Source organism: Sulfoacidibacillus ferrooxidans, from assembly GCF_022606465.1.
Taxonomy (GTDB): Bacteria; Bacillota; Bacilli; order Alicyclobacillales; family SLC66; genus Sulfoacidibacillus; species Sulfoacidibacillus ferrooxidans.
This window is the reverse complement of the sequence record NZ_JALBUF010000008.1, coordinates 1-102242: the sequence shown is the minus strand read 5'-3', so window position 1 is coordinate 102242 and position 102242 is coordinate 1. Positions and strand designations below refer to the sequence as shown.

At 42.8% G+C, this 102242-nt stretch carries 106 protein-coding genes, 2 pseudogenes and 2 riboswitches; of the genes and pseudogenes, 87 read left to right on the top strand and 21 right to left on the bottom strand.

The annotated features are described in order from the left end of the window. Positions 1-83: 83 nt before the first annotated feature. A complete protein-coding gene (locus MM817_RS12065; RefSeq protein WP_241715457.1) occupies positions 84-416 on the bottom strand; it encodes a hypothetical protein in 333 nt (110 codons plus the stop codon). A gap of 326 nt (positions 417-742) precedes the next feature. Here MM817_RS12065 and MM817_RS12060 point away from each other — a divergent pair, with 326 nt between their 5' ends. The 6 genes and pseudogenes from MM817_RS12060 to MM817_RS12035 all read left to right on the top strand — a co-directional run bounded on the left by MM817_RS12060 (position 743) and on the right by MM817_RS12035 (position 4898). After that, on the top strand, positions 743-1252 hold the full coding sequence (locus tag MM817_RS12060; RefSeq protein ID WP_241715455.1) for a hypothetical protein: 510 nt from the start codon (positions 743-745) through the stop codon (positions 1250-1252). Positions 1253-1383: 131 nt separating this feature from the next. Next, positions 1384-1683: an Rpn family recombination-promoting nuclease/putative transposase gene (locus tag MM817_RS12055; protein ID WP_241715453.1), complete on the top strand. Its 300-nt coding sequence runs from the start codon at positions 1384-1386 to the stop codon at positions 1681-1683. Positions 1684-2229: 546 nt separating this feature from the next. Then, a complete protein-coding gene (locus MM817_RS12050) occupies positions 2230-2583 on the top strand; it encodes a PH domain-containing protein (protein ID WP_241715450.1) in 354 nt (117 codons plus the stop codon). Positions 2584-2823: 240 nt separating this feature from the next. After that, positions 2824-3603: pseudogene (locus tag MM817_RS12045) on the top strand (DUF2268 domain-containing putative Zn-dependent protease). Positions 3604-3782: 179 nt separating this feature from the next. After that, on the top strand, positions 3783-4325 hold the full coding sequence (locus tag MM817_RS12040; protein ID WP_241715449.1) for a GNAT family N-acetyltransferase: 543 nt from the start codon (positions 3783-3785) through the stop codon (positions 4323-4325). A 183-nt stretch (positions 4326-4508) separates the two neighbouring features. After that, the gene (locus MM817_RS12035) at positions 4509-4898 is read left to right on the top strand and encodes a VOC family protein (RefSeq protein ID WP_241715447.1); all 390 of its coding nucleotides are present in this window, start codon (positions 4509-4511) and stop codon (positions 4896-4898) included. Positions 4899-5118: 220 nt separating this feature from the next. Here the strand turns inward: MM817_RS12035 and MM817_RS17415 are convergent, their stop codons facing one another. The 3 genes from MM817_RS17415 to MM817_RS12025 all read right to left on the bottom strand — a co-directional run bounded on the left by MM817_RS17415 (position 5119) and on the right by MM817_RS12025 (position 5841). Beyond that, positions 5119-5289 (bottom strand): cupin domain-containing protein, encoded by a 171-nt coding sequence (locus tag MM817_RS17415; RefSeq protein WP_419723390.1) that lies wholly within the window; start codon positions 5287-5289, stop codon positions 5119-5121. Positions 5290-5298: 9 nt separating this feature from the next. Next, complete coding sequence (locus MM817_RS12030) at positions 5299-5442, bottom strand: hypothetical protein (RefSeq protein WP_241715437.1); 144 nt, start codon at positions 5440-5442, stop codon at positions 5299-5301. A gap of 225 nt (positions 5443-5667) precedes the next feature. Next, on the bottom strand, positions 5668-5841 hold the full coding sequence (locus MM817_RS12025) for a hypothetical protein (RefSeq protein ID WP_336605172.1): 174 nt from the start codon (positions 5839-5841) through the stop codon (positions 5668-5670). A gap of 367 nt (positions 5842-6208) precedes the next feature. Between MM817_RS12025 and MM817_RS12020 the strand changes: the two genes are divergently transcribed. Beyond that, positions 6209-6394, top strand: a complete 186-nt coding sequence (locus MM817_RS12020; protein WP_241715435.1) for a hypothetical protein — start codon at positions 6209-6211, stop codon at positions 6392-6394. A 243-nt stretch (positions 6395-6637) separates the two neighbouring features. Continuing rightward, positions 6638-8794, top strand: a pseudogene (locus MM817_RS12010) (thioredoxin domain-containing protein). A 33-nt stretch (positions 8795-8827) separates the two neighbouring features. Here MM817_RS12010 and MM817_RS12005 read toward each other — a convergent pair. Beyond that, complete coding sequence (locus MM817_RS12005; protein WP_241715429.1) at positions 8828-9538, bottom strand: DUF2103 domain-containing protein; 711 nt, start codon at positions 9536-9538, stop codon at positions 8828-8830. Positions 9539-9688: 150 nt separating this feature from the next. Here MM817_RS12005 and MM817_RS12000 point away from each other — a divergent pair, with 150 nt between their 5' ends. The 5 genes from MM817_RS12000 to MM817_RS11980 all read left to right on the top strand — a co-directional run bounded on the left by MM817_RS12000 (position 9689) and on the right by MM817_RS11980 (position 16413). Next, positions 9689-10180, top strand: a complete 492-nt coding sequence (locus MM817_RS12000) for a hypothetical protein (protein ID WP_241715427.1) — start codon at positions 9689-9691, stop codon at positions 10178-10180. A gap of 25 nt (positions 10181-10205) precedes the next feature. Beyond that, a complete protein-coding gene (locus MM817_RS11995; protein WP_241715424.1) occupies positions 10206-10682 on the top strand; it encodes a hypothetical protein in 477 nt (158 codons plus the stop codon). Positions 10683-10697: 15 nt separating this feature from the next. After that, complete coding sequence (locus tag MM817_RS11990) at positions 10698-11579, top strand: LysR family transcriptional regulator (RefSeq protein ID WP_241715421.1); 882 nt, start codon at positions 10698-10700, stop codon at positions 11577-11579. Positions 11580-11825: 246 nt separating this feature from the next. After that, a complete protein-coding gene (locus MM817_RS11985; RefSeq protein WP_241715420.1) occupies positions 11826-13379 on the top strand; it encodes a 4Fe-4S dicluster domain-containing protein in 1554 nt (517 codons plus the stop codon). Positions 13380-13392: 13 nt separating this feature from the next. Then, a complete protein-coding gene (locus MM817_RS11980; protein ID WP_241715411.1) occupies positions 13393-16413 on the top strand; it encodes a molybdopterin dinucleotide binding domain-containing protein in 3021 nt (1006 codons plus the stop codon). Positions 16414-16517: 104 nt separating this feature from the next. On the opposite strand, the gene MM817_RS11975 is transcribed toward MM817_RS11980, so the two are convergent. From MM817_RS11975 to MM817_RS11965, 3 genes are all read right to left on the bottom strand, one after another. Continuing rightward, positions 16518-18104 (bottom strand): pyrroloquinoline quinone-dependent dehydrogenase, encoded by a 1587-nt coding sequence (locus MM817_RS11975; RefSeq protein ID WP_241715409.1) that lies wholly within the window; start codon positions 18102-18104, stop codon positions 16518-16520. A gap of 240 nt (positions 18105-18344) precedes the next feature. Then, on the bottom strand, positions 18345-19268 hold the full coding sequence (gene mdh / locus MM817_RS11970; RefSeq protein ID WP_241715408.1) for a malate dehydrogenase: 924 nt from the start codon (positions 19266-19268) through the stop codon (positions 18345-18347). A gap of 46 nt (positions 19269-19314) precedes the next feature. Next, positions 19315-20424 carry a TDT family transporter gene (locus MM817_RS11965; RefSeq protein ID WP_241715406.1) on the bottom strand — a complete coding sequence of 370 codons (1110 nt, stop codon included), beginning with the start codon at positions 20422-20424 and terminating at the stop codon, positions 19315-19317. 131 nt (positions 20425-20555) lie between these two features. Here MM817_RS11965 and MM817_RS11960 point away from each other — a divergent pair, with 131 nt between their 5' ends. Genes MM817_RS11960 through MM817_RS11940 form a run of 5 tightly spaced genes read left to right on the top strand, consistent with a single transcriptional unit; the run spans position 20556 to position 26713 of the window. Beyond that, positions 20556-21464 (top strand): LysR family transcriptional regulator, encoded by a 909-nt coding sequence (locus tag MM817_RS11960; RefSeq protein ID WP_241715404.1) that lies wholly within the window; start codon positions 20556-20558, stop codon positions 21462-21464. A 48-nt stretch (positions 21465-21512) separates the two neighbouring features. After that, positions 21513-23126 carry an acyl-CoA mutase large subunit family protein gene (locus tag MM817_RS11955; RefSeq protein ID WP_241715402.1) on the top strand — a complete coding sequence of 538 codons (1614 nt, stop codon included), beginning with the start codon at positions 21513-21515 and terminating at the stop codon, positions 23124-23126. 25 nt (positions 23127-23151) lie between these two features. Further along, positions 23152-23976: a methylmalonyl-CoA epimerase gene (gene mce / locus MM817_RS11950; protein WP_241715401.1), complete on the top strand. Its 825-nt coding sequence runs from the start codon at positions 23152-23154 to the stop codon at positions 23974-23976. Between the two features lie 33 nt (positions 23977-24009). After that, on the top strand, positions 24010-25551 hold the full coding sequence (locus tag MM817_RS11945) for an acyl-CoA carboxylase subunit beta (protein WP_241715399.1): 1542 nt from the start codon (positions 24010-24012) through the stop codon (positions 25549-25551). 16 nt (positions 25552-25567) lie between these two features. Then, positions 25568-26713, top strand: coding sequence for a M20/M25/M40 family metallo-hydrolase (locus tag MM817_RS11940; protein WP_241715397.1), 1146 nt, complete (start codon positions 25568-25570; stop codon positions 26711-26713). Here the strand turns inward: MM817_RS11940 and MM817_RS11935 are convergent. Further along, complete coding sequence (locus tag MM817_RS11935) at positions 26685-28394, bottom strand: ABC1 kinase family protein (protein ID WP_241715395.1); 1710 nt, start codon at positions 28392-28394, stop codon at positions 26685-26687. The two genes, MM817_RS11940 and MM817_RS11935, sit on opposite strands and share 29 nt — an antisense overlap. 22 nt (positions 28395-28416) lie before the next feature. Further along, positions 28417-28593 carry a hypothetical protein gene (locus tag MM817_RS11930; RefSeq protein ID WP_241715392.1) on the bottom strand — a complete coding sequence of 59 codons (177 nt, stop codon included), beginning with the start codon at positions 28591-28593 and terminating at the stop codon, positions 28417-28419. 63 nt (positions 28594-28656) lie between these two features. On the opposite strand from MM817_RS11930, the gene MM817_RS11925 reads away from it, so the two are divergent. The 10 genes from MM817_RS11925 (at position 28657) to MM817_RS11880 (ending at position 37610) form a co-directional block, all read left to right on the top strand. Further along, the gene (locus tag MM817_RS11925) at positions 28657-29193 is read left to right on the top strand and encodes an NUDIX hydrolase (protein ID WP_241715390.1); all 537 of its coding nucleotides are present in this window, start codon (positions 28657-28659) and stop codon (positions 29191-29193) included. Beyond that, positions 29190-30392, top strand: a complete 1203-nt coding sequence (locus tag MM817_RS11920; protein WP_241715388.1) for an endonuclease Q family protein — start codon at positions 29190-29192, stop codon at positions 30390-30392. Before MM817_RS11925 ends, MM817_RS11920 begins: the two co-directional genes overlap by 4 nt. 65 nt (positions 30393-30457) lie before the next feature. Then, a complete protein-coding gene (locus MM817_RS11915; RefSeq protein ID WP_241715386.1) occupies positions 30458-31099 on the top strand; it encodes a stage II sporulation protein M in 642 nt (213 codons plus the stop codon). Positions 31100-31121: 22 nt separating this feature from the next. Beyond that, positions 31122-31454, top strand: a complete 333-nt coding sequence (locus MM817_RS11910; protein ID WP_241715385.1) for an RNHCP domain-containing protein — start codon at positions 31122-31124, stop codon at positions 31452-31454. Between the two features lie 50 nt (positions 31455-31504). Beyond that, positions 31505-32626 (top strand): alanine dehydrogenase, encoded by a 1122-nt coding sequence (gene ald, locus MM817_RS11905; RefSeq protein WP_241715383.1) that lies wholly within the window; start codon positions 31505-31507, stop codon positions 32624-32626. 67 nt (positions 32627-32693) lie between these two features. Further along, positions 32694-32855: a hypothetical protein gene (locus MM817_RS11900; protein ID WP_241715381.1), complete on the top strand. Its 162-nt coding sequence runs from the start codon at positions 32694-32696 to the stop codon at positions 32853-32855. 48 nt (positions 32856-32903) lie between these two features. Then, on the top strand, positions 32904-33791 hold the full coding sequence (gene xerD, locus MM817_RS11895) for a site-specific tyrosine recombinase XerD (protein ID WP_241715379.1): 888 nt from the start codon (positions 32904-32906) through the stop codon (positions 33789-33791). Between the two features lie 33 nt (positions 33792-33824). Beyond that, a complete protein-coding gene (locus tag MM817_RS11890; protein ID WP_241715377.1) occupies positions 33825-34991 on the top strand; it encodes a phosphopentomutase in 1167 nt (388 codons plus the stop codon). Position 34992: 1 nt separating this feature from the next. Then, on the top strand, positions 34993-36318 hold the full coding sequence (locus MM817_RS11885; RefSeq protein ID WP_241715366.1) for a thymidine phosphorylase: 1326 nt from the start codon (positions 34993-34995) through the stop codon (positions 36316-36318). Between the two features lie 92 nt (positions 36319-36410). Further along, entirely contained in the window at positions 36411-37610 is a 1200-nt protein-coding gene (locus tag MM817_RS11880) for a D-alanyl-D-alanine carboxypeptidase family protein (protein WP_419723389.1), read from the top strand. Here MM817_RS11880 and MM817_RS11875 read toward each other — a convergent pair. Beyond that, positions 37607-38920: a helix-turn-helix domain-containing protein gene (locus MM817_RS11875; RefSeq protein ID WP_241715363.1), complete on the bottom strand. Its 1314-nt coding sequence runs from the start codon at positions 38918-38920 to the stop codon at positions 37607-37609. The genes MM817_RS11880 and MM817_RS11875 overlap by 4 nt on opposite strands. Positions 38921-39126: 206 nt before the next feature. Here MM817_RS11875 and spoIIAA point away from each other — a divergent pair, with 206 nt between their 5' ends. The 28 genes from spoIIAA to MM817_RS11735 all read left to right on the top strand — a co-directional run bounded on the left by spoIIAA (position 39127) and on the right by MM817_RS11735 (position 59642). Further along, a complete protein-coding gene (gene spoIIAA / locus MM817_RS11870) occupies positions 39127-39483 on the top strand; it encodes an anti-sigma F factor antagonist (protein WP_241715361.1) in 357 nt (118 codons plus the stop codon). A gap of 14 nt (positions 39484-39497) precedes the next feature. After that, positions 39498-39932, top strand: coding sequence for an anti-sigma F factor (spoIIAB, locus tag MM817_RS11865; protein WP_241715476.1), 435 nt, complete (start codon positions 39498-39500; stop codon positions 39930-39932). A gap of 5 nt (positions 39933-39937) precedes the next feature. Beyond that, positions 39938-40702: an RNA polymerase sporulation sigma factor SigF gene (gene sigF, locus MM817_RS11860; protein WP_241715359.1), complete on the top strand. Its 765-nt coding sequence runs from the start codon at positions 39938-39940 to the stop codon at positions 40700-40702. Between the two features lie 102 nt (positions 40703-40804). Further along, positions 40805-41263: a stage V sporulation protein AC gene (gene spoVAC / locus MM817_RS11855; RefSeq protein WP_241715349.1), complete on the top strand. Its 459-nt coding sequence runs from the start codon at positions 40805-40807 to the stop codon at positions 41261-41263. Between the two features lie 41 nt (positions 41264-41304). Then, positions 41305-42318 carry a stage V sporulation protein AD gene (gene spoVAD, locus MM817_RS11850; protein ID WP_241715347.1) on the top strand — a complete coding sequence of 338 codons (1014 nt, stop codon included), beginning with the start codon at positions 41305-41307 and terminating at the stop codon, positions 42316-42318. A gap of 13 nt (positions 42319-42331) precedes the next feature. After that, entirely contained in the window at positions 42332-42694 is a 363-nt protein-coding gene (spoVAE, locus tag MM817_RS11845; RefSeq protein WP_241715344.1) for a stage V sporulation protein AE, read from the top strand. A 21-nt stretch (positions 42695-42715) separates the two neighbouring features. Beyond that, positions 42716-43330, top strand: coding sequence for a stage V sporulation protein AE (locus MM817_RS11840; protein WP_241715341.1), 615 nt, complete (start codon positions 42716-42718; stop codon positions 43328-43330). A gap of 24 nt (positions 43331-43354) precedes the next feature. Next, positions 43355-43495, top strand: coding sequence for a hypothetical protein (locus MM817_RS11835; RefSeq protein ID WP_241715338.1), 141 nt, complete (start codon positions 43355-43357; stop codon positions 43493-43495). A 101-nt stretch (positions 43496-43596) separates the two neighbouring features. Then, positions 43597-43733, top strand: a riboswitch (FMN riboswitch). Positions 43734-43853: 120 nt separating this feature from the next. Further along, complete coding sequence (gene ribD / locus MM817_RS11830) at positions 43854-44969, top strand: bifunctional diaminohydroxyphosphoribosylaminopyrimidine deaminase/5-amino-6-(5-phosphoribosylamino)uracil reductase RibD (RefSeq protein ID WP_241715337.1); 1116 nt, start codon at positions 43854-43856, stop codon at positions 44967-44969. 42 nt (positions 44970-45011) lie between these two features. Further along, complete coding sequence (locus MM817_RS11825; RefSeq protein ID WP_241715335.1) at positions 45012-45674, top strand: riboflavin synthase; 663 nt, start codon at positions 45012-45014, stop codon at positions 45672-45674. 26 nt (positions 45675-45700) lie between these two features. Then, positions 45701-46891, top strand: a complete 1191-nt coding sequence (locus MM817_RS11820; protein ID WP_241715333.1) for a bifunctional 3,4-dihydroxy-2-butanone-4-phosphate synthase/GTP cyclohydrolase II — start codon at positions 45701-45703, stop codon at positions 46889-46891. 11 nt (positions 46892-46902) lie between these two features. Beyond that, positions 46903-47373, top strand: coding sequence for a 6,7-dimethyl-8-ribityllumazine synthase (gene ribH / locus MM817_RS11815; protein ID WP_241715331.1), 471 nt, complete (start codon positions 46903-46905; stop codon positions 47371-47373). Positions 47374-47388: 15 nt separating this feature from the next. Continuing rightward, positions 47389-48171, top strand: coding sequence for a spermidine synthase (locus MM817_RS11810; protein WP_241715329.1), 783 nt, complete (start codon positions 47389-47391; stop codon positions 48169-48171). A gap of 55 nt (positions 48172-48226) precedes the next feature. Beyond that, positions 48227-48880: a site-2 protease family protein gene (locus MM817_RS11805; RefSeq protein WP_241715327.1), complete on the top strand. Its 654-nt coding sequence runs from the start codon at positions 48227-48229 to the stop codon at positions 48878-48880. Next, positions 48877-49626 carry a segregation and condensation protein A gene (locus tag MM817_RS11800; protein ID WP_241715325.1) on the top strand — a complete coding sequence of 250 codons (750 nt, stop codon included), beginning with the start codon at positions 48877-48879 and terminating at the stop codon, positions 49624-49626. The genes MM817_RS11805 and MM817_RS11800 overlap by 4 nt, the downstream gene beginning before the upstream one ends. After that, positions 49626-50165, top strand: a complete 540-nt coding sequence (gene scpB, locus MM817_RS11795; RefSeq protein ID WP_241715323.1) for an SMC-Scp complex subunit ScpB — start codon at positions 49626-49628, stop codon at positions 50163-50165. Before MM817_RS11800 ends, scpB begins: the two co-directional genes overlap by 1 nt. Before the next feature lie 55 nt (positions 50166-50220). Next, positions 50221-50901: a DUF2953 domain-containing protein gene (locus MM817_RS11790; RefSeq protein WP_241715321.1), complete on the top strand. Its 681-nt coding sequence runs from the start codon at positions 50221-50223 to the stop codon at positions 50899-50901. Further along, positions 50837-51274: a GerW family sporulation protein gene (gene ytfJ / locus MM817_RS11785; protein WP_241715319.1), complete on the top strand. Its 438-nt coding sequence runs from the start codon at positions 50837-50839 to the stop codon at positions 51272-51274. The genes MM817_RS11790 and ytfJ overlap by 65 nt, the downstream gene beginning before the upstream one ends. Positions 51275-51353: 79 nt before the next feature. Continuing rightward, entirely contained in the window at positions 51354-52562 is a 1209-nt protein-coding gene (locus tag MM817_RS11780) for a D-alanyl-D-alanine carboxypeptidase family protein (protein ID WP_241715307.1), read from the top strand. Between the two features lie 57 nt (positions 52563-52619). Next, positions 52620-53225, top strand: a complete 606-nt coding sequence (locus MM817_RS11775) for a nucleoside recognition domain-containing protein (protein WP_241715305.1) — start codon at positions 52620-52622, stop codon at positions 53223-53225. Then, positions 53222-53755, top strand: coding sequence for a spore maturation protein (locus tag MM817_RS11770; protein WP_241715303.1), 534 nt, complete (start codon positions 53222-53224; stop codon positions 53753-53755). Before MM817_RS11775 ends, MM817_RS11770 begins: the two co-directional genes overlap by 4 nt. A 12-nt stretch (positions 53756-53767) precedes the next feature. Continuing rightward, positions 53768-54541: a pseudouridine synthase gene (locus tag MM817_RS11765; RefSeq protein ID WP_241715301.1), complete on the top strand. Its 774-nt coding sequence runs from the start codon at positions 53768-53770 to the stop codon at positions 54539-54541. Between the two features lie 12 nt (positions 54542-54553). Beyond that, complete coding sequence (locus MM817_RS11760; RefSeq protein ID WP_241715292.1) at positions 54554-55270, top strand: response regulator transcription factor; 717 nt, start codon at positions 54554-54556, stop codon at positions 55268-55270. Then, positions 55267-57039, top strand: coding sequence for a sensor histidine kinase (locus tag MM817_RS11755; protein WP_241715291.1), 1773 nt, complete (start codon positions 55267-55269; stop codon positions 57037-57039). The genes MM817_RS11760 and MM817_RS11755 overlap by 4 nt, the downstream gene beginning before the upstream one ends. A 44-nt stretch (positions 57040-57083) precedes the next feature. Beyond that, entirely contained in the window at positions 57084-57248 is a 165-nt protein-coding gene (locus MM817_RS11750) for a hypothetical protein (RefSeq protein ID WP_241715289.1), read from the top strand. Positions 57249-57299: 51 nt separating this feature from the next. Continuing rightward, entirely contained in the window at positions 57300-57944 is a 645-nt protein-coding gene (gene thiE / locus MM817_RS11745) for a thiamine phosphate synthase (RefSeq protein ID WP_241715287.1), read from the top strand. 24 nt (positions 57945-57968) lie between these two features. Then, positions 57969-58781 (top strand): histidinol-phosphatase, encoded by an 813-nt coding sequence (locus MM817_RS11740; protein ID WP_241715285.1) that lies wholly within the window; start codon positions 57969-57971, stop codon positions 58779-58781. 441 nt (positions 58782-59222) lie between these two features. Beyond that, positions 59223-59642 carry a helix-turn-helix domain-containing protein gene (locus MM817_RS11735; protein ID WP_241715283.1) on the top strand — a complete coding sequence of 140 codons (420 nt, stop codon included), beginning with the start codon at positions 59223-59225 and terminating at the stop codon, positions 59640-59642. Positions 59643-59864: 222 nt separating this feature from the next. On the opposite strand, the gene MM817_RS17000 is transcribed toward MM817_RS11735, so the two are convergent. Continuing rightward, positions 59865-59990 (bottom strand): hypothetical protein, encoded by a 126-nt coding sequence (locus MM817_RS17000; RefSeq protein ID WP_272879941.1) that lies wholly within the window; start codon positions 59988-59990, stop codon positions 59865-59867. Between the two features lie 543 nt (positions 59991-60533). Between MM817_RS17000 and MM817_RS11730 the strand changes: the two genes are divergently transcribed. The 11 genes from MM817_RS11730 to MM817_RS11680 all read left to right on the top strand — a co-directional run bounded on the left by MM817_RS11730 (position 60534) and on the right by MM817_RS11680 (position 71220). Continuing rightward, positions 60534-61898: an FAD-binding oxidoreductase gene (locus MM817_RS11730; RefSeq protein ID WP_241715282.1), complete on the top strand. Its 1365-nt coding sequence runs from the start codon at positions 60534-60536 to the stop codon at positions 61896-61898. Positions 61899-62240: 342 nt separating this feature from the next. Continuing rightward, on the top strand, positions 62241-62597 hold the full coding sequence (locus tag MM817_RS11725) for a rhodanese-like domain-containing protein (protein ID WP_241715474.1): 357 nt from the start codon (positions 62241-62243) through the stop codon (positions 62595-62597). 467 nt (positions 62598-63064) lie between these two features. Next, the gene (locus MM817_RS11720; protein ID WP_241715280.1) at positions 63065-64264 is read left to right on the top strand and encodes an aminotransferase-like domain-containing protein; all 1200 of its coding nucleotides are present in this window, start codon (positions 63065-63067) and stop codon (positions 64262-64264) included. 244 nt (positions 64265-64508) lie between these two features. Next, positions 64509-64715 (top strand): response regulator, encoded by a 207-nt coding sequence (locus MM817_RS11715; RefSeq protein WP_241715269.1) that lies wholly within the window; start codon positions 64509-64511, stop codon positions 64713-64715. A 404-nt stretch (positions 64716-65119) separates the two neighbouring features. Beyond that, positions 65120-65734 (top strand): FMN-binding protein, encoded by a 615-nt coding sequence (locus MM817_RS11710; protein WP_241715267.1) that lies wholly within the window; start codon positions 65120-65122, stop codon positions 65732-65734. 12 nt (positions 65735-65746) lie between these two features. After that, on the top strand, positions 65747-66664 hold the full coding sequence (locus MM817_RS11705; RefSeq protein ID WP_241715264.1) for an FAD:protein FMN transferase: 918 nt from the start codon (positions 65747-65749) through the stop codon (positions 66662-66664). After that, positions 66661-67536, top strand: a complete 876-nt coding sequence (locus MM817_RS11700) for an RnfABCDGE type electron transport complex subunit D (RefSeq protein ID WP_241715262.1) — start codon at positions 66661-66663, stop codon at positions 67534-67536. Before MM817_RS11705 ends, MM817_RS11700 begins: the two co-directional genes overlap by 4 nt. A gap of 122 nt (positions 67537-67658) precedes the next feature. Beyond that, a complete protein-coding gene (locus MM817_RS11695) occupies positions 67659-68258 on the top strand; it encodes a DedA family protein (protein ID WP_241715261.1) in 600 nt (199 codons plus the stop codon). A gap of 96 nt (positions 68259-68354) precedes the next feature. Continuing rightward, positions 68355-69059, top strand: coding sequence for a response regulator transcription factor (locus MM817_RS11690; RefSeq protein ID WP_241715258.1), 705 nt, complete (start codon positions 68355-68357; stop codon positions 69057-69059). After that, positions 69059-70393 (top strand): sensor histidine kinase, encoded by a 1335-nt coding sequence (locus MM817_RS11685; protein ID WP_241715256.1) that lies wholly within the window; start codon positions 69059-69061, stop codon positions 70391-70393. The genes MM817_RS11690 and MM817_RS11685 overlap by 1 nt, the downstream gene beginning before the upstream one ends. Before the next feature lie 143 nt (positions 70394-70536). Next, positions 70537-71220: a hypothetical protein gene (locus tag MM817_RS11680; protein ID WP_241715255.1), complete on the top strand. Its 684-nt coding sequence runs from the start codon at positions 70537-70539 to the stop codon at positions 71218-71220. 309 nt (positions 71221-71529) lie between these two features. Here MM817_RS11680 and MM817_RS11675 read toward each other — a convergent pair whose 3' ends face one another. The 3 genes from MM817_RS11675 to sdaAA form a co-directional block, all read right to left on the bottom strand. Then, entirely contained in the window at positions 71530-71832 is a 303-nt protein-coding gene (locus MM817_RS11675) for a hypothetical protein (RefSeq protein ID WP_241715253.1), read from the bottom strand. 87 nt (positions 71833-71919) lie between these two features. Then, on the bottom strand, positions 71920-72588 hold the full coding sequence (gene sdaAB / locus MM817_RS11670) for an L-serine ammonia-lyase, iron-sulfur-dependent subunit beta (RefSeq protein WP_241715250.1): 669 nt from the start codon (positions 72586-72588) through the stop codon (positions 71920-71922). Next, the gene (sdaAA, locus tag MM817_RS11665; RefSeq protein WP_241715248.1) at positions 72578-73489 is read right to left on the bottom strand and encodes an L-serine ammonia-lyase, iron-sulfur-dependent, subunit alpha; all 912 of its coding nucleotides are present in this window, start codon (positions 73487-73489) and stop codon (positions 72578-72580) included. Before sdaAA ends, sdaAB begins: the two co-directional genes overlap by 11 nt. Before the next feature lie 178 nt (positions 73490-73667). Next, positions 73668-73768, bottom strand: a riboswitch (glycine riboswitch). 205 nt (positions 73769-73973) lie between these two features. Here sdaAA and acs point away from each other — a divergent pair. Continuing rightward, positions 73974-75953, top strand: coding sequence for an acetate--CoA ligase (gene acs / locus MM817_RS11660; protein WP_241715245.1), 1980 nt, complete (start codon positions 73974-73976; stop codon positions 75951-75953). Between the two features lie 96 nt (positions 75954-76049). Next, a complete protein-coding gene (locus MM817_RS11655; RefSeq protein ID WP_241715472.1) occupies positions 76050-77063 on the top strand; it encodes an NADP-dependent oxidoreductase in 1014 nt (337 codons plus the stop codon). A 162-nt stretch (positions 77064-77225) separates the two neighbouring features. Here the strand turns inward: MM817_RS11655 and nadA are convergent, their stop codons facing one another. Genes nadA through nadB form a run of 3 tightly spaced genes read right to left on the bottom strand, consistent with a single transcriptional unit; the run spans position 77226 to position 80712 of the window. Beyond that, on the bottom strand, positions 77226-78326 hold the full coding sequence (nadA, locus tag MM817_RS11650) for a quinolinate synthase NadA (protein WP_241715244.1): 1101 nt from the start codon (positions 78324-78326) through the stop codon (positions 77226-77228). Next, positions 78327-79169 (bottom strand): carboxylating nicotinate-nucleotide diphosphorylase, encoded by an 843-nt coding sequence (nadC, locus tag MM817_RS11645; RefSeq protein ID WP_241715242.1) that lies wholly within the window; start codon positions 79167-79169, stop codon positions 78327-78329. It lies immediately after the preceding gene. Further along, complete coding sequence (gene nadB / locus MM817_RS11640; protein WP_241715240.1) at positions 79138-80712, bottom strand: L-aspartate oxidase; 1575 nt, start codon at positions 80710-80712, stop codon at positions 79138-79140. Before nadB ends, nadC begins: the two co-directional genes overlap by 32 nt. 157 nt (positions 80713-80869) lie before the next feature. Here nadB and MM817_RS11635 point away from each other — a divergent pair, with 157 nt between their 5' ends. The 15 genes from MM817_RS11635 (at position 80870) to MM817_RS11565 (ending at position 93852) form a co-directional block, all read left to right on the top strand. Further along, positions 80870-82024 carry a glycerate kinase gene (locus MM817_RS11635; RefSeq protein WP_336605173.1) on the top strand — a complete coding sequence of 385 codons (1155 nt, stop codon included), beginning with the start codon at positions 80870-80872 and terminating at the stop codon, positions 82022-82024. 16 nt (positions 82025-82040) lie between these two features. Next, complete coding sequence (locus MM817_RS11630; RefSeq protein WP_241715238.1) at positions 82041-82742, top strand: class II aldolase/adducin family protein; 702 nt, start codon at positions 82041-82043, stop codon at positions 82740-82742. Between the two features lie 13 nt (positions 82743-82755). Next, entirely contained in the window at positions 82756-83550 is a 795-nt protein-coding gene (locus MM817_RS11625; protein ID WP_241715236.1) for a PIG-L deacetylase family protein, read from the top strand. Between the two features lie 135 nt (positions 83551-83685). Next, positions 83686-84252 carry a TetR/AcrR family transcriptional regulator gene (locus MM817_RS11620; protein ID WP_241715235.1) on the top strand — a complete coding sequence of 189 codons (567 nt, stop codon included), beginning with the start codon at positions 83686-83688 and terminating at the stop codon, positions 84250-84252. An 85-nt stretch (positions 84253-84337) separates the two neighbouring features. Then, the gene (gene paaA / locus MM817_RS11615) at positions 84338-85249 is read left to right on the top strand and encodes a 1,2-phenylacetyl-CoA epoxidase subunit PaaA (RefSeq protein ID WP_241715461.1); all 912 of its coding nucleotides are present in this window, start codon (positions 84338-84340) and stop codon (positions 85247-85249) included. A 28-nt stretch (positions 85250-85277) separates the two neighbouring features. Next, the gene (locus MM817_RS11610) at positions 85278-85616 is read left to right on the top strand and encodes a phenylacetic acid degradation protein (RefSeq protein ID WP_241715233.1); all 339 of its coding nucleotides are present in this window, start codon (positions 85278-85280) and stop codon (positions 85614-85616) included. A gap of 30 nt (positions 85617-85646) precedes the next feature. Beyond that, positions 85647-86399, top strand: coding sequence for a 1,2-phenylacetyl-CoA epoxidase subunit PaaC (gene paaC / locus MM817_RS11605; RefSeq protein ID WP_241715231.1), 753 nt, complete (start codon positions 85647-85649; stop codon positions 86397-86399). Positions 86400-86424: 25 nt separating this feature from the next. Continuing rightward, positions 86425-86946 carry a 1,2-phenylacetyl-CoA epoxidase subunit PaaD gene (paaD, locus tag MM817_RS11600; protein ID WP_241715229.1) on the top strand — a complete coding sequence of 174 codons (522 nt, stop codon included), beginning with the start codon at positions 86425-86427 and terminating at the stop codon, positions 86944-86946. Positions 86947-86984: 38 nt separating this feature from the next. Then, on the top strand, positions 86985-88274 hold the full coding sequence (locus tag MM817_RS11595; protein ID WP_241715459.1) for a phenylacetate--CoA ligase family protein: 1290 nt from the start codon (positions 86985-86987) through the stop codon (positions 88272-88274). 34 nt (positions 88275-88308) lie between these two features. Then, entirely contained in the window at positions 88309-89793 is a 1485-nt protein-coding gene (locus tag MM817_RS11590) for an aldehyde dehydrogenase family protein (RefSeq protein ID WP_241715227.1), read from the top strand. Positions 89794-89818: 25 nt separating this feature from the next. Further along, positions 89819-90835 carry a type I phosphomannose isomerase catalytic subunit gene (locus tag MM817_RS11585; protein ID WP_241715225.1) on the top strand — a complete coding sequence of 339 codons (1017 nt, stop codon included), beginning with the start codon at positions 89819-89821 and terminating at the stop codon, positions 90833-90835. Between the two features lie 45 nt (positions 90836-90880). Beyond that, on the top strand, positions 90881-91678 hold the full coding sequence (locus tag MM817_RS11580) for an SDR family oxidoreductase (RefSeq protein WP_241715224.1): 798 nt from the start codon (positions 90881-90883) through the stop codon (positions 91676-91678). Positions 91679-91700: 22 nt separating this feature from the next. After that, positions 91701-92297 carry a DNA-3-methyladenine glycosylase I gene (locus MM817_RS11575; RefSeq protein WP_241715222.1) on the top strand — a complete coding sequence of 199 codons (597 nt, stop codon included), beginning with the start codon at positions 91701-91703 and terminating at the stop codon, positions 92295-92297. Beyond that, positions 92284-93042, top strand: coding sequence for an ABC transporter ATP-binding protein (locus MM817_RS11570; protein WP_241715220.1), 759 nt, complete (start codon positions 92284-92286; stop codon positions 93040-93042). Before MM817_RS11575 ends, MM817_RS11570 begins: the two co-directional genes overlap by 14 nt. A gap of 48 nt (positions 93043-93090) precedes the next feature. Next, positions 93091-93852: an ABC transporter permease gene (locus tag MM817_RS11565; RefSeq protein WP_241715218.1), complete on the top strand. Its 762-nt coding sequence runs from the start codon at positions 93091-93093 to the stop codon at positions 93850-93852. 69 nt (positions 93853-93921) lie between these two features. Here MM817_RS11565 and MM817_RS11560 read toward each other — a convergent pair whose 3' ends face one another. Beyond that, positions 93922-94641: a 3-ketoacyl-ACP reductase gene (locus tag MM817_RS11560; RefSeq protein ID WP_241715217.1), complete on the bottom strand. Its 720-nt coding sequence runs from the start codon at positions 94639-94641 to the stop codon at positions 93922-93924. A 200-nt stretch (positions 94642-94841) separates the two neighbouring features. Between MM817_RS11560 and MM817_RS11555 the strand changes: the two genes are divergently transcribed. Next, a complete protein-coding gene (locus MM817_RS11555) occupies positions 94842-96542 on the top strand; it encodes an acyl-CoA synthetase (protein ID WP_241715214.1) in 1701 nt (566 codons plus the stop codon). Positions 96543-96630: 88 nt separating this feature from the next. Here MM817_RS11555 and MM817_RS11550 read toward each other — a convergent pair whose 3' ends face one another. Beyond that, the gene (locus MM817_RS11550) at positions 96631-96996 is read right to left on the bottom strand and encodes a hypothetical protein (protein ID WP_241715212.1); all 366 of its coding nucleotides are present in this window, start codon (positions 96994-96996) and stop codon (positions 96631-96633) included. 35 nt (positions 96997-97031) lie between these two features. Continuing rightward, a complete protein-coding gene (locus MM817_RS11545) occupies positions 97032-99512 on the bottom strand; it encodes a penicillin acylase family protein (RefSeq protein WP_241715210.1) in 2481 nt (826 codons plus the stop codon). 211 nt (positions 99513-99723) lie between these two features. On the opposite strand from MM817_RS11545, the gene MM817_RS11540 reads away from it, so the two are divergent. Further along, positions 99724-100149 (top strand): MFS transporter, encoded by a 426-nt coding sequence (locus MM817_RS11540; protein ID WP_241715208.1) that lies wholly within the window; start codon positions 99724-99726, stop codon positions 100147-100149. A 372-nt stretch (positions 100150-100521) separates the two neighbouring features. Then, positions 100522-102003, top strand: a complete 1482-nt coding sequence (locus tag MM817_RS11535) for a carboxylesterase/lipase family protein (RefSeq protein WP_241715199.1) — start codon at positions 100522-100524, stop codon at positions 102001-102003. Positions 102004-102242: the final 239 nt, after the last annotated feature.

Here is a 102242-nt window from a genome sequence, read left to right as displayed (position 1 = left end):
ATTTTCACCGTATTCAATTTAAATTCCGTGCTGTATCTATTTGTCTTTGTCACCATGAACACCTCGAATCGATTTACTTATTTTCACACTCTCGATTCGTTGTGTCCACCCCTATAGCCTAACAGCAAATTTACCATTACGGTTTTGGGTGGATGGGGATCTATGGATGTATTCGTTATTACCAGTTCTGGCAATAAAACTACAGGAATGTTGGTCCTATACGGAGTGATCGGCAGTTTGGGAATCGGTACGGGTTGATATTTGGTTTGATGAACGGGAGTTTTCTTCGACACCGTAGTTTTAACTTGATTTGTCGACTGTGCGCCTGTTGTGTTGGATAAAGCATTGTTTAAGCCACAACCAGATAGAGCAAGTAAAATACATCCACTGGCCGCAAACACGGGAATCCTTTTCAAGACGAACACATCCTTACTTTTTATTCCGACGATGAGCCATTTTAAATCTATATTCCACGTATATTTTTATCATCAGATCAAAACCGTACAGTAGAATTTTAACATGTTATTGAGTGCCTTATCCCTTAGGTTGTACAATCACAAACCTCTTTTTCCTTTGACGACACCATGCGCAAAATGGTTACATCAAAATACTGATCCATCGATCGAAACAAATCATTGACAACAAAACCGCCTGTCGGAATCTTTAGATCTCAGTAGGTATTAACGACCATACGATTGTTATGATCGCGAGTGTACACATACCAGAAAGACCTCATGGTCGAGTGGAACCCATCACACCCGTTGTTATTGGATGTGTCGACCATGCCATCACGCGAAAACTCTTGCACGAACAAGTGCACACATTTCGTGATGGGGTATACATCGACAGTGGCAACGGTGGCGTGACGGTCACAGATGATCCTGAGCATATCAACCGGTATCAGCTGGCGAAGATCAAAGCGACCGGCTGGGTTTGGCAAATGGTCGTTGGAGTGAGAAAAAACGGACAGGACGTGATGCCTTTTCCAGGTGAAGTCTTCTCTAATCTGCTCGAAGCAGAGGAAGGGGAGAACTTACCTAGAGGAATAACCACTTTTCCAGTGGATCCTGTACAGCTTTTTCTACATCCCCTATCTTCCTTCGTACCTTGTGAGCAGCATTGTGGAGAAGTCGTAGTATCACAGGCGCAACGTCTCATGACGAACCTCCCTCATGGCGGCAACCAGTGTACTCATGGTTGTGCACACGTTGTTGGCCGACGGCACGTTGTTGCATCACCGAACCTTTTATGACGCGCACAAAGGTTTTGTGTGGTCTGAGGCGGCGATGGATCACGTCTTGGAAGTATCGTTGTAAGCAGCAAAAGCCCTCTTTTCAAGGGGGCTTTTGCTGCTTATACTCAACATAAGAGGGAGATAAACCATTGCCTATCGATCACAATGAACCCATTGATCTCATGGTTGACTACGCATTTAAGCAATGGTTTGGACAAGCGAGAAATAAGGACTTATTGATCTCCTTTCTCAATGCATTGCTTACAAACAGCCTAACTTCACCGATCATCTCTGTGCAATTTGGCAACACAGAGCAGTCTCCTGAATACCAAGAGGATAAGCTCTCTCGCATGGATGTGTTCGTAGAAACGGACCAAAAGGAGCGAATCAACATGGAAATGCAAGTAGCGCATGATTACGGTCTGGCGAAACGCACCTTGTATGACTGATTAAGAATCAGCGGAGTATTGGAAATCACATGAGCTAGCTGAAGATTTCCTATTGTATGCACGTCCGCTTGAAGATTCAGAAATGCCACCCAAAAGAACCGATGCAAAGACAATAACAATTCGTATGGACATTGACACCCTTGAACGACTACAAGAGCTAGCTGAGAAGAAACACAAGAAATATCAAACTTTGTTGAAACAGTTTGTTATCGAGCGCTTGTATGAGGAAGAGAAGAAACTGTCGCATCGATAATCTGATATCGCTAACTGTGATCAAATGGCATGTAAATCGGCGACTTAAGCATTCGTTTCGCACAGATATGCTGTAATGAGAGTTTGCTTCTTATTTCAGTTTCGGGGACAGATGTTTGAGTAGGACACTGCCTTAAAATTTATAAATAGACAATGCTGGTTCAGATGCGTTATGGCACATCAGGGTAGCAGTATCAAATAGCGGCGCGGAATTTCAACAGATGCTGCGTTCTACGCCTCTCAAGAAGGATGATCATTCTGGAACCAAAGAATTGCATGAAGGGACTGTATGTAATGGCTGAACTCGTTCGAGAAGGAGACACCATCGTTTTACGATTGTCTACGATAGAAAAATTGGAGGGCGTTCACGGGGATATAGAAGTACCAGTTTCCGCCATCCAGTCTGTCACTGCACTTGATGATGTAATTCATGCAGTGCATGGGTTAAAAATGCCGGGTAGCCAACTTCCTGGCGTATTTGCGATGGGAACGTTTCTCTCAAAAGAGGGCACCACTTTTGTGATGATTCATCATCATAATAAACGGGGCTTGAAGCTTAAGTTGAACGGCACATCTTATGACGCACTTATCGTCGGAGTTGATGATCCGGAGCAAGTAGCCGCTGGTTTAGGATTTGAGTTTGAGTGACGTTTGACATAGGATGGATGTCCGACATGGATTTGGGGATACCTGGGCGATCAGCCCTTTCTACACTTAACAGAGAACATGTACTGAGCAGCAGATGGGATTGTTTTATTCCATATTCATGCAGACACCAGATACTCTGTTTACGTCGCTTAGGGGCAGAAACCTTCAAAAAGCAGTAGTGATCAGAAAGGGGGTAACACGAATTTGAAACCGATAGAATTTATTCCTAGACTACATCAGATGAAGGAATTCATTGAAGCGTGTGAAATGGAATCCGCAAGTGAGCGAAGGCACTTGTTCATGTCACTTTTCAACTTAACTGACGAGGATGTGAATTATCTAATATTCCATGGCATGATTCCGCTGGATTCCCCCCTCGATGTGTTCCGTTCTACACTGAAACAAATGGATTTTCACAATGTGGAACCATTTATCCAGAAAACGCTCATTGATTTAAGCAACCAATATCCCTCGGGGAAAAAAGTGTTGGTGGAATTGTATCCAATGGATAAGCACGACAAGTTCGGAAGGGAGCGACTTGGTGGGGTTTCGGCTTGGACAAATTGGGAAGGGGATACCATTCATCTAGTGGTGTATCCAGCACGCGAAACGGAACATGCCTTAGAATCAACGGTCGTTCATGAATACAACCATCATTATCGGATAACAGCCTTAAATAATGGGCATGCCGATGTTACGCTTTTGGAGAAAATTGTTCGGGAAGGTTTGGCGGAACACTTTGTTGCTGAAGTCCTCGGTGTGGATTTTCGTGGACCATGGGTGGATGCTCTGTCTGAAGATGAGGCCAAGAGATTGTGGGACACCGTGTACTCTGTTCACTCATCCGATACTGGAGAGGAAACAAACTCTTTCGTGTTTGGAGGATAGAATACAAATGTGCCGCTTTGGGCTGGGTATGCTTTGGGGTACTACTTGGTCAAATGGTATCGTCAATTACATCCCTTGGAATCAGTCATTGATCTGACGGTACGAAATAGCGAAGAATTCATTCCATGTTAGTCAATTCGTGAATGACATGGTATTTCAGTAACAGGCGCACAATTTGAACAAGCATGTGCTAGGATGAATATATGAAGGTATGGTGTTGTTTGCCCATAGTAACGGGAAAACCGATAGGCATGCGATGATACCGACATGTAATCTGGTATTATATCGGGAATAGGTTAGGAGGGGTATTTATGTTTTCTCATCAAATAAGCGGTGACATCTATCTCAAACTATTGGAACTAAATGATGCAACTGACTTGTTTGCTATAACAGATGGTTCCAGAAATTATTTGAGAGAATGGCTACCTTGGGTTGATGGAACAAAATCTGTAGATGACTCGAAATCATTTATTGAGATGACCATGAATCAATACGCTTCTAACAATGGGTTCCAGGCGGGTATATGGTTTTGCAATCAGTTAGTTGGTTGTATTGGCTATCATGCAATGGATTGGGCTAATCGTAAGACGAGCATTGGCTATTGGCTTGCAGAGGATTTCCAAGGGCATGGCATCATGACTCAGGCGACTCAGGCACTTGTGGATATTGCTATTACGGAATACAAACTCAATAGAGTAGAGATTTCAGCGGCTGTAGAAAACCAAAAGAGTAGAGCTATACCTGAGCGATTAGGTTTTGAAGAGGAAGGATGTTTGCATCAGAATGAATGGCTGTATGATCATTTTGTTGACCATATTTTGTATGCCACTCTGCAATCGAAATGGAAACGGTAATTGAACAAACGGGCACGACAATTCATGAGTTGCATGCAAAACGAACCCAAGCAGACACAGGTAATTTTGTGCTGAACTGGTCCGCTGATGAAAACAGTGCGCAGGTTTGGAAAAGCATTTGGACGATGGATGCGTTGAAATCCTTGCATCATCACGAGATGATACAAATGGGAGAGTGACGGAATGAGAGCTAAGATCGCATTAATTACGGTACTGACGAATAAAATTTCAAAAATGAAAAATTTCTACACCGAAGTTTTGGGATTCACTATTAAAAGCGAAACGGATGGCTACATAGAGCTTGTCAACGAGGGTGTTCGGTTTGCCATCTGTACACGTCACATTATGGCAGATATTACGGACAATCACGAATCTTTTGCAGAAGAGCACAAAGGACAGGCGTTTGAACTAGCGTTCCCATGTGCTTCAGCAGAAGACGTGAAAAGCACTTACCATGAACTAGTATCGAAGGGCGCGATACCAATCAAAGAGCCAGCGACAATGCCATGGGGACAAACAACTGCGTTTTTCGCTGACCCTGAAGGGAACATCCACGAAATATTCGCGGATTAAGTAGACTCTCACTCGAAAAATGCCCACCTTCTGTCGCATCAAGGCGCGAAACAGCTGTATACGCTGAGTGGAGTATGCGTTTGACACGTAACTGATAATAGATCCTTCAGCCGCTTATCTCATCACGCAGCGATTCGAGTTCCTGACTTTCATATGCAGCGATGCTCCGTTGAAAAGTCCGCACAAGTGATGAAAGCCCAATTTAGTGGCTGGCAGTTTTCTATGGCAAATCGGTGCGAACTGGCGTGAACACATCGACCGTGATTACCTTTGTCAGCGCGTACGCTCGGTGGGGAACCCCTTTAGGCACATAGAAGCTGTCTCCAGCGTTTAGAACGCGCGTCTCGTCGCCCACTTGTACTTCGAGTTGGCCCTCCTGCTCATAGGTGATGGACTCGTTCTAAGGATGAACGTGCATCTCCGCGATACCGTGTTCCTCGTAGGTGATTTCAATCATCGTGAGAGAACCGTTTGTCGCCAGATGTTTGCCATGTACTCGAGCGCTAAACAAAATCTCTAATCCCTCTGTCTCTGGAACAAACATCGTATCAACTTTTCATAAACTGTATTAACGCGGCGTTGAATTCTTTCGCGTGGGTTGCATAGAATGCCCCGGTCCATCTTTACATACAACTAATTGGCTGCCTGGATAGCAGCGTGCGTTCCCCACGCAGTTCAAAGGGGGTAATCACGTGTGAAAATAGCGTTATGAACACTGTTACCTCTTTAAATCATCCTGAAAGTCATATCGATAATGCTCGTAGTGCGGTCAATGCATCGTCATAATCTTGCCATGATAATCCGCCAAGGTGTCCTCAGTTATCAAATCCTTGTTCACCGTAAACGCTGGTGCAGGATCGCCTACATGCAGTTCCGGGCCGACAAGCGTGATATCATTCCCCTCGATTGTGGCGATGCCCTGCCGCTCAATAGTTGCTGTCATGATGTTGCCCCCCTCACAAGTGTTACAGTTACCCTAACTCAGACAATTTAATTGTTAACAATATATACTATGACCACTACCATTCGCTTCTATGCTTGCTACCTCGTTGTGAACTTTTCCTGATAGACAAGTTCACGCTTGAGAACGCTAAGAAACGATTGGATACAGGGATTATCAAAACAATTCTCCTTGCAACTCAAACTACCTGTCATCTCACACTCTCGTAGTTGATCCTGGTAGTCGTGAGAGGCGTATTGGCTCCCGCGGTCAGAATGATGCAACACGGGCTCCGTCGGTCCCTGCCGCTCATATCATAAGCCAGCTTAAGCGCAGCGATGCACAGTTCCTTCGTCATTCGCGAATCTGCATGTCAGCCTACGATTTTACGGCTGGACAAGTCAATCAGACTAGCAACGTAAAGCCACCCCTCAGCAGTCTGGAGTTAGCTGGGTCAGGGTTGACTAGGGAGGCTGGCAAGTTGACAGGCTCGACGAACGACGCGTCTGTTGGTGAGGGCATGGGGACACCTCTTGCATTTGATGTGACGGGGTAAGGTGGACTACGACCTAAGTGCGGGAGCAGTCATAAAGGGTATACGCACTAGGAGTGGCGTGGTGCCATCATGGGGACGATAGGGTGCCAACAAGCGAGGAACACGTCAACGCACTGCTGACATGCACGCATCGAAGTAAGGTGGTAGAATCATCCGTAGAGCGTTCCGTTTGCTGTCTCGACAGAGTGCATCGCGATACACTCGGGCAAACTGAGCATGTGAGAATGAATTTTAGGGAGGACAATGAGCATGTCAAATGATTCGCAGAGCCACAAACACACCAACCGCCTCATCCACGAGAAATCCCCATACCTGCTCCAACACGCGCACAATCCTGTCGACTGGTACCCATGGGGGCCAGAGGCGTTCCAAAAGGCTGCCCGTGAATCGAAGGCAGTCTTTCTCTCCATCGGCTACTCGTAGCCCTGCGGGGCTACGAGTAGCTGTATACGCTGAAAGTGGAGTAGCTTATCGACCTGTCACTGGTGTCATGTCATGGAGCACGAATCGTTTGAAGATGAAAAGGTAGCTAAGATTTTAAATGAGCAGTTTGTATCCATCAAGGTGGATCGAGAAGAACGACCTGATATTGATCAGATTTATATGGGAGTATGTCAAGCGATGACAGGGCAGGGTGGATGGCCACTGACTATTGTGATGACACCTGAAAAAGGTCCTTTTTTTGCAGGCACGTATTTTCCGAAGGATCGTAAATATGGACGTGCTGGTCTACTGGATTTACTGCCTCGAATCTCTGAAATTTGGAATCATGAACGATCAAAAGCAAAAGAAATTGCAGCAAATATCGAGAGCGATCTCAATCGCGTACAATCACAACATTCGCATGTAGATCCGGAAAAAGGCGTTCTCGAAAAGGCGTATGAAGATTATAAGCAAAAATTTGATGAACGGTTTGGTGGATTTGGGCAAGCGCCAAAGTTTCCATCACCACATAATTTACTTTTTCTCTTGCGTCACTATGAACTCACGCAAGAGTCTAAGGCACTCCATATGGTGACAACGACGCTTAAGTCAATGTACGCAGGTGGAATATGGGACCATATTGGCTTTGGTTTTGCACGATATTCGACAGACGATCAGTGGCTTGTTCCACATTTCGAGAAAATGCTTTATGACAATGCCATGCTTGCTCATGCTTACCTAGAAGCGTATCAAATAACGGGTGAGCCGTTATTTAGACAGGTGTGCCGTCAATTATTTGAGTATATAGAACGAGAGATGACTAGTGACGAGGGTGGATTTTATTCTGCGCAAGATGCGGACTCTGAGGGAGTGGAAGGTAAGTTTTATGTATTTTCTCCAAGTGAGATTGAAGGGATTATAGGTAATAGGAGTCAAGCTGATAAGTTTTGTTCGCATTTCAATATCACGATGCAGGGCAATTTTGAAGAGGGTAGTATCCCTAATCTGTTACATACAGAGCGCAGCGAGTGGATGCTCACTCCTGAAGGAAAAGGTGCAGGGGAAACCTCTTATTCGCAGATGGAGATGGAACGAGAAAAAGTATTTGCTTATCGCAACCAACGTGTGCATCCGCATAAAGACGATAAAATTTTAACATCTTGGAATGCCCTGATGATCGGTGCACTGGCTAAGGGAGCGCGTATTTTAGGTGAAGATCATTGGCTGCAGCTCGCAATGGATGCGCTCCATTTTATTTACGCAAAACTTGTGCGTGAGGATGGGCGGCTGTTAGCTCGATATAGAGATGGGGAAGCAAAGCATCTCGCCTATCTTGACGATTATGTATTTCTTGCGGCTTCTGAGTTAGAGTTACACGATACAACGCACGACTTTAGCCATGCGCAACAGGCGATGCACTGGATGAGGGAAGCTAAGCGACTTTTTTATGATGAGGAGCATGGCGGATTTTTCTTCTATGGCAGTGATGGTGAAGTGCTACTCACACGCCCGAAAGAGATCTATGATGGGGCTCTTCCATCAGGCAATTCCATGGCTTACTACGTGTTAGAGAAGCTTTCTTTAATGACAGGAAATGAAGAATGGACTGAACTTGCAAAGACGCAGATTCATGCATTTTACAAACAAGTGCAAGAATACCCTAGTGGATATGCACAATTTTTAATGGGGTTGCAGTTACATGTATATCCTACACAAGAAATTGTAATCGCTGCTAGCTCTTATGAAGAAGCAAAACCCTTTTTGAGCCTTGTTGACAAAGTCTATCTTCCACAAAGTGTAACTATTTTACGGACTGAAAAAAATAGGGACCTTGTAGCAGAAGCGTGTCCCTATACGGCTGATCAAACACCCAAGGACAACCGAACGACTGCTTATTTTTGTGAATCGTTTGCGTGTCAACAGCCTATGGTTGATGAACAGGAATTTTTGGCATGGATAACTAACCGACATATTTAAAAACAAACGAGTTAATGAAAAATGTTGACCGACTTACTTAAAAAACTTAGAATCAAGTTTTGATTTATTGAACATTTCTTCAAATGATTCTTCATCGTCTTTGGGCGCAAATAGTGACGCAAAATCCTCATCTGGATCTATTGCTTGTTGCTTTTGCGCTTTTGGTTGTGTTTTTTTAGAAATAGTCTTATTGTCTTGTGCTGTTATCGATTGGGGAGATACGTTTTCTTTTAATTTCATTAGTGCTGAGAGTGTATCTGGATGTAGCATATTACGCAAAGTGAGTGGATCTGCATTGGGTAAGGGACCACTGTCTTTATTATTTTTCTTTGAATGATGCCGAGTTTGCGCAGCAATCTCACCGATCTCGTTTCCTCCATCACGCATATGGCTCGTAGTTGTCACTTGACGCTTTTTTTTGCGCGGATGATTGTGGTGTACATCTGTACGTTCTTGTTCAATAAAGCCGGATTTATAGAGCTCATCAAGTAACAGATCTGGGCTAGCTGTGACAATAAAAATTTCTTGTACAGCAGTCGTTGTTTTAGCTAGTATTTTTATACCGTTATCTGTAAAATATTGAAATGTCATTGATTCACTATAACTTTTAGAAGGGGATATGGTGCCTGTTAAGATGGATTCAACCTCGTCAAGTGTTGCAATTTTTCGCAGCGTATGTGCAAAATCACCTATAATGGTATGCATGATCTTTAATTTCCCATCGCGATGGCGCATATCTCCCATGATGTTAGCCTCCTATAGTGCATTCATATACACTATTATAGCTTGACAATGAGCAGATGAGAAATGGATCGAAAATGAAAAGGCTCGTCACTTTTATGTAATGGATTTGTTATACTAGCGTCAGATGGAAAAAAGGAAGGAGATGTCGTTGTGCGTTTTGAACCACGATCGACAAGCACAGAAAAAATTGTTGATCCAAACGCTGCCTATATGGAGTTTGATCTTACCACTGATATGGGGTATGGAGAATGGCTGGCTTTTTTTATGCAACGAGACGTAGTCGCGCGCAGATTTAATGGATACTTGTTGCAAACGGATGTGAATGTTGGTCAAATCTCTACAACACCGATCGAAATTCACCTGTATACACGAGGCATGTTTGTTTCTTCGCCAGGGGAAACAGAGGAATATTATTATGAATTACCTCGACCATCGCTTCGTTTAGCACGAGCTTACTTTTTACCTGATTCTGCTGATCAAGATCACATTCAGGGATATCAACCTAAACTAGATGAACTGTTAGGGCTCGATCTATGGTTTCAAGATGAATCAGGGGAACAAATGATTTACACGTTTTTTTATACGGCAGAACTACAAACGGAAAATGGTATTCATCGCATAGAACGGTATCAATTACAATAAGTCAAGCTTGAAAGAGGGCTGTTATATGCAAATTATTCCGCTCGCACTAGGGCAATCAGATGGTGCTATTACACTGTGGGACGAGAACGCGGAACTTGCCATCGTCTTTCCGCGACCTATTCAATTTATCTCTGATATCGCTTGGGGACTTGGGCATCTAGATGATCAACCCTGCTTAATTTTGTATTTATTTATTGGTGATCAAGCTGTTGAATTGTATTTTCCTGAACAGTTGCCAACGAGCCCTGAGCATCAGGTAGACACATGGCAAACATTATTTAATTGGCAACCAGAAGTGATTAAAGTTCGGTACGGAGAATCGCCAGTAGACAAAAATCACGAAGTCATGCTTCTTTTTCCAAAAGAAGAAGGGGAAACGTTAATGGAAAAACTGACTGCATTTATTTTACAAGCAAAACAAACGCTTGACAGCGATCATGACGAAATCCATGGGCAGATCGTTGAGAAATTATCGAGTCTACTTCGTGAAGTTGCTATGTAAAAGGAGCGGTGCAGGTTGCATCTGGAAAGTCATGAGGTATTTCGGGCGACTGTTCAGTATGGCAGTATTACGAAAGCTGCACATGTTCTTCATATGACCCAATCAACAGCAAGTCGTCATTTGCAAGCACTTGAGGATGAGTATGGTGGACTTTTGCTCGAACGAGGTACGACAGGCCTGACATTAACTTCTTTTGGGAAAGCATTATATCCTTATACACTGGACTTACTTGCTTGTCATAGTCGTGCAAAGGAAGAATTGACGGCCTTACGTAGTTCTGGTGGAACCTTATCCGTAGGTGCAACGATGTCCATCGGAGAATATATGTTACCAGTTATCTTGGGAGAATTTTTGAAAATGGAGCCACATGTCGATATTAAGATGCGTGTATCCAATACACGACAGGTCATTCGTGATTTGATGCAGCATCGCATCGATGTTGGTTTAGTCGAAGGCGTTCTTCCATCTGAAGACATCGAAGTAGTACCATGGAAAACGGATGAGCTCGTTCTTGTGTGTAATCCACAACATGCATTTGCAAAAATGACGCCCATTCCTTTGCAGGCACTCACATCACAAGTGCTCTTATGGCGTGAAGAAGGATCTGGGACACGTCAGGTGACGGAACAGGCATTTGAGCGAATAGGTATTCTCTCAGTGCTTGACCGCACGATGGAATTAGGAAGTACACAAGCAATAAAATCAGCTATTGAAGTAGGTTTTGGCGTATCCTTTTTGTCTCGTTTAACCATTCAAAGAGAATGTGAATTGAAGACTCTCGTTGAGGTCCCAATTCAAGGGTTTGAGATCACTCGTCAATTGTACATTGTAGAGCGACGAGAACGATTTCAAAAAGCTACTGTTGAACGCTTTCGAGTTGCGTTAAAGACGTTCTAATACATTTTGAATATATCCTCATTCCTCTAATTGGGGTCATATCACCTTTTCGAATGATGTTTATAGCACTTGATTGTAGCCATGTACTTGTCACTACTCACAAGTGTTTATAGATACTTATACTCGACTATAGTGGATTTGGCTCCGCTTTCATTTCTGAATACCCCCATGCAACTTTTGCATTACCCTATCATTGGAACCTAGTGTTACGCTATGTACATCACAGTAGCGTAAGGAGGTCCGAATATGATTGAACTAGAAGTATTACCAAATGTCGAAACAGCTCCGGTTCGCTGGGGTAAAGTCATCAACCAAGAAACTTGTATTGGTTGTCACGCTTGTTCAGTTGCTTGCAAGTCAGAACATTTAGTTCCGCTTGCCATTAATAGAACCTATGTAAAGCAAGTCGAAGTTGGAGTATATCCACAAGTGAGCAGACAATTTCAAATTACACGCTGCAATCAATGTGATGAAGCGCCTTGTGTTCCAATTTGTCCTGTCACCGCCATGTTTAAGCGACCAGATGGTATTGTGGATTTTGATCGCGATGTATGTATCGGATGTAAGGCGTGTATTGCTGCATGTCCATATGATGCGATTCAAATTAGTCCTGATTCTCACAGCGCAGAGAAGTGTAATTTTTGCGCACATCGCATCGATCAAGGTTTAGAACCTGCATGCGTCGTGGTTTGCCCAGTAGAAGCCATTGTTGTAGGTAACCTAAACGATACCAACAGTGAAGTCTTTCAACTGATTTCAAGGAAAAAAGCAGATGTGCGCAAACCAGAAAAAGGAACAGAGCCAAAAGTATATTACATTGGTGCAAGTGATTACACGCTCAATCCTGCTAAAGCAACATATCAAGGTCAAAATATGTACTCCATGCAAAAAGAAGGCTATCCAGTGATGGCCGAGAAACACGAACACAAAAAACATAAAGTAGCAGAAGCCCGTTTAGCTTATGACGTACCTCATAACTCGCCATGGCACTGGGAAGTTTCACTTTATACGTGGACAAAATCACTTTCTGCAGGTGTATTTATTTTATTTGCTATTTTAACATTCGCAGGTCAAACGCTTAGTCCATTGTGGAATATTTCTAGTGCAGTAATCGGTGGAGTTTTCTTAGGAATTACAGGTATTTTACTTATTGTCGATCTAGAGCATCCTTCTCGATTCATTCGCATCTTTACTAGACCACAGTGGAAATCATGGCTAGTACGGGGTTCCTTTATTATCGCCATATATAGTCTTGTTCTTCTTGCGCAGTTCGTTTTAGGTATTGCCGGTATGTCTGGTGGGTACACATTGGCAGTACTCGGACTGATCTTTGGTGGTATGACGGCTATGTATACGGCATTTCTCTTTGCTCAAGCAAAAGGTCGCGATTTGTGGCAAAATCCATCGTTACCACTTCACCTCTTCTCACAAGCAACATTGGCAGGTGCAGCTGTTTACTCGTTGCTCGGACTTGTATTACCATTATCTCCTGTTGCAGCGTTGATCGTTCACATCACATTACTTGTTGCTCTTGCCATGCACTTTATTTTAATCATTAGTGAACTTGTGATCCCACATCCTATTCTTGGCGCAAAGCGCGCGGCACACCAAATGATCTATGGACGTTATCGCAGTTATTACTGGACTGGCTTGATCGTGGGAGCACTAATACCACTGTTGATTGCCATCTTCAGTAGTGCTATTGCTGCAGCCGCTGTCGTTTCTATTCTTGCTTTAATAGGATTGCTTGCCTACGAACACGCTTTTGTTCAAGCTGGGCAATCGATTCCACTGAGTTAGGGGGTATGGTCTGATGACAACACGTGAAGAACAGTTAGAGAGCATCAAAGGTTATGGCAACTTATTAACACATCCTGATCCGGCTAAATGGGATGATTGGAAAGAACTCGACTCGAGAGCTTGGCCCCGTAAGGTATACCATCGCTATGAGTTGGTTCCCACTGTTTGTTTTAACTGCGAAGCAGCTTGTGGACTTCTTGCCTACATTGATAAAGATAGTGGTGAGATTCGCAAGTTTGAAGGACATCCGTTGCATCCGGGAAGTCGTGGTCGCAACTGTGCAAAAGGACCTGCAACATTGAATCAAGTGACTAATCCAGAACGCATCTTACACCCTTTAAAACGTGTAGGGGAACGCGGAGATGGTGGTTGGGAGCAGACGACGTGGGACGAAGCGTTAACGGATATTGCCGCACGCATACGCAAAAGTCTGCTAGCAGGAAAAGAAGATGAAGTTGTATATCACGTAGGACGCCCTGGAGAAGACGAGTATACAGAGCGCGTCTTAAAAACGTGGGGAATTGATGGGTTATCATCCCACACCAATGTATGTTCAGCTGGTGGAAGGGCTGGCTATGCTTTTTGGATGGGCTATGATCGACCATCGCCAGATTATGCAAATGCTAAATTCATTTTAATGATGAGTGCTCATCTGGAGTCTGGTCACTATTTTAATCCAAATGCCCAACGTATTATCGAAGCGCAGCAAAAAGGTACAAAAATTGCAGTAATCGATACACGTCTTTCTAATACTGCGTCTAAAGCAGATTATTGGCTTTCACCATGGCCTGGTACTGAGGCTTCCTTACTGTTGGCTATTGCCAATGAGATCATTCAGACAGATCGCTATAATCGAGAATTCTTACATGACTGGATTAACTGGAAGGAACTCATGCAAGATCGAGAATACCTATCTAGTTTACGTGAGCGAGGTTTCTTGCCACAGATTCCAAAAGGCCAAAGTTTTGAAGATTTTATTGCAGTTATTAAGCAAATATACAAAGACTACACTCCTGAATGGGCAGAAGAGGAAAGTGGCGTTTCAGCAGATCTTCTTCGTGAAATCACAGAAGAGATTGTTCGCGCTGGAACAGCATTTTCATCAAATATCTGGCGCAATGCAGCGGCTGGGCATTTGGGTGGCTGGATGATCACAAGAAGTTTGAACTTCTTGAACGTGTTAGTAGGAGCTGTCGGTGAACCTGGTAGTACATTGCCTAACTCATGGGTTAAGTTTGTTCCTGCAAGGAATTCCGCTCCTACACCGATTAAAGTTTGGAATGAGAATCACTGGCCGCGGGAATACCCACTTTCATTTTTTGAACTTAGCTTTTGTCTTCCTCACATTTTGAAAAAGCGTAATAAGCGGCTTGAAGTATACTTTACACGTGTGATGAATCCTGTATGGACGTTTCCAGACGGATTTAATTGGATTGAAATGTTTAAAGAGCCAGATCGAGTTGGATGTCATGTAACACTATCACCGGTATGGTCTGAGACCTCACAGTTTTCAGATTATGTGTTGCCAATGGGATTAGCTCCAGAACGACATGATCTTCATAGTTATGAAACACAGGCATCACAGTGGATTGGATTTCGTCAACCTGTATTGCGTGTATCTAAGGAACGGCACGGTGAAACAATTCGAGATACACGTGATGCAAATCCTGGAGAAGTATGGGAAGAAAATGAATTTTGGATTGAGTTATCGTGGCGCATCGATCCGGATGGATCGATGGGTATTCGAAAACACTTTGAGTCCCCCTATCGTCCAGGCGAAAAAATTACGATTCTCGAATACTATCAGTGGATTTTTGAAAACTCAGTACCTGGATTGCCAGAAGCAGCTGCAGCAGAAGGACTAACTCCGCTTGCATATATGCAAAAATATGCTGCATTTGAAATTACAAAAGATGTGTATGCACAAAATCGTCTTCCAGTTGATCCTGAGGTATTGACGAAAGCAACGATTGTTCCTGAAGGTGAGAATGGAGAAAATGTTTCAACACATGAAGCGGGTGTGTGGGTAGATCAAGCACCTCACACAGCAAATCACGTTCCGGTGGCAGGACCATTTAAAAATGCAAGTGGTAAAGTTCGTGCAGGGATCATGGTCAATAATCGCGCAGTCAAAGGATGGCCAACGCCATCTGGTAAATTAGAATTCTTCTCGACAACGTTACGCGATTGGGGTTGGCCTGAATACGCGATCCCGATATATCCTCGTAACGAGCAAGAGCGTAAAACCATGAAACACATTGTGAGTCAAGTTCATTTTAAAACCATTGATTTTGATCATAATGAGTATATTTTATTGCCGACTTTCCGCTTGCCTATGTTAATTCATACCCGTACGAATGGCGCAAAATGGTTGCATGAGATTGCTCATGCAAATCCGATCTGGGTTCATCCAATCGACGCTAAACGATTGCAGGTATCCACTGGTGATGAAGTCAAGATCAGTACAGAAGTCGGATCTATTGTGGATAAAGTATGGGTCACAGAAGGTATTCGTCCAGGCGTAATCGCTTGTTCACATCATTTGGGCCGTTGGCGGCTAAATGAAACAACAGGTAGTGATCGTTGGAGTAGTTCGCTTGTTACTTTAAAAGAGGTAACAAAAGGGAAATGGCAAATGAAGCAGATTCACGGGCCTGCTCCTTTTAAAAGTACAGATAAAGATTCAGAACGGATTTGGTGGTCAGATGGTGGTGTTCATCAAAATTCGATCTTCCCAGTTCAGCCTGATCCAATTAGTGGCATGATGTGTTGGCATCAACGGGTTCGCATTGAAAAAATCACAGATGGTTCACATTACGGTGAGATTGAGATGGATACTAAAAAATCTTATGAAGTCTTTGAGCGCTGGTTAGAATTAACTCGACCGGCACCAGGACCAGGTGGATTATTCCGCCCACTGTGGATGTTGCGCGTACTGAAGCCTCATCCCGATGCATATGTGATTCCCGAAGGTACACCAGGAATGATCGAACCGTTACCGTTTGAAAAGGAAACGGCAAAGTTCACAAAATAAGAACGACATGTTAAGTGGATCATTAGCATAAGAGATGATCCAATGTAGGATGATTGATTGACCATATGCATACGCTGTGATTGCTTATCGTTTATGACAAAGTATTATGATAAACGATAAGCAATCACATGACTATGTCCATGATAGGGAAATAAGTTGGATAGAGATTGTGCGCCACCTGTTACCACAGCGACATAGTTGTAACCCTGCCAGTGATATAAGATGGGTGCCGAACCAATCGGTGCACCAGTTTGTGCATGCCAAGTAAGCTTACCAGTCTTTGCGGATACTGCTTCAAGTGTGCCATTTTGCAAGCCGAACCATACAAGTCCACCTGCGTTTACTGTAACTCCCCCGATGGGTGGGGTGGCCGTTTTGATTTGCCATGAGATATGTCCTGAGTCTGCTTGAATGGCCGTGATCGTTCCAGTCCATTCACCAGCAGGAGCGGGATTTTGTCCTGTCCCAAGATCTAATTCAAATCCATGATGGTGTGTAGGTCTTGCATAGAGTACTTCTGGACCATTAATGCCAGCTACATAGACATCTTTGGTCATGGGATCGTAAGCAGAAGGGCCATAATTCGCACCACCGTCTGAACCAGGCCACTCTGTGACTCCACGTGCTGTGGGTATAGAATGCTGTTGACGTACGAAAGCAACAGGTTTTATGACAGCTTGACCTGTGACAGCACTCCATTCATACCAATATCCGTCTTTTCCAGCTTCTCCAACTGTTAATTGTCCATGTAATAAGAATAATAGGGGCGGGGAAGCAACATCGTAATCCCAAAGGTCGTGGGGGACTTCTTGTTCTGCAAACTGGAGTGTGCCATGTATAAGATTTAAGCGCAGCACAGAATCCGTATATGGATCTGGCCCAGGACGATCCATACCATAGTAATCGGGTGATGGATTTCCGGTATCCACATAGATGCTGTTTAGCGTTTTATCATAGGTTGGTGTAGTCCATACAGCGCCTCCACCGTGATGTCCTGAACGTTGTAACCAACCCTCTCCTCGATCAGGAACTGTATAAAATCTCCATGCTAACTTCCCTGACCTCGCCTCGTATGCAGAAATAAACCCACGTACACCTTCGTCTCCACCTGCACTACCAACGATGATCATACCGTTTGCGTACAGTGGCGCCATGGATTCAAATATCCCTTTTGTACTATTTGCTACAGAAACCGCATAACGTAGTTGTCCAGTTTTCTTATTGAGTGCTAACAAATGATCATTTGGAGTCAGCACAAAGACATCATGATTGTCTAGCGCGACCCCTCGATTGATTTGTGGCATCCAGTATGGAAGAATAGCTGAATATAGATAAGACCATCTTATTTTCCCAGTACCTGCATGAATAGCAAAGACACTACCATTGCAAGTGGTGACATAGAGTAGACCATGTTGTTCAAGTGGAAATGATTCATTGCTACCCATTGCAGGCAAAGAAAGATCAAACGCTTTGATTAAACGTGTTGTCGTGTGAGGATTGATCTTAGAAATGGGTGAAAATCGATCTTGCCATGAATTATTTCCAAATAAAGGCCAGTCTGTAGCGATTTGTGCATTTTTCGAAAACACAAAATTTGGACGTATGGATGAATGGGTGGATGTGTGATGAATGTCTGAAGTTTCTTGGTGCACAGGTGGCGAAGCGGCGCAACTAGTCAAGAAAACTGTCATGATGATAAGAGGGCTGCTCTTTTTTAAAAGTCGTACTCTTTTGATAGAAATCACAAGATCACCTTTTCCCGTTCATATTAAAAATAATCTAATTAGTGCATTGACGATATAAACGGGTGTAAGGTTACAGTTGTTTAGATGACTATGTTTCTATGAAGTAATTTATATTTATATCATTAAAATGCAAAAAACCAACTACTTATCATGCAGTTGGTTTTTTGCATTATTTATAGAAATAACTCACATTTTGCTTAAAACGTGACGGACAGCATCTGCAGATTTGTGTAATGCTGCTTTTTCATCAACTGTCAGCTCGATTTCATAAATTTTTTCAACGCCATTTTTGCCAAGCATCACAGGAACGCCGAGGAAAAGATCGCTTACACCATACTGACCTTTTACGTATGCAGAACATGGCATAATCCGCCGTTTATCTTTAATGATGGATTCCACCATTTGAACAATGGCAGCGCCAGGTGCATAATATGCGCTTCCCGTTTTTAAGTAGTTGACAATCTCTGCGCCACCTTGACGTGTACGTTGTACAATGCGATCAAGAGTAGCTTTATCAAGTAGTGTTTCTACGGGTATACCGCTGACAAACGAATACCGAGTAAGTGGAACCATGTCATCACCATGGCCACCTAATACAAAACCTGTCACGTCTTCAAAAGAAACACCTAATTCAAGTGCTAAGAATGTACGAAAGCGTGCGGAATCTAACACTCCACCTAAACCTATAATTTTTTCTGGAGCAAATCCACTTTCGTTAAAAGCAACTTGTGCCATGACATCTGATGGATTGGTGACCAGAACGAGATGTGCATCGGGTGAACGTGAAGCAATTTCTTTCACTACGGCACGAACGACCTTCACATTAGTGTCCATAAGATCATCGCGGCTCATACCAGGTTTACGTGCAATTCCTGCAGTAATGATAACGACATCAGAATGTACTGTTTCATCGTACGAATTGGCACCAGTAATTAAGCTATCGTAGCCTTCAACAGGAGCTGCTTCTTGTAAATCAAGTGCTTTGCCTTGAGGAATGCCTTCGACAATGTCAGTAATGACAATATCGCCAAGTTCTTTTAATGCTAAGTAATGTGCAACAGTGGCTCCAACATTACCTGAACCTACGACAGTAATTTTTGGGCGTTTCATACAAGACGTCACTCCTTTACTTTCATTGCACGTCTCCTTGGATTCACTAGGATGCTTTTACTTCTCGTATCCCTTTATGATGATGAGGGTGCCAAGCGAGCAACGTGCCATCTACAATCCCTTTAAGAGTACCCAATGCAACGACTACAAAGCAACCTGCTAGAACAAGAAGTTGTATAAAAGCAGCAATGAAAAATAGTTTTAGATCTGTCAAATGGTAAAGAGCATACGTTCCTGCTGTAAAACTACCCAGTGGAAAGACATAACTCCACCAACCAAGGGAATAAGGTATGCCTTCGCCCCGTTTTGAAAGATGCATAATCGAGTACAAAGTAGCAATAATTGACCACCATACCCCGACGCCCCACAAAGCAGTAGCGCCAATAAGACCGACTGCACGCAGTCCAGGAATAAAGGTTGGTAAAAATGTATGTGCAGTCAAAGGAATCGTAGCAAGTGTACCCATAGCCATACCGATCGGACCAATTTCAATCCAAATGCTCGGTGCCAAATGACCTGGTACAATTTTATGATACATGAGTCGTGTATAAAACAAGGCACTCACCATAATGAAGAGAAAAAATGTCATACCAAACAGTGAAATATCAAAAGCAGTCATGCCCATATCGAGCGATTTTGATCCCCAGAAAGGCAATATATTAGCACCATCTGCAGCAGCCACAATAGGCGGAACTACAGGAATTAGCCAGCTACCCACTGCATCTTCTGACGAAATATCATGTTGTGTAAACATAAGATAAGGAATTGTAATGACTGAAAATAAACTAATAAAAACACCTGCAATCCATAGGCCCTGACTCAGATGCAGCGCCATTGAATAAGGAATCATATGAGTTCCAACAAGAAAGAAGTCATTTCCAATTACGTTTACAGCCATGGCTAACGCGCCGTAAAACAAAGCACGTGTAGGATCTGAAAAATCCTGTAAAGCTTCTTGTGTGTGCATAATCCAACGAGATGTCCATAGCCCTAATGCAACCACTAATAAAATCGTTCCTGCAATAAAAGCAATCATGCCAATTTGCTTATCAAATGGGAATGTCAGCGGTGATGTATAAGTTAATCCGCCCATAATGCCTACTCCCATGACGACGGTAAACCAATTTGTTCCGATTTGTTTTGCAATCGACGTCATGTTATAACCTCCTGTGATATAGTAATGAATAACATGTGTTCACTATATCTGATTAATAGCCACATTTGATGATGATTTTATAATACTAGATATAAGAATATCTTATATCAAATGTGAGTTGGAGGAATGACATGAATCCCTTTGAACCGTGGCGCACTTTGGTTACAGTTGTTGACGAAAAAAGTGTGTCAAAAGCTGCTTTAAAGTTGCGTATATCACAGCCTGCAGTGAGCCAACAGCTCAAACAATTAGAGAATTTATACCGGACACCGCTTTTTATTAGAGGTCATCGTGGACTTAGTTTGACCGAAGCGGGGAGAACCTTATACGAGGAAGCCTTGCAAATTATTATACATATTGATCGTTCGTTTGAACTTGTGGAAAATTGCTCTAATCGATTGGCTGGCACGTTAGCCATTGGTGCAAGTATGACCATTGCGGAATATGTAGTTCCATCTGCATTGAGGCGTTTTCGATCTGTTCGTCCACAAGTAAAGGTCAAATTAACCACAGGAAATACGGATGATATCGGTCGTGGGATTACAGATGGAGACTTACTTTTAGGATTAGTTGAGGCACCTCTGTATGATACGCGACTGATTCAGGAACCCTTTTTAACAGATGAGTTAGGCGTGGTGATCCCCACTTGGCATTCTCTTCGCACAAGAACGAGCGTGGCATTAACTGAACTACAAAATGATCGTTTGTTAATTCGAGAATCTGGATCAGGTACGAGATCTGTTTTTGAAGCTGCTTTAAAGATGGAAGGATTAGATCTGAGAAATTTTTCTATATTTCTTGAAACCAATAATCCACAAACACTAAAATCACTTGTGGAATCAGGTTATGGGATATCCATTATGTCCAAATGGGCTGTTCGAAAAGAATTGAATATGGATCAACTCGCTTTTGTCCCAATTGAATCGAAAGCAGCAGCGCGCAATTTTTCAATTGTATGGCATCAATCTCATAGTGATGATCAATTAGTACAAGCATTTTGTGAGGAATTGCGGCAATTGAATCATGCAGAGTTAGGGTAAGCAATTATGCTATACTCATAGTACATGGATAAATGGGGTGACCAGTACATGGAGAATTCCAAAAAACATAAAGAGCGCAAAGAGCAGTTCACCACTTCTTCAGGCATCGAGGTACAACGAGTATATGACGTAACGGATATCGCTAAGGATGGCAGTTATGAACAAAAATTAGGAAAACCAGGTATGTATCCGTTTACGCGAGGCGTTCAACCGACGATGTATCGTGGACGATTATGGACAATGCGGCAGTATGCAGGTTTTGGAGATGCAAAACAAACGAATGCGCGATTTCGTTATTTATTAGAACAAGGACAAACTGGTCTATCTACAGCATTTGACCTCCCCACTCAAATTGGATATGACTGTGATCATCCATATGCAAGGGGAGAAGTGGGAAAGGTTGGAGTCTCGATATCCTCTCTTGTCGATATGGAAATGTTATTTGACTCGATTCCACTTGATCGTGTCAGTACTTCTATGACTATTAACGCACCTGCATCCGTTCTTTTAGCAATGTACATTGTGGTTGGAGAAAAACAAGGCGTCTCAATGGATAAACTCTCTGGAACGATTCAAAACGATATTTTAAAAGAATATGTTGCACGTGGTACTTATATCTATCCTCCTCAAGCTTCCATGAGGTTAATTACTGATATTTTTTCTTATTGTGCTAACCATGTACCTAATTTTAATACGATTAGTATCAGCGGCTATCATATGCGTGAAGCTGGAAGTACAGCCGTACAAGAGATTGCATTTACGCTTGCTAATGCACGTGCATACGTTGACGCTGCACTAGCTGCAGGTCTTGAAATTGACGATTTTGCTCCTCGTCTCTCTTTCTTTTTTAATGCACATAATCACTTTTTTGAGGAAATAGCAAAATTCCGCGCAGCAAGACGCATATGGGCGCGATTCATGCGCGATGAGTATCATGCGAAAAATCCTAAATCATGGCAACTGCGGTTTCATACTCAAACTGGTGGATCTACACTTACAGCACAACAGCCGGACAATAATATTATTCGGGTAACTCTACAAGCGTTGGCAGCTGTTCTTGGAGGTACGCAAAGTCTTCATACCAATTCTCGTGATGAAGCATTGGCACTTCCAACCGAAGAGTCTGCACGCATAGCCTTGCGTACTCAACAAATTATTGGGTATGAAAGTGGAGTGGCAGACACCGTAGATCCTCTAGGGGGCTCTTATTACGTTGAATCTCTAACAGATGAAATAGAGCGTCAAGCATTGATTTATATGGACAGTATCCAGCAAATGGGCGGGGCTGTACATGCTGTAGAACAAGGGTATATGCAACGTGAAATTCAATCTGCTGCCTATGAGACACAACTTCGGATTGAACATAAGGATGAAGTGGTTATTGGCGTGAATGCCTTTACTGTGGATACAGAAGAAGAACCCATTTTGCATAAAGTAGATCCTCATTTAGAGATCGAGGCGCAAGAGCGTATTCGCGATGTAAGACAAAAAAGGGATGCACAAACGGTTAAGCAAACACTCATTGATTTGAAGGAAGCAGCTTGTGGCACAAAGAATGTCATGCCTTACATTGTGGAGGCCGTTCGTGCCTATGCAACGCTCGGCGAAATTTGTGATGTGTTGCGCGAAGTTTTCGGCGAGTATTCACCTGAACATTTTTAAAATCAATGATGATGGAGGGATTTTGGTGAATCGTCCTATTCGCGTGCTTGTGGCAAAACCAGGGTTAGATGGACACGATCGCGGTGCGTTGATTGTCGCACAGGGTTTGCGTGATGCCGGAATGGAAGTTGTATATACAGGTCTTCGTCAAACAGTTGATCAAATCGTACAAGCAGCTATTCAAGAAGACGTTGATTGTATTGGTTTATCCTCTTTATCTGGTGCACATATGGCGCAGTTCCCAGCGGTTGTCGAGCAACTAAAAAAGCTCGGCATTGAGGACATTCTTGTCATCGGTGGAGGGGTCATCCCACTAGATGATGTAAGGGAATTAAAAAAACAAGGCATTGCAGAGGTATTCACACCAGGCAGTACAATTGCTGATATGGCACAATTCATTAGACTTCACGTAGTAGAAAAAAAGTGGACAGACCCATTTATCCCTCCCACTCAAATTGATCATATCGGTATTGCAGTAAAAGATCTTCAATCAGCATTGGCATTTTACGAAAACACATTAGGTTTCTCAAAGATTCATGAAGAAACGATTGAAGATCAACATGTGCATGCGGTCTTTTTGCAAGTAGGTGAGGTACATATTGAACTGCTCGAATCGACGACAGAGGATGGTCCCATCGCTCGGTTTGTATCCACTAAAGGTGCTGGTATACATCATATTGCCTATCGCGTAACTGATATTGAATCATGGTTGTTACGTGCAAAACAGTCGGGGTATCAATTAATTGATGAAACTCCACGAAATGGCGGGCAACATAAGCGTATTGCATTTTTACATCCTAAGATGACACAAGGTGTATTGACAGAATTCTGCGAGGTTATTGTAGATTAACTATGATTACCATGCTTGATAGGAGTTGTACATATGGATGATAAAGTAACGGAAATGGAAGATAGACGTAGCAAGATAGAACGTGGCGGCGGTGATCGCCGGATATTGGCACAACATGAAAAGGGCAAATATACAGCGCGCGAACGCATTGATCTATTACTTGATCCTGATTCATTTCGAGAGATCGGTGCTTTTATTGAACATCGAAGCTCTAATTTTGGCATGGATCAATTGGAAGCTCCTGCAGAAGGAGTCGTTACTGGTTGGGGAAAAATTGCTGGACGCATCGTGTATATATTTGCTCAGGATTTTACTGTTTTTGGAGGCGCTCTGGGAGAGATGCACGGACAAAAAATTGCGCGCATTATGGATCTTGCAGCTAAAAATGGAGCACCAGTCATTGGCTTAAACGATTCTGGTGGGGCGCGCATTCAAGAAGGGGTCGTCTCTCTAGACGGCTATGGTCATGTTTTTTATCGCAATGCCATTTACAGTGGCGTAGTTCCTCAAATCTCTGTTATTATGGGGCCTTGTGCTGGCGGTGCTGTTTATTCTCCAGCTATTACAGACTTTATCTTTATGGTGAATGGTACAAGTCAAATGTTTATTACTGGACCCAAAGTAATTGAAACGGTGACGGGCGAATCGATTAGTTCTGAAAATCTTGGTGGCGCTAAGGTTCATGCTAGTGTTAGTGGAGTCGCACATTTTGCGACCTCTACAGAAGAAGAAGCATTAGCTGGAGTGCGTCGTCTCTTATCTTTCTTGCCACAAAATCATCGCGATCAACCACCAGTTGGGGAAGTTGATGCAAAACGTGACATTGACGAAGATTTGCTTACGATAGTGCCCACAGATCCAACAAAGCCATACAATGTTCTTGAAGTGATTGAACGCATTGTGGATTTTGGGGATTTCTATGAAGTATCTCCGCAATTTGCGCGCAATGCTGTTGTCGGTTTTGCGAGAATGGATGGGCATCCAATCGGGATTGTCGCCAATCAACCAAAGTATCGGGCTGGAGGATTAGATATAGATTCTTCAGATAAAATCTCGCGCTTTATTCGCTTTTGTGATTCATTTAATATCCCCTTAGTTACTTTTGAAGACGTCACGGGCTTTATTCCAGGTGTTAAGCAAGAGCACGAGGGGATTATTCGTCATGGTGCAAAAATTTTATATGCGTACAGTGAAGCTACTGTACCAAAAATTACGGTCATTATTCGTAAAGCATACGGTGGAGCTTATGTAGCGCTAAATTCAAAAGCAATCGGCGCTGATCTTGTGCTGGCTTGGCCTTCTGCTGAAGTGGCCGTGATGGGGTCAGAAGGGGCCGCTAATATTATTTTTGCTCGTGAAATTAGTCTAAGTAAAGATCCAGAAAGCACGCGTGCTCAAAAAATTGCCGACTATAAACAGCAATTTGCCAATCCATATATTGCTGCTGCAGCTGGAATGGTAGACGACGTGATCGATCCGCGTGAGACACGTATAAAACTACTGGATGCATTAGAATCGTTGCGCTTTAAAGAAGAAGTTCGGCCCCATAAAAAACATGGGAATATACCGCTGTAACAAGGAGATCAGAAAAATGGATGCAGTGTTAACCATCGATCAAGAACGGCTGATTGCAGATTTTATGACGTTGGTATCTATTGGTAGCCATTCGCGTGAAGAAGCCAATGTAGCGGCATATATCAAAGGTGCGGTAGAAGAGCTTGGCTATTCTGTTGAAGAAGATCAGGCTGGAGATGTAGTTGGCGGCAATTCTGGAAACTTGATTGTCAGAGTCCCTGGTCATGCAGATTGGCCGACTGTTTTATTAATGGCACATATGGATACGGTTGCACCAGGACATGGAGTACGTCCTATACGGCACGCAGATCGTATCACAAGTGATGGACGTACAATCTTAGGTGCAGATGATAAAGCGGGAGTAGCAGGATTATTGCATTTGCTTACTATGCTACATGCGACTGGAGAAGATCATCCTCCGCTTGAAGTGGTTTTTACCATATGTGAAGAAGTGGGATTACTAGGTGCTAAGGCATTGGATCGTTCTTCTCTTAAGGCTAACTATGGCTTTGTTTTTGATTCTGGTGGACCGCTTGGATCAGTCGTAACTCACGGTCCTGCACAGGCAAAAATGATGGCCATCGTGCACGGTAAAGCGGCACATGCAGGCATGGCTCCTGAAAAAGGTGTTAGCGCCATTGAAGTAGCAGCTCACGCAATCTCGGAGATGAAACTAGGGCGCATCGATGAGAGGACTACAGCAAATATTGGACAAATAAAAGGTGGGTTTGCCACTAATATTGTGTGCGATGCTGTGGAATTGTACGCTGAGGCACGTAGTTTAGATGATGACCGCTTACAAGCACAGCAAAGTCACATGACTCAAGTGTTAGAACAAACCGCAAAGCGTTATGGAGTACATGCAGATGTTGAATGGACAGCGAGTTATCCTGCATTTGCATTACCTGAAGACTCCTTTTTGAGAAGTATATCAGCAAATGCGATCCATCGCTTGGGACTACCAACAAACTTTGTGCACTCTGGCGGTGGAAGTGATGCCAATGTCATTTCAGGAAAGGGTATCCCTGTAGTTAATTTAGCGATTGGATACCAACAGATCCATACCCTTGAAGAATGGATCGCGCTTGACGATTTAACCGGTTCTGCTCAATTGATGGTAGAATTAATTCGGGCTATTTCCGAATACGAGAATCACGCTTAAATAATGCTTCAGTTTGTCTAGAATTACGCATGGCTGCGATAAGGAAGATGAGTGCCAGACCTGTTCCAATCGCAGCTTCTTTTTCTTGTCTATGCAAGTATGCCTCAAAACTTTCTACTGCAAAAAAAATCATTAAAGAAAACCACGCTAAACGGTTAATGACTCGATGAAAAGTTCGCAAAATAGTGTGGTCGTGTATTTTTTCTAGGCGAAGATGACCAGTTCCAAATTGTTCAAAAGTTGAGCTTACGGCAGATGATAATCGATGTAATGGACTCCATAGACGATAGAGAACACGAATCCAATCGAGTAATCCGCGACTTTGTAAAAACTGTGCCCAGTGAAATGATGAATGATCAGTCTTTGTGTGTTCAGCTTCTGCCGTGTTGTTTTCTTTTGTATTTCCTTTGGCTTTGCGTGATAGATAGGGTTGAATGATGGCTAAGTAGGGGACGGTTGGCTCTATTTCAGTAGATAAACCAGCTACAATTCCTGCAGCACGCCCCAGAAAGGTGAGATGATAAGGGAGCTGCATAGGTTGTTCGTAAACAAATGTTTGTAATGCTATAAGAATGCCTTGAATCATTTCGTTGGTGATGAGATCTGGCGTTTGGTTTTCAAAGTATGGAGTCATTAGTGAGCGCAAAGATTGCAATAAGGCGTGAATATCAGCATCTGGTAGAACGATTACGCCCATCTCTCGTAACGAGTAGAGCATTTGACGTGCATCTTCATCGACAATTGCACGAAGGAAATGACGTAACCCATCACGGTTAGGTTGATCAATGTGGCCCATCATGCCAAAATCTAAAAAAATAAGCTGTCCTTTCTCATCAATCCATACATTACCTGCATGTGGATCTGCGTGAAAAAACCCATCGTACATTACTTGTGCTAGAAAGGCTTCTATAAATCGTTTTGCAACGTCTCCTGGATCGATGTTGTGTTCTTCCATGAAGGTTAGATCATTGATCTTTGCACCTACCATATATTCCATCACTAATACATGTTTCCGAGTCAACTGTGCAAATAGTCTAGGGACTTTTATGCCTGTTCGCTGAGCGAAAAAATGTGTAAATTGTTCGAGATGAGCAGCTTCGATGTGATAGTCTAACTCTTCAAACGTCGTGCGTTGCACCTCATCATAGATCGCATATAAATCGATCCGATCTCGTAACGGAGCACTTTTTTGTATGATAGAAATCACGATGCGTATGGCCAGTAGATCAGTGCGGATCATACGCGCTATATGAGGTCGTTGTACTTTAATGGCCACACATTCACCTGATGATAAAATTCCTTTATGTACTTGACCTAGCGATGCTGCAGCTATAGGTGTTTGTTCAATTGTTTGAAAATAGGTGGATAAATCTCCATCATAGGATTGAACGAGTTGTTGTTGGATCACTGGGAATGCTACAGGAGTGATGCGATCTTGTAATTGTTCTAATTCCTCAATACACGATTGGGGTAATAAATCGGCACGAGAACTAAGAAACTGCCCAAGTTTGATCATCATACCTTCTAGCTCAAGCGCAGTCTTTCGAAACTCTTTCGCTTGTGCGCGCCACAGTTTATCCCATACATGCTTTGGAAGTGGTCGATGTTGACGACGTTCTTTCCGTAACAGGCGATGAATTTGCCAGAAAAATACTAGGCTCATCACAATGATTCGCATCATACGATAAACCCGATTTTGCGATTTATTGTGCCACATATTCACGAATCACAAACGAATGGACGCGTTTTGCTATCGTGCGTTCGGCAAGAACACCAGCCAATGTTGCATCTGGATAACTCTGTAATATACGGATCCAATGTCGCACTTCATGGGCTCGACCTGAGACTGCAAACTTGTTCTTATGATAAAATACTTTCACTAAGATATCCCCCTTAACTCACACAGGTTGCTCCATGTTTCTTATGTCTTGGAGGTGGAAAATATGAATGAACAACTACATGAGACTCAAACTGCAACAAAAGAAATTTTCCGCGGTAAGATGATTAGTCTACGCGTGGACACTGTAACATTACCAAATGGCAAGACAACCACTCGAGAAGTGGTAGAGCATCCCGGAGCGGTAGCCATCGTTGCACTGCCTACAAGTGATGAAGTGTTGCTTGTTCACCAATTTAGGTATGCAACAGGACAAGTGTCCATTGAATTGCCAGCTGGTAAACTTGAACCAAATGAGCAACCAGATCAAGCAGCGATTAGGGAGTTACAAGAAGAAACTGGCTATCATACATCCACAATTGCTCCTGTTATGCAATTTTTTTCAACTCCAGGCTTTTCTGATGAACGGATGTATCTCTATGTTGCAAAAGATCTTACAAGTGGAGAACAACAGCTAGATGAAGATGAATTTGTTTCCTGTACTCGTGCAAACAAAATGAAGGTCAAAGAAATGATTGCACAAGGAGATATCACTGATGCTAAAACGTTAGTCGGTTTACTATGGTGGTTACAACAATCATGATTGCTGCTAAGCCATCTCTTACACAGTATTATGTTGATGGGCACATTCATATAGGGAGAGCAAACGGCGGCGAACCGATTAAAATTTCTGCGGCACCTTCTCTTACCTTGACCCAGGTCATTCATATAGCGATGGAAGAAAAGGGCATTCAGATGATCGGTTTAATAGATGCAGTTGCCACACCGGTATTGCGTGATATTGAAGAGATGCTAGCAAGTAATCACCTTAGGCCCTTACAAGCAGGTGGATTACAAGCACAAAATGGATTAACCATTCTCTTAGGTGGGGAAATAGAGGTGCGCGGTCCAACGGGAGGGGCGGCTCATTTTGGTGTATTTGTGCCACATATAGAAGAACTAAGGGAGCTTGCACAGTGGCTTTCTAAAGAACAGACGAACTCTTCTTTATCATCACAACGAGTAAAATATGCAAACGCAAACGAACTAGGGGCATTCATCTATGACCTAAAAGGTATTCTTATGGTCAATCATGCATTTACACCACACAAAGGTCTTTATGGTAATTGTGTCGCCCATTTAGCAGATATGATCGATCCAAAGTATGTTACAGCGATAGAGTTAGGATTATCGTCAGACACAGAAATGGCTGATTATTTATCAGAACTGAGTGAGTTCACTTTTGTTACTAATAGTGATGCGCATTCTTTACCGCGCATCGCTCGTGAATATCATGTAGCAGCATTAGGTGCTCCGACGTTTGGTGACTATCAAGCTGCACTCCTGCGAGAGGGCGAGGGGAGTATAGTGAAAAATATCGGATTATTCCCTGATCTAGGTAAATACCACCTAACTGCTTGTGCGATTTGTCATGCTCCCATAACGAATGAGGGGGCACCCTGTACATCGTGTGGAGCTACCCGAACAATCCCTGGTGTTGCCAACCGTTTGCATGAGATTGCAGATCGTTCGCATTCGGTATCTCCTGCGCATAGGCCACCCTATATTCACCAGGTACCTCTTGCATTTATACCTGGAATTGGATCTAAGCTCATCAACAAATTACTCGATCATTTTGGAACGGAAATGAACATTTTAAATGAAGTGCCGAAAAATGATTTAGCAAAGGTCATCGGTGATCGGTTAGCAGACTTAGTGATCAAAGCGCGTTTTGGTGAATTGTCCTTTGAAGCAGGGCACGGTGGGCGCTATGGCAAAATTCTTATCGTGCAAAACAGCTAGTACTTTTCTCAGTCGTCCTAATCGGAATGGCCCTGTCATAATCTAAATGACAGGGGGGAAGTCCCATGTTTGTTCGCAAAGCGCATAGTTTTAAGACATCATATACTTTGCGGCCTCTCTTTACAGAGGGTATGCATTTACTCGTATTTATGTCTGTCCTTTATGCAGTTGGATTTGTTATTGGATTGGTTATCTATTATTCATTTCCAACGTCACTTCAAAACGGTTTCATTGTAAGAATTCACGAGGCCATTGTATCTCTACTGACTGGCAGTACAGTACCTCATGTAGTGATTACAGAGAGTACAGTAGAGCTATTACTACTTTTTTTTCTGTGGATTTTTGCGCAAACAAGTGTGGGTACACCATTTATTGTGGGCCTTCTTTTCTTGCGAGCAGTTAGTGCAGGACTCACTTTTTTAGCTATTATGGTCGCTTTTGGTCTGCGTGGATTTGGATTTGATTTGCTTGCAATAGCGCCATCGAATATACTCACAGGTGGGAGCTTTATATTAGCTGCTACAGTCGGTTTGCTATTGATCCGTCATTCGAGAAAAGGCGGGAAATCAACATTTGGTTACCCTGTATGGGTCGCTTATCACGGAGCTGTATTGGTTGCCGCAGTGGTTCTCCTCTGTTCAGGAAAATTAGAAACAGCAGCCACGATGCATGCCTTGGGATGGCTTGCCTTATCACCAGGAAGATAATCAAGCAAAGGCTGGGTTGAACGTGGAACAGAAGCGCTTTACTGTTATTAATGATTCATTTGTTTGTCGCGTGTGTCAAACAGAAGTTCTGCCATTGCATAAAGGGTGTCGTAATCATTGCCCACATTGTCTTCACAGTGTGCATGTGGACAAGTTCCCAGGAGATCGGGCGGCAAACTGCGAGGGGATCATGATTCCTGTACGTATATTTATGCATAGTAAAAAAGGCTATATGGTAGAACATCAGTGTGAACACTGTGGATACCGCTCAGTCAATAAATTGGCGCTTGAAGATGCCACCCAACCTGACGAAATGCACACTGTATTAGAATTGGTCAGGAAAAGTGCACATTAAGCTGTCCATAGCAAGAAGTAGGATAGTTATTCATTAGGGAGGTTTTTTCTGTGTTTATCGGGGTACCGAAAGAAATTAAGGATAATGAAAATCGCGTAGCCATGACACCGGCGGGTGTTCGTTCACTCATTTCGGCTGGGCATACGGTCATAGTTGAAACAAGTGCAGGAGTGGGAAGTGGGTTTCTTGATGACGACTATCGGCAAGCTGGTGCACAGCTTGGAGCAACTGCAGCCGATGTATGGAATACCGTTGATATGATCATGAAAGTAAAGGAACCTCTACCAAGTGAATATCGCTATTTTCGGGAAAATTTAATCCTATTCACCTATCTCCATCTTGCACCGGAATATGAACTCACACAAGCATTGATGAATAGCGGCATTGTTGCTGTTGCGTATGAAACGATTCAACTCCCAGATCGCTCTTTGCCGTTACTTATGCCTATGAGCGAAGTCGCAGGAAGAATGTCCGTTCAAATCGGTGCACATTTCCTAGAACATTCAGCGGGTGGAAAAGGAATTGTATTGGGTGGAGTACCTGGTGTCATGCCTGGACAAGTAGTGATTGTTGGTGGGGGCATCGTCGGTATCAATGCAGCCAAAATGGCCATGGGTACAGGGGCTGATGTAACTATTTTAGATGTGAATGCAGATCGCTTGCGCCAGCTTGACGATTTATTTGCAGGGCGCGTTCGTACACTCATGTCGAATGAATACAACCTTGAATTAGCTGTTCAGTCTGCAGATCTACTTGTAGGTGCAGTGCTGATTCCAGGATCACGCGCACCAAAACTGGTTACTGAACAGATGGTTGAAAAAATGTCGCGCGGTTCAGTCATTGTAGACGTAGCAATCGATCAAGGTGGGTCCATTGAGACCATTGATCATGTAACTACGCATAGCCATCCTACATATGAAAAGCATGGTGTGATACATTATGCAGTGGCTAATATGCCAGGTGCAGTTCCGCGTACGTCGACACTTGCCTTAACCAATGTAACATTGCCTTATGCATTGCAACTCGCCAATAAAGGGTATGTTGCCGCAGTGTCTGATAATCCAGCACTTGCAAAAGGGGTTAATGTCCTAAAAGGTCGTGTCACATATGAAGCGGTGGCACAGGGACTACATCTAGAATATACTCCTCTCGATCAAGTACTTGTCGGTTAATATAGGGACAACTTGTCATGTTTATGGTTTCCCCCGCATACATCATTGCATGCGGGGGAGGATTCATATGAAAAATGCTTACGTTGGTTTAGTGTTTTTGATTTGTACTTATGCACTATATTTAATGTCCTCACATGTACATGCTATGTTTTTATACGATTTGTCTAGTTCTGCAACAATACCTCCTTTATGGCGACATATTGCAGCTTACGTTCTAGGTGGGCCGTAATCAACATTTTAAATGCATAAAGCAGCATGGAAGGGAGGTTCTAGGACATTGGATCCCCAAATTACGCTGTTTATTCAATACATCATGGTAGAACGCGGATTGTCCTCCAATACTGTTCATGCCTATCAGACAGACTTAGTTGCGTTTAGTAAATTTTTAGAGGAACGTCATATCCAAGAGTTTAGTGAAGTTGATCGCACACTTCTCGTTTTATACCTTCAAAATTTGCGTATTCAAAAACGGGCAGCAGCTACCATTGCACGAAATGTAGCTAGTTTACGCGCCTTATTTGAATTTCTTGCACGCGAGAGATACCTTACGTCTAATCCAGCGTATGATCTAGAATCTCCAAAAACTGCGAAACGTTTGCCGCATAGTCTGACATTAGAAGAGGTAGAACATTTACTTGCTGCTCCAGATACACACCAACCATTAGGATTACGCGATAAAGCAATGCTTGAACTTTTATATGCCACAGGTCTTCGAGTGTCTGAACTCATTACTCTTCGTGTATTCGATGTGAACTTATCCGCTTCTTTTATTCAATGCTTTGGAAAGGGTGCAAAAGAACGGATTATTCCATTGGGAAGTTTAGCTCGTCACGCCATTGACACCTATATACTTACTGCACGTACACATATGTTACGAGATCCACAAGAAAGCGCACTTTTTGTCAATCATTTAGGTGATCCGCTCACCCGTCAAGGTTTTTGGAAAATCATTAAAAAATACGCTAACATTGCAGGTATTCAATCTGAACTAACTCCACACACACTACGCCATTCGTTTGCAACTCATTTATTAGAACATGGAGCAGATCTGCGTGCAGTACAAGAGATGCTTGGACATGCAGACATTTCAACTACGCAAATCTATACGCATGTAACGCGATCACGCTTACAGGATGTTTATCATAACAGCCATCCGCGCGCCTAATGATTGATAACACGAATATATGAGGTGAATCATATGGGAAGAGTGATACTTATTGTTTTAGATTCTGTTGGGATAGGACATGCTCCTGATGCTGCAGCCTATGGGGATGTGGGATCCAATACGATTGGTCATGTAGCAAAAGTGTTAGGTGGGCTACATGTTCCTCACTTGGCATCGTTAGGGTTAGGCAAAATCACTGAAATTGAAGGTGTTTCTACTACTGATGTACACGGTGCATACGGCATGATGGCACCACAGTCAGCTGGGAAAGATACTACAAATGGTCATATGGAATTTGTCGGGGTCACCCTGCGAGAACCTCTTCCCACCTATCCAAATGGATTTCCCAAAGAAATTATGGAACCTTTTGAACACAGGATTGGTAGAAAGACACTGGGTAATTACCCATCTAGCGGAACGGTTATCTTGGACGAATTAGGAGAAGAGCATCTAAATACAGGATTTCCTATTGTATATACTTCAGGAGACAGTGTATTTCAACTAGCTGCACATGAAGATGTTATCTCCGTTTCACAATTATACGAAATGTGTGCAGTAGCTCGATCGCTACTCGTTGGTGAACATGCAGTAGGGCGTGTCATCGCGCGGCCTTTTACTGGGACTGTAGGTCACTTTGCGCGAACAGCTAATCGTCGCGATTTTTCACGTGATTTTGGACCGACCTTGTTAACGCACCTCACAGATCAGCAAATTCCCGTTATCGGAATTGGTAAAATTGAAGATATTTATGGCGGACAAGGGATTACGCGCGGTATTCATACGCAAGGGAACGACGATGGAATCAATCAGACCTTGACGGCAATGGAGGAAATTGAAGGGCCTGCATTTATTTTTACCAACCTTGTTGATTTTGACATGCTTTATGGGCATCGCAATGACCCGCTAGGATTTGGACGTGCTATTGAAGCGTTTGATCGCCGTCTGCCAGAACTATTACAACGGCTACAACCAGATGATATCCTCTTGATTTCTGCGGATCACGGATGTGATCCTACTACACCTTCCACGGATCATAGTAGAGAATGCGTTCCGATTATAGGATATTATCCTGGAATGATGACAAGCGAAAATATGGGCACCCGTTCAACTTATGCCGACATCGGAGCTACTATTGCTGATTTTTTTAACGTGGAGTGGTCCATCGGTACGAGCTTTTATGAACATTTAAGGAGGAATTAAGGTGCGTCCATCTGAATATATAGCGGTAAAACGCGATGGTCATGAATTGACACGTGAGCAAATTACTACGTGGATCCATAGCTACACCAAAGGAGAGATTGCAGATTACCAAATGGCCGCTTGGTTAATGGCTGTTTATTTAAAGGGTATGACTGCAAAAGAAACGAGTGCTCTTACAGATGCGATGATCAGTAGCGGTGAGTCCCTGGATCTATCTGCTTTTGGACATCTGACAAGCGACAAGCATAGCACAGGAGGCGTGGGCGATAAAACGTCTCTTATTTTAGGTCCATTGGCTGCTGCATGCGGAATAAAAGTGGCTAAAATGTCAGGGCGTGGATTATCCCACACAGGTGGTACCATTGATAAACTAGAAGCGATTGAACATCTGAAAACTGGGCTAACGACGACTGAACTGCTGAAACAAGTGGAGGATATCGGTATTGTCATTTGTGGTCAAACAGGCGATCTTGCACCTGCAGATAAATTGCTCTATGCGTTGCGTGATGTCACTGCCACAGTAGACTCACTTCCGCTCATCGCGGCTTCTATAATGAGTAAAAAAATTGCAGCAGGTGCACATAACATCGTTCTCGATGTAAAGGTGGGAGAAGGTGCCTTTATGAAAACGATCGATGAGGCTATATCTCTTGCATCTATGATGGTTGCTATTGGCAGTGATTTGGGCCGAAACGTGGTGGCTTATATTACCGATATGAACGAGCCACTTGGACGGACGATTGGCAACGCTGTAGAAGTACAAGAAGCGGTAGAAACGCTTAAGGGTCAGGGGCCCAAAGACCTAACGGATGTGTGCATTGTCCTTGCAACAGAAATGGTACATTTAGCAAAACAGATCCCAGTTGAACAAGCACATCAAGAAGTTACAGAAGCATTGGCGTCTGGCCGTGCACTTCATCTATTTCAGCAGATGGTTCAAGCTCAAGAGGGGATATGGGATGAACAACGGAACGGTCCTAAGATGCAAAGTGCACCAGTTGAGATGCAAGTTTTATCACGAGTTGATGGCTATGTCGATACGATTCATGCTCTTCAATTAGGTACCATAGCAATGGAACTCGGTGCTGGACGTGTTCGCAAAGAAGATGCGATCGATCCATCAGTAGGGATCGTTTTGCAAAAACAAAAAGGTGAGTTATGTAAAATAGGAGAACCACTAGCTACAATTTTTGCACGCTCCAAGGAAGACGCTAAACGCGCTGCACAAGAGATCGTAAAAGCCATTGATATTTCTACGTCGATGCCGAAATTACTTCCTCATTATTACGCAAAGGTCAGTCCATCCGGTGTCGAACGAATATCGTAAAGATAGTCAGTTTTACAATACTTTTCGCATAGAGAGTGCATCGTTCGCGCACACTATTCCTCATCAGATTGTGTTTATGTGATGAGGAGGCGATGTCGTTGTGGATGTCTAAGCTACAGCGCATACCCAAGCAGTTTAAGTTAGCCGCTTTGACTTGCTTAATAAGTAGTGCATCTATGATGCCCGTTTTGCCTGTACAAGCGGCAACAGATGTAGTACTAGCGCAGCAAGCGAAAGCTGCGATTCTGATGGATGCAACCACAGGATCAATTTTATTTGCTAAAAATGAGCACCAGCGGTTACCAATTGCAAGTGTCACAAAAGTGATGACCATGTTGTTAGTTTTTGATGCCATTGATCGTGGGCAACTTCATTTAACCGATCGCATCAGAACTTCAGATTATGCTGCAAGCATGGGCGGTTCCCAAATTTTTTTAAAACCGGGCGAACAAATGACGTTACGCGACATGCTAAAAGGCATAGCTATTAGTTCTGCTAATGATGCAGCTGTTGCAGTAGGCGAACATCTTGCTGGATCTGAAGAGAACTTTGTTCGTCTTATGAATGCGAGAGTGCAAAGTTTGCACTTAAAGGATACTCATTTTGCGAATGCCAATGGCTTGCCAGTAGCCAATCATTACGCATCCGCCTATGATCTGGCTATCATCTCAAGAGAATTGATGCATCATGAGCAAGTGACAAAGTTTACTGGTGTGTATAGTGATCATCTTCGAGAACATTCGGAAAATCCTTTTTGGTTAGTAAATACGAATAAATTGATTCGTTTTTATCAAGGAATGGATGGGATTAAGACAGGATATACGGCAGAGGCAAAATACTGTTTAGCAGCTTCTGCAAAACGCAATCAATTTCGGGTCATTGCTGTAGTATTAGGTGAACCAACAGCCCCGATTAGAAATGCAGAAGTGACAGGTATGATGAATTATGCTTTTAGTCATTATGATGTAAAGCCTATCTATGGAAAAGGGCAAGTGGTAGCACTCGCTCCTGTATTGCGTGGACAACTTCAAGCAGTCGGTGTAGCTCCCGTTTCACCTGTAGGAATTTTAGTAAGTAAAATGGATCACTCGATTACAGGAACCATCAAAAAGGAATTCGTTCCTCTTGTTGCACCTGTTAAAAAAGGACAATTGGCAGGAACTATTAAAATTATAAGTAATGATAAGATCGTGGCATCGATTCCCTTGGTAACAGTTTCTGAAATAGAGAAAGTATCGTTCATTGAGATGCTGGGTAGATCCATGCATTCACTCTTTTTGCTTGGACGTTAAACTATGACTGACATGGCAAGTCGAGTCTGTTCAGAGATAGCCGTGAGTGCAAGTGCGTGCTCACGGCTAATGATGGCCATTCGTGTATCACCTAATTTTTGATAAATCGTCTCTAATTCTTTATGTATTTGTATAGAAGTCATATGAATGTGATGTTCGGATAGTATATGTAACGACTCTCGATACATAGTGATTGCTTCATGATGAGATCCTTGTGCATATGCTATTTGACCTTTCAAACGAAGACATTGAGCGTGTTGTAACGTTCCTTTTTCAAGAAGCACTTCTGCGCGTTCAAGACTCCTACTGGCATCCTCGAATTGTAATAGTGAAAATTCACATGTTGCGCGCTCGATCCACGCTTGAGAGAGACCATCGTTAATCCCTAGTTCATAAAACTCAGAGAGAACGGGTATGATTGCATACAATGAATCTTCAAATTTCCCTAGTTCCCGTAATATCATTGCGTAATTTAATTTGGCATCAAGTGATTGTACTTCTAAGTCTAAACTTTGATAATAGGTAATGGCTAATGTAGACATGTGTAATGCTTTTTCTGATAGGCCTAAATCAGCATAAATCACTGACAACATATTGCAAGTCTCTGCTAAGTGTTCTTTATCATCAATGGATTGTAATTGCTGATATGAATCTTGTGCATAATATAATGCCTTTTCTGCATGACCAGAACGGTATAAAATAATACACATCGTTTTTCTTAAGTCATATATGGATAAATAGGTTATATGTTGTTGTTCAGATAAATAATAAATTGCTTTTTTATAACAATATAAAGCAAGCGGCAATCTACCTAATTCTACGTATAAGTCTCCTTGTCTAGTCATACACAGTGCACCAATATGAGGGTCCTTTTGAATCACTGCCTCCACTTCAACATCTGCATATAAATCAATAGCTTCATCATAGTGATGGACAAGTTGCTTTGCGTATGCTAACTCCAAGTATAGTTCAGAGGATTTTATGTATCTATTAGAAGTTTGCTCCAATTGCTGTAAGAGTGCTAGAGCGATCTCTCCCTTTTTTTTCTGAAGAAATTCTCTGGCTTCTTTCATGATTTGTAGTTGTAAATTCCGCGATTCCAGATCACTTATGAGGTCTTGTGGCTTTATCCCTAGCTGCTCTGCAAGCAACTGAATGACACGAAAAGAGGGAGCAACACGATCTGATTCAATCTGGCTAATTAATCCTGCAGTAATTTCTCCACGCGTTAGTTCTCCTTGTGTCAATCCTCTTTCGATTCGTAATGCGCGAATTTTTGCTCCAAGTGTTCGCGGTAAACTAGATTCCACTATCATTCTCCTTTCATACAACTTTAATATACCATGGTTGTGGCTTTATGGGTACTTCTAAATGGATCCGCTTAAAACGTTGTCGAATTTTCGGGTATTTCAACTAGTTTTGTCGACAGGCAGGAGACTTTCCTTTGATACGCGAACTGATATAACAAGAAGGCTCTTACAATGAGGCTGCAGTTTCCAGGAAGGAGCTTGCAAAGATGAAGGTACAAATTGAAACCTTAAATCGTGGATCCATGATGATTGCCACACTTCATGGCGAACTGGATCATCATGCGGCTGAACATGTAAGGGGGACACTGGACCGAGAGATCGATGCTACAAAAACTAAGTATCTCATTCTTGATTTACGAGGTGTCACATTTATGGATAGTTCAGGTCTAGGGGTGATTTTAGGACGCTATAAAAAATTACATAGCCAATCAGGAGAGCTGATTATTACTTCATTGTCAAAACCCATTGAAAGACTTTTTGAAATGTCTGGTTTACACAAAATCGTGAAGATCTATAAGGATCGTGCCACTGCAATTCAAGCTTTAAAGGAGGTAGCAAAGTGAATTCTACTAATTTCATGTCTATGACCTTTCGTGCGCTCTCAGAAAATGAGGCATTTGCACGAGTTGCTGTAGCTGCCTTTGTTGCTCAAATGAATCCTACAATGGATGAATTGACTGAAATAAAGACAGTGGTATCAGAAGCAGTAACAAACTGTATTATTCATGGCTATGGAGAAAAAGATGGAGACATCTATTTGCATTGTAAAATCATGGGTGATAGTATAGAGCTAGTGGTGGAAGATCATGGGGTGGGTATTGAAGATATAGATGTAGTCCGAGAGCCCCTTTATACATCTCGACCTGAGCTTGAACGTTCAGGCATGGGCTTTACCATCATGGAATCTTTTGTCGATGAATTTGATGTAGAGTCTGTGGTAGGCCGTGGTACGATGTTGCGTTTTATCAAGCGCATTCGCACGCCCCAGAGCGCTACCCATCATGAGGTGTAGGAACAATGAATCATGGAGTAGCTCGCGATTACCCAAAGTTATCGGACGATCGCGTGCGTGCGCTTATCCAAGCTAGTCAAGAAGGAGATGCATCCGCACGCGACGAGTTAGTCGTTAGTAACCAACGCTTGGTTTGGGCAGTTGTTCAGCGTTTTCTTGGGCGCGGATATGAACCTGACGATCTTTTCCAGATTGGTTGCATAGGATTAATGAAAGCTGTAGATAAGTTTGACTTACATTACGATGTAAAATTTTCAACTTATGCCGTTCCTATGATTATTGGGGAGATTCAGCGTTTCTTACGCGATGATAACACAGTAAAAGTGAGTCGTTCGCTAAAAGAATTAGCCAGGCATATTAGACGTAAACGAGATGATCTTGCAAAAGAACTAGGTCGGCAACCTCAAATCAATGAAATAGCTGATGCTCTTGGCATTGAACCTGCAGAAGTAGTATTAGCACAAGAAGCGATGCGGGTACCGGCCTCTATCCATGAAACAGTGTTTGAAAACGAGGGCGATCCCATTTATTTGATGGATCAAATAGCTGATGCAGAGCAAGATAAATGGTTTGATAAACTAGCTTTGCACGATGCTTTATCACGGCTTCCAGAACGAGAAAGATTGATTGTCTATATGAGATTTTTTAAAGACAAAACTCAGTCTGAAGTTGCTGATATGCTGCATATCTCTCAAGTGCAAGTATCGCGTTTAGAAAAGCGAATTTTGCATAGCATTAGAGAGACTTTGTTGACGGATGAAAATCTCTAATTGGTCTAAGACGTAAGACCGATCATATTTTGACCCCATTTGGAAACCATAAGGGTGTCGATTCATTAGAATTGACACCATGAGGTTAGGAGATGGGGTCTTTTGGGCGTTTCACTGGGCAATCGTCAAAAGCAATATCAGCAATTTTTAAAAGGACGGCAACCAACTCGACCTGTGCTGCGCAATGTGTTGCGTGCCTTTCTAGCAGGTGGAACGATCTGTTTACTTGGACAGGGAATACAGGAACTTTTCGTGCATTACTATCACATGAGTGAAAAAATGGCAGGGAATCCTACTGTAGCTATTCTTATTATGCTTTCTGCTGTATTAACTGGTATAGGCATCTACGATCAATTTAGTCAATGGGCAGGAGCAGGTTCTGCTGTTCCAGTTACTGGATTCGCCAATGCAATGACCTCTGCAGCACTTGAACATAAAACGGAAGGATACGTTGTTGGCATTGGTTCCAATATGTTTAAACTGGCTGGACCTGTCATTGTTTTTGGTGTAGTATCTGCTTTTTTTGTTGGGCTTGCACGATATATCATCTTGCACGTGTAAAACGCATTCGTGCTCTAATCGGATAAAACGGAGGTGAGGATGTGCGAATTGGTCAACAAACATGGGCGTTTCATTCGCACCCCCGCATCTTGGGAACGGGAACGGCGGTAGGGGAAAAAGAAGGAAGAGGTCCACTTGGAAAAGAGTTTGATTTAATCTTCTCTGATCCATATCTTGGTCAGGAAAGTTTTGAAAAAGCGGAGCGCAAGTTGCTTGAAGAGGCACAGGAAAAGGCTGTAAGCAAGGCCGGTCTTACAATGGAACATGTCGATTTCTCGGTATCCGGTGACCTACTTCCGCATAATATCTCTGCCAATTTTGCAGGAAGAACGAATACTAAACCACTGCTTGGTATTTATAGCGCATGTGCGACAAGCATGGAGGCTGTTGCACTCTGTGCACTCTTAGTGGATTCGGATGCTGCGCAGTATGCGTTAGCAAGTACAAGTAGTCACAATAGTACTGCAGAACGAGTGTTTCGATATCCTACTGAATATGGAGCGCAAAAACCTCCAACTGCACATTGTACTGTGACAGGAGCAGGTGCAGCACTCATCGGTAAAGGAATATCAGGTCCTACGATTCATTATGCCACCATTGGGAAAGTAGTCGATCTTGGGGTAAAAAGCCCTTGGGAAATGGGGGCGGCCATGGCTCCGGCTGCAACTGATACGATTGTGGCACACTTAAAGGATACTGGTTTGACAGTAGACGATTACGATCTCATCGCTACGGGAGATCTTGCACGCGTCGGTCATCCGATTGCACGCGAACTTTTATTGCGTCAAAACATAGATGTTGGCGATCGATTTACTGACTGTGGCATGCTTATGTATGACCCTACACAACCTGAAGTATTTAGCGGTGGCAGTGGGCCTGCATGTTGTGCATGTGTGACATTTGCACATCTATTGAGACGCCTCCAAGCGGGCGAATGGAACCGCATCCTCGTTGTTGCGACGGGAGCGTTACTCTCGACTGTGAGCGCGCAGCAAAGTGAAACGATTCCCTGTATTGCACATGCTGTAACTATTGAAGCGCAAACTTTTTCGTGAGGTGATGACGCACATGCCGCATCCTTGGATCTTTCTTACAGCTTTTGTGGTAGGAGGATTAATTTGCGTTATCGGACAACTTCTCCTTGACTTAACTAAGTTAACTCCAGCGCATGTAATGACCATCTTAGTTGTTTCCGGTGCCGTGCTCGATGGATTGGGATGGTATGATCCTCTTATTCAATTTGCAGGTGCAGGTGCTACAGTACCTATTACTTCGTTTGGCAATGCACTTGTTCATGGTGCTATGGCAGAAGCCAATCAATATGGAATTATTGGCCTTATAACTGGGATTTTTGAAGTTACAAGTGCTGGAATTTCCGCGGCCATTGTATTTGCATTTCTCACAGCACTGATTGCGCGGGCGCGTGGTTAATATGGTGAGGGGGTTAGCAAAATGGAACAACAGCGACCGCGCGTTATTTTAGTCACTGATGGCGATATTATTGCGAGAACGGCTCTTGAAATAGCAGCTTCTCTTGTTCATGCAAGGGTGATTTCCCGTTCTGCAGGCAATCCAACACCACTTGCAGGGGCAACTATTGCAGATCTTGTGCTTCATGCAGCGCATGATCCAGTGATCGTGATGCTGGATGACAACGGTACTTGGGGTCAAGGTCCTGGTGAACAGGCACTTCGCAGTTTAGTTCAAGATCGGCGTATTCGCATCATTGGTGTACTTGCAGTAGCTAGTAATACGCGTTATGTTCGTGGTGTGAAGGTGGATTTTTCCATAGATCGACGCGGACGTATCGTTGATGCAGCTGTCAATAAATACGGATTTCGGTTACGCAGTAAACGAAAATTTATTTTTGGTGACACTGTGGATATTTTACGAAGACTACGCGTTCCCTGTTTAATAGGGATTGGGGACATTGGAAAGATGAAAGGCCTTGATGATCGCCATCGCGGATGCCCTGTGACCGTTAGCGCATTACGACTTCTTATTGAACTAGATGAGTTTTCCATGGGCGATAGCCGTAACGCTTCACCACTTCTCCTCGTACAATAAGTGTGAAAGAGGAGGAGAAAACCTATGCTAACTGTCCTCGGCTGGATTCCACAGATTGTTCGGTTTTTTGGCGTATTTCGTGGCGTTGCAGGGTTCGTGGTTCCTATTTGGCCTTATGTGTCCAAGTTTTTCCGCGGTGGCAAGATGCCAGCCCTGGGTCATTAAAACGTCTGTTGAAGCCGGTCGGCGCCCAACCGATTGGCTACTTTTTTCATTAGCTTTACAATGAGTATCTCTGATCAGTATACTGTATGTAACAATTCCATATGTTCCTTCAGGGCAGGGTGAGGCAAGTTCCAACTCCCGACCGGTGGTGACGCATCTGCGAAGTCCACGAGCCTTATTGGCATGAACTGGTGAAAAACCAGTACCGACGGTATAGTCCGGATAAAAGAAGGATGTGGAGTCATGCGCGTATGATCGCATGCTCTGTTTCATTTTGAGCGCCCTGAGTCATCACTATGGCGCTTTTTTATTTGCCTGATTGTGCATTTAACATCCTCTAAGGAGTGGGGGCGTTCTCGTGCCTATTGGTGACGAAGAGTATATGCGGATGGCGATTCAACTAGCTACATTTGCTACTGGTCGAACAAGCCCAAATCCTCTGGTAGGAGCTGTATTAGTTAAAGGGAACAGAATCGTAGGATTTGGTGCACATCTTCAATCCGGGAAGAAGCACGCAGAGATTCACGCGTTAGATATGGCAGCAGACGATGCGTTTGAGAGCACTCTTTATGTTACGCTAGAACCATGTGCACATTATGGTAAAACACCCCCCTGTGCACATGCTTTAGTTAAAGCAGGTATTCAACGCGCTGTCATCGCGATGAGAGATCCATTTTCATTAGTTGCAGGAAAAGGCATAGCCATTCTGAGGGATGCAGGAATTACGGTCGAAGTTGGACTATTGGAATCTGAGGCTAGATCCCTAAATAAAATATATCTACATTATATTGAACATCAGCGCCCATTTGTTACGTTGAAGTTAGCTGCGTCTATGGATGGTTGGATAGCGACAACGGATGGAACACCACTTGCGCTTACAGGAACAGAAGCACAACGAGAGACACATCAATTACGCAATCAAGTAGATGCCATCATGGTTGGTGTTAATACGATTATTCAAGATAATCCGCAGCTCACAACACGTCAGATCGCCAATGGGAGAAATCCCATTCGCTATATTTTCGATCACATGTTGCGAACCCCTGTTGGTGCACGTGTAGTGACAGATCAAGCCGTATCCACAGTGATTCTGTGCTCACCAACTGCTGACCCTACAAAAGCAGAGGAGCTCCGAGCGTGCGGAGTAGAAGTCGTGCACTTACATTCATTAGAAGAGGATGAGATGATCCGTGAAGCACTTGCTTTGATGGGTGAACGTGGACTACGACACGTGTTACTAGAGGGTGGAAGTACACTTGCGCAGGCATTCTTAGATGCACAAGCTGTTGATGAGGTATGGATGTTTCATGCGCCAGTTTTTCTTGGGAGCGGTTGGCCTACCTTAAAACAATCTCATCAATCTAGTGGCCAATCCTTTCCGATTAGACTCAAGGATATTGTACGGAAAACCATAGGTGCTGATGAATTGACCATTGGTAAACCGGTGTATACCGATGAAACGCTGTTGGATTGAATGCACTTTTGGTCATATGGATAACAGATAGAGGGAATGAACTTGTTCACTGGACTAATTGAAGAGATGGGCACGGTTATAAAAATAGAACGAACAGGGCGCGCACTGTTGTTATCGATTGCTGCAAAGAAGTTGTTTGCGCACACAAAAATAGGTGACAGTGTCTCTGTAAACGGCGTCTGTCTCACGATCACAAAACAAGGAAATGGTTTTATGGTAGTCGATGCAGTTCCAGAGACTGTAAAACGCACTGCACTGCAGTTTTTGATGAAAGGATCGATGGTAAATCTGGAACGGGCATTGCAATTAGGTGGTCGATTAGATGGACATCTTGTTGCAGGGCATATTGATGACGTTGGCCAGATTACAGCAGTAGATCGAGATGATATTGCCCATGTAATAACGATTGCAGCAAATGAAGATCTTATGCGATATATTGTTGAAAAAGGATCTATTGCAGTGGATGGAGTTAGCTTAACTGTCATGACAGTTTCATCTCATTCCTTTCAAGTATCAGTTATCCCGCACACAGCAACGATGACCACCATACAACATGCGGGGCCAGGGTTAAAAGTAAATTTGGAGGTCGATATGATTGGGAAATATGTCGAACGTCTCCTTGGGCTGTCCCCTAAAAATAAGAGCAATGATACACATTCATCAGGTTTAATTACTGAACAGCAACTTCGTGAATGGGGTTACTGAACGTCTGGACAAGGGATGATATAGATATGTCGACTGTAGAAAAAGCAGTAGAAGCGTTAAAAAAAGGACAAGTGGTCATTGTGACAGATGATGAGGGGCGTGAAAATGAAGGAGATTTTATCGCTCTTGCAGAATTAGCTACACCACAAACAATTAATTTTATGATTACACATGGTCGTGGTCTGGTTTGTGTACCGATCACAGAAGAACGAGCAATGGAACTACAATTAACTCCTATGGTTGAAAAAAGCACAGATACACTCGAAACTGCATTCACCATCTCAGTGGATCACATATCTACAACAACTGGGATTTCCGCAGCAGAACGCGCAGCTACGGTAAATGCTCTGATTTCACCTACTAGTACGGCAGGAGATTTCAAACGGCCTGGGCATATTTTCCCCCTTATCGCGAAAAAAGGAGGGGTTTTGAGGCGTGCAGGGCATACTGAAACCGCTGTCGATCTAGCTCGACTATGTGATGCCTATCCTGCTGGTGTTATTTGTGAAATTTTAAAGCCTGATGGGACAATGGCACGTAGGCCAGATCTTGAATTACTTGCTAAAGAGTTTGATTTGCACATGATTACTGTCGCTGATCTGATTGCCTATCGCAAGGAACAAGAACAATTAGTCACACGTGTAGCGGAGGCTGATCTTCCTACTGAATTTGGAGATTTTAAAATTATCGCATACACCAATACATTGGATGGAAAAGAGCATATTGCACTTGTGATGGGTGAAATTGATCCTCTTGTTCCTACGTTAGTTAGAGTACACTCAGAGTGTTTAACAGGAGATGTTTTTGGATCTTGGAGGTGTGATTGCGGACCACAACTTCATGCTGCTCTTACGCAAATTGCAGAAGCAGGGCAAGGAGTTCTTGTGTATATGCGGCAAGAAGGCCGCGGAATTGGTTTAATTAATAAGATTAAGGCATACCATTTGCAGGAACAAGGCCTAGACACAGTAGAAGCTAACCATGAACTTGGCTTTGCCGCTGATTTGCGCGATTATGGAATTGGTGCACAAATTTTAAAAGATATTGGCGTTGGCCAAATGAAATTATTAACCAATAATCCACGGAAAATAAGTGGATTAAGTGGACATGGGTTGACTGTGGTTGAACGTGTTCCCATCGAAATAGACGCAAGTGCTTTTAATGAACGATATTTGAACACCAAAAAATCTAAACTTGGGCATTTATTAAACTTATAAGGGGTATGAAAATGGGACAAGTATTTGAGGGTCATCTGGTTGGTACTGGTTTGCGCATAGGAATTGTGATTGCACGATTTAATGATTTTATCTCTACTAGACTGCTATCTGGTGCACAAGATTCGTTAATACGTCATGGCGTGGAAGCCGAACGGGTCGATGTGGCCTGGGTACCTGGGGCGTTTGAAATCCCGTTGATTGCAAAAAAAATGGCTGAGTCAGGTCGTTATGATGCCATTATTGCATTAGGAGCAGTGATTCGCGGATCAACTCCTCATTTTGACTTTGTCGCAGCTGAGACAGCTAAGGGAATTGCATCCACAGCACTGCACAGTGGTATTCCTGTGTGTTTTGGTGTGCTTACTACAGATACAATTGAACAAGCGATAGAGCGTGCAGGAACGAAGGCTGGCAACAAGGGTTGGGAAGCTGCTGTCACGGCCATTGAGATGGCTAATTTACATCGTTCGTTATCCCTGTGAATGTGGATTTGACTCGTGACGATCATTTATAAGGCGAATTCTATCTATCAAGCTATTCAAGTGGGAGAACGAAGTGGTGTTCGCTATATGCGCTTTGGCGAAGAAGGTTCAGGATGGCAAGGAGCTTTAGCCATTGAACAACCGGAACGATTATATTTTCCCTATCAACAGGCTTTTGCGCTTCATGTAGCATGGCTTCCTACCGTACAAAATTTTTTGGCTATCGGTGTTGGTACAGGGACAGCGATTAGACACATTCATCGAAGGCATAGGGAAGCACATGTTACTGGAATTGACTTGGATGAACAGGTAATTGAGGTCGCTGCACGTTTTTTTGGTTTACCGACCGATCAGCGGTGTCGATACTTTGCAGAAGATGGTTTGAAGTATCTCGACCGCATAGACGACGTGTTCGATCTTATTTTTATTGATGTTTTTTTTCACGAACAAACTCCCACGAGTTTCTTTAGTGAAGCATTTATCGATAAGATACGACGTCATTTAGCTCCAGAAGGCATAGTAGCGATGAATGTGATTATGACAACTGCAGGTCCAAAACAACATCATTTTTGGAACCTGTATACACTATTAGCGCAGATAATTGGGCCAACTTATTACGTAGCACTTGGCCCTCTGCCATTCATATCACAAAATATTATTTTATTTGCGCACAATCAAACCGAAACAAGTCTGCTTCTCACTGATTTGCGCAAGAACTGTATGCGCGAAATTGATAAGGGAAAACGTTATTTTGCACCATATGCTAAAATTCTACCATGGCGTTTAAAACAAAAGTAGTTTAAAACAAGAGTAATAGAACGCTTAACATTCAGTAGAGGAGCGAATTGCGCCCGTGGGACTGTTTTCATTTTTTGGTACAGGCTTTATCTTTAGGCTCCTCGCTTTTGTCATTGGTCTTGCAGTACACGAGTATGGACATGCACGTATGGCGTTATTCCTAGGTGATGATACGGCAAAGAAAGAGGGCCGCGTGACTTTAAATCCTCTTGCTCATCTAGACTTACTTGGATTGCTTATGATTTTGATTGTGAATTTTGGATGGGCAAAACCTGTTACATTTAATCCAAATAAAATTCGAATCAATCGCCAAGTAGGTATTGTTCTCATTTCTCTTGCAGGGCCATTGATGAACGCTATCCTTGCACTACTCGCTATTTTAGCATTACTCGCTATTAGTAGTTCAGGATCTGCATTTTGGCTTACTGGCATTGGAATGTTTATGGCTAATTTGAGTTTTTGGCTTGCTGTTGTCAATATTGCGTTATTTATCTTCAATTTAATTCCTGTGCCACCGTTGGATGGTTGGAAAATATTAAGATACTCTCTTCCGCCGCGTTGGCTGAGTCGGGCTAATCAGTTTGAACGTGTGGGACCATTTTTTCTTGTTTTGATATTAATTCTCCCGATTGGTGGTACAACTCTTGGTGGAATGGTGATCAATAGTGCCATTTCGGGCATTATGAGTCTTTTTGGATTGGTAGCATGAAGACTGATCAAAATTACCTAATTTCACTACAATCATTTGAGGGACCACTCGATTTATTGCTTCATCTTATAGAAAGCGACAAAATGAATATTCACGAAGTCCCGATTGCTCGCGTGACCGATCAGTATATGGCCTATTTAAAGCAGTCGATGGAGTTCAAATTAGAAATTGCAAGTGAGTTTTTAGTGATGGCAGCTACGTTAATTGCTTTAAAATCACGCTCACTTCTACCTAAACGTGGAGATAAAGATGCACATATGGATGAAGATGGAGAAGTGGGTATTGATTCAGAACTAGATCTAAAAGAACGTCTAATCGAATACAAAGCATTTAAGATGGTTGCGCAGACATTATCGCTCAAACAAGTTTATCGTGCACAGTGCATCGGACGTTTGCCCACACCCCTTACACCATATCGAGAATTACCAACTGTACCTGACTTTCTTGCGGGATTAGAATTAATTCATTTACAAGAAGCAGTGATGCGTGCTCTTTCACGAACACAATCAACCTTAGATGTTAGTGTTATTCGCGATCGAGAAACCATACCGGAGCGGATGAACGCCATCTTAAAAGTGCTACGTCAAGAAAAAACTAACTTTTCGTCTCTCATACAGTCACATCATCGCAAAGAAATTGTAACTGTTTTTTTAGCTGTTTTAGAACTGATACGATTAAATAAGATTATGTGTTGGCAGGAGGAACAATTTGGGGATATATGGATAGAGCTGAGGAAGATTCAATAATGATTACTCTGGACCCGTTGTCAGTGCTTGAAGGACTTTTATTTGTGGCAGGGTCAGAAGGACTTAGCGACAAACAAATCGCAACCGTTTTAGAGATGGATGAGCAGGATGTTTATGATTTATGTATGAAACTAGAAGAAAAACAGCAACGCGAAGGGCGCTCGTTTCTAATTATGCGAATAGCAAGCGTATGGCAGTTAAATACACTTGCGACGTTAACACCTTATTTGCGTAAGTTAGCGTTAGTGCCAGCACCTGCCCCATTATCGCAAGCGGCTTTAGAAACGTTGGCTATTATTGCTTATAGGCAACCTATTACCCGTAGTGATATTGAAGAGATTCGTGGTGTCAAAGCGGAGAAAGCAATAGCAACACTTGTTGCACGCGGCTTGATCAAAGAGGCAGGACGCGCTGAGGGACCAGGACGTCCTTTTTTATTTGAAACCACTTCTGAATTTCTTGATTATTTTGGGTTACAAAATTCGAATGACTTACCTCCGATTGGTGAATTTCAAAAGCTTGTCCGTAGCGATGAATAATGTGTATAAAAATAGGAAATAGTATCCTCGATGAATGTGTCGGGGAGGATCGGGCGTGTTTTGGTGGCTTATATGTATTGTAGCATTTTTATGTATTTTACTCTTTGCTCCGATCCGCTTTCATGTGCATTTTGAGCATGGACCTACAGCTGAGCAGGTAAGGGTATCCTTTCGTTACCTTTATTTTATTCGCATTCATAAGCAGTGGTCTGTTCCGGCACTCACTGTGGATTCGCTGGTAGCTATGATGACATCAAAGCAAGAGCAAACGGTTGATCGTATTCAAAGCAATATAAAAAAAGTAGCTCGTCGAAAAAAGCAACTACAGCAATTGTACGTTGTATTTACGCAAATAGATATTTTTTTTCCGGTATTAATTAAACTCACACAAAAAATTTCAATTGTAGAGTGTTCTTGGACGACGACCATTGGGGCAAGTGACGCAGCTGTAACAGGCATTCTTTGTGGCTTAGTTTGGTTTTTTCAAACCTCAGTAGTAGGTATAGCTACGCAGTTTCTCTCCTTTCGAAATCCCCCGTATCTTTATGTGATCCCTGATTATTATTCGCCAACACTTAAGACAAGCACTACCTGGATAGGAACTGTGTCTATAGGAAAGACTATGGTCGCTGGGGCAAAATTACTATGGTTGTTGAAAATGGGGGGTGCACATGCAAGAACATCCGATTCAATCCCTAATGCAGACAGCAATGGAAAATCTGAAGGAAATGATTGACGTAAATACAATTATTGGAGATCCAGTAGAAACGCCAGATGGTAATGTGATCCTTCCGATCTCAAGAGTAGGATTTGGTTTTGCGGCAGGGGGTACTGAATTTCGCTTAGGCCGCGATAAAGCAGCCGCAGTTAATCATGGACCTGATGCTCAAGCGCTCCCATTTGGTGGTGGAGCTGGAGGTGGAGTATCGATTGCACCCATGGGTTTTTTAATCGTTGGACAACATGGTGTTAAACTTTTGTCGGCTGAACCTGGGAATCAATTGTACGATCGCTTAATTGATCTTGCACCAACATTAGTTGATCGTCTTGAGGCCTTTACGAAGAATAAGCGAGCAGAGCATAATAGTACGCCAACACCGCCAATGTGAGGAATACAATATACAGGGCAAGCGCTACCAAAGCGCTTGTTTTGTCTTCTATTGGAGAATTGCAAGGGAGTGCTTCTATATGGACAAGTCACCGCATATCGTACAAAAGGCAAACAAAAAAGTCATGTGGCATCGTGTTCACATCGCTATGCTTACTTTGCTGTTACTTAGTTTTACAGCTAGCTCAGACGTATCTGCTAAAGTGCGTTCCCGTACACCGATACCACAAGCGCAAACCATGAATGTTCAAGAAACTGGTAATTCTGCAGAATCGGCATGTCTGATTGATGTCAATACTGGTCGTATTCTCTATGAGAAAAATGCACACAAACGTATGCGAATTGCTAGTTTAACAAAAATCATTACTGCTTGGATTTCTGTGCGCTCTGGAAAGCTAGATCAAACTGTGACCGCTTCACCCAATGCAGTACGTCAAGAAGGATCATCTATTTACTTGGCGCAGGGAGAGAAACAATCTTTACGCAATCTTACTTATGCCATGATGTTGCGAAGTGGGAATGATTCGGCCATGGCAATTGCTGAATTTTTAGGTGGGGGATCTTCTGAAAAATTTGCAAAGATGATGAATGATCAAGTACAAAAATTAGGCTTACATGAAAGCCATTTTATGAACCCACATGGGTTAGATCATAAAGACCATTATTCATCTGCTCATGATATGGCGATCATTACAGCGACAGCATTACGCAATCCATTATTTAAGCAGATAGTAAGCACGAAATTTTACACCATCCCATGGCAAGGTCAAAAATGGGAACGGAAGCTAAAAAATAAAAATAAAATGTTGTGGATGATGCCTAATGCAGATGGTGTAAAAACAGGATTTACAAAACTCTCTGGACGGTGTTTGGCTTCTTCTGCATCAAGCGGGAATAGGCAAGTTGCATTAATTGTTTTGAGAGATGGGAATGATTGGGTTGATTCGAAACAATTACTCACTTATGGATTGACGGCATTTGAAACTCGTAATGTCGTTCAACTGGCACCTGTTCATGCGAACGCAAACGTCCAATATGGTACTGTCTCTACTATACCGTTAAAAGCAGTAGGTCAAGTGAATTTTGTCATGCGTAAAGGAGAAGAAGAACAAATTGAATCACGAGTTATACAAATAAAACGACTTGCAGCACCAGTGAAAGAGGGACAAGTTGCAGGAACTGTACAGTATTTCTTTAAAGGGATGAAACTTGGTGAAGCGCATCTTGTGACAACTGGGGCAGTTAAACCTAAAGGATTATGGGGTCACATTCGGGATTTATTTCTATAACAATTGACGTAATTCATACGTCAATTCACAGGGGTTCGCTCGGGGGAGGAGAATACCTTGATGAATTTTATCTGGTTCAGTCTATTTATGAGCGGCATTATTGTAGCTGCTTTGACTGGACGTATTCACATGGTTACTGAAGGAGTACTAACGGGAGCAAAAGATGGTGTATTCATTTCATTAGGACTTATTAGTGTGATCGCATTTTGGTTGGGTATGATGAAGATTGCTGAGGAATCAGGACTTATTCAAATTCTGTCCAAACGCCTTCGTCCGTTTGCTACGTGGTTGTACCCATCTGTACCAAGTGACCACCCTGCAATGGGCGCTCTCATTGCTAATATGAGTGCAAATATTTTGGGTTTAGGGAATGCTGCTACGCCTCTTGGGTTAAAGGCGATGCAAGAGCTTCAAACATTGAATGGGACATCTGATGTTGCATCCGATGCTATGTGCACGCTACTCGCTATGAACACGGCTAGCTTAACACTCATTCCAGCTACAATGATTGGTCTGCGAATGGAGTTTCACTCTAAAAATCCAGGGGAAATTATTGGTAGTACCATTCTTGCAACGCTGATTGCAACAGGTGCAGCCATTATACTCGATCGTTTTTTTCGCCGCACAGAGCAGATCCGTTGCCGTAGGAGGAACCGATCATGAGTGTATTTGCTACAATTTCAGCGTTTGCACTGCCTATGACAATCGCAGCCATTTTAATCGCAGGCATTGTACACAAGGTTCCCTTATACGAATCCTTTACTGAAGGTGCAAAGGAAGGTTTCACGACATCTGTGAGCTTAATTCCGCATCTCGTTGCGATGATGGTGGCTGTAAGCGTGTTTCGCGCTTCTGGTGCATTGCAATTATTTATTCAAGCCCTATCTCCTTTACTGCACATCATACATTTTCCTGCGGAGTTAGTTCCGCTTGCATTGCTTCGTCCAATTTCCGGATCAGGATCGCTCGCTTTAGTTACTGATTTGTTTAAACATGCAGGTACTGATTCCTTTCTTGGTCGCGTCGCTTCTACGATGCAAGGTAGTACAGATACCACTTTATACGTCCTAACCGTATATTATGGCAGTGTAGGCATTAGAAAACCTAGATATTCAGTGAAAGTTGGTCTATTATCAGACTTAGTAAGTGTGTTTGCATCGATCTGGGCTGTGAGTATGATGTTTGGAAAGTGAGCGGTGATGAGTATGAAAGAAACGCGTGGAACAGACACGGAGGGGGAGAGGCTCCAAAAGGTTATTGCCAATGCAGGTGTGACATCAAGACGCAATGCTGAAATCATGATCGAAGAACGAAGAGTGAAGGTAAATGGAAAAATAATCAATCAGTTGGGTTACAAAGTAAAACGATCGGATAAGATTGAAGTGGATGGAACAGCACTTTCCCTTCAAGGGAAAAAACATGTTTATATCCTTTTATATAAACCTATACGGACAGTGACGACTGCCTATGATCCACAAGGCCGTAAAACTGTGTTAGACTGCATACAAGGCGTACAAGAACGCCTATTTCCTATAGGGAGATTAGACTATCTAACCAGTGGGGCACTCGTACTAACTAACGATGGTGAGTTAGCAAATCGCCTTATGCACCCGAGCTTTGGCGTTACGAAGACCTATGAAGCCATTGTAGAAGGTGAAGTATCAGAATCTGCAAAGCGACAGTTAGAAAAAGGAGTTCGGATGGAAGGGCGACTCACGGCACCTGCAAAAGTATCAATCTTAGGAACAGATGGTCAAACAACAAAATTGACTATTTCTATTCATGAAGGTAGAAATCGTCAAGTAAGAAACATGTTAGAATTAGTAGAGCATCCATGTATAAAGCTTACGCGAACCCACTATTCTTCACTTAATTTGCGTGGATTGCGGCCAGGCCAATGGCGGATGTTAAGTTCATGGGAAATTGACCAATTAAAACAACAAGTTGGTATGGATGGTAGCTATCGAACATCACGGTAAGGAGATGAATCTATGAATCCAGAACGAATTTTAGTTGTTGACGATGAAGAACGCATTCGGCGTCTTGTACGTATGTACTTAGAGCGCAACAACTTTTTGGTTGATGAGGCGGAAGATGGAACTGAAGCGTTAGCGATGGCACTTGAATCGGAGTATTCTTTGATTATTTTAGACCTTATGCTCCCTGGTATGGACGGTCGTGATGTGTGTGCTGAATTGCGCCAATACAAAGATACTCCTATTATCATGCTAACTGCAGCTGGTGATGAAAGCAATCGCGTTCATGGGTTTGAAGTGGGCGCAGACGATTATGTTGTCAAACCGTTTAGCCCGCGTGAACTAGTAATGCGTGTAAAAGCACTTTTGCGAAGAATTGGGGCTCCACAGGTTGAACCGCAACCAGCTTCAACAATGACGCACATTCTCTCCTTTCCTGGGCTTGTGATCAACGTCGATGCACGTAAAGTACTCGTCGAGGATAAGGAAGTCTCTCTTACACCAAAAGAATTCGAGCTTTTGTTATATTTAGCACAAAGACCAGAAAAAGTATTTAGTCGTGAGGAATTACTTCGCGATGTGTGGAACTATCAATTTTTTGGAGATCAGAGAACGGTTGATACGCATGTAAAAAGGTTGCGAGAAAAATTGGGGCGTGCTTCTGATTTGGTACCCCAACATATTCATACGGTGTGGGGTGTTGGATATAAGTTTGAGGTGGTCGAATTGTGATTCGACGAAGCGTCGTATTAAAGCTGTGGGTAACGATCATCGCCGTCGTGGTGATCGTTCTATTTATTTTAGCGATGTATCTAGAACAGTTTTTTAATTCGTATGTGGATTCGATGCAAAGACGTGACTTAACCAGTCAGGCTATTCTTGTGAGTCAGCTCTTGCAACAAGAACCAGATCAACTCTTGAATTCACAAATTACTCATGTCATGTCTGCATTACACAGTCATTACTACCTTGTTGCGCCACCAGGGCAAAGTATAGAAGTACAACACTATATTGCTCAACTAAGTCCCAGTCAACAATCGCTCTTAGCCCATGATCAACCGATTATTGAACAAGGTGTACCAACATTTATTAAAACCCCTGATGAACAAACAGGGTTATATGCTGTTATGCCTATTGTGAATCCATTCAATCAAATTAGCGCTTTTTTATTAATCACAGAATCAGAAGATGTTGCAGGAAATCCCTCACATACAATCCCAAGTCTCATTATTTTCGCCGTTGTTTTGGGAACACTTTTGACAACAGGGTTGGCTTTTGTTGTTTCCCAAAATCTCTCACGTCCACTGATTGAAATGAATGAGGCTGCAGCAGAAATGGCAAAGGGGAGATTTGATACTCGTGTTCGCGTGATGACGCAAGATGAGGTGGGAAGACTGGGTCAAACATTTAATCACGTAGCCTCAGAATTAGAGCAGACTGTACGTGACCTCACGCGTGAGAAAGAGCAAATTGCAGGTATTCTAGGAGCAATGACAGATGCAGTAGTAGTTACCGATTTAACAGGTCGATTTACGATCTTAAATCCGGCAGCTAGACGTTGGTTTCGAGCAGTCAGTGCTCTATCTTCACTTGAAAATATGACCATTGATTGGCCTGCTGAACTCGTTCAATTACAAAGAGATACACTTCAGTCAAAATCGACGATTGAACGATCTGTTCAGTGGAATGGTCGAGATATCACGGTGACAATGACACCCTTGTACGATCCTGATATTCCTCTAAAATTACGAGGAACGCTCGCTGTTGTTCGTGATATTACGGAGCAACGTAGACTAGATCGCTTGAGAAAAGACTTTGTGGCAAATGTGTCACACGAACTTCGAACTCCGCTTAGTTTATTACAAGGATATACGGAAGCGTTACTTGATGATTTTGGAGATGATCCTCAGGCACGTATTGAGCTTACGCAAATTATTCATGATGAGTCGCTTCGTATGAGGCGTCTAGTCAATGAATTATTGGATTTGGCGCAAGTAGAAGCAGGACATTTTTCTATGAAAATGGAAACTCTTGATTTTGCTTTACTTGTACGTAGAGTGGCACGTAAATTTCAAGGTGTATTTGCAGAACGAAAGTTGGATTTGGAAATTGTAATCAATGAAGAACCCATTATGATTTGTGGTGATTCTGATCGGTTGGAGCAGGTGCTAACTAACCTTGTTGACAATGCGGTACGTCATACGAGTCAAGGTGGGGTAACGCTTAGTTTGACTAGAACAGAACAGCAAGCCATGTTAAGAATTGTGGATACAGGGGAAGGTATTTCTATAGAGGATTTACCCTTTGTCTTTGAGCGTTTTTATAAAGCTGATAAGGCACGCACACGTGGCCATGGTGGTACCGGTCTTGGTTTAGCCATTGCAAGAAGTTTGATACGTTCACATCACGGTGATATTGGAGTTCGCAGCGTTGTGGATCAAGGAACAACGTTTACAATTTTTCTACCTGCAACTGGTCGTCCGTGTGAGCAAGTCACTTAATATGCAGTTACTGACGTTCTGAAACAATCGTAGGGGGTGAGGATTTGGCATGGATCTATAGTGGAAAACTATATGACAGCGAATTTCAAGCAGGATGCCTTGCTGCTAGAATGCGCGAAGAAGGATTTATCCTCAGCAAACGCTCCCCACGGTATGTTTACGTGTTTAAAACAAAAACAGGACGTTACGGAGTCAAATGTATGTGGTAAACTGAACATAATTTATCTGTAGTTGTCTACAGTGGTAAAGGAGGATTGTATGTGAATCTGTATGCTATTACTGGATCGGAACTTCTAGCTCCTGGTGTGTCCATAGTAGACTCAGTGAAGGCAGCTCTGCGGGGCGGAGCGGATGTCATTCAATTGCGTGAAAAACAGCTAGACGGCAAAGAACTTGTCAGGATCGGTAAAGAAATTAAAAAAGTATGCGAAGATACAGGAGCTCTATTTGCCGTTAATGATCGCATTGATGTGGCTCTCTTATGTCAGGCTGATATGATTCATCTTGGTCAAGATGATATTTCTATAGACGATGCAAGACAATTAGTAGGTTCAGACATGCGTATTGGTATATCGACACACGATGTAACAGAGTCACGCCTTGCAAAGATACAGGGTGCTCATTACATTGGACTAGGACCTGTATATCCGACTTCAACAAAAAAAGATGCAAAATCTGTGGTGCCATCTGAAGAAATTAAAAACATCCGACAAGCGGTAGACATTCCTATCGTTGCGATTGGCGGAATTACACTATCAGTTGTAGATGAACTCATTCAATTAGGTGTTGATGCTTTAGCCATTGTAAGTGGTATATTTGCAACAGATGATATTGAGAAAGCAACACAACTTTTTCGTATGCGCATTGATCAAGCCAAGATGCGCAAAGAAATGCAACTCAAGTAGTATATAGTAGGAGGAATGATGTGGATGTTAACTGATTATCACACTCATACAGAACGTGGACCATATACTGTCGAATGGTTATTGCATTTTATTGAGACTGCAAGGTCGCGCGGTATTGAAGAATACGGTGTGTCTGAACATGCCTATCGATTTAAACAAACAGCTCATTTATTAGATAATCCATGGACTCGAGAGCGTCGAACAGAAGACTTGGATGAATATTATGGGATGATTCTAGCAGCTCGACAAGCAGGTCATCATGTTAAATTTGGGATTGAGTTGGATTACATACCTGGAACAGAACGTGAATTGGAGACCTTTATTCGTTCTTATCCGTTTGATTACGTCATTGGATCAGTGCATTGGCTAGGTGACTTTGGTTTTGATTTATTGGAAATGAAGTCACAGTGGGTGAATCGCGACCTCAAGAAAACATATGATGAGTATTTTTCTATTTTGCAGCGAATGGTAGAGAGTCAACTATTTGATTTTGTAGGACATGCAGATGTAATAAAAGTTTTTGGACATGAACCTAATGATGCTGCATTTTTACAGGATTGGTATGAACGTTTGGCTGAATCATTTGCACATAATCATTCTGTCATAGAAGTGTCGACTGCAGGTTTGCGTAAACCAGTGGGGAAATTATATCCCGCACCTCAGTTTCTCAGCACTTGTTATAAATATGATGTGCCTATTGTGATTAATTCAGATGCTCATCGACCGGAAGATGTTGGAGCTGATTATGATCAAGCCATTGCTTTAGCTAAACATACAGGATACACAAAACTCATTACATTTTCTCAAAGAAAGCGCGTTGCAGAACCTATCTCCTAATGATCGCTTAATACTCATACGAACGTGGGGAATGACAAGTTACGCTCGCCTGATATGTAGGGAGCGTTTTTTTATATTCTTTTATATGTATGCATACGTTTTTAAAACCATAGTAGCACACAATTATAAATTAATACTCATATTTTAATGTAAATATCATAATTTCAATATAGGTTCATCATTTCACCGATTTCAAGTTGTACTACTTAATTAGAATAATTATCTAGTTATATTTTAAGAAATGATCATACTGTACTAATAATTATAAACAAAATACAATTTAAGTTCTCAGTTATCACATGCATTCTAGATGATGTATTTTTTAATTCTCCAATGGAGTCCTTTCAAAGCTTATTATGTTTACTATTTACATATTCTACATTTGTATAGTATTATTATTTTCGTTAAGATTAATCAGTTATATGATACGGGGGGATCTACTTGGATAATGAACTTGGACGTAAAATTCGAATACTTAGGCACAAACGAGATCTGACACAGCAGGAAATTGCCTATCGCACTGGAATTTCTACGCCTCATATTAGTTCAATAGAAAGAGGGCACAGGCAACCATCGCTGGAATATGCCATTCGTATTGCGGAAGCATTGGGTGTACCGATTGGATTTTTTTGTGAGGGGACTGAAGTGACAAGTTTACCCGATGACACAAGTTATGGTGGGCCTAGTGATTTACCTGGTTATCTGCAAAGCTTTGTCATGCGAGAATCAGCTCAACCGTATCTTGCGATGGCGTTACGCGTCAGTCGATTAGAAGAGACTGATTATGATGTATTGTGTGCATTGATCGATATCATGATGCAGAGAAAGAAACTGCGAAACTTATCAAATGAAACATTTTAGCTAGCTTTTCTACATAGGTGGCAATTGCAGCGTAAAGCTACCCTATACTAGTTAAGCATATGAATGACACATCCAACACGGATAAAGATGATATAGACTAGTATGGCATTGATTCGTAAATTAAAGTCGGAATATTTTATTAGGACAGGCAATTGTGTACTTATGAATGATTGTATTTAAAAAAATCAGGCGGCTGCTCGGATGCAGCTGCCTGAATCGTTCTTAGTAACCAGCAACACCAGCATTAGCTGCACCATAACCGGTCGGTACAAAGAGGAAGAACAGGACAAAGATAATTAAAAATACGACCGCCCAACGTGTGTATGCACCAAAAACGCCCACAGTCAATCCCTCCTTATGGTTCACTTCATCCGCGCACAAAAGTCATGAGAGAAAAGAATACTTGCGATAATCCTTCTACTCTCATGAATAATAAAGCCGGATAATATAATGTACGCGACTCTTTCATGTTCTGTATAGGCTGATACCGTAGGTGAATGAACTAAAGCAAGAGGTTTTACGGTACGTTCGATAAAATAAAAACAGGCAGATTGTCATTACCGCCTGCTTTTATTTTATATAAAGATTAATATACAGGAACTGTTTTACATACTTGTTGGTAAACAGGGACTAGCAAGAAGAACAAAACGAAAATAATTAAAAAAACGACTGCCCAGTGTGTATATCCTCCAAATGTACCCATGATGTCACTCCTCATTGTTTGATGCTCTAAGATACGTGAAGAATTTATATTTGTAGAGGCGGATGTCGGGGGTGCCTTGCCCATTTTCTGAGTAAAGAGCCTGTACATAAACTTTGATTTAGTATCGTGTTCGTCCATAGTCAAAAGGACAAAGGGTATTGTATGATTGGGTGAGAGGGGGAGATAACATGTCATTAATCTCTGACTTGCGGTCACTATTAACGATCGAACAAGTATCACAAAATGAAACGGTTGTGAATCATCACAGTCGAGATGAATCCTATCATACACCGCATAACCCAGATGTTGTCGTATATCCGCATACGACAGAGGATGTAGTTAAAGTGATGACATATGCAAAGACACACAATATTCCTGTGATTCCATTTGCGATTGGAAGTAGTTTAGAAGGTCAAGTAATCCCTGTACGTGGTGGCATTAGTTTAGATATGACCGAAATGAACAAAATACTCGAAGTGAGGGCAGATGACTTTCTGGTTTGTGTTCAACCTGGAGTGACTAAAGATCAACTCAATGCAGAACTCGCGCGTTATGGACTATTTTTCTCTGTAGATCCTGGAGCAAATGCGTCTATTGGAGGAATGACTGCAACCAATGCAAGTGGTACAACGACCGTGCGCTATGGTGTCATGCGAGATCAAATCCGTTCTATAGAAGTGGTTTTGCCTGATGCTACTGTCATTCAAACAGGGACGCTTGCTGCAAAGTCCGCATCTGGACTGAATTTGACTGGTTTATTTGTCGGATCTGAAGGTACACTCGGTGTTTTTACGGAAATTTGGTTAAAAGTATATGGAATTCAAGAATCTACGATTGCTGTTCGTGCTACTTTTGAAAGTGTAGAGCAGTGTGTCAAAGCTTCAACCATGATCATGGGTGCCGGTATCCCCGTTACTAGAATTGAGTTAGTAGATGAAGCCATTATGGATGCAATTAATCGCTATAAAAGTGTAGAGTATCCTGTTTCACCTACGCTTTTTTTGGAGTTTCAAGGAACGCAAAAATCGATAGAATATGATGTTGAACTTGCCGTCACTTTGATGCGAGATGAGGGTCTAAGTAGTGTAGAGACGGTTAAAGATGAGGCAAGCCGTCGCAAACTTTGGGATAGTAGACACGTTGCGGCACTCGCTTTTCGCGCAAGTGTTAAAGGCAAAGAGCAGATGGCAACAGATGTATGCGTACCATTGTCGAAGTTACCGGCAGCAGTAGTCGATGCAACAAATGCTATAAAAGAACATCAAGTACACGGTGGGATAGTAGGACATGTAGGAGATGGCAATTACCATGCTATTTTATTGGTGGATCCTCATAATCCAGACGAAATGGAGCGCGTCTCAATGGTGAATGAGCAACTTGTGCGTTTCTCTTTAGCATGTGGGGGTACTTGTACGGGTGAACATGGGGTGGGACTTGGTAAGAAAAAATATCAATTACTTGAACATGGATCATCATTAGCCCTTATGCAAGCGATTAAACATCTCATTGATCCCACTTCCATCATGAATCCTGGTAAACTCATTGACGAGTAGTGTAAGTACATACACATGCACAGATATTGAATAAAATGAATCTCAGAGTAATCTACAGCTGAGATTCATTTGTTATGCTTATTTAGAAGTTGCTTTAATGTTTGATGAAGCTAGATATCGATAATTGTTTAACGTGAATGGAACATATCTATGAAACCATTGATCAATTTGGACTCTTATAGCGTACAACAAACTTCGGTGTAATTTCTAAAAGAGCCTGTTCAAAAAAGGGGGCAGGTAAGACCCGCGCAGTGCAAGGAAGCAAGCCAAGAATGTGGACTGAGCGTACATCTCGATCTCGCCTATGCCCCACCTTTTTCGTCGGCGAAAGATCCGGTGATTATGGCTGGTATGGCAGCAGAACATGTATATGATGGGACAGTAGAACTACTTAACGAATGGCCAACGGATCCTTTGCAGTTTCAAATTGTGGACGTGAGAAGACCGGATGAAACGGCCAAAGGGATGTTGCCCCATGCGATCAATATTCCACTCGATGAGTTGCGCACACGAATCGCCGAATTAGATCCTCAAAAGCCAACGATCCTTTATTGTCGATCCGGTCAGCGGAGCTATTTTGCCCATCAAATCCTTAAAGGACATGGCTTTACACAAGTACAAAACATGAGTGGTGGCTATGTCGTGGCTAAATACCTCGAACAGGCAAAAGTAAATCGGGTAGCGATCTCAGTAAGATAAGAAGGGGCGACGCTCATGTTTACAGATAAGCGAGTGCTCGCGTATGCATGGATTATCTACATGATAAAATTTTTGTTTTTGTACGATTGCAAATCTAGTGCAAGGTGGCAATGAGGTGATTGTAATGGATAGAATATAGATTATGATCTACAGCAATTTGGTCATGGTTTTTATTGAAATGTTACCTTACATTGTTTATTCTAATGATATGAGATTTTAGTATTCCTACTTATTCAAATACAATTTTTATTGTCATAAGTAAGCAGATCTTGCTCGAATGATATTGCATAAGACTAAAAAGATGGCGGCTACAGTCACTTTAGTCTTTTATCGTTTGAACTTTTGGAAAATGATATGAATTGCTGTTTTCAAATGCAATGAGTCTACGTTGGCCACACATCACGTGAATGATTAGGTCTCAGCAATAGACATCGTTTCTAGAACACATGATGAGTGGGGGAACATCTGTGGATGATCAGTTCACGAAACAGGTAATGACTCATAAGACTTCAGCTGTCGGTGAGTTACTCAAATTAGCTCAGACAGATGAAGTCATTTCATTTGCAGGAGGATTGCCTGCTGAAGAATTTTTTCCTGTTGAAGCACTAAAACAGGCTTTTGAGAGAGTATTTAGGATGGGTAATAAAGCATTGCAATATGGATTGACAGAAGGGTATACGCCGCTACGTGAACAGATCAGCCAACGCTTAATGCACCGTAATATACGTGTCAGCTCAGATGAAATGCTTCTTACGACAGGATCACAGCAAGCGGTTGACCTGGTTGCTAAGGTCTATTTAGAACCGGGGGCGGTTATTCTTACAGAAAACCCCACCTATCTTGTCGCTCTGCAAGCATTCCGTTACTATTCTGTTCAGATTATACCCGTTTTAAGTGATGAGAAAGGCATGGATCCTGAAGATCTTGCTGCCAAAATTGAAAAATATCACCCTAAGTTAGTGTATGTCATTCCTACTTTCGCCAATCCTACTGGTTGGATATGGGATACTTCACGACGCGTGAATCTTATCGAAGAGTGCGATAGAAATCATGTCCTTATTTTAGAAGATGATCCCTATGGAGAAATTAAATTTGCTCCAAACGATTACTATCCATCGATGATGTCTCTTGCACAGCAGGCCGGGAGCGACTGTGTCCTCTATACTAGTACTTTTTCAAAAACTGTTGTGCCCGCGCTACGCATTGGCTGGATTTGTGGGAATCGCACATTGATCAAGGCTATGATCCACGCGAAGCAGGGAGCGGACTTGCACTCAAGCTCACTAGATCAGCAAGCTTTATTCCAGTTGCTAGATCATTACGATCTTAATGCTCATATACTAACCATTTCTGCTGAATACCAACGGCGTATGCAATTGATGATTACACTGCTACATCAGCAGCGGCTGGGCCAGGTCAACTGGACTGAACCTAAAGGTGGCATGTTCTTATGGTTGGAATTAGCGGAGGAACTTGATACGGAGATGGTGCTAAAACATGCCTTGCAGGAAGGTGTTGCCTTCGTTCCTGGTCATGAATTTTACGTGGGATCACCTCAAAAAAACACATTGCGTCTTAATTTTTCCCATACGAGCGTAGAGGAGATGCCAGCCGGGGTGGAACGGCTTGGACGTGCTATTCACCAATCTCTATCATCCGTTCGCTAGCATAAGCTAGAGAACTAGCACAGCATTTATTGTTGACATCTACTTGATTCACAGATGTGCGATGCCATGACTGGCGAGCGCAATCTGTGTTTTTTTTATGTTTGATGATCGCTCTAACTCTTTAGATCATTGTTTTGCTCACTCAACTCACCTTATCTTCAGATGCTATTCAGGTTGATACGTCATGCTAAAGAAGAAATATAAGTGCAGGGCGACTCACATCAGATTTGAGGGGGCATGACTCATGCCAAGGATCTTGGTAGTAGAAGATGATGTATTTCTTAGGGAGGCTATTTGTGAACTCTTGAATGATGAGCAATATGAAAGTACACCTTGTATGGACGGCGAAGTAGCTATTCATCTGGCAATAAGCGGATCGTACGATTTAATTTTATTAGATGGATTGTTACCAGATCTTGACGGATGGGGGGGCAGCTACACTCCGTCGTAAGAAAATCTTTACGCCGATTGTCATGGTAACTGCGCGCGCGATCAGTTAGAAGATCGGATACGAGGACTTGAAGCAGGGGCAGATGATTATCTAGTGAAGCCGTTTGCTTCTTCAGAACTCATGGGGTGGACCGGAGATTGATACGATACATTCTCTTGGCTATCGGTTGGAGCTAGAATCATGAAAGGAAAATGGTTGGAGCTCCGCATTCAGGAAGAGAAGAGCATTATTTTGCGACACCGATGACAGAGAACATGATGTACATCAGAGATTTATCAGGAATGTTTGGCATTCTTTACTGGAGGACGTCAGAGTGAATGGATGAAGTGTTGGGGGATAGGAGGCACGAAACATGAATTTTAGAGAGTTCATCCTAAGTGAACAACCTTCTGGAGGTGGTCATCATGGCGAAGATAAGTAAACGACTCATGGGAGTATGTAGCGCAGCGGTGACGGCGGTATACGCGGTAGGGTACATGTATACTATGCCCTCTGTACAAGCGAGTGTTAGCGTGGTGCCTGATCTGACGATGTCTCATACTAGTCAATCGTCCCAAGGAGCAGCAGCGAAGGCCTATCAAGCCAATACCCCGACTGCGTCTGGTGCGCCTAAAAAATCTGTTGCTCACCGTTCTGATGCTGGCTCTCATATTGGATCAAACGAAAGTACTAGTAAAAAGAACAATGAATCCACGGGCACTACTTCATCTAAGAGCACAGAAACGGCCAAAACGGCATCTGTTCATGCCGCTTTATACAAGGATGGTGTGTATACGGGTGTAGGCACCAATCCATATGGCTCTTTGGCTCTAACTGTGTCCATCGTCAAAGGAAAAATCGCGTCTGTTCAAATCAATCAGTACAGTATGCACTATCCGCAATCAGTGATTGATCCGCAGTTGCCACAAGAAGCTGTATCCATGCAAACGTGGAAAATTTACATTGTATCCGGTGCTACAGCAAGTACGTATAACTTTGCGGAAGCTATGTATGCGGCACTGGAGAAAGCCAAGTTATAAGGAGAAAACATCATGCGACAAATGTTGCACGTAGAAGAATCGCGACTCTTGATGGGTACTGTAGTTTCTATCGAAGTGGTAGGAAAAGGATCAGAGAGTCAGCATCACGAGGGGATTGATCATGCTTTTGAGGCAATTCGATTTGTAGAAGAGGCTTGCAGTCGGTTTGATGATCGTAGTGCACTACGCGAATTGTGTCGCCACCCAGGGGAGTGGGTACAAGTCCCTGATGTTCTCTTTGAAGCACTGCGTATTGCGTTAGAAGTGAGTGATCTCACAGATGGTGCTTTTGATCCCACGATTGGAGCAACTCTTGCTCGGCATGGATTCACTCGCCACTATCTGACAGGAGATGTGGCAGAGTCAACAGAGACTGATTCGACGGTCACTTACCGCGATATCTCGCTTGATCAAACTACGCGTAAAGTGTTGCTCCATAAGCCAATGCTCCTAGATCTTGGTGCGATTGCGAAGGGCTTAGCCATTGACGTGGCAGCAGGTGCTTTACAAGGCTGGGAGGGTTATGCCATCAATGCTGGAGGTGATATTTACTTACAGGGGATCGATCCGACAGGGAATCCTTGGACAGTAGGCATTCAGCATCCGCTAATTAGAGACGAACGAATCGCATGGTTACAAGCGACAGATCTAGCGATTTGCACATCTGGAAGCTATGAAAGACGTAGTCCGCTTGATCATACAGTTCATCATATTTTCAATCCATTAGGAATGCCGTCTGGTACTCCAATGGTGAGTTGTACAGTCATAGCTCCACTTGCGGTATTGGCAGACGCAGTATCCACCGCTGCTTTTCTACTCGGTTCAGATAAAGCGCTGGAGTTTGTAGATGAGGCAGAATTGGCAGGGCTTTGTATCGACGAACAACTTTCTATTTCCATGACACAGTCCATGAGGAGATATTTGTTATGAATACGACTCGTACCATGCATCACGAGCAAAATTCAATTCGGAGATTTTTAAAAACACCTAAAGGAACTGCTTTTACCATCTTAGCTGGGCTGACGTTAATTGCATCTCTTCGCCCAGAGGACCACAGTGGACTCGTAAACGCCCTGGTTGCTGTGGTAACTGGACTCATCGTCGATAACGTTGTTGCATTTTTGCAAAAGAGAAAATCTTTTTTCTCAGATGGTGCAATCATTACTGGACTTATCATAGCGGACGTGTTGAGCCACGCAACACCCCTATATCTTGTGGCTGCTACGACGATTGTCGCTCTTTTATCCAAACACATCCTTAAGGTAGGGAGAAAGCCTATTTTTAATCCTGCTGCGTTCGGACTGCTCATGGCTGTTTGGGTCTTTCACACAGGAGAGAGTTGGTGGGGAAGTCTCGCGCTACTACCTACTTGGTTGACGGTGGTTGTGATCGTTCTGGGCCTCCTAGTAACTGTGAAGGTCAATAAATTTCCACAAGTGGCTGCATTTTTGGGGACGTACTTCACGTTATTATTGGTAATGGCAGTTTTGCACGTAGGTTTGCCATCTGATACACCTGCGGACGCTTTGCGCATTCCATTTGTCAATACCGCTCTTTTTCTGTCCTTTTTCATGTTGACCGATCCACCAACCTCACCGGCACCGTATGTACAACAAATCGTATTTGGAATTCTTGTGGCAGTAGTATCAACAGCCATTTTTGCTTTTATCGGAGGACTGACGTACTTGCTTGTCGGCTTATTAGTTGCTAACTTATATAAAGCAGTCTGGGCTCGCTTGTTCAGTCGCTGGAATCGTACTCAGAAACCAAGATCTACTGGATACGTATCTAAGCTTTCATGAAAGAGAGTCTGGCTTCTAGCCGGCAAATTCTGATGATCTGATACTTTGTTTGCATGATGTGACACATCAATTAAACGATATAAAAGTTAATTTGAGTAAAATCTTATAAAAGGGATGATGCTATGCACTTACATGTACATACCATGTTGCAACATTATGGTTATTTCGGAGTGTTTATTATACTACTTTTGGAAATGGTGGGTATTCCGTTTCCAGCTGAAACGACGCTCACTCTATCAGGAATTGAATGGTCCAATCGGATATTTCATTTATTTCCACTAATACTCTTTGCAAGTCTCGGTAATATGATCGGTTCCACCATATCATTTTGGATCGGTCGTCTACTTGGCCGCCCACTGATTATTCGATACGGGAAATATGTGGGTATAACAAATGAAAGATTAGACAAGGCAAATCATCTATTTTACCATCGCCAAAATTGGATTGTTGTCATTGGTAAATTTATCGCGGGGATTCGTGTACTCATTCCTTATCTAGCAGGGATGAATAATATGAACTTTATTGTATTTTCCTTGTATAATTCAATCAGTGCAATCATCTGGGTGAGTGCATTTATCATACTTGGAAGATACATCGGAATTGAATGGACTCTATATCATCAGATTTTTCATCAGTACTTAGTGCCTAGTATCATTGTCTTAGTGATCGTCTCTGCTATGGTGGTTGGAGTAAAAATTCGCAGTAGAAAAACTCACACATAGCTTTCGTTATGATCGATCCTTATGTTTACACCATCATGAAATTCAAGTGGCGCGTACGACTAGGATGTAACCCCCTCATCTAGAAAGGATGTAGTTATGCGCATCTTATTAATTGACGATGAAATAAGATTAGTCAAAGCGCTAAAGCAATTATTTATAGAAAATCATTATGCGATCGAAACCGCCTATGATGGACTGACAGGATTACAGATGGCACATAATGATGTATTTGACGTTATGGTTATTGATGTCATGATGCCCGGGTTGACTGGGTATGAAGTGGCCAATCACTTGAGAAAGGAAGGGAACTCTGTTCCTATCTTGATGCTTACAGCAAAAGATGGCGTCGAAGATCGCGTACTTGGCCTTGATTGTGGAGCAGATGATTATCTAGTTAAACCTTTTGCTACGAGTGAACTGTTAGCCCGCGTCCGCTCTCTTACTAGGCGTAAAGGAGAAATTGTAGGGACAGAATTCATCTCTGTAGGGGATCTATCATTAAACCTAGTAACTCGAACTGTCACATGTGGGAATATTCCTATGCAATTGACTACAAAAGAATTTTTATTGCTCGAGTTATTTTTAAGAAATCCTAACCAAGTACTTCCAAAGGAACTGTTGCTCGATCGTGTATGGGGGTATGAAGCACCAACGGACACCAATGCAGTGGAGATTTATGTCCATTTTCTGCGTAAAAAATTACTTGTAGTGAGCGTAGATGTTGCACATGATCATGAAGTGAGTGTACCGACTATTGAGACGGTGCGAGGTATTGGCTACAAATTAAAGGAGAACTCATGATGTTTGCTCGTGTACGCATCACGCTTACTCTTGTGTTAGTTGTTATTTTCGTGTTGCTTTATGCTGCAACATCGACAAGTGTTTATGCGTTAATGCGCACGGAGACGTTGCGCGAGATTAACGCAGAAATCAAGATGCAGGCAAATGCTATACTCCCGGTCGCACGGCGCATCTTGCTTCAAGAAAATGGGCTACATACGATATCCATCCTACAAACATTCGATCATCTTCAGACGCAGGGCAAGTTCTATTTTTCGTTGCGAAATGCTCAAGGCATGCTACTTGCAACCAATCAACCTATGGTTGCAAAATACCTCTGGCAACCGTCTATTTCCAAACGCACTCATAAAAATTGGCGGACGGTGCATCTTACGTTTCATCACTTAGTGGTACGCATGGTCACCATCCCCATCTATCATCCACATACTTTACAATACGCCGGAGAATTACAGTTGGGTGAGCACATGAATGGTGAACTAGCTGCAATTCATCGGCTGCAATCTATTCTGTTAGAAGTCGGTTTGCTTGGTCTTATCGGGGCTATGATTGCTGGTTTCTATGTTTCTGGTGTGGCGTTACGACCCATTCGTCGATCGTGGCAACGACAGCAACAATTTGTGGCAGATGCATCTCATGAATTACGAACACCACTGGCTGTTATTCAATCTAACTTAGATGTAGTTCTTGGACACGCGAAGGAATCTGTGGAGGATAATTTTGAATGGCTTAATCATGTAAAGTCTGAGTCTAGACGACTATCTAGACTGGTTACAGACTTGTTGACACTGGCTAAGGCTGATTCTAATCAACAGCTTATACAGATGAATCCGATAGACTGGATTGCTGTCAATAGGAGAGCTTTTGAATCACTTATGCTCTTTGGTGAAGCTAAGGGATTGCGCATGAATTTTCATATCATAGATAAAAGTACAACTTCAACGAGCGTAGAGACGAATGCAAACGATGAATCAACTTTTATCGTTGTTGGTGATGAAGATCGATTGTATCAGCTTGCTTTTATTTTGCTAGACAATGCTATTACATACACATATGAAGGAGAAATCAATGTACAGCTACGAATGGGAAAAAATCATCATGTCATTCTTGATGTTACAGACACAGGGATCGGCATCAAAAAGGAACATCAAAAACACATCTTTGATCGTTTTTTCAAAGGGGATCACAATCGTACATCTTCTGGTGCAGGACTAGGATTGGCTATCGCTTTATGGATTGTCGAATCACACCATGGAAAAATGGAAGTAGAGAGCACGGTTGGGAAAGGTACTACATTTCGCATTATATTACCGGCTTCATCAAAAGCTCATGCATAAATACAATAGTTAATAACGTTTAGGTGATCAATAATTTATCCTTCACTATTTTTATATGTATTTTAAAGCAGTTTTCAATCTTTCTCTATCACAATACGTAGTGTTAGGAAGAGGATTTGTAAATTTGAAAGGGGATTTTGTAAATGAGTTTATCAAGAACAAAAAAAATAGTAACTGGAGTAGCGTTGTCCGTTGCGACATTGAGCGCGGGGTTGACGATGGTACCAAGCGCTTTTGCCGCAACACTTCCTGGTGTTAGCACATCAAGTACAATGACTGCGCATGTAGCGCACCATGCGAAATACAAGGCACCCAAACGGGAGTGGTTATTTCGAGCATTAGCTAAAGATCTGCAGATGAAACCGGGTTTATTTTTTAAAGAGTTACATCATGGAGAAACCTTATCTGAAATTGCAACGAAGCAACATGTGTCAGTAACAACGCTCCAATCTGATCTTCAAACGATTGTAAAAGATCACTTTTCCGCATTGGTGTCTAAAGGAAAAATGCCACAGCAAAAGGCCACTATGATGGAACAGAAAGTAGATGCCAACTTGCCTGCTTTAATCAATCGTAAATTTCCATTGGGACACGAGAAGAGCAATCCGACAGTAATGGTAATGAAACGAGATGGCATGTTAAAAGAAGTAGCTACTATTTTGCATATAACGCCAAAACAACTGCATCAAGATCTTCATTCTGGGCAAACGATTACTGAGATTGCGGCAAAAGAACACATCTCCTCAAGTACCTTGACAAGTGAAATGGAGGCGTACTATGCACAGCGAACGAATCAAGTAATTGCTAAATGGATCAGTAAGAACTAATTGTTTTGGGGATTTGCAAACGGATGAGTAGGGTTCTAGGTGAGCCCGCTCGTGCGTTTTGCTTAGCTATTCAGTTTAGAAATTGATTTTTATATGGGATAAAATTAATTGCCTGTCTATATTTAAACGTAAGTAAATATTTGTAATATTGATCGATGATAGTTCATGAAACGATCAGGAAATTTATCATACGTAGCCATCTATCCGTTGCTACTCAGTAGAAACTCGCATCTATTATCCTAAACACTTCACTTAAAAATTGGGGGTAATGGATATGCATCATGGACATCATCATGGACACAAACCTCATCATAAATCTTGCAAAAAAAATCGGCAATTAATTAATGAAGAAATTGAAAAAGAAATTAAGGTGAATAAGAAAGGGGAGCACTTACATTTAAAGATACGTGTAAATGTAATTAATAAACCAATTAATTCAAGTAAAGCGTTTGATAAAAATATAACAAGAGTTGCACCGGTACCACCAGCACCAGTACCACCAGCACCGGTACCACCAGCACCGGTACCACCAGCACCAGCACCAGCACCGACACCGACACCGACACCGACACCGACACCGACACCACCGAAAATGTGATGCACTATAGTCACAAGCGCCTATACGTCTTAAGCTAACAGACGTATAGGTATTTTACATAAGAAGATCATGACTGGCATAACGGTTTCATCATCATTTAGCTAAACAGTTTTGACAACACGAATATCTTTTAACATAGGGACATTTGTTAGTAACGTTGTAAGTAGTGATTCTGTTAATTCTTCATCAACTTCACAAATGGTGATGGCAGTGCCTGCACGAGTGAAGCGCTCGAGTGATAATCGTGCAATATTGTACCCCGCTCCATCTAATAGTCTAGAAATCATCGAAATAAATCCTTTTTGATCAATGTGATAGAGGATCAACGTCTCCTTCTCGCCACTAAACTTCACAGGTAACCCATCGAGTTCTTGAACTTCCACCTTTCCTCCACCTAGTGAACTAGCTATTACATTCACCTTACGAGTGGCGCCATATAGATCTATTTTCACGGTATTTGGATGATAAAATCCAATATTGGTTTGTGTAAATGTATAGTCTAACGCCAAATCTTTAGCAAGTTTATCTGCTAAGGGGATTTGATCACTATCGAGAGGCAATAAAAGCAGACCAGCTAATAAAGCTACATCTGTTCCATGTCCACGATACGTCTCTGCAAATGAGCCCATTAATTGAAAAGTCGCTCGCTTTGGTTCTTCACTGAGGATTTGACGTGCAATATAGCCAATGCGAACGGCGCCAGCTGTATGTGAACTAGACGGTCCTACCATAATGGGCCCAATAATATCGAATGCACTATTATATTTCATTAGATACGCCCACCAGTTCTTCATCTGACTTACCAAACACAGACTCTCGTAAACGTTTTCCAGTAGGCGTGGATGCTAAGCCACCTAGTCCTGTTTCGCGAAGCGTAACGGGCATTTCTTGACCAATCTCTCGCATCACTTGAATAACTTCATCAGGCGGTATCACACTTCGCACACCAGCTAGCGCCATATCGGCTGCAGCTAAGGCGGTAATCGAATGCAATCCATTTCGTATAATACAAGGAATTTCCACGAGACCCCCGACAGGGTCGCATACTAGTCCAAGTGAATTTTTTAATGCTAACCCAACTGCATGACCAGCTTGCTGTGGCGTTCCTCCGGCAATTTCAACAAGTGCTGCGGCAGCCATTGCAGTAGCAGATCCAACTTCTGCCTGACATCCTCCTGCGGCACCGGAAATCGAAGCAGAGTTTGCTATAACAAGCCCTACTGCTGCAGCAGTCAAAAGCGCCATAATTAATTTTTCGCGCGTATATTTACCGGAATCTAGTACGGATATGAGTACCCCAGGTAAAATGCCTGCTGCACCTGCAGTGGGGGTGGCGACAATACATCCCATACCGGCATTGACTTCTGATACAGAAAGAGCATAGGACATAGCTCGCAATGTGGAGGGAGCAACAAATGACTCGCCACGCTGAATGTATTCTTTCACTAAGTATGCATCTCCACCAGATAACCCACTACGTGAACGTATTGGCTGCTGAACACCTTTTCTTGCCGATGCCTCCATAACATCAAATTGTTTCTCCATTTGTGCTAAAATCTGTTCTTTTGTTCGACTGGTCTGTTCTTGTTCTACTTGTAACATAACTTCTGCCATAGACATGCTCTGTGATTCAGCTAAGGCAATCAGCTCATGTAAATATTGAAAAGACATCTTCTTACCTCCATGTATAGTATGTGAATGAACCGTATCATTGAACACAGCAATAGAGACATGCAGGAATAAATCCCTCGCATGTCTCTGCCTAGTAACCTGAAAGTTCCCTCTAAAATGGAGATGATCCACATAAAGTTACCCCGTCGGTAGCCGTTTCACGACTTTTCCAGAGTTGCATCATCTAGCGCTATGAAACCTGAGAGATTCTGTACTCGGTGAGGTACCGGATACATTGCCCCATCGGTGGTAATTTCTACACTCTCACGCTAGAGTCATCTGCTTTTCGATTCAATTATTGACTTATTATCATGCTAACTGAAGACTTGAGATTCCGTCAAGTAAAACATGGAACGATGAAGCGAATCTTTTAAATGAGATTATATATTGTCCAATGGTTCGAATATAAGCTAGAATAAAGAATATTAAGCATTTATAGTGTGCGGTAAGTGGATTACATTCCAGGTAAAGGTGGATGAAAACCTTGAGTCTAGAAAATGAAATTGATTTCATACAAAAAAGTGAGAGTATCAATCCATCAAAAGAGTATCGTGCAAAGAGTAACGTACAATCTTTTGCGGAGTATAAAGCAATCTACCAACAATCTATAGAAAATCCTGATCAATTTTGGGGGCAGATCGCAGATGAACTCGATTGGATCCATCGTGAGGAAAGAGTGAGCGAAGGTGCTATGCCGGAATTCTCATTTTTTCCGGGGAGTCAGATCAATGTTTGTCAAAACTGTGTAGATCGTCATGCCAATCATCCACAGCGTCGCAACAAGGTGGCTATTTATTTTGAAGGTGAAAATGGAGAAAGACGTTCATTCACTTACTTACAACTTTATCGTGAAGTGCAAAAGTTTTCTAATGTGCTCTTAGCACTAGGTTTATCTAAGGGAGATGTAGTAAGCGTATACATGCAAAATCTACCGGAAACGTATGTAGTATTACTTTCCTGTTTACGACTAGGTATCATCTATAATACTGTGTTTGCAGGTTTTTCTCCTGAGGCTCTTCGCGATCGGATCGTTCATTCACATGCGAAAGTGGTGATCTGTGCAAATGCTAGTTATCGTAGAGGGAAAATATTAAATCTCAAGGAAACTGTGGACGCTGCATTACGCGATGAACATCCTGTACAACATGTCATCGTGTATTCTCGTATAAAAGATATGCAAGTTTCCATGGATCCAATGCGCGATCATGACTATGATGAATTAATGCGTTGTGCATCGCCAGTTTGTGAAGCGATCCCCTTAGATTGCAATGATCCAGGACTTCTCATTTTCACAAGTGGAACGAGTGGTAAACCTAAAGGAATTGTCCATGCAGGCGGGGGATTTTTGCTTGGTACATATGCCTATTCAAAGTATCAACTGGATCTACACGACGAAGATATATATTGGAATACAGCCGACATCGGTTGGCTTACAGCCCATATTTTTGTGTTAGTAGGAGGGCTTGCGTTAGGTGTCACGACTATTATTTATGAAGGTGCAATTGACTATCCACATCAAGCTCGCGTTTATGAAATGATTGAATATTACCAGGTCAATAAGCTGTTTTCTGCTCCTACAGCATATCGGATGTTGATGAAATACGGGGAAGATCTCGCAAAGAAGTATGATCTATCATCCATCGAATTACTTGCCTCTGTTGGCGAGCCGCTTAATCCTGAAGCGTGGCACTGGATTTATCGCGTAGTTGGTGGCAATCGTGCAGTGATTAATAATACATGGGGACAAACGGAAACTGGTGGAACGCCGCTTGCCTCACTTCCAGGCGCTACTCCTATGAAACCGGGATCGTGTGGTGTACCGTTTTTTGGACATCGCCTTGATGTAGTAGATCAAGAAGGTCATACAGTTCCCGTAGGAACACCTGGGTTTCTTGTCATTCGCACTCCGTTTCCAGCTTTAGCGCGTGATGTGTTTGGCGATAGAGAAAGATACATCAATAACTACTTTGCACCGATGCCAGGCACTTATTTTACTGGCGATAGTGCTGTATGCGATCAGGATGGTCAATACTGGGTACTTGGTCGAATTGACGATGTGATCAATGTGTCAGGACACCGGATTAGTACAATGGAGATGGAAAGTTCATTGATTTCGCATGAAGCGGTAATGGAGGCGGCTGTTGTTGCAAAACCGGATGACATCAAAGGAACTGTTCCTATCGCTTTTGTAAGTATTGATACGACATATACTGCAAATGAAGAGCTAAGTAGAGCTTTGCAACGTAAAATTGTTGCAGATATTGGCTCATTTGCAAAACCGGAACGCATTCATTTTGTCAATGTGATGCCCAAAACCCGCTCCGGAAAGATTATCCGACGGATGCTGCGAGAGATTATTGAAGAGGGCACAGTCCACGGAGATGCTACTGGACTAGAGGATAGTGATATTTTAGTGACGCTCATAGCAGAAGTCAATGCAGACTCCTCACACCATAACGACTAACACGGAAGGATGTATCTGAAATTTGGTGTCCATGTAGGTTTGCTGTATGATGTCTTTGAAAAGATTGGAGGGTTTGTTATGGAGATAGAAAATGGAATGAATCAACAAATCATTTTAAAACAACGGCCATCTGGAACACCCAATACAGATACTTTTGAATGGACAAAGACACCCATCTCTGCTGTACAAGAGGGACAACTTTTAGTTAAAACACTTTATTTGTCAGTCGATCCTTATATGCGGGGAAGAATGAGCGATCGCAAATCATATGTCCCTTCCTATGAGTTAGGAAAACCGATAGAAGGTGGTGTCGTGGGTGAAGTATTGGAATCACAGTCACCAGACTTTCACAAGGGTGATTTTGTATTAGGCGGTTACGGATGGCAAACTTATGCAACAGTGAGTGCAAAAACTGTCCGAAGAATTGATCCGACACTCGCTCCTCTTTCCACTGCTTTAGGCATTCTTGGTATGACGGGGTTAACTGCTTACTTTGGATTACTTGACATCGGACGACCACAGGCGGGAGAGACAGTCGTTATTTCTGGAGCAGCTGGTGCAGTAGGGATGGTCGTAGGGCAGATTGCAAAAATTAAGGGAGCACATGTAGTCGGTATTGCGGGATCAACGAAAAAAATAGATTATTTGATCAACGAGCTAGGATTTGATTCCGCGATAAGCTATAAAGGAGACATTCCTCTTCACAAAGCTTTAGCAACTGCTTGTCCGCATGGTGTGGATGTTTATTTTGACAATGTCGGTGGAGAGATTTCAGATGCGGTTTTACGTCGTCTCAATAAAGGGGCGCGTGTGCCATTATGCGGACAAATATCATCATATAATCTAGAAAAACCGGATATTGGGGTTCGACCGCAGACCTTCCTCTTAATCAACAGTGCATTGATGCAAGGGTTTATCGTCAGTGATTTTGCAAAGCGGTTTCCTGAAGGGATAAAAGAACTTGCACAATGGGTAAACAGTAAGCAATTGAAGTCACAGGAAACGATTATTGATGGGTTTGATCAAACGGTGAATGCCTTTCTTGGGTTATTTACAGGTGATAATCTGGGTAAACAACTAGTAAAGGTAGCAGATCCATCCCATGGATAGGAACAGTAGTCAATCATCAACGTATTCTAAAGCGTGTGCACAGTGCGAATATCTCAGCTACAAGGGATAAGGGACATAGTGCTAAGAGGCAGTGTGTAAAAAAGTGTCGATCCTTTTTCAAACACTGCCTCTTAGCACAGAGTGACTGCTATCAGACTAATTTTAGGATTGTTGTAACATCCGTTCAATGGCGATTCTACTCCAAGTTGCTATATCATCAGACACGCGAATGATATGAGTAGGTGAACCCTTGACTAATTGCTCTAAAACATAGAGGAGATGTGGTCGATCAATTCGATTCATGGTCATGCAAGGGCAGGCATTTTCATTGAGTGAGACGATGGTGCGATCGAAATAGGTATCGGCTAACCGATGCACTAAGTGATGCTCAGTACCAATCGCAAAAGATGTTCCAGGAGCTGACGCTTCGATTTGCTTGATAATATAGTCAGTAGATCCACTGTCATCTGCTAGTTGCACGGTTTCATATGAGCATTCTGGATGAACAATCACGCGGATGTCAGGATATGTTTGACGAACCATGGTTACGTGGTGCGGCTGGAATTTTTCATGTACAGAACAGTGTCCTTTCCATAATAGGACACGAGAATTCCCCTGACCATGAGGATATTGTACCTCATGTGCAGATGGATCATAGACTGCAATGTCACGTAGATCTATGCCGAGTCGCACAGCTGTATTCCTTCCTAGATGTTGATCAGGGAGAAATAATACGCGTTCGCTTTGTTGCAATGCATACTGTAAGATGCGTTGTGCATTGGAAGAGGTTACAGTGAGTCCATCGTGCCGTCCAACAAAAGCTTTGACTGCAGCGGATGAATTGACATACGTGATAGGCATGATGGAATGACCAAATTGTGACGTCAGGAGATCCCATGCGGTATCCACTTGATCACTCGTCGCCATGTCAGCCATTGAACACCCTGCGCGTAAGTCTGGAAGAATGACGATTTGTTCAGAAGAAGTGAGTAAATCTGCAGTCTCTGCCATGAAATGGACGCCACAAAATACAATGTACCGTGCATCTGTTACTTGTGCTGCAAGCCTTGCCAACTGCAATGAATCTCCGCGAAAGTCTGCATATTGAATGACATCATCGCGTTGGTAGTGATGACCTAAGATGACGAGTGAAGTTCCTAGTATTCGCTTTGCCTCAGCGATTCTCTGATCGAGTTCTAGTGATGATAATTGTTCATAGGAATTTGTTGGTTGTGCGACTAGTTTATGATTGAGCAGACTCATTTACAATACCACCCCCAAAATATCTAAGCTTATATCGAGCGCTCTCACTGAATGGGTTAACCACCCCACAGAAATAAGATCTACTCCTGTCTTCGCATAGTCTTGAACTGTTTCTGGTGTCACACCACCAGATGCTTCAGTCAACATTCGTTTAGCAACTAAATTAACTGCAACTCGCATGTTTTGAGGGTTCATATTATCCAATAAAATAACATCAATAGGACATTTTATAGCCTCAGCTACTTGGTCAAGTGTATCAGTTTCCACTTCAATCTTTATAAACGGCCCCACTTTCTCCTTAACGCGAGTGACTGCGGCCGTAATCGATCCCATGGCAGCAATATGATTGTCTTTAATGAGTACTGCATCGTATAACCCGAAGCGGTGGTTACGTCCACCGCCGACTGTAACTGCGTACTTATCAAACATTCTCAGTCCAGGCAATGTTTTTCTTGTATCTACAATCTGTGTAGGGTAGTCTTTTACTTTTTCACATAGCAACTGAGTTTGCGTTGCGATACCTGACATTCTCTGTAATACATTGAGTGCCACACGTTCTGCTGAAAGAACGCCACGCGCGCGGCCAACGATATCTGCTAAGATTGTCCCTGACAAGACATCCATACCATCTGCAACGCGAGCCTCAAAGATTACTTCTGGATCTAGCATGAGAAAGGTTTGCTTAGCAATGCTTAAACCAGCGACTCGTCCAGGACTTTTAGCGATTAATACGGCATGAACGCGAGCCTCTTCTTCAAAGATCAGCTCTGTAGTTAGATCGTTTGTTCCGATATCTTCAATTAGTGCGTTTTTAATGATTTGCTGTACGAGCAACTGGTTCATGTTGTGTCTCCTTTACTTGCGTTGAGTGTTTTTCAAAAAGAGTGGACTTGAATGGAAAATCAGAACGAAAGTGTGCGCCACGACTTTCTTTACGCCAAAGAGCTGCACGTGTAACGTAGATAGCTGCTGTAACAACTGTGCGGTTTGCATCAGGCACTTTAGGGAGTTTGATAAGCTCATTAGACAGTTCTTTTAGTGCAAACGATAGATGCTCCTGATCTCTAACGATACCTACATGTCCCCACATCGTTTGTTGCACTTTTTCTAGCACATGATCTGAAGGATGAGTCATAAAATTGTTCAATTCACTAGAAGATAAGAGGGAATCTGAAAGAGTAGAAGATGGAGGTACAGGAGGGAGTGCAACCATCTGAGAGATCACTCGTTCTGCCATGACGAGTCCCTCTAACAATGAGTTGCTCGCTAAACGATTGGCTCCGTGAAGTCCAACAGATGCGACTTCACCGATGGCAAATAAGCGCAGAATCGATGTGTGTCCATACGAATCGGTCTGTACACCGCCCATCGCATAGTGTGCTACTGGCACAACAGGCATGAGTTGCATTTGTGGATTTATGCCACTATCCATACACGTATGAAAAATAGTGGGGAAACGTTGTGCAAAGTCTGGTATGTTTCGTGCGTCAAGAAAGATATCGCGACCAGCTTGCATCTCCGAATAAATAGCACGAGCTACGATATCTCTTGCAGCAAGGTCTTTATGTTGATGATAGCGGTGCATAAAGGGAGTTTCGTGCTCGTCAACTAGCAAAGCTCCTTCTCCGCGCACTGCTTCTGAGATCAGTGGAACGTTTTTATCCGTTTTTCTATGGCTTCGAAATCCTGTTGGATGAAATTGGATGAACTCCATATCGCGCAATGTGGCTCCAGCGCGTTGTGCCAAAACATATCCGTCGCCTAGAGCTAACGAGTGATTGGTTGTATAACTAAATAATTGTCCGAGCCCACCTGTCGCTAAGACTATCGCTCGAGCGTTCATATGTAGGATGTGATGGTCATCATGGATAGCCCAGATTCCAGTGCATTCGCCGCATGAAATCTGAAGATCATATACATATGTATGAGGATAAATCTCGATATTTGGATGTGACTGAACGTGCTTTGTAAGCTCCTTCAAGATCCCTTTTCCTGTCTGATCGCCACCAATATGCAAAATTCGCTGGCGACTATGAGCGCCTTCCATCCCCAGATGAGGATGTCCAGTCGCATCACCATCAAACACCACGCCAAGACGGCGTAGTTGTGTAATGACATCTGGTGCCATACTTACAATCATCTGCACAATATCGCGTTCAGATAAACCTTGACCAGTTTGCAGTGTATCTTGTATATGCAATAAAACATGGTCATCATCACCTTGAACTGCGGCAATACCACCTTGAGCCAGCATGCTATTGCTAGCCTGCAGCTCACCATTTGTGACAAGTATTACACGTCCATATTCGGCTGCGCGCAAGCTACTCATCAACCCGGCGATACCAGTTCCCACGATGATAAAGTCAGTATCGATGTGCGTAACCATGGAAATCCACCTTTCTTTGAACCTAGTCTAAGTCTATTATGGATTGTAATAACGGTATGTGTCAATACATCTGTATATACAGCATTTGTATAAGAATGTCTTTATCTATTATAATTTGATTACTCTTTTACTCATTTGACAAGAAGATGTAACCGTTATCAAGGGGGCGATCACTGTCCGTATCTTAATTGCTCCAGACTCTTTTAAAGGCTCTCTCAATGCTTCTGAGATTGCACAAAGTATGGCAAGTGGTGTAAAAAAGGCTGCCCCAGATAGTATCATCGACATGCTCCCGATTGCAGATGGTGGGGAAGGTACGATGGATTGTATGATAGAAGCGGTGGGTGGACATATTGTGACGGTCTCTATCCACGATCCGTTAGGGAACGCTCGTGATGCACGATATGGATTACTTGTAGATGGTACAGTGGTCATTGAAGCAGCAGAGGCGAACGGTCTTGAATTGATTGAAAGAGATGAACGCAATCCACTTCTAATGAACACTGTGGGAGTTGGAGAACTCATTGTACACGCATTGGATGCAGGGCATACATCATTTATCATTGGAATAGGTGGCAGTGGGACAAATGATGCTGGTATTGGCATGCTATATGCACTCGGTGTTCGTCTACTAGATGTGAACGGGAATGAACTCGAACCGTTGCCTCTATCGCTTAGTCAGTTGTTCACACTTGATTGTTCACAACTTCATCCAAACCTTCGCTTAACTACGATGCACATCGCAACAGATGTGAGTAATCCTTTGTGTGGAGAACAGGGTGCAACAGCCATATTTGGACCACAAAAAGGTGTGCGCAGTGAATGGATAGATTCACTCGATCAAGGATTTAGACAATTGAGTGTAGTGATCGATAGGCAATTTGGTATTTCAACTGCTGACATGCCAGGCGCGGGTGCGGCTGGGGGGATGGGAGCAGCATTTGTAGGCGTGCTTGGTGCAAAACTAGGACGTGGAATTGATATCATTCTTGAGATGACTGATTTTAATCGTCGAGCGAAAGCGGCTGATCTCATTTTTACTGGTGAAGGTAAGACAGATACTCAGACGCTGCAAGGAAAGGCAGTATATGGAGTCGTTGTTCGAGCAAAAACACTGGGCACTCCCGTAATTTGTGTATCTGGTTCCTATGGGTCTGATGTAGAAGATCTTTATGATATGGGCTTAGACGCCATGCTATCGATCGTTCCTGGTCCTGTTAGCTTAGAGCAGTCTCTCCTTCACGCAAAAGCATATATTGTCCAAACATGCTTTCAAGCTATGCGTATTTTTCTTGCTGGACAGCGTCAATAGAGAAAGGGAGAATCATGTGTTTACATTAGCAGCTGCAGATCGTTCTATGATCGATACGGTCATTGATTTTGCACAACGTATGGTCAAGGATCGCTTAGTAACAGGCACATCAGGGAATATTAGCTGTTTACTACAAAGCGGTAGCCATATTGCGATTACTCCAACTGGAGTTCCTTATCATGAACTGACTGTAGACAAAATGTCTGTTGTACATCTATCTGGGGACCATTGTAGGGGTTTATTTCCTTCATCCGAAACTCCTATGCATCTAGGTATCTATCAGGGGCGTAAAGATGTACAGGCAGTCGTTCATACTCATTCGATGTATGCAACCACTTTTGCAGTGCTTGGCGAACCAATTCCCGCATTACATTATATGATTGCAGCTTTAGGTGGAAATGAGATTCCTGTCACATCACATTATGCGCAATATGGAACACTTGAACTCGCACAATCAGCCGTGTCAGCGATGGGAGATGTTTTTAGCGGAGTACTACTGCGCAATCATGGTGCGATTACTGTTGGGACATCCGTTGCAAAAGCGTACCAACATGCGATTTTAGTAGAAGAAATGGCTGAGTTGTATTACCGAACACGCTGCATAGGCGATCCAAAGTTGCTAACCAATCAGCAGATGCATGATGTTTTTGATGGTTTTAAAACATATGGTAAACAAAACGAGAAGGTAGGATCTTTGTTGTTAGTTACATTACAGTGAAATGAGGGATACGATGAATATACGACATGTACTCCAATTACCCAATCTATTAGAAGTGAAATCGATTATTTGTGTGCAGCCCCATCCGGACGACAATGAAGTGGGGGCTGCTGGCACATTGCGCATACTCAAGGATCATCATTGTGATATCACGTTTGTTACTGTGACTGATGGGCGCCATGGTACTTCAGCTGTTTTCCAAAATCCAGAAGAGCTTGTTTCTATCCGTCGAAAGGAGCGAATTAGGGCAGGTGAATTGCTAGGTGTCACTCGTCATATCGAATGTAATTTTGCCGATGGTGGCAATTATACAGAACAAGATCTTATTGCACCGCTTGTTCATATTTTTCGCGAAATAAAACCAGACATGGTCATGACGATAGACCCTTGGATGCCTTATGAAGCGCACCCTGATCATGTGAAGGTGGGACATGCAACAGCTACTGCAGCGATGTTTGCTGGTAATTTGACCATGTTTCAAGAAGTAGGACACCCTCATTCGATACCTCAAATTGCCTTTTATGGTACTAGTTATCCTAATACAATGATTGATATTACTCCGTATTTCGAGACGAAAATGCAAGCTATCTACACGCATGAATCACAATTTGCCAATGAAGATTGGCCGTTGATTAGTCAGTTTTTTAGGATGCAAGCAGCAGAACAATACAATAAGGGAATTCAGAGTATGGAAACTCTGCCACACGCGCAGACGGTACAGGATGGATTAGTCGATCGTTATGGGGAAGTTTTTAAAGTTCTCGCGTTGAGAGAATTGCATTTTTTCCCTAATGCAATAAACAGCTGATCATTCAAAAAAATAAGGGTTGTAAATATTCTGCTAGTTAGTTATGATTAAAAGCAAGCAAGCGTTTGTTTTTAATCCGTTTGAGTTATACAAAAGATTCGAAAGAAATCATGGAGTAAAGGATATTTTACCTGAATGAAAAGCTCAAAAGATGAAATTTTTCGTGCAGCACGTTTTCTGTTTAGTACAAAAGGTTATCATGGCACAACCATCCGCGACATTGCTAAAGCGAGAGGCATCCTATCGGGAAGCCTATACGCGCATATTGAGTCAAAAGAAGATCTCCTCTATGCGATTGTAGAAGAGGGAGCTACGGCATTTTTAGATGCACTCATCCCTATTTCACAAAGTGACATGTCCGCACTCAATAAATTACAAGCTGCATTAGTCGCACACATCGAAGTTATTACCACTCACATGGATGGTGCGAGAGTTTTTTTGCATGAATGGACAGCTTTAGATGATGAACATCGTCAAAAAGTCCTTTTGCAAAGAGATGAATATGAAAAACTGTGGGCTCAATTATTACAGGAGGGAATAGACACTGGGGTGTTAAAGCCTGTCAATGTCAAATACTTAAGACTATTAGTACTCTCCGCTGGGAACTGGGTATCAGAGTGGTATCGTTCTGATGGTCCCATGTCTCCTGAAATGATTGCATCCGAGTTTTTAACCATCTTATTGTATGGAGTAGCGGAGTAAATGCAGATGATCTCATTCTTATGACACAGTTGAATCTGTAACGGAGGGATGACAGTTGGAACAAAGTGAACAGCATGCTTTATTTATGGCGCGAATTGAACGCGGCGAAAAAATTGAATCGACAGACTGGATGCCTGATGATTATAGGAAACTACTGATTAAGCAAATCCACATGCATGGAATTAGCGAGATTATGGGGGCGTATCCAGAGAAAGAATGGGTTCCAAAGGCACCTAACTTACGACGTAAATTGGCTTTAATGGCTAAAGTTCAAGACGAAATCGGGCATGGACAACTTCTTTTAAGTGTCGCAGAAGACTTAGCACAACCACTTGGAAAAGTTCGTGATGATTTCATTGAAGACGTTTTCAATCAACGAGTTAAATTTCACAATGTATTTCACATGGAGGCACCTACGTGGGCAGATGCAGGAATTATTGGTTTCTTTGTTGATGGCGGTGCCATTATTACGCAAGCGTCCTTATTAGATAGCTCTTATGCACCTTATGCACGTGTGTTACAACGCATCTGCGCGGAAGAAAGTTTCCATATGCAACATGGGGAGTCTATCGTGCTTGCACTCGCACAGGGGACTCCTGTACAACGTGCCATGCTACAGTCGGCGATTGATCGCTGGTGGCCTTCGATGATGTTCTTTTTTGGTCCTCCAGATATGTCTACAGCATCTCGTACAATGCTATCCTATAAGATTCGAACCAAAACAAACGAAGAACTGCGACAAAAGTTTTTGACGCGCTACGTTCCACGCATTAAGGCGCTTGGAATGACTATACCTGATCCATTGCTTCATTTTGATGAAGTAGAACAGCTATGGACGTACTCTGATCCGGAGTGGGAATGGTTTTCTGCTATGGTGATGCATAACTCTGGTCCTAAATCACAGGAGCGAATTGAATTGCGACGTCAAGCTCATGAAGGTCAAAAATGGGTGCGAGACGCGATGCTTCGCGCCAATGAGTTCATGCATGTGATCTAGGAAGATCACTAGAAAGAGGCGGAATATTGTGGGAAAAGATGAAGAGGCGCTCCACTACGATGTATTTGAAGTCTTTGTTCAAAAGGATCCATTGTCATACCATCAACATGTAGGAAGTGTCGTAGCACCTTCTGATAGTTTAGCCGTCCAAGTAGCAAGAGAGAGCTTCTTGCGTCGGGAAAAGGCAGTGAATCTTTGGGTTGTACGACAAAATAATATCTATCAATCTCCGACTGATTCATCTTTCTTTTCCAATCGCGAACTAGGAAAAGACTATAGAGAAGTTGCAGGATATGCAGATAATGCCCATCAATGGAAGGCGCTAAAGCAACGGGTGATGACAATTGATGACCTTGTACGCGATTGAAGGAAAAGAGTGTGTTTGGGAGGTTATGTAATGAATACTGCACTAGTTGCTTTTTTATATCAACTAGCTGACGACGAATGGATAGCCGGGCATAGGCAATCTGAGTGGCTAGGTTTAGCTCCAGATCTAGAGGAAGATATTGCATTTAGTTCGATTGCACAAGATGAGGTAGGGCATGCCAATTATTTTTATGGTTTATTGGCAAATGAATTACAAACGACAGCTGATCATGAAGCATTTGAACGACCAGCAGCAGAAAGACGTAACGCGTATATGTTAGAACTTCCAAATGGCGATTGGGCTTATACGATTGTACGAAGCTACTTTTACAATATGTTTGAACAAGTAAGGTTACAGACCTTGCTTGAGTCTAAGATTGTTGCATTGCGTCAAGGAGCAGATAAGATGCTTCGCGAAGAACGCTATCACACGCTTCACATGCAAACGTGGTTTGAGAGACTTCTAATTGTAGGAGGAGTAGCAAAAGCCAAAACCGTACGAGCAATTTGTGAACTGTGGCCATATCTTGATGATTTATTTTCATTAGGTGAGGATGAGAGTGATATCATCGCACAAGGTATTTTTACAAAAACGCCAGCTGAAACCTACGCCATATGGGAGGGAATTGTACGCCCTTTATTTATACGAGTTGGCTATGAATGGCCGGGTAACCCTTTACAAGGGCAGAGTCTTGGACGATCGGGTCATCATTCTAAACACCTAGACAATATACTATCAACGATGGTGGAAGTCTCAGGTACTGATGTACATGCAACTTGGTAAAGTAAAAAGAAAGAAGGAAACCAAGATGCTAAATCGAGTTGATGATCAAAATCACAATGATGAAGGATGTAAGTGGACTGAAACATTAGATGAGCAAATTGTACGATGCTTACAGGAGATAAAAGATCCTGAAATGCCAACGATTAGTTTAATTGAATTAGGAATGGTGCATCAAGTTCACCAAGAAAATGGCCATGTAGAGATCGACCTGATTCCCACTTTTATGGGATGCCCTGCTCTCGACTTCATTCGTAGAGATGTAGAGACAAAACTAGCAAAAATAGACGGCGTACGAACGGTGACTGTTCGATTTATCATGGATATTCCGTGGACGACAGATCGAATGTCTGAGCAAGGACTTTTACAATTACACCAATTTGGCATTGCTGCACCCCCTGCCGAATTTTCTAGTGCAACAGTTCCACATTGCGTTTATTGTGGTTCAGAGCAAACACATGTCGTCAGTTTATTTGGTCCCACTGCTTGCCGTGCAATTTATTACTGCACTCATTGTAAACAGCCTTTTGAAGGGATGAAATTTGTTTAGTGGGGGGAGTAGTCACGTTACAACCAACGATAGAATCGATGTCGCGGTCAGAACTTGAAGCGTTGCAACTGACAAGATTGCAAGAGACGCTACACAGAGTGTATGAGCGAGTACCTTTTTATCACGAATCATTTGCTTTAGCAGGAGTACATCCACGAGATATCAGACAATTATCGGATATTCGGAGGTTGCCATTTACGATAAAAGGAGATCTTCGTTCGCATTATCCTTTTGGATTACTTGCGGTTGCAAAAAATGAAGTGGCTCGCTATCACGGATCTTCTGGCACAAAGGGAAAACCTACTGTTGTTGCTTATACAAAAAATGATTTGGATATGTGGAGTACGATTGTAGCACGTGCCATTGTCACTGCAGGTGGCAGAGCGGGGGATATCTTTCATAATGCTTATGGCTATGGCCTCTTCACAGGGGGGCTTGGTCTACACGCTGGGGCGGAAAGGCTAGGTATGTCTGTCATCCCAATATCAGGTGGAAATACACCACGTCAAGTGACTATTATTGAAGATTTTCAACCGCGCGGAATTGCAGGCACCCCTTCGTATATTTTAACTATGGCTGAAATGATGGAGGCGCAAGGTAAAGATCCTAGGCATACGAGCCTCGAGTATGGGATTTTTGGTGCAGAACCTTGGACAGAAGGGATGCGTCGTACACTAGAGGAAAAGTTAGGTATCCGTGCATTCGATATTTACGGACTATCTGAAGTCATCGGTCCAGGTGTAGCGATGGAATGTTCGATGCAAGATGGATTACACATAGCAGAAGATCATTTTTATGTGGAAGTGATCGATTCAAAAACAGGGGAGCCACTAGAACCAGGGGAAATAGGTGAACTGGTATTTACTTCATTAACAAAGGAAGCGCTTCCAATTATCCGCTATCGAACGGGTGACCTTGCATCACTCCAGCCTGAGCCTTGTAGATGTGGGCGAACGCATCAAAGAATGTCTAGAATCAAGGGACGAGTGGACGATATGATCATTGTACGTGGGGTGAATGTATTTCCTACAGAAATCGAATCTATCGTTCTTGAACATCATCAGTTAACGCCAAACTATCAAGTGGTGATCGAACGAACAGGATCTTTGGATCGTCTAACCGTTCGAGTAGAAGTATCTGAGCAATCTATTGATTTGCATGGTCCAGTGGATTCAGAAGCACAACAGTATCAGTTCATATCGAGCACACTAGCGGAAGCCTTGCGTGATCGGTTATTGATCTCTACTCACGTAGAGCTATTGTCGCCAAAGACACTTCCCCGCAGCGAAGGAAAAGCTGTGCGTATGATCGATCAGCGCCAACTGTAATGATGTACATAAAAATAACAAGGAGAGAAAAATAATGTTACTTAAAGATACATATCAACTGATCATTAACGGCAAACATGTGGACAGCGAAAATGGAGAATTTTTTGAAACGGAGAATCCTGCCACAGGCGAAGTGATAGCTAAAGTGGCTAAAGCTACGAGACAAGATGTTGATCGTGCTGTGGATGCGGCAAGACAGGCATTGACGCAAGGAAAATGGGCAAGATTTTCTGCGGCTAAGCGTTCACAAGTGCTCAATAAAATTGCGGCTATTTTAAGAGAACGATTTGACGAACTTTGCGAATTAGAAGTTCAAAATAGTGGTAAATCACTTGCCAATGCCAAGGGACAAGTATTACAAGCGATAGAGGATTTTGAATTGTATGCGGCCGCTGCACTCGTTCATGAGGGGAAAACAAAATCAGTACCGAATGGTTTTTTGAATTATACTGTGAAAGAACCTGTGGGTGTTTGTGCGCAGATTATTCCATGGAACTATCCGTTCATGATGGCCGCTTGGAAACTAGCTCCTGCACTTGCTGCAGGATGTACGATTATCTTAAAACCAGCTAGCTTAACACCTATTACCGCGATTGTGTTAACAGAAATATGTCAAGAAGCTGGTGTGCCAGACGGAGTTATTAATGTTATCACTGGTAGTGGAGCGGATGTTGGAGCTTATTTAGTTGAGCACCCTGGTGTAGACAAGGTTGCATTTACCGGAGAGACATCCACAGGTAAAGATATCATGGCGCGAGCGTCGCAAACCATTAAACGTGTAACGTTAGAGTTAGGTGGGAAATCACCGAATATCGTTTTTGCAGATGCTGACTTTGATGCAGCGATTGATGGTGCATTGTTTGGGATTTACTACAATACCGGTCAATCATGTGAAGCAAGGTCGCGGTTATTTGTTCATGAATCCATCTATGATGCGTTTGTTGATGCATTTGTAGAGAAGGCAAAAAAACTGCGTATGGGGAACCCGTTAGAATCAGAAACACATGTGGGCGCAATCATCTCGGATCAGCAAGTACGTGTGATTGACGGATACGTGCAATCTGCTAAAGCACAGGGTGCTCGTGTCGTTTATGGTGGTATGCGTCCAGAAGGAGCTACCTTTGAACGCGGACATTGGTACATGCCAACGGTGATAGCGGATGTTAACAATCATATGAAAGTGGCACAAGAAGAGATATTTGGGCCTGTCATTGTCATCATTCCATTTGCTAATGACAATGAAGTGATCGCCATGGCCAATGATACAATCTATGGATTGGCCGCTTCTTTGTGGACACAGAATTTTGGTCGTGCGCACCGAGTAGCTGCACAGTTGAAAGCTGGGATAATTATGATTAATAATCCGTTTTCTGCTTTTCCTGGTCTTCCATTCGGTGGATATAAGCAGTCTGGATTTGGCCGCGAACTAGCGATTGAATCGCTTGATCTTTATACTGAAACGAAAAGCATTTTAGCGTATATTGGTGAAAAACCACTCAATCCTTTTGGAATTAAGTAAGAGTGAAGTTGGAGTTGATCTCTCTATGTTCACACCAGTAAAATTTTCTGCGATTCCCGTCAAAAGAATGTGGGGCGGGCACGTGTTAAAATCACAGTTTCACACATCAATCGATGAACCGATCGGAGAGTATTGGGTCTTGTCTGGCCATCCTAGTGCTACCAGTATGATTACCGAAGGGGCATTTGCTGGACTATCGTTACAAGAGTTAATAGAAGCGTATCCACAAGCGTATCTCGGGGCGTCGCCACAGCCCCGATTTCCTTTGTTAATTAAGTATCTAGAGGCTTCTTTGCATCTGTCTGTTCAGGTTCACCCTGACGATGCATATGCACAACTTCATGAAGGCGATTTTGGAAAAACGGAAGCTTGGTATGTGTTAGATGCAGGACCGGAAAAGAAAATATGCTACGGTCATCATTTTAGTTGTCGTGAAGACTATACAAATGCGGTGAAAAACGCGGATGTTTTATCACATCTTTCCTATCGAACTATTGAAAATGGCGATGTCGTCTATGTACCTTCTGGTACTTTACACGCTTTACTGGCACATACTACTGTCATTGAAATTCAACAAACATCTGATGTAACATACCGTGTTTACGATTGGGAGCGTGTGGATGAAGCGGGGAAAGAGCGTATGCTCCATGTAGATGCTGCAGCAGAGGTGTTACATTATACTGAAACCACGTCTAATTCAATACCTGTCAAAGCAAGTAATCAAACTCACTCGCGTATGAGAACTCGATTAAACTGTCCATATTTTACAATTGATGAGATTGTGTGTGATCCTCTTTCGAACGAAGACGATCTCTTTACCGCGTCCTCTAAGCAATGTATTACTTTGAAACGAGGAAACATACAAAATCCTGACATCCTCATCTGTGTACATGGTCATACTGAATTGACTTATAGCGCTGATAATGGAGAACTAGCTACGCTTTCTCTCTCTCCAGGTGAACTTATACTTATTCCTGCTACACTAGATGAATACGAACTATCCTGTACTTTACGGACTGTATTATTGCGCGTGTATTACTAAATAACTGTTGCCATTAGGTTACAGAATCAGTTGGGAGGTTTTGCTATGGATCTAGGACTTCAAGATAAGCGGGCTGTTGTAACAGCCGCTTCACAAGGACTAGGGAAAGCTATTGCAACGGAACTTTTGCGAGAAGGGTGTGAAGTCGTTATTGCTAGCCGCAATATAGACAAGCTCACTTCTACGCGCCATGAGTTAATCGCGACACTAGGGATCAGTGATTCCCGTCTTCATGTGATAGCAGCAGATGTAACAAAAGAGAGCGACATAACGAATCTCATAACACAAAGTGTAGAAATTATGGGTGGCATTGATCGATTGGTTACCAATGCAGGTGGGCCACCGGCTGGTACATTTGATCAAATCAATGACGAACAGTGGGCAGCTGCTGTCAATCAAAATCTCATGAGTGTCGTGCGACTGATTCGTGAAACTTTGCCACATATGCGCGCGCAGGGTGGGGGTAAAATATTGAACGTCTCTTCTGTTTCTGTTAAAGAACCGATTCCCAACCTGATTCTATCCAATACGGTTCGAACGGCAACTATGGCTATGTTAAAAACGCTCGCAACTGAGGTTGCAAAAGATCAAATTTATATTTTCAATGTAGCTCCAGGTCGTATTCATACCGATCGGGTACAATCACTTGATGAACAGCGCTCGCTTCGTGAGCAAAAAACATTGGATGAAGTGCGTTTGCTAGAACAATCTCGAATTCCTATGGAACGGTATGGGCAACCGGATGAATTTGGCAAAGTCGCGGCTTTTTTGTTGTCCTCCGCCAATTCTTATATGACGGGTCAAACGATCTTTGTTGATGGCGGTGCCATTCGATCCATTTGAAAATAAATAAGGGAGTGTGCTTGTGATCAGTCGCTGTGCATACGTAACTTCAGATCCACTTTATATAAAGTACCACGATACGGAGTGGGGAGTGCCAGTCTATGACGATCGAACCTTCTTTGAATTTCTTATTTTAGAGGGCGCTCAGGCTGGATTAAGTTTTTATACGATCTTAAAAAAAAGGGATCATTTTCGTTCTGCATTTGATTCTTTTAATCCTCAAAAAGTAGCCATATACGACGAGGATCGCTTGGCTATTCTTATGCAGGATAAAGGAATTATTAGAAATCGCCTCAAACTTCAATCGGCTATTAATAACGCTAAAGCGTATCTTGCAATTCAAGCTACGTATGGATCTTTTTCTTCATTTATATGGGGTTTTGTCGATGGGCAACCTGTCATCAATGAATGGAAAACTAAAGAAGAGGTTCCCGTGAATACACCTCTTTCTGATCGTATGAGTAAAGAGTTGAAGCTGAAAGGTTTTACATTTGTAGGGAGTACAATTTGCTACAGTTTCATGCAGGCAACGGGAATGATCATGGATCATACCACGGATTGTTTTCGGTATGCTGAACTCTCTGCACAACACCATAAACTTGCACATGATGGGAGGTAGAGATACTATCGCTCTGACGTTCATTCCGGCTGCCATTACATTTGAACATGTCGTAAAATCTTTTTCTATAAAAGGAGAATTGACACCTACTCTCAATGGGATTTCTGGTAGTGTACCCAAAGGGAATATTGTTTCTCTGATCGGGCCATCCGGAAGTGGAAAGAGTACCTTATTAGCACTTTGCAATTTATTGCTTACAGCCGATTCGGGTGATGTTCTTATCGAGGGAAAAAACGTACTTGAGTGGAACATTACAGAGCTTCGACGTAATGTTGGACTTGTCTTTCAATCACCTACGATGTTTCCAGGAACCGTGCTACATAATCTTTCATTAGCACAAACCCTACAAGGGTCAACTCTTGAAAATCCAGAGAGTTATTTAACAAAAGTCGGATTGCCAACTAACCTGCTTCATCGTGATGCTAGTGATCTGTCTGGCGGACAAAAACAGCGTGTTGCACTGGCACGCGTGCTTGCTACAAAACCAAGCATATTATTATTAGATGAAATTACTTCTGCATTGGATCCGTCTGCTGCACGCGATGTAGAGGAGTGGGTCTTACAAATTCACAAAGATCATCAAACGACGATATTATGGGTAACACATAATCTTGAACAAGCGGAGCGAGTAAGTCAGTGGACTTGGTTCATGGCTGGTGGACAACTTGTTGAAGCTACAGAAACCAAGCAGTTTTTTAGCACACCACAAACAAAAGAAGGGATGCTCTTCCTTTCAGGTCAATGACATGAATAGGATTGTGATCACACTTCCACTGAAAGGAGGTCTCTTACAATGAGTTTGCTTACATTATCTTTTACGCTAGCGTTTGTTGCTATCGCAGTCGTTTTATCTACTTGGTTAAAGATTGGCGTCCAGCGAGATATCATTGTCGCTGCGATTCGATCGAGTATACAATTGCTTGCAGTTGGATATGTTTTGAAAATTGTTTTTGGCCTTAATAACCCTGTATTTATTGTGCTCATGATCATTGTCATGATTGTTGTAGCGACTCAAAATGCAGCAAAACGGGGAAAAGGTATCATGGGGGTTAGCTGGCGAATTCTTATAGCAATTACGATTGCAGAGGCTATCGCGCAAAGCCTTCTTATGGGTCTTCATATCATACCAGCAAAGGCACAATATATAATTCCGATCAGCGGTATGATCATAGGTAATGCCATGATTGTTAGCGGACTTTTGTTAAATCGTCTTCAATCCGAAGCTAGCTCTCATCGTCAAGAGATTGTTACACTCCTTGCATTGGGTGGAACGCCGAAACAGTCCATGATGCCCTATGTCAAACAGGCGATACGGGCTAGTCTTATTCCCACCATTGACAGTACGAAGACCACTGGGTTAGTACAATTACCAGGAATGATGACTGGTCAAATTATTGCGGGAACGGATCCGATCATTGCAGTTCGCTTTCAACTTGTTGTGCTATTTACCTTTATGGCATCTGCAATGATCGCAAGTATTACACTTGGATTCCTTACATTTCCCACGTTATTTAATCGACATCAGCAACTTTCATTGCCTGCGTCTAGTAAATAAAATAGCTGCGTTTTTTTAGATTATCCAAAAAAGAGCTCACGAAGGCTCTTTTTTGGATATGTATCTAGATTATTGTGGGTTTGTCATCCATAGTCCTGCTGTTTTAACGTATACTCGTTGTGGTAATGACAAAAAGGCAATAACAAGTTCAGCCAAATCTTCTGGCTGCATCATCCAGTCTTCGTCGCTTGTTTTTAGACCGGCTTTTGCAGCAAGTTCTGTATTTACTGTACTTGGAGCGAGAGCAGTCACGCGAATATTGTGCTTACGCACTTCGTACATTAGTGATTCGGTCATTCCCATGATTCCAAACTTAGATGCAGAGTATGCTGTTGTTGTTGCTGCTCCGCGTTCGCCTGAAGTTGAGCTTATGTTGATAATATTGCCGTGTTGTTTAGCGATCATCATCGGCAATACAGCGTGTGTTACATAGTAAGTTCCAAGTAAATTGACTCGAATAATATGCTCCCACTCTGCGGGATCCATATCTACAAGCAAACCAAATGTGCCAATGCCTGCATTATTGATCAGCGTATCAATACTTCCTAATTGTTCGCAAATCGACTCAACTGCTTTTTCCACATCTGGGAGCTCTGAAATATCGGCAGTCGCATACGCAGTTTTGACTTGATACTTCTCATGGAGATCTTTTGCTAATGAACTCACATCAGATTGTGAACGTGCAATGAGTCCCACATGTACTCCTTGTTGTGCAAGTGCCGTGGCAATGGCTCTGCCAATGCCTTTACCAGCACCGGTAACCAATGCATTCATCCCTTGTAATTTCATCTTTGCATTCCTCCGCTGCGTACTTGCCTATCAGAGACAAGTTTTTAAAAGTATCCTTCATCTGGTTATTCTAGCTTATCACATTTTCTGTGGTCTATAAAATGTAACCATCCAGATCTATCGTATATTCTGATATACTGTTCGTTTTTGTTCTAGCGTACGATACAATAGATACATGCTAGTGATTCGGAGGGGATGTAATGACGTCTGCTCACTTTGATCCAACATGGTTTAGTGACTTGGATACAGCGCCATCTACTAGTACTGGTATATCTTATGAAACGTTATCAGCCAACTTTACATGGAATCTACCTGAATATTACAACATAGGTGTCGATGTATGTGATCGACATGCAACTACGCCTGATGCCGTAGCTCTGATTGAAGTCGATGATAGGGGATCTGAGGTTGTTTGGACATATGATCAATTGAAAAAGGCTTCTAATCAATGTGCCCATGCGCTTGCTGACCTAGGTTGTGAACGCGAAGATCGCATCGCAGTTTTACTTTCACAGAGTAGCGAGTTACCTATTGCACATATTGGAATTTATAAACTTGGAGCGATTGCTGTTCCACTTTTTGTGTTATTTGGTCCAGATGCTTTATTGCACCGTCTATCTGATAGTGCGGCTAAAGTTATCATTACTGACGCAGAACATGCTACTGTCATACTGAGCATGCAGTCGAAAATAAAGACGCTGAAGCATATTGTGGTGACTAATCAACGAATTGTAGGTACACTCTATTTTCCAGATCTTTTAGAAAGAGCACATAAGCATTTTGAACCTATACGTACAAAGCCGACCGATCCGGCAGTCATCATCTATACATCTGGAACCACGGGTCCTGCAAAAGGTGCGCTACATGGACATCAGATTTTATTGGGACATATACCCGGAGTCAGCATGCCACACGACTTTGCCCCAAAAGCTGGAGATCGATTTTGGACACCTGCTGACTGGGCTTGGATTGGTGGACTTTTTGATGTACTCTTTCCAGCATTGCGCTGGGGGATTCCGGTTATAGCTCATCGGATGGCAAAGTTTGATTCAGAGAAAGCGTTTGCATTCATGGAAAAAATGCACATTCGCAATGTTTTTTTGCCCCCGACAGCTTTAAAAATGATGCGGCAAATTACTCATCCGCGCGAGCGTTGGAACTTGGAGTTGCGCTCTATCGCAAGCGGTGGTGAACCACTTGGACAGGAAACACTCACGTATGCTAAAGAAGAACTAGGTCTTACAATCCATGAGTTTTACGGTCAAACGGAATGCAATGTGGTACTTGGAAACTGCAGTACATTATTTCCGGTAAAAGCAAATTCTATGGGTCGTCCAATACCAGGACATCAAGTGGATATCATTGATGAAGATGGTAATCCTCAAAGATCGGGAGTCGTAGGAGAGATTGCAATACATACTCCAGATCCAGTGATGTTTTTACGATATTTCAATCAGCCAGAGGCTACGCAGCAAAAACATAAAGGAAATTGGCTTTGCACAGGGGATTTAGGATATAAAGACGATGATGGATATTTTTATTTTGTGAGCCGCAAAGACGATGTCATCTCTTCCGGAGGCTACCGCATTGGACCCTCAGAAATAGAAGAGACCTTGAGTCAACACCCTGCTGTGCTGATGGCCGCAGCTGTAGGAAGTCAAGATCCAGTGAGAGGCGAAGTGGTGAAAGTCTTCATCAAGCTTCGCGATCATGTATCACCATCAGAGCAACTAGTTCTTGAAATACAGGATTTTGTAAAAATGCGATTAGGAGCTCATGAATATCCGAGAAAAGTGGAATTTATCAGTGATTTTCCTATGACACCATCTGGAAAAATACAGCGACATATCTTAAAAGAACGAGAGTTAACCACTACATCCGACGTGGAGCACGAACAATAATAGATGGAAATACCAGATGCTGAATGGCTCGATTATAAGAAGAAGTATTCCTGATCGCCTACAATCGACCAGGAATACTTATGCCATTTCATATTTTGCGAACTGCTTCGCCAAGCCACGCTCCAACGATACCAAGTAACAAGGCAGTGAGGAGGGTGACAAATAAGATATATGATCCTTTGTCTGATCCGATACCGATGACATCGCCAACTACATTAGCTGCCCCTAAAATAGGCGTATGCATTGCGGCTTGCACAGCCAATGCCCCGCCCCAGGCAAGGATAGCCGCAAGACCTGACAAGAGAAGAGGGCGGTTGCGTTCATATAATAGTCCTATGAGTACTCCAACGATGCCTGTAATATACCATGCTCCAAAATGATTACCTAGCCAATCAAGAAAGATAGCCACAACTAAAATACCCGTCCAAACAGACCAACTTGTTTTTCTACTCATCAAAAGCCCTCCAAGTGATATCTCAGTGATGCTACTTATGGATTAATATTCCACACGACTGTTGATGCTTCATGCGATATATGTTGCTGACTCCATATAGGGTAATATTGGCCGTTCCACCATGCAGAAATTTGATCCTCATACCATGGTGAGAGTGGATTTTCACTTTGACCGCCAGGATATACTCCGTAACCTTTGCCATTGGCCCAATTCATCACAAAGCGCCAGCTAGGACCAGCAGTTGAAATGGCGCCTCCATCAGCAGCATCGACTGTCCATTCATCACCGCCACTCGGACGCGGTCCATAGCCGAGTTGTGGGATTTGCGATAAGGCAGGAAAATGGCGTGCGTGAATGCGTCCCCACGTCCAAGTAGACACCCTCGGTCCTAGTTCTTTGGAGAGTTTTTGCACCGTTTGGGAAAATGCTAAGCGCATCACTTGGGGTGCGCTCCGATGAGCTCCAACTGGTGGTGTAAATGCACGATTGTTCGGATCATTTTGCGTCCATGCTTCTAAGTCTTCATCAAGTGACGTTTGTGAAGGGCCTATGGCTAAATTGGGATCAACATTTACTGGGACATGATCTGCCTTCCACCAAGGGCCGAACGTGTCTTGTAAATAGCTAGTCCAAAATGTCCACCACAAGGTTGCACCTACTGAGTTTACATTCATTTCATCGTTCCAGTGGGAGAGGGTAGAGTCGGCTACAGCTTCATTTCCAGTGAGCGAAGTGGTTTGCAAAGCTTGTAGTAGTTTAGGTACCATACGTCCGGCCAAATCATCGCGCACGTTGTTTTGAAGATTTTCCATGTCTTTCACTGTTAGATGGTGACCTTTGCTTAATACGCGATAGATTTCATCAGCCCGGTAGCCATTTGAAAAGAAATCAGCGGATGTTCCAATATAGTAGGGGTAGTTTGGTCCTACTTCGCGTTGATTGGCGGAGAAGACAAACCCGCTTTTGGGATCATACACTTGTGGAATGGAGGCATAAGGAATACTACCCACAATATCATCTTGACCGGTACCGGGCATCGGTAACCAGGGCTTTGAAGCGTTTACGATTGGGTAATAACCTGCTGAGATCATTCCTATGTTTCCATATCTATCTGCATAAACAAAATTTTGTGTAGGTGAGTGCCAGAGACTGAGGGCGGATTTAAATTGGGCATAGTTAGTCGACTTTACTACGCCGAGAAGACTTTGCATATCAGGTGATGGAATATTCCCCATCCAATCCATGGCAAGCGTGGCTCCATGGTCTGTCAAAATAGGTCCTTGAACGGTTAATTCCACAGGCCAATGGACTGATGCTTTACCCTTGACGGGAATCGTATAGTTAATGGTTTCCATGTTAATCCATTTACCGCGGAAGTAGTATTGTCCAGGATGCTTTGCGCTTGTGCGTTCCTCGTAGAAGTATGTGGATTGATTTTGGACATCCGTTAGACTCCAACTGATATCTTGATTGTGACCAATGAGAATGATAGGTATGCCTGGGATGGACACACCGCTAAAATGATAACTGGGTGACGAAGCAGTGATTTGATACCAGATGGAAGGGATCGTTTGGTTCAAGTGTGGATCGCCTGCCATCAGTGGTTTGCCACTTGCAGTTCGACTTCCGCTTACAGCCCAGTTATTGCTATCAGAAAATTGATGCAAAAGTTGAGGCGGTACTTGCTCAATCTCATGACCTAAAGCTGTTGCTGCTAAGTACTCGGACTTTGTGACAAAAGGCGACTGAACGATCTTCGTCAACGGTGCTTTGGGGTAGGGTCCAAGATCATACGGGTGTTGTTTATCTATGGGTAAGACAGGGAAAAAGTCCATGGTTCGTTGGTAACCAAGGCTGTGCACTAGCAGTGCATACGCAATTGGTGTAGTCGATAGGTCTAAGGTTTGCGTCATATCGCCTTGGATGACAAGACTATCAATAGGAGTCCAAAGTGTGGGTTTATAGTTTAACAGTTTAAACATATACGGAAGATTGCCTGTGCGCTCATCTTGTGTAATGCGAGCATTGACTCCTTGTGAAAAAGCAGATAATGCATGATAGGCTGGACTATTGACTGGAGTGTCTAACCATTCTGTAGCGGCTGTTCGCGAGATGCCAAGTGAATCTTCGAATTCATCTGACGGGAGAGCTTCTTTGCCGACTATTTGAGACAATAAGCCTTCTCCCTGACGACGCATCAAATCCATTTGAAAAAGGCGAAACTTAGCTTGTAAATAACCGATCGTGAAAAATAAGTCGTGATTTGATTGCGCTTTAATGTAAGCGCCACCATTAGAGGCAAATGAAACAATTACAGGGTGTTGTAACCCGGGGATGTGCATGTTGCGAGTTGTGGGTAGTTGTGCGTCCCGAGCCATGGTCCACACACCAGTCCCCGGGTTTAAGAGGTTGCCAAGTGGTGGTAATGGTCCAACGCCAACACCTGATATAAAGGTTACACCGGCAGTTGCGATTACTGCAAAAGTGAGGTTGAATAGTTTTTTAGATGGCAGCATCCTAGTTGCTCCTTGCATGTTTATACGTTTTTTGTACGTGCGAGTCTATTAGAGGTTGTTCAAAAAGGGGTCAGAACTCCCCGGCGCATGGCAGCGTCAGCGCCAAGAACGCTCCCTCACGTACCCAAAACGTACGCTCAGTCCACATTCTTGGCTTGCTTCCTTGCACTGCGCGGGTCTTACCTGCCCCCTTTTTGAACAGGCTCTATTATTGACTATGCTAAACAATAGAGGCTTACCTGGTGGGTGTCAAGAAGGAAGTATGAACGATCATTTTATTCATAGTATTGAAACATTTGTGCTATGTTTATATGCAGCAGGTTCATTATTTGGTACGATACTTGCATCGAATACTCCATCGGCTTACAGAATATTGGCCGTTTTTGGTGGTCAAGGATTCATGGTGATTGCATCAATATTGATACCCATCCATATGGGGGTTTCATTTCTCTACATATCTTGTGCCATTATTGGTTTAGGTGAAGGAATCGTTTTAGTGTGCTATTTGACATTTCGCGCGAGTCGCATCTCAGAGGACATGATAGGTCGAGTGTATACAGTTACAGCTACAGCAACTCAAGGCATGGGTGCGGTGGTTTTTTTTGTAATCGGGGTATTGCTGAGTATCTGGGGGTGAAATCACTTGGTTTGTGTTGTCGGCATTATCGGTGCTTTGCATGATTCCTCCTCTGGTCGTGTTAAAAAGAGGGTTATCTCAGCTATGACTTAAACATTGTTAAAAAGCACCTTCTATTTGTGTTTTTATTCCATGAGATCATCGCGTATCTGTTGATCCACCAATGATTAAAATGCATACCGCATCGCGTTATAACAAATATTTTCTTTAGTGGATGGCTGCTTTTATTTCTGCAAAGCGGAAGTGATTCAAGTGAGTTAGTGAATGTACTCACTGCCATTTCATCTTGTTATAAAAAGCTATCTAGAATATTCCTCTTTCTATATAACTACCCCCAGAGGATTCATTGGCAATATGAGGAGGCGTAAATCATTGACTACTATCATTGCAGAAACGCAGTACGGAAGAGTTCAAGGGGTACAAGAGGGTGCGGTCAATGTTTGGCGTGGAATTCCGTTTGCACGTCCCCCACTTGAGGAACGACGATTTGGACCGCCTGAACCGCCTCTAGCGTGGAAAGGCGTACGCAATACTACACGATTTGGCCAAGGCTGTGTCCAGGTGGAGGCGCGTGACATTCTGGATTTTGCTGCAGTACCTCCCGATCAGCAAAGCGAGGATTGTTTGAGTCTCAATGTTTGGTCGCCAAAATCCCATATTTCTCCTTGTTCAGTCATGGTGTGGATTCATGGCGGCAGTTTTGTGATGGGGAGTGGAGGACTGCCTGTCTATGACGGCGCTTCATTTGCAAAGCAGGGTGGACTGGTGGTAGTGACCATCAACTATCGCCTTGGTCCCTTTGGATTCCTCTATCTCGGAGAAAAGTTTGGCAATGATCGCGAGAAATATACTGGAAATACTGGGCTATTGGATCAGGTGGCTGCTTTGCAATGGGTGCATGATAACATCGCAGCATTTGGAGGAGATCCCAATCGTGTGACTGTTGCCGGTGAATCGGCTGGTGCTATGAGTATTAGTGCGTTACTTACGATGCCGACTGCACGAGGTCTGTTCCACCAAGTAATTGTGCAAAGTGGTGTCGGCATACTTCCCCCGCTAGATCGGGTGGCGAGAACTGCGGTGACGGAAGTATTTATCAAACGGCTCGGTTTGACGCGAGAGTCCATGTCGCGTTTGTATACTATACCGCCGAAATCTCTATTAGAGGCTAGTCGCGGACTACCTTGGTTACCTATGATAGATGACGTTCATCTCACCACGCCTTTTTGGCAGGCCATAGCAGCAGGTGAGGCGGCGGGTATTCCTGTTTTGGTAGGATTTAATCGCGATGAGTATCGATACTTTATGGATCCTTCCTGGCAACAACTCGATGATGCCGCAATGATTAAGAATTTTGAAGCTAGCTTGGTAGGGCCTATCGATCCACGTATTCGCGATCGATATATCAATAGTCATAAGGGTGAGCTGTTGTATCAAGCGCTTGCGGATATTGGAACAACAGCGTTGTTTGGCTACCCCAGTCAGCAATTTGCGGCTCTGCAGAGCATTCATGCCCCGGTGTGGACCTATCGATTTGATTGGGAGAGTCGAGCACACAATGGTGTTTTACGCGCGTGTCACGCGATGGAACTACCGTTTGTGTTTAACACGTTAGACGCACCGGGTGTCAGAAATTTTACAGGCACATCCAATGATCAGTCACAGTTGGTATCTCAAATGCATTCAACATGGATAGCATTTGTCCGAGATGGGGTTCCTCGTACGCCAGAGGTAACTAATTGGCCTCAATGTAACAAAGACCATCGTTATACGATGATTTTTAACGTGCAGTGTCGAGTGACAGAAGAACTAGATGATGAGGTCTTACGCTTGTGGGAAGAAATGTTTAACTGAATACTGTTTTGGGGGCATTGTACACCTGATTATAAAGTTCATGAAGCCTTCATAGTAACGTGATAATTCGCAATGTATTTACTTTAAGGTAAGGCTTTGACATGGGTAAAACGACTGTGTTATATTACTACCTGTCGCCACGAACGGCGGCGCGAAGAAGGCAAGCAAGTGGATCCTTGAAAACTAAATGCAACAAGAGACAAACACGCGAGCAAAGAAGTAGTAGACATGAATTAAGA

Bases quoted from the DNA above. Each gene is read 5' to 3' on its own strand.
- MM817_RS12050 (WP_241715450.1), top strand. From the start codon at position 2,230: ATGGCTGAACTCGTTCGAGAAGGAGACACCATCGTTTTACGATTGTCT.
- MM817_RS12040 (WP_241715449.1), top strand. From the start codon at position 3,783: ATGTTTTCTCATCAAATAAGCGGTGACATCTATCTCAAACTATTGGAA.
- MM817_RS12035 (WP_241715447.1), top strand. From the start codon at position 4,509: ATGAGAGCTAAGATCGCATTAATTACGGTACTGACGAATAAAATTTCA.
- MM817_RS12030 (WP_241715437.1), bottom strand. From the start codon at position 5,442: ATGTTTGTTCCAGAGACAGAGGGATTAGAGATTTTGTTTAGCGCTCGA.
- MM817_RS12025 (WP_336605172.1), bottom strand. From the start codon at position 5,841: ATGACAGCAACTATTGAGCGGCAGGGCATCGCCACAATCGAGGGGAAT.
- MM817_RS12020 (WP_241715435.1), top strand. From the start codon at position 6,209: ATGTCAGCCTACGATTTTACGGCTGGACAAGTCAATCAGACTAGCAAC.
- MM817_RS12005 (WP_241715429.1), bottom strand. From the start codon at position 9,538: ATGGGAGATATGCGCCATCGCGATGGGAAATTAAAGATCATGCATACC.
- MM817_RS11995 (WP_241715424.1), top strand. From the start codon at position 10,206: ATGCAAATTATTCCGCTCGCACTAGGGCAATCAGATGGTGCTATTACA.
- MM817_RS11985 (WP_241715420.1), top strand. From the start codon at position 11,826: ATGATTGAACTAGAAGTATTACCAAATGTCGAAACAGCTCCGGTTCGC.
- MM817_RS11980 (WP_241715411.1), top strand. From the start codon at position 13,393: ATGACAACACGTGAAGAACAGTTAGAGAGCATCAAAGGTTATGGCAAC.
- MM817_RS11975 (WP_241715409.1), bottom strand. From the start codon at position 18,104: ATGACAGTTTTCTTGACTAGTTGCGCCGCTTCGCCACCTGTGCACCAA.
- mdh (WP_241715408.1), bottom strand. From the start codon at position 19,268: ATGAAACGCCCAAAAATTACTGTCGTAGGTTCAGGTAATGTTGGAGCC.
- MM817_RS11965 (WP_241715406.1), bottom strand. From the start codon at position 20,424: ATGACGTCGATTGCAAAACAAATCGGAACAAATTGGTTTACCGTCGTC.
- MM817_RS11960 (WP_241715404.1), top strand. From the start codon at position 20,556: ATGAATCCCTTTGAACCGTGGCGCACTTTGGTTACAGTTGTTGACGAA.
- MM817_RS11955 (WP_241715402.1), top strand. From the start codon at position 21,513: ATGGAGAATTCCAAAAAACATAAAGAGCGCAAAGAGCAGTTCACCACT.
- MM817_RS11945 (WP_241715399.1), top strand. From the start codon at position 24,010: ATGGATGATAAAGTAACGGAAATGGAAGATAGACGTAGCAAGATAGAA.
- MM817_RS11940 (WP_241715397.1), top strand. From the start codon at position 25,568: ATGGATGCAGTGTTAACCATCGATCAAGAACGGCTGATTGCAGATTTT.
- MM817_RS11935 (WP_241715395.1), bottom strand. From the start codon at position 28,394: ATGATGCGAATCATTGTGATGAGCCTAGTATTTTTCTGGCAAATTCAT.
- MM817_RS11925 (WP_241715390.1), top strand. From the start codon at position 28,657: ATGAATGAACAACTACATGAGACTCAAACTGCAACAAAAGAAATTTTC.
- MM817_RS11920 (WP_241715388.1), top strand. From the start codon at position 29,190: ATGATTGCTGCTAAGCCATCTCTTACACAGTATTATGTTGATGGGCAC.
- MM817_RS11915 (WP_241715386.1), top strand. From the start codon at position 30,458: ATGTTTGTTCGCAAAGCGCATAGTTTTAAGACATCATATACTTTGCGG.
- MM817_RS11900 (WP_241715381.1), top strand. From the start codon at position 32,694: ATGAAAAATGCTTACGTTGGTTTAGTGTTTTTGATTTGTACTTATGCA.
- MM817_RS11890 (WP_241715377.1), top strand. From the start codon at position 33,825: ATGGGAAGAGTGATACTTATTGTTTTAGATTCTGTTGGGATAGGACAT.
- MM817_RS11880 (WP_419723389.1), top strand. From the start codon at position 36,411: ATGTCGTTGTGGATGTCTAAGCTACAGCGCATACCCAAGCAGTTTAAG.
- spoIIAA (WP_241715361.1), top strand. From the start codon at position 39,127: ATGAAGGTACAAATTGAAACCTTAAATCGTGGATCCATGATGATTGCC.
- spoIIAB (WP_241715476.1), top strand. From the start codon at position 39,498: ATGTCTATGACCTTTCGTGCGCTCTCAGAAAATGAGGCATTTGCACGA.
- sigF (WP_241715359.1), top strand. From the start codon at position 39,938: ATGAATCATGGAGTAGCTCGCGATTACCCAAAGTTATCGGACGATCGC.
- spoVAE (WP_241715344.1), top strand. From the start codon at position 42,332: ATGCCGCATCCTTGGATCTTTCTTACAGCTTTTGTGGTAGGAGGATTA.
- MM817_RS11840 (WP_241715341.1), top strand. From the start codon at position 42,716: ATGGAACAACAGCGACCGCGCGTTATTTTAGTCACTGATGGCGATATT.
- MM817_RS11835 (WP_241715338.1), top strand. From the start codon at position 43,355: ATGCTAACTGTCCTCGGCTGGATTCCACAGATTGTTCGGTTTTTTGGC.
- MM817_RS11820 (WP_241715333.1), top strand. From the start codon at position 45,701: ATGTCGACTGTAGAAAAAGCAGTAGAAGCGTTAAAAAAAGGACAAGTG.
- ribH (WP_241715331.1), top strand. From the start codon at position 46,903: ATGGGACAAGTATTTGAGGGTCATCTGGTTGGTACTGGTTTGCGCATA.
- MM817_RS11800 (WP_241715325.1), top strand. From the start codon at position 48,877: ATGAAGACTGATCAAAATTACCTAATTTCACTACAATCATTTGAGGGA.
- scpB (WP_241715323.1), top strand. From the start codon at position 49,626: ATGATTACTCTGGACCCGTTGTCAGTGCTTGAAGGACTTTTATTTGTG.
- ytfJ (WP_241715319.1), top strand. From the start codon at position 50,837: ATGCAAGAACATCCGATTCAATCCCTAATGCAGACAGCAATGGAAAAT.
- MM817_RS11780 (WP_241715307.1), top strand. From the start codon at position 51,354: ATGGACAAGTCACCGCATATCGTACAAAAGGCAAACAAAAAAGTCATG.
- MM817_RS11770 (WP_241715303.1), top strand. From the start codon at position 53,222: ATGAGTGTATTTGCTACAATTTCAGCGTTTGCACTGCCTATGACAATC.
- MM817_RS11765 (WP_241715301.1), top strand. From the start codon at position 53,768: ATGAAAGAAACGCGTGGAACAGACACGGAGGGGGAGAGGCTCCAAAAG.
- MM817_RS11760 (WP_241715292.1), top strand. From the start codon at position 54,554: ATGAATCCAGAACGAATTTTAGTTGTTGACGATGAAGAACGCATTCGG.
- MM817_RS11740 (WP_241715285.1), top strand. From the start codon at position 57,969: ATGTTAACTGATTATCACACTCATACAGAACGTGGACCATATACTGTC.
- MM817_RS11730 (WP_241715282.1), top strand. From the start codon at position 60,534: ATGTCATTAATCTCTGACTTGCGGTCACTATTAACGATCGAACAAGTA.
- MM817_RS11725 (WP_241715474.1), top strand. From the start codon at position 62,241: ATGGCTGGTATGGCAGCAGAACATGTATATGATGGGACAGTAGAACTA.
- MM817_RS11715 (WP_241715269.1), top strand. From the start codon at position 64,509: ATGCCAAGGATCTTGGTAGTAGAAGATGATGTATTTCTTAGGGAGGCT.
- MM817_RS11710 (WP_241715267.1), top strand. From the start codon at position 65,120: ATGGCGAAGATAAGTAAACGACTCATGGGAGTATGTAGCGCAGCGGTG.
- MM817_RS11705 (WP_241715264.1), top strand. From the start codon at position 65,747: ATGCGACAAATGTTGCACGTAGAAGAATCGCGACTCTTGATGGGTACT.
- MM817_RS11700 (WP_241715262.1), top strand. From the start codon at position 66,661: ATGAATACGACTCGTACCATGCATCACGAGCAAAATTCAATTCGGAGA.
- MM817_RS11695 (WP_241715261.1), top strand. From the start codon at position 67,659: ATGCACTTACATGTACATACCATGTTGCAACATTATGGTTATTTCGGA.
- MM817_RS11690 (WP_241715258.1), top strand. From the start codon at position 68,355: ATGCGCATCTTATTAATTGACGATGAAATAAGATTAGTCAAAGCGCTA.
- MM817_RS11685 (WP_241715256.1), top strand. From the start codon at position 69,059: ATGTTTGCTCGTGTACGCATCACGCTTACTCTTGTGTTAGTTGTTATT.
- MM817_RS11680 (WP_241715255.1), top strand. From the start codon at position 70,537: ATGAGTTTATCAAGAACAAAAAAAATAGTAACTGGAGTAGCGTTGTCC.
- sdaAB (WP_241715250.1), bottom strand. From the start codon at position 72,588: ATGAAATATAATAGTGCATTCGATATTATTGGGCCCATTATGGTAGGA.
- sdaAA (WP_241715248.1), bottom strand. From the start codon at position 73,489: ATGTCTTTTCAATATTTACATGAGCTGATTGCCTTAGCTGAATCACAG.
- MM817_RS11655 (WP_241715472.1), top strand. From the start codon at position 76,050: ATGAATCAACAAATCATTTTAAAACAACGGCCATCTGGAACACCCAAT.
- nadA (WP_241715244.1), bottom strand. From the start codon at position 78,326: ATGAGTCTGCTCAATCATAAACTAGTCGCACAACCAACAAATTCCTAT.
- nadC (WP_241715242.1), bottom strand. From the start codon at position 79,169: ATGAACCAGTTGCTCGTACAGCAAATCATTAAAAACGCACTAATTGAA.
- nadB (WP_241715240.1), bottom strand. From the start codon at position 80,712: ATGGTTACGCACATCGATACTGACTTTATCATCGTGGGAACTGGTATC.
- MM817_RS11625 (WP_241715236.1), top strand. From the start codon at position 82,756: ATGAATATACGACATGTACTCCAATTACCCAATCTATTAGAAGTGAAA.
- MM817_RS11620 (WP_241715235.1), top strand. From the start codon at position 83,686: ATGAAAAGCTCAAAAGATGAAATTTTTCGTGCAGCACGTTTTCTGTTT.
- paaA (WP_241715461.1), top strand. From the start codon at position 84,338: ATGGCGCGAATTGAACGCGGCGAAAAAATTGAATCGACAGACTGGATG.
- paaC (WP_241715231.1), top strand. From the start codon at position 85,647: ATGAATACTGCACTAGTTGCTTTTTTATATCAACTAGCTGACGACGAA.
- paaD (WP_241715229.1), top strand. From the start codon at position 86,425: ATGCTAAATCGAGTTGATGATCAAAATCACAATGATGAAGGATGTAAG.
- MM817_RS11595 (WP_241715459.1), top strand. From the start codon at position 86,985: ATGTCGCGGTCAGAACTTGAAGCGTTGCAACTGACAAGATTGCAAGAG.
- MM817_RS11590 (WP_241715227.1), top strand. From the start codon at position 88,309: ATGTTACTTAAAGATACATATCAACTGATCATTAACGGCAAACATGTG.
- MM817_RS11585 (WP_241715225.1), top strand. From the start codon at position 89,819: ATGTTCACACCAGTAAAATTTTCTGCGATTCCCGTCAAAAGAATGTGG.
- MM817_RS11580 (WP_241715224.1), top strand. From the start codon at position 90,881: ATGGATCTAGGACTTCAAGATAAGCGGGCTGTTGTAACAGCCGCTTCA.
- MM817_RS11570 (WP_241715220.1), top strand. From the start codon at position 92,284: ATGATGGGAGGTAGAGATACTATCGCTCTGACGTTCATTCCGGCTGCC.
- MM817_RS11565 (WP_241715218.1), top strand. From the start codon at position 93,091: ATGAGTTTGCTTACATTATCTTTTACGCTAGCGTTTGTTGCTATCGCA.
- MM817_RS11560 (WP_241715217.1), bottom strand. From the start codon at position 94,641: ATGAAATTACAAGGGATGAATGCATTGGTTACCGGTGCTGGTAAAGGC.
- MM817_RS11555 (WP_241715214.1), top strand. From the start codon at position 94,842: ATGACGTCTGCTCACTTTGATCCAACATGGTTTAGTGACTTGGATACA.
- MM817_RS11550 (WP_241715212.1), bottom strand. From the start codon at position 96,996: ATGAGTAGAAAAACAAGTTGGTCTGTTTGGACGGGTATTTTAGTTGTG.
- MM817_RS11545 (WP_241715210.1), bottom strand. From the start codon at position 99,512: ATGCTGCCATCTAAAAAACTATTCAACCTCACTTTTGCAGTAATCGCA.